Annotated in this window: 98 protein-coding genes and 4 pseudogenes (1 of these 102 running past the window's edge); 24 read left to right on the forward strand and 78 right to left on the reverse strand. The window is 45.9% G+C overall.

What is annotated here, in order from left to right:
* From PV407_RS13620 to dnaN, 6 genes are all read right to left on the reverse strand, one after another.
* Positions 1–114: the 5' portion of a hypothetical protein gene (locus tag PV407_RS13620; protein ID WP_332090479.1), read on the reverse strand. Its footprint begins 228 nt before the window's first position; 114 of the gene's 342 nt are visible here — the first part of the coding sequence; the start codon lies at positions 112–114; the stop codon falls past the left edge of the window.
* A gap of 434 nt (positions 115–548) precedes the next feature.
* Positions 549–713, reverse strand: coding sequence for a hypothetical protein (locus PV407_RS13625; protein WP_332090480.1), 165 nt, complete (start codon positions 711–713; stop codon positions 549–551).
* A gap of 13 nt (positions 714–726) precedes the next feature.
* Positions 727–1,206, reverse strand: a complete 480-nt coding sequence (locus PV407_RS13630; protein ID WP_332090481.1) for a hypothetical protein — start codon at positions 1,204–1,206, stop codon at positions 727–729.
* A gap of 42 nt (positions 1,207–1,248) precedes the next feature.
* The gene (locus PV407_RS13635) at positions 1,249–1,608 is read right to left on the reverse strand and encodes a hypothetical protein (protein ID WP_332090482.1); all 360 of its coding nucleotides are present in this window, start codon (positions 1,606–1,608) and stop codon (positions 1,249–1,251) included.
* A 160-nt stretch (positions 1,609–1,768) separates the two neighbouring features.
* A complete protein-coding gene (locus PV407_RS13640) occupies positions 1,769–2,206 on the reverse strand; it encodes a hypothetical protein (RefSeq protein ID WP_332090483.1) in 438 nt (145 codons plus the stop codon).
* 12 nt (positions 2,207–2,218) lie between these two features.
* Positions 2,219–3,388 (reverse strand): DNA polymerase III subunit beta, encoded by a 1,170-nt coding sequence (dnaN, locus tag PV407_RS13645; protein ID WP_332090484.1) that lies wholly within the window; start codon positions 3,386–3,388, stop codon positions 2,219–2,221.
* Between the two features lie 979 nt (positions 3,389–4,367).
* Here dnaN and PV407_RS13650 point away from each other — a divergent pair.
* Both PV407_RS13650 and PV407_RS13655 read left to right on the forward strand, forming a co-directional pair.
* Positions 4,368–4,814, forward strand: a complete 447-nt coding sequence (locus PV407_RS13650) for an Rrf2 family transcriptional regulator (RefSeq protein ID WP_332090485.1) — start codon at positions 4,368–4,370, stop codon at positions 4,812–4,814.
* 229 nt (positions 4,815–5,043) lie between these two features.
* On the forward strand, positions 5,044–6,213 hold the full coding sequence (locus PV407_RS13655; RefSeq protein WP_332090486.1) for an MFS transporter: 1,170 nt from the start codon (positions 5,044–5,046) through the stop codon (positions 6,211–6,213).
* Between the two features lie 526 nt (positions 6,214–6,739).
* Here the strand turns inward: PV407_RS13655 and PV407_RS13660 are convergent.
* The 20 genes from PV407_RS13660 to PV407_RS13750 all read right to left on the reverse strand — a co-directional run bounded on the left by PV407_RS13660 (position 6,740) and on the right by PV407_RS13750 (position 36,736).
* Positions 6,740–6,895 (reverse strand): hypothetical protein, encoded by a 156-nt coding sequence (locus tag PV407_RS13660; protein WP_332090487.1) that lies wholly within the window; start codon positions 6,893–6,895, stop codon positions 6,740–6,742.
* A gap of 510 nt (positions 6,896–7,405) precedes the next feature.
* On the reverse strand, positions 7,406–8,761 hold the full coding sequence (locus PV407_RS13665; protein ID WP_332090488.1) for a hypothetical protein: 1,356 nt from the start codon (positions 8,759–8,761) through the stop codon (positions 7,406–7,408).
* Positions 8,754–9,056: a helix-turn-helix transcriptional regulator gene (locus tag PV407_RS29545; protein ID WP_442951654.1), complete on the reverse strand. Its 303-nt coding sequence runs from the start codon at positions 9,054–9,056 to the stop codon at positions 8,754–8,756. Before PV407_RS29545 ends, PV407_RS13665 begins: the two co-directional genes overlap by 8 nt.
* 84 nt (positions 9,057–9,140) lie before the next feature.
* Positions 9,141–16,085, reverse strand: a complete 6,945-nt coding sequence (locus PV407_RS13670; RefSeq protein WP_332090489.1) for a PKD domain-containing protein — start codon at positions 16,083–16,085, stop codon at positions 9,141–9,143.
* A 7-nt stretch (positions 16,086–16,092) separates the two neighbouring features.
* Positions 16,093–17,346: an S-layer homology domain-containing protein gene (locus tag PV407_RS13675; protein WP_332090490.1), complete on the reverse strand. Its 1,254-nt coding sequence runs from the start codon at positions 17,344–17,346 to the stop codon at positions 16,093–16,095.
* An 87-nt stretch (positions 17,347–17,433) separates the two neighbouring features.
* On the reverse strand, positions 17,434–18,717 hold the full coding sequence (locus PV407_RS13680) for an S-layer homology domain-containing protein (protein ID WP_332090491.1): 1,284 nt from the start codon (positions 18,715–18,717) through the stop codon (positions 17,434–17,436).
* 783 nt (positions 18,718–19,500) lie between these two features.
* Complete coding sequence (locus PV407_RS13685; RefSeq protein WP_332090492.1) at positions 19,501–20,022, reverse strand: hypothetical protein; 522 nt, start codon at positions 20,020–20,022, stop codon at positions 19,501–19,503.
* A gap of 25 nt (positions 20,023–20,047) precedes the next feature.
* On the reverse strand, positions 20,048–20,440 hold the full coding sequence (locus PV407_RS13690; RefSeq protein WP_332090493.1) for a hypothetical protein: 393 nt from the start codon (positions 20,438–20,440) through the stop codon (positions 20,048–20,050).
* Between the two features lie 137 nt (positions 20,441–20,577).
* The gene (locus tag PV407_RS13695) at positions 20,578–20,739 is read right to left on the reverse strand and encodes a hypothetical protein (protein ID WP_332090494.1); all 162 of its coding nucleotides are present in this window, start codon (positions 20,737–20,739) and stop codon (positions 20,578–20,580) included.
* Positions 20,740–20,753: 14 nt separating this feature from the next.
* Positions 20,754–21,665 (reverse strand): hypothetical protein, encoded by a 912-nt coding sequence (locus tag PV407_RS13700; protein ID WP_332090495.1) that lies wholly within the window; start codon positions 21,663–21,665, stop codon positions 20,754–20,756.
* A gap of 60 nt (positions 21,666–21,725) precedes the next feature.
* Positions 21,726–22,769, reverse strand: a complete 1,044-nt coding sequence (locus tag PV407_RS13705; RefSeq protein ID WP_332090496.1) for a hypothetical protein — start codon at positions 22,767–22,769, stop codon at positions 21,726–21,728.
* Positions 22,766–24,238, reverse strand: a complete 1,473-nt coding sequence (locus PV407_RS13710) for an ATPase, T2SS/T4P/T4SS family (protein ID WP_332090497.1) — start codon at positions 24,236–24,238, stop codon at positions 22,766–22,768. The genes PV407_RS13705 and PV407_RS13710 overlap by 4 nt, the downstream gene beginning before the upstream one ends.
* 68 nt (positions 24,239–24,306) lie before the next feature.
* Positions 24,307–25,416, reverse strand: a complete 1,110-nt coding sequence (locus PV407_RS13715) for a hypothetical protein (RefSeq protein ID WP_332090498.1) — start codon at positions 25,414–25,416, stop codon at positions 24,307–24,309.
* On the reverse strand, positions 25,413–26,243 hold the full coding sequence (locus tag PV407_RS13720) for a hypothetical protein (protein WP_332090499.1): 831 nt from the start codon (positions 26,241–26,243) through the stop codon (positions 25,413–25,415). Before PV407_RS13720 ends, PV407_RS13715 begins: the two co-directional genes overlap by 4 nt.
* Positions 26,244–26,256: 13 nt before the next feature.
* A complete protein-coding gene (locus PV407_RS13725; protein ID WP_332090500.1) occupies positions 26,257–27,168 on the reverse strand; it encodes a hypothetical protein in 912 nt (303 codons plus the stop codon).
* 19 nt (positions 27,169–27,187) lie between these two features.
* On the reverse strand, positions 27,188–28,138 hold the full coding sequence (locus PV407_RS13730; protein WP_332090501.1) for a hypothetical protein: 951 nt from the start codon (positions 28,136–28,138) through the stop codon (positions 27,188–27,190).
* A gap of 223 nt (positions 28,139–28,361) precedes the next feature.
* Complete coding sequence (locus PV407_RS13735; protein WP_332090502.1) at positions 28,362–31,097, reverse strand: type IV secretory system conjugative DNA transfer family protein; 2,736 nt, start codon at positions 31,095–31,097, stop codon at positions 28,362–28,364.
* Positions 31,072–32,538, reverse strand: coding sequence for a hypothetical protein (locus PV407_RS13740; RefSeq protein ID WP_332090503.1), 1,467 nt, complete (start codon positions 32,536–32,538; stop codon positions 31,072–31,074). The genes PV407_RS13735 and PV407_RS13740 overlap by 26 nt, the downstream gene beginning before the upstream one ends.
* 1,185 nt (positions 32,539–33,723) lie before the next feature.
* On the reverse strand, positions 33,724–35,088 hold the full coding sequence (locus PV407_RS13745) for a hypothetical protein (protein ID WP_332090504.1): 1,365 nt from the start codon (positions 35,086–35,088) through the stop codon (positions 33,724–33,726).
* A gap of 643 nt (positions 35,089–35,731) precedes the next feature.
* Positions 35,732–36,736: a hypothetical protein gene (locus tag PV407_RS13750; RefSeq protein ID WP_332090505.1), complete on the reverse strand. Its 1,005-nt coding sequence runs from the start codon at positions 36,734–36,736 to the stop codon at positions 35,732–35,734.
* 1,156 nt (positions 36,737–37,892) lie between these two features.
* Between PV407_RS13750 and PV407_RS13755 the strand changes: the two genes are divergently transcribed.
* Both PV407_RS13755 and PV407_RS13760 read left to right on the forward strand, forming a co-directional pair.
* A complete protein-coding gene (locus tag PV407_RS13755) occupies positions 37,893–38,033 on the forward strand; it encodes a hypothetical protein (RefSeq protein WP_332090506.1) in 141 nt (46 codons plus the stop codon).
* Positions 38,034–38,746: 713 nt separating this feature from the next.
* Positions 38,747–38,899: a hypothetical protein gene (locus tag PV407_RS13760; RefSeq protein ID WP_332090507.1), complete on the forward strand. Its 153-nt coding sequence runs from the start codon at positions 38,747–38,749 to the stop codon at positions 38,897–38,899.
* 555 nt (positions 38,900–39,454) lie between these two features.
* On the opposite strand, the gene PV407_RS13765 is transcribed toward PV407_RS13760, so the two are convergent.
* The 7 genes from PV407_RS13765 to PV407_RS13795 are packed head-to-tail and all read right to left on the reverse strand — an operon-like array spanning position 39,455 to position 47,165.
* Complete coding sequence (locus tag PV407_RS13765) at positions 39,455–39,982, reverse strand: hypothetical protein (RefSeq protein ID WP_332090508.1); 528 nt, start codon at positions 39,980–39,982, stop codon at positions 39,455–39,457.
* A complete protein-coding gene (locus tag PV407_RS13770; RefSeq protein ID WP_332090509.1) occupies positions 39,979–41,286 on the reverse strand; it encodes a M23 family metallopeptidase in 1,308 nt (435 codons plus the stop codon). Before PV407_RS13770 ends, PV407_RS13765 begins: the two co-directional genes overlap by 4 nt.
* A complete protein-coding gene (locus PV407_RS13775; RefSeq protein WP_332090510.1) occupies positions 41,283–43,367 on the reverse strand; it encodes a hypothetical protein in 2,085 nt (694 codons plus the stop codon). Before PV407_RS13775 ends, PV407_RS13770 begins: the two co-directional genes overlap by 4 nt.
* A gap of 12 nt (positions 43,368–43,379) precedes the next feature.
* Complete coding sequence (locus tag PV407_RS13780; protein ID WP_332090511.1) at positions 43,380–45,485, reverse strand: VirB4 family type IV secretion system protein; 2,106 nt, start codon at positions 45,483–45,485, stop codon at positions 43,380–43,382.
* Entirely contained in the window at positions 45,460–46,353 is an 894-nt protein-coding gene (locus tag PV407_RS13785; protein WP_332090512.1) for a hypothetical protein, read from the reverse strand. Before PV407_RS13785 ends, PV407_RS13780 begins: the two co-directional genes overlap by 26 nt.
* Entirely contained in the window at positions 46,353–46,658 is a 306-nt protein-coding gene (locus tag PV407_RS13790; protein WP_332090513.1) for a PrgI family mobile element protein, read from the reverse strand. Before PV407_RS13790 ends, PV407_RS13785 begins: the two co-directional genes overlap by 1 nt.
* Positions 46,659–46,718: 60 nt before the next feature.
* Positions 46,719–47,165 (reverse strand): hypothetical protein, encoded by a 447-nt coding sequence (locus PV407_RS13795; protein ID WP_332090514.1) that lies wholly within the window; start codon positions 47,163–47,165, stop codon positions 46,719–46,721.
* A 272-nt stretch (positions 47,166–47,437) separates the two neighbouring features.
* Between PV407_RS13795 and PV407_RS13800 the strand changes: the two genes are divergently transcribed.
* Positions 47,438–47,935 (forward strand): hypothetical protein, encoded by a 498-nt coding sequence (locus PV407_RS13800; protein WP_332090515.1) that lies wholly within the window; start codon positions 47,438–47,440, stop codon positions 47,933–47,935.
* Positions 47,936–48,410: 475 nt separating this feature from the next.
* On the opposite strand, the gene PV407_RS13805 is transcribed toward PV407_RS13800, so the two are convergent.
* Together PV407_RS13805 and PV407_RS13810 are read right to left on the reverse strand one after the other, a co-directional pair.
* On the reverse strand, positions 48,411–48,929 hold the full coding sequence (locus PV407_RS13805) for a hypothetical protein (protein WP_332090516.1): 519 nt from the start codon (positions 48,927–48,929) through the stop codon (positions 48,411–48,413).
* Positions 48,926–49,195 carry an AbrB/MazE/SpoVT family DNA-binding domain-containing protein gene (locus PV407_RS13810; RefSeq protein ID WP_332090570.1) on the reverse strand — a complete coding sequence of 90 codons (270 nt, stop codon included), beginning with the start codon at positions 49,193–49,195 and terminating at the stop codon, positions 48,926–48,928. Before PV407_RS13810 ends, PV407_RS13805 begins: the two co-directional genes overlap by 4 nt.
* 2,392 nt (positions 49,196–51,587) lie before the next feature.
* Here PV407_RS13810 and PV407_RS13815 point away from each other — a divergent pair.
* On the forward strand, positions 51,588–52,016 hold the full coding sequence (locus tag PV407_RS13815; RefSeq protein WP_442951656.1) for an SRPBCC family protein: 429 nt from the start codon (positions 51,588–51,590) through the stop codon (positions 52,014–52,016).
* 655 nt (positions 52,017–52,671) lie between these two features.
* On the forward strand, positions 52,672–53,514 hold the full coding sequence (locus tag PV407_RS13820; RefSeq protein ID WP_332090518.1) for a tyrosine-type recombinase/integrase: 843 nt from the start codon (positions 52,672–52,674) through the stop codon (positions 53,512–53,514).
* 177 nt (positions 53,515–53,691) lie between these two features.
* Here PV407_RS13820 and PV407_RS13825 read toward each other — a convergent pair whose 3' ends face one another.
* Positions 53,692–53,898 carry a hypothetical protein gene (locus PV407_RS13825; RefSeq protein ID WP_332090519.1) on the reverse strand — a complete coding sequence of 69 codons (207 nt, stop codon included), beginning with the start codon at positions 53,896–53,898 and terminating at the stop codon, positions 53,692–53,694.
* Between PV407_RS13825 and PV407_RS29550 the strand changes: the two genes are divergently transcribed.
* Positions 53,803–54,024 carry a hypothetical protein gene (locus PV407_RS29550; RefSeq protein WP_442951657.1) on the forward strand — a complete coding sequence of 74 codons (222 nt, stop codon included), beginning with the start codon at positions 53,803–53,805 and terminating at the stop codon, positions 54,022–54,024. The two genes, PV407_RS13825 and PV407_RS29550, sit on opposite strands and share 96 nt — an antisense overlap.
* Positions 54,025–54,400: 376 nt before the next feature.
* Here the strand turns inward: PV407_RS29550 and PV407_RS13835 are convergent, their stop codons facing one another.
* Positions 54,401–54,571: a hypothetical protein gene (locus tag PV407_RS13835; protein WP_332090521.1), complete on the reverse strand. Its 171-nt coding sequence runs from the start codon at positions 54,569–54,571 to the stop codon at positions 54,401–54,403.
* A 128-nt stretch (positions 54,572–54,699) separates the two neighbouring features.
* On the opposite strand from PV407_RS13835, the gene PV407_RS13840 reads away from it, so the two are divergent.
* The 7 genes and pseudogenes from PV407_RS13840 (at position 54,700) to PV407_RS13870 (ending at position 59,513) form a co-directional block, all read left to right on the forward strand.
* Complete coding sequence (locus PV407_RS13840; RefSeq protein ID WP_332090522.1) at positions 54,700–55,596, forward strand: SDR family oxidoreductase; 897 nt, start codon at positions 54,700–54,702, stop codon at positions 55,594–55,596.
* A 148-nt stretch (positions 55,597–55,744) separates the two neighbouring features.
* Positions 55,745–55,984: pseudogene (locus tag PV407_RS13845) on the forward strand (cupin domain-containing protein); the annotation flags it as partial.
* Positions 55,985–56,099: 115 nt separating this feature from the next.
* Positions 56,100–56,483: a helix-turn-helix transcriptional regulator gene (locus PV407_RS13850; RefSeq protein ID WP_332090523.1), complete on the forward strand. Its 384-nt coding sequence runs from the start codon at positions 56,100–56,102 to the stop codon at positions 56,481–56,483.
* A gap of 210 nt (positions 56,484–56,693) precedes the next feature.
* Entirely contained in the window at positions 56,694–57,086 is a 393-nt protein-coding gene (locus PV407_RS13855) for a hypothetical protein (RefSeq protein ID WP_332090524.1), read from the forward strand.
* A 56-nt stretch (positions 57,087–57,142) separates the two neighbouring features.
* The gene (locus PV407_RS13860; protein ID WP_332090525.1) at positions 57,143–57,958 is read left to right on the forward strand and encodes a hypothetical protein; all 816 of its coding nucleotides are present in this window, start codon (positions 57,143–57,145) and stop codon (positions 57,956–57,958) included.
* Between the two features lie 526 nt (positions 57,959–58,484).
* Positions 58,485–58,736 carry a hypothetical protein gene (locus PV407_RS13865; RefSeq protein ID WP_219644475.1) on the forward strand — a complete coding sequence of 84 codons (252 nt, stop codon included), beginning with the start codon at positions 58,485–58,487 and terminating at the stop codon, positions 58,734–58,736.
* A gap of 240 nt (positions 58,737–58,976) precedes the next feature.
* A complete protein-coding gene (locus PV407_RS13870; RefSeq protein ID WP_007780203.1) occupies positions 58,977–59,513 on the forward strand; it encodes a cupin domain-containing protein in 537 nt (178 codons plus the stop codon).
* A 323-nt stretch (positions 59,514–59,836) separates the two neighbouring features.
* Here PV407_RS13870 and PV407_RS13875 read toward each other — a convergent pair whose 3' ends face one another.
* From PV407_RS13875 to PV407_RS13895, 5 genes are all read right to left on the reverse strand, one after another.
* The gene (locus PV407_RS13875) at positions 59,837–60,811 is read right to left on the reverse strand and encodes a DUF4238 domain-containing protein (protein ID WP_332090526.1); all 975 of its coding nucleotides are present in this window, start codon (positions 60,809–60,811) and stop codon (positions 59,837–59,839) included.
* A gap of 188 nt (positions 60,812–60,999) precedes the next feature.
* Positions 61,000–61,239 carry a hypothetical protein gene (locus PV407_RS13880; RefSeq protein WP_332090527.1) on the reverse strand — a complete coding sequence of 80 codons (240 nt, stop codon included), beginning with the start codon at positions 61,237–61,239 and terminating at the stop codon, positions 61,000–61,002.
* On the reverse strand, positions 61,217–61,615 hold the full coding sequence (locus tag PV407_RS13885) for a hypothetical protein (RefSeq protein WP_332090528.1): 399 nt from the start codon (positions 61,613–61,615) through the stop codon (positions 61,217–61,219). Before PV407_RS13885 ends, PV407_RS13880 begins: the two co-directional genes overlap by 23 nt.
* 669 nt (positions 61,616–62,284) lie before the next feature.
* A complete protein-coding gene (locus PV407_RS13890; RefSeq protein ID WP_332090529.1) occupies positions 62,285–62,641 on the reverse strand; it encodes a hypothetical protein in 357 nt (118 codons plus the stop codon).
* A gap of 259 nt (positions 62,642–62,900) precedes the next feature.
* A complete protein-coding gene (locus tag PV407_RS13895) occupies positions 62,901–63,572 on the reverse strand; it encodes an SOS response-associated peptidase (RefSeq protein WP_332090530.1) in 672 nt (223 codons plus the stop codon).
* A gap of 156 nt (positions 63,573–63,728) precedes the next feature.
* Here PV407_RS13895 and PV407_RS13900 point away from each other — a divergent pair, with 156 nt between their 5' ends.
* On the forward strand, positions 63,729–64,241 hold the full coding sequence (locus PV407_RS13900) for an RsfA family transcriptional regulator (RefSeq protein ID WP_332090531.1): 513 nt from the start codon (positions 63,729–63,731) through the stop codon (positions 64,239–64,241).
* A 312-nt stretch (positions 64,242–64,553) separates the two neighbouring features.
* On the opposite strand, the gene PV407_RS13905 is transcribed toward PV407_RS13900, so the two are convergent.
* The 19 genes from PV407_RS13905 to PV407_RS13990 all read right to left on the reverse strand — a co-directional run bounded on the left by PV407_RS13905 (position 64,554) and on the right by PV407_RS13990 (position 83,225).
* Positions 64,554–64,844, reverse strand: coding sequence for an AbrB/MazE/SpoVT family DNA-binding domain-containing protein (locus PV407_RS13905; RefSeq protein ID WP_332090532.1), 291 nt, complete (start codon positions 64,842–64,844; stop codon positions 64,554–64,556).
* A 109-nt stretch (positions 64,845–64,953) separates the two neighbouring features.
* Positions 64,954–65,868 (reverse strand): ATP-dependent DNA ligase, encoded by a 915-nt coding sequence (locus PV407_RS13910; protein WP_332090533.1) that lies wholly within the window; start codon positions 65,866–65,868, stop codon positions 64,954–64,956.
* 403 nt (positions 65,869–66,271) lie between these two features.
* Positions 66,272–66,700 carry a hypothetical protein gene (locus tag PV407_RS13915; protein WP_332090534.1) on the reverse strand — a complete coding sequence of 143 codons (429 nt, stop codon included), beginning with the start codon at positions 66,698–66,700 and terminating at the stop codon, positions 66,272–66,274.
* Positions 66,701–66,721: 21 nt separating this feature from the next.
* Complete coding sequence (locus PV407_RS13920) at positions 66,722–68,344, reverse strand: hypothetical protein (RefSeq protein ID WP_332090536.1); 1,623 nt, start codon at positions 68,342–68,344, stop codon at positions 66,722–66,724.
* A gap of 116 nt (positions 68,345–68,460) precedes the next feature.
* Complete coding sequence (locus tag PV407_RS13925) at positions 68,461–69,168, reverse strand: hypothetical protein (protein WP_332090537.1); 708 nt, start codon at positions 69,166–69,168, stop codon at positions 68,461–68,463.
* A gap of 546 nt (positions 69,169–69,714) precedes the next feature.
* Positions 69,715–71,442, reverse strand: a complete 1,728-nt coding sequence (locus PV407_RS13930; RefSeq protein WP_332090538.1) for a hypothetical protein — start codon at positions 71,440–71,442, stop codon at positions 69,715–69,717.
* Positions 71,443–71,868, reverse strand: a complete 426-nt coding sequence (locus PV407_RS13935; RefSeq protein ID WP_332090539.1) for a hypothetical protein — start codon at positions 71,866–71,868, stop codon at positions 71,443–71,445.
* A 54-nt stretch (positions 71,869–71,922) separates the two neighbouring features.
* A complete protein-coding gene (locus PV407_RS29555; RefSeq protein ID WP_442951655.1) occupies positions 71,923–72,105 on the reverse strand; it encodes a hypothetical protein in 183 nt (60 codons plus the stop codon).
* A gap of 194 nt (positions 72,106–72,299) precedes the next feature.
* Entirely contained in the window at positions 72,300–73,940 is a 1,641-nt protein-coding gene (locus PV407_RS13945) for a hypothetical protein (RefSeq protein ID WP_332090541.1), read from the reverse strand.
* A gap of 619 nt (positions 73,941–74,559) precedes the next feature.
* On the reverse strand, positions 74,560–75,018 hold the full coding sequence (locus tag PV407_RS13950; protein WP_332090542.1) for a hypothetical protein: 459 nt from the start codon (positions 75,016–75,018) through the stop codon (positions 74,560–74,562).
* A 176-nt stretch (positions 75,019–75,194) separates the two neighbouring features.
* On the reverse strand, positions 75,195–75,635 hold the full coding sequence (locus PV407_RS13955) for an LPD11 domain-containing protein (protein WP_332090543.1): 441 nt from the start codon (positions 75,633–75,635) through the stop codon (positions 75,195–75,197).
* 107 nt (positions 75,636–75,742) lie between these two features.
* Positions 75,743–76,027 carry a hypothetical protein gene (locus tag PV407_RS13960; protein WP_332090544.1) on the reverse strand — a complete coding sequence of 95 codons (285 nt, stop codon included), beginning with the start codon at positions 76,025–76,027 and terminating at the stop codon, positions 75,743–75,745.
* 2 nt (positions 76,028–76,029) lie between these two features.
* Complete coding sequence (locus PV407_RS29560; RefSeq protein WP_442951658.1) at positions 76,030–76,371, reverse strand: DUF5983 family protein; 342 nt, start codon at positions 76,369–76,371, stop codon at positions 76,030–76,032.
* Positions 76,325–76,774 carry a single-stranded DNA-binding protein gene (ssb, locus tag PV407_RS13965; RefSeq protein WP_442951659.1) on the reverse strand — a complete coding sequence of 150 codons (450 nt, stop codon included), beginning with the start codon at positions 76,772–76,774 and terminating at the stop codon, positions 76,325–76,327. The genes PV407_RS29560 and ssb overlap by 47 nt, the downstream gene beginning before the upstream one ends.
* 8 nt (positions 76,775–76,782) lie before the next feature.
* Positions 76,783–77,844, reverse strand: a complete 1,062-nt coding sequence (locus tag PV407_RS13970) for a Rad52/Rad22 family DNA repair protein (RefSeq protein ID WP_332090545.1) — start codon at positions 77,842–77,844, stop codon at positions 76,783–76,785.
* A gap of 930 nt (positions 77,845–78,774) precedes the next feature.
* Positions 78,775–79,794 (reverse strand): DnaA N-terminal domain-containing protein, encoded by a 1,020-nt coding sequence (locus tag PV407_RS13975; RefSeq protein WP_332090546.1) that lies wholly within the window; start codon positions 79,792–79,794, stop codon positions 78,775–78,777.
* Positions 79,795–80,384: 590 nt separating this feature from the next.
* Complete coding sequence (locus PV407_RS13980; RefSeq protein WP_332090547.1) at positions 80,385–81,491, reverse strand: replication initiator protein A; 1,107 nt, start codon at positions 81,489–81,491, stop codon at positions 80,385–80,387.
* An 85-nt stretch (positions 81,492–81,576) separates the two neighbouring features.
* Complete coding sequence (locus tag PV407_RS13985; protein WP_332090548.1) at positions 81,577–82,845, reverse strand: DNA polymerase IV; 1,269 nt, start codon at positions 82,843–82,845, stop codon at positions 81,577–81,579.
* Complete coding sequence (locus PV407_RS13990) at positions 82,842–83,225, reverse strand: hypothetical protein (RefSeq protein ID WP_332090549.1); 384 nt, start codon at positions 83,223–83,225, stop codon at positions 82,842–82,844. Before PV407_RS13990 ends, PV407_RS13985 begins: the two co-directional genes overlap by 4 nt.
* Positions 83,226–84,187: 962 nt before the next feature.
* Here PV407_RS13990 and PV407_RS13995 point away from each other — a divergent pair.
* From PV407_RS13995 to PV407_RS14020, 6 genes and pseudogenes are all read left to right on the forward strand, one after another.
* Positions 84,188–85,210 carry a hypothetical protein gene (locus PV407_RS13995; protein WP_332090550.1) on the forward strand — a complete coding sequence of 341 codons (1,023 nt, stop codon included), beginning with the start codon at positions 84,188–84,190 and terminating at the stop codon, positions 85,208–85,210.
* A gap of 66 nt (positions 85,211–85,276) precedes the next feature.
* Positions 85,277–85,696 carry a PadR family transcriptional regulator gene (locus PV407_RS14000; protein ID WP_332090551.1) on the forward strand — a complete coding sequence of 140 codons (420 nt, stop codon included), beginning with the start codon at positions 85,277–85,279 and terminating at the stop codon, positions 85,694–85,696.
* 41 nt (positions 85,697–85,737) lie between these two features.
* The gene (locus PV407_RS14005; RefSeq protein ID WP_332090552.1) at positions 85,738–86,418 is read left to right on the forward strand and encodes a hypothetical protein; all 681 of its coding nucleotides are present in this window, start codon (positions 85,738–85,740) and stop codon (positions 86,416–86,418) included.
* A gap of 395 nt (positions 86,419–86,813) precedes the next feature.
* Positions 86,814–87,284, forward strand: a pseudogene (locus PV407_RS14010) (stalk domain-containing protein); the annotation flags it as partial.
* Complete coding sequence (locus PV407_RS14015; protein ID WP_332090572.1) at positions 87,279–87,458, forward strand: excalibur calcium-binding domain-containing protein; 180 nt, start codon at positions 87,279–87,281, stop codon at positions 87,456–87,458. The pseudogene PV407_RS14010 and the gene PV407_RS14015, both read left to right, overlap by 6 nt.
* A gap of 113 nt (positions 87,459–87,571) precedes the next feature.
* On the forward strand, positions 87,572–87,742 hold the full coding sequence (locus PV407_RS14020; protein ID WP_332090553.1) for a hypothetical protein: 171 nt from the start codon (positions 87,572–87,574) through the stop codon (positions 87,740–87,742).
* Positions 87,743–88,758: 1,016 nt separating this feature from the next.
* Here the strand turns inward: PV407_RS14020 and PV407_RS14025 are convergent.
* The 12 genes and pseudogenes from PV407_RS14025 to PV407_RS14080 form a co-directional block, all read right to left on the reverse strand.
* Positions 88,759–88,935, reverse strand: a complete 177-nt coding sequence (locus tag PV407_RS14025; protein ID WP_332090554.1) for a hypothetical protein — start codon at positions 88,933–88,935, stop codon at positions 88,759–88,761.
* Between the two features lies 1 nt (position 88,936).
* The gene (locus PV407_RS14030) at positions 88,937–89,632 is read right to left on the reverse strand and encodes an HD-GYP domain-containing protein (protein WP_332090555.1); all 696 of its coding nucleotides are present in this window, start codon (positions 89,630–89,632) and stop codon (positions 88,937–88,939) included.
* A gap of 743 nt (positions 89,633–90,375) precedes the next feature.
* Positions 90,376–91,176, reverse strand: coding sequence for an arsenite methyltransferase (locus PV407_RS14035; protein ID WP_332090556.1), 801 nt, complete (start codon positions 91,174–91,176; stop codon positions 90,376–90,378).
* 255 nt (positions 91,177–91,431) lie between these two features.
* Positions 91,432–91,980: pseudogene (locus tag PV407_RS14040) on the reverse strand (NAD(P)H-dependent oxidoreductase).
* A gap of 54 nt (positions 91,981–92,034) precedes the next feature.
* Positions 92,035–93,090, reverse strand: a complete 1,056-nt coding sequence (locus tag PV407_RS14045) for a flavin-containing monooxygenase (RefSeq protein WP_332090557.1) — start codon at positions 93,088–93,090, stop codon at positions 92,035–92,037.
* Between the two features lie 52 nt (positions 93,091–93,142).
* Complete coding sequence (locus tag PV407_RS14050; protein ID WP_332090558.1) at positions 93,143–93,592, reverse strand: MarR family winged helix-turn-helix transcriptional regulator; 450 nt, start codon at positions 93,590–93,592, stop codon at positions 93,143–93,145.
* Positions 93,593–93,694: 102 nt separating this feature from the next.
* Positions 93,695–94,138, reverse strand: coding sequence for a protein-tyrosine phosphatase family protein (locus tag PV407_RS14055; protein ID WP_332090559.1), 444 nt, complete (start codon positions 94,136–94,138; stop codon positions 93,695–93,697).
* Positions 94,139–94,140: 2 nt separating this feature from the next.
* Positions 94,141–94,611, reverse strand: coding sequence for an ArsI/CadI family heavy metal resistance metalloenzyme (locus tag PV407_RS14060; RefSeq protein ID WP_332090573.1), 471 nt, complete (start codon positions 94,609–94,611; stop codon positions 94,141–94,143).
* Positions 94,612–94,620: 9 nt separating this feature from the next.
* The gene (gene arsC, locus PV407_RS14065; protein WP_332090560.1) at positions 94,621–95,046 is read right to left on the reverse strand and encodes an arsenate reductase (thioredoxin); all 426 of its coding nucleotides are present in this window, start codon (positions 95,044–95,046) and stop codon (positions 94,621–94,623) included.
* 30 nt (positions 95,047–95,076) lie between these two features.
* The gene (locus PV407_RS14070) at positions 95,077–96,489 is read right to left on the reverse strand and encodes an arsenic transporter (RefSeq protein WP_332090561.1); all 1,413 of its coding nucleotides are present in this window, start codon (positions 96,487–96,489) and stop codon (positions 95,077–95,079) included.
* A 15-nt stretch (positions 96,490–96,504) separates the two neighbouring features.
* Positions 96,505–96,828 carry an ArsR/SmtB family transcription factor gene (locus PV407_RS14075; RefSeq protein ID WP_049868158.1) on the reverse strand — a complete coding sequence of 108 codons (324 nt, stop codon included), beginning with the start codon at positions 96,826–96,828 and terminating at the stop codon, positions 96,505–96,507.
* 14 nt (positions 96,829–96,842) lie between these two features.
* A complete protein-coding gene (locus PV407_RS14080; protein ID WP_332090562.1) occupies positions 96,843–97,274 on the reverse strand; it encodes an arsenate reductase ArsC in 432 nt (143 codons plus the stop codon).
* A 645-nt stretch (positions 97,275–97,919) separates the two neighbouring features.
* On the opposite strand from PV407_RS14080, the gene PV407_RS14085 reads away from it, so the two are divergent.
* On the forward strand, positions 97,920–98,534 hold the full coding sequence (locus tag PV407_RS14085; protein ID WP_332090563.1) for a recombinase family protein: 615 nt from the start codon (positions 97,920–97,922) through the stop codon (positions 98,532–98,534).
* 188 nt (positions 98,535–98,722) lie between these two features.
* Here PV407_RS14085 and PV407_RS14090 read toward each other — a convergent pair whose 3' ends face one another.
* The 3 genes from PV407_RS14090 to PV407_RS14100 form a co-directional block, all read right to left on the reverse strand.
* Positions 98,723–99,415, reverse strand: coding sequence for a carbonic anhydrase (locus PV407_RS14090; RefSeq protein WP_332090574.1), 693 nt, complete (start codon positions 99,413–99,415; stop codon positions 98,723–98,725).
* 142 nt (positions 99,416–99,557) lie between these two features.
* Positions 99,558–100,565 (reverse strand): ketoacyl-ACP synthase III, encoded by a 1,008-nt coding sequence (locus tag PV407_RS14095; protein WP_332090564.1) that lies wholly within the window; start codon positions 100,563–100,565, stop codon positions 99,558–99,560.
* Between the two features lie 21 nt (positions 100,566–100,586).
* Positions 100,587–101,237, reverse strand: a complete 651-nt coding sequence (locus PV407_RS14100; protein ID WP_332090565.1) for a hypothetical protein — start codon at positions 101,235–101,237, stop codon at positions 100,587–100,589.
* Positions 101,238–101,434: 197 nt separating this feature from the next.
* Here PV407_RS14100 and PV407_RS14105 point away from each other — a divergent pair, with 197 nt between their 5' ends.
* The gene (locus PV407_RS14105; RefSeq protein WP_332090566.1) at positions 101,435–101,764 is read left to right on the forward strand and encodes an ArsR/SmtB family transcription factor; all 330 of its coding nucleotides are present in this window, start codon (positions 101,435–101,437) and stop codon (positions 101,762–101,764) included.
* Between the two features lie 77 nt (positions 101,765–101,841).
* Here PV407_RS14105 and PV407_RS29565 read toward each other — a convergent pair whose 3' ends face one another.
* Together PV407_RS29565 and PV407_RS14110 are read right to left on the reverse strand one after the other, a co-directional pair.
* Positions 101,842–101,943, reverse strand: a complete 102-nt coding sequence (locus PV407_RS29565; protein ID WP_442951660.1) for an IS3 family transposase — start codon at positions 101,941–101,943, stop codon at positions 101,842–101,844.
* Positions 101,925–102,628 (reverse strand): annotated as a pseudogene (locus PV407_RS14110) (IS3 family transposase); the annotation flags it as partial. The gene PV407_RS29565 and the pseudogene PV407_RS14110, both read right to left, overlap by 19 nt.
* Positions 102,629–102,712: the final 84 nt, after the last annotated feature.

Here is a 102,712-nt window from a genome sequence, read left to right on the forward strand (position 1 = left end):
GATCTCGCTCAAAATGTCCTCTGGCAGCGGTCTATAATCCGGAACTCGGCGAAGCAAAACCGCTATACGACCATTGACCGATTTGTAATAATCCCGATCATTGTACGATGCCATATCAATGCTCCTTAGTTCGCCGCGTCTTCATTCTGTTACTTATAATCGTGGTTCGGTCTGAACTGAACCGTCCGTGTACTCCGTTATGTAAAATTCGCAACCGTTGACTTCGCATGTGACAATATCCCGATATTCGTCGTCCAAATCATTGATTGCGGACCAATCGCTCGTCGTTTCTCCGCAGCATGGACATTTGACGGTTCTAACACTTTCCACAAGTTGCTTAATGCGGGCTTCAAGAGCCTTTGTAATGTCGCTCATTCCAATTGCCGCCCCTATTCATTCTGTTTCTCAGCCCAATCCCAAGCTTTATCCGTCAAATCGTCTCCGACCTGGGTGTATCATTTGATATGTAAATCGATAGATCCCCCGGTTAAGATGATTCTCCGAATTGATCCTGAATACGACATGTGTGTAAAAAAAAGGATAGCTGATTAGCTATCTTTTTTTGACTCCCGTTTCATTTGGTTAATGATTGCGACTGTTTCTGCACGCAATTTTTTATTCCCTGGTGAAGTAGGTACAACATAATGCCCTTGATTTAATTCAGCAATACGATCAAGCGCATCTACCTGATGTGAGATCATTTGATTTTTCAAAGGATCACCGCCTTTATCTTAAGTATACACTGATTAAGCGATTTGCAGCAACATCATCGATTACCATACGTCCATCCGAACTGATCGGCTTCGCGCCAAGAATAGAACGATAATGTTCGATTAATTTCGTTTTGGCAGTAAAAACAACAAATCCCTCATTTCCCAATTCGATGCTGCGCCGACAAGCAAATGCGAATAGATGAGCCCCAACTTGTGAGAACTCGCGATTCACTCCACGGTTATGTGGCGCGCTCTCGACCAGATGAACTTCTACGAAGCCTTCGGCGGCTTCCATCGCGATGACACCTTGGATCTGGTCATTTCCTGCCAGTAATTTGTACATCTCAACGTTAGAGGCTTGAAAGTATACTCCCCAATTAAATCCACGAGTCCAGCCATCCTTCTTTTTCATTTGCTCAAGATCACGCGGTTGCAATCGAACAACTTGTACTGGATAGAATTCACCACTTCGATGAAGCAACAACTTTTGCATCCCCATTCATTCAAAATGAAAGAGAAGGGCACGAATGCCCTCCTATGGCGTTAATAATTGGTCAAAATCAATCTCTGTTGGTAATTCCATGTAGTTCTTCAGACGAAACTCGATTTCTTCGTCAATGAAACCTTCCAATTCCGCAGAAAGATTTACATCAGCCATACGGGTACGACAGCAGTTGCACTCATATACAGGCACACCGTGCAGAACCATTTCATGGTCCTTATCAGCGACTTTGAAAAAGTGGGTTTCGTCGGTATAAATAACCTGCATCAAACCATCACAGTTGGGATTGATGCAATCCAACGTTTTCATTTGACCTCTGTACTGCGCAGCTGCTTGTCGCATAAATTCAGCGACATTGCCGCCGACATAAAGAGCAGCTTTCAGTCGTATCATTCTATTTTCCTCCCTAGTGACCCTGGTCTCGGGAATCGTTAATGGCCGAGGGTTTTCTGTGGGTCTCCCACGCCTCTTCTGCATACCGACCGTCCCTTTCGATAATGGTGTTTGTTGACCATTATACCCGACCACAACCATTTTTGCACGACAAAAATAATTAAACTTCGATATTGCAAAAACAAATTTTCTTTTCGTATTTTTCATCCCATCTCCACGGCCTTTCTGACGGATCTTTAACTGTGATTATCACCCATAATTTCGGATTTGTGATTCCACATACGACGTGAATGGGACGATAGACACCTAACGAAACACGGATGTAAGACATCACAGTAATTTCAATTCGCCCTTCAAACTCTGAATAATCGATCGCCCATCCCTCCTCTATTGCAGAACGAATATCTCTCTTTGAATAGAGCCGATCGACCTGCCGACGCTCCGAATGAAAGGATTCCAACAGCACACCTTGGCCTTCAAGGAGATTCATCCTGAATTCATGTAAAAGTTCTTCAGCAAAAGAGAGACGGTCAAATAACCGTCTCTCTCTGTTAAAGGCCTTTTTAGCACATTGTTTCGGATCTCGACAATGCGTCAAGTGCCTCACTCCTTATTTCATTCTCACTGGCGTAACGAGAGCAATTTGTTCCGTATCATCTTCGACAATTGGCTCAAACCGTACTGGAGAATATTGACCGTGAAATTTGCAGCGTACCTGGTCAGTCGAGATGCTTTTAATGGCATCAAGCAACAAAAAAACGTCTGCCGCCAGGGATACTTCTCCTTTTCCGCCCTCCAATTGGACCTCCTCATCATACTTTGGGCCATCAGAGGTTGCTTTTAAATACAAAGCGTCCCCCTTAAGTTCAATAAAAATTGTTTTGTAATCGGAAGCAGTCGCACATATTTTTGCACGCTCTAGAGCAGCCATAAGTTCGTTTCGATTTATTATGCACACAGACGAATGCTGTGAATTGAGTATTTTGCTGCAATCCGGAAATTTCCCATTAACCAAGCGGGTCTGGTAAACAAGCTTTTCTGACACTAGTTGAATCTCATTCTCGGAGAATTCGAAAACTGTGTCATCTTCCAAATCATCCAAAAGTTTGGTAATAGCCTTAACAGCATTTACGCTGACAACCAAGTTAGAAAATTGTTCATTCGATTCCACTAAAGGTATCGCCATATGTGCCATTCGTAACCGATCGGTGGCCGTCAGTCGTAGCTCGCCGTCTCGACCCTCAAAGTGAATTCCAGACAAGATATGTCCTTCGTTCTTTTCGAGGGCAGCGTACATGGTCATTCTAAGAGCAGAGGCCAACTGTTTCGGTTTTACCATAAATCGAAATGGCAATGGTTTTCGGTCAAAATCCGGATATTGTTCAGCTGCCAACAGGTTAACTTGCATTGTAACAGGCTGTTTCTTTCCAATCTTTACCCTTAATGTGGCGCTTACGTTCGGATTAATTTCGATTTCAATCTCGCCCGAGGGCATTTTTTTAATAACATCGTAGAAAAACTTTCCGGGAACAACAAACTTGATCTCCCCAAGAACTGTAATAACCCCTTCATCCTTCACCCTGACTGTAGTCACACTATCCGAACCTGTTAGAATAAGACTGCTTCCTTCTACCTCAAACAACACGCCCTTGAGGATTTCAATTGTAGATTTATCCACTGCTGCAGCTGCTACTTCCATCATGTCGATAAGCCTTCGAATATCCTGGATTACTACCGTCTCCGTACTTGCAATTACTTTTTTTGATGCTGCAGTTGCCATGAAGATGCCTCCTATATGTAGTTATGTATAAAATAAAAAGCCGATCTATGTAGCTCCTCGATAGAGAAGCAGCATAAATCGGCTTGAAAGCGCCCAAAAAAGCAAAAAACCTATAGGCACAGTTCTTCTACAAGAACATTACACCCATAGGGTTGAGACTCGCAAAAAGGCCCATCAAGAGCAAAGTAATAAAAAATTCACTTTCATAGTACCATATTTTTCAACCGGGTGTCTACCTGAGTATGAACGGATCATCCGTCCGGCCGCTTTTTGTCGCGCCGAGCTCATCGCAGTTCACGCTATTGAAAGAAACGGGGATCTGCTGCAGCGCGGCGGTCTTTGACACGCTGCAGCTGCGGCGCGTTCGGCATCGTTTGCGTTAACGGCACAACTTACGTTCACTCCTTCGTTATCCGATTTTGGCCGTACTCCCTTATATTGCTCAAAATGCCGCGGACATTCGGACCTTTTTAAACGTCCCCCCGTTTTGCCGAAACACAAAAAAACGCGACGAGAATTATTGCGGCCGGACCGTTTGCAGACTTTGTCGCGGTATCGTTCCACGGGTTTGGTCCGCCGAATAAGTCCGTCTGTCGGTTCGTCGGGACGAATCGTAAAACGCGTACTTGCGCGAAAACGACGGATTTGAAATTGTAACGAATCCGGATATCGCTATCGGGCCGAAAGTTGAACGAAACGAGCCATTTTGCCGGAAATAACGATACAGTATTCGCAACATATCCAATCTGCCCCATTCGGGCACCGATAGCGATTACAGGATTCGTTAGCCGATTCGCGCATTCGGCATAGCCGGATACGCATTTCGTTTTCTCCGGATCCCGGGCGGGCCGTCCTTTCCCGCACGCTCAACGATCGCCGGTTCAGCAAGGATGCGATGGTTAACTTTCGCCGAAGGCTATTACATTGACATGAAGGTTCATTGTAACTATACTGGTACTGTTGGAAGGGGGACGTTCAGATGGCCGTAGTCAGCAGGTACGTCGTCGCGCTGCATATATTATCTTGGATCGCGCAAAAGACCGAAGATAACGACAATTTTGTTACTTCCGATCGTATTGCAAATAGCGTGAACACCAGTCCGGTTTTTATTCGCCGCATTCTAAAATCGCTTCATGACGCCAATTTAGTCATCGTTCAGCACGGAGGGACCACCCCCGGATGGAAGCTTGCCAGGCATCCGGATTCCATCACCTTGCGGGATGTTTATGAGGCTGTTGTGGAAAAGCCGCTCTTCGAGCTTCATCACAGTTCGCCGAATCCGAAATGTCTGATCGGCAAAGGGATACAACCGGCCCTAAATCCGATTCTTACAAAATCGGAATTAGCCATGAAGCAGGAACTCGAACAAGTGACGATCTCCCGTCTGCTGCATGATACACTGGCCGAGAATTCACAATCGGGATAAGAAACTGCAGGTTAACCGGAGAAAAAAGCGATTTGGAAGGTCTCCAGGTTAACCTTTGCATTGGCTTTCAATAAAACTGGATCGGTGTCCTTGCTTTATTCGGTCATTTTTTTTTGCCATCCAATGAAACTAAGTCAGTGTCATTGACTTATTCCCCCGTCCAATGCAATTCAATGTAACTGAACCGTTTTCTTTGAATCCGACTTTTGTACTTGAAAGGAGAAACCCTATGAATTTTCGCATATTTATTCTCGCAATCGGCACCTTTGTGATCGGAACGGAAGGTTTTATGATTGCCGGCCTGCTGCCCGCTCTTGCCCGGGATTTGCATACCTCCGTATCCGCGGCCGGGCAGTTGGTCACCGTGTTTTCCATTGCCTATGCTCTCGGCTCTCCTGTATTAACGACACTTACCGGACTTGCTGAACGGCGCAAACTGTTGACGTATGCCTTAATTATTTTTGCCCTTGGAAATATTCTCTGCGGTCTGGCGCCCAGCTACGGTCTCATTCTCGTCGGACGGATCGTCGCTGCCGCAGGCGCTGGACTCTTTACACCGGCAGCCAATCACAGCGCATCCATCCTTGCCGCTCCAGGAAAGCGGGGACAGGCGCTTTCCATCGTCATTGGCGGGATGACCGTCGCTTTAGTCTTAGGTGTCCCGCTCGGGAATTGGATTGCCTCGGTATTTGATTGGAAAATGACCTTCTGGTTTGTCGGCATTATCGCCTTGATCGCCGCCGTCTGCATTCGCTTGTTTTTTCCCGCCATTTCGGCACCCGCATCCGTCACTTTGGCAGAACGGCTGTCTTTTCTGAAAAACCCGACCATCCTGACCGCATTATCGATAACGCTGGCCTGGGCTTTCGGCATTTACGTCGTATACACCTATATTGGCGATATATTTGGCAGAGTCGGAGCCGGGGAAAATACCATCACGGTTATGCTGCTCATTTCGGGAATCGCCAGCTTTCTGGGCGTCAACTTCGGGGGGTTCGCTGCAGACCGGTACGGTCCTGCTCGCACCATCGTATTGGCGCTTCTCCTGCTGATGGTTGCGGTCGTTGCCTTATCCTTCTTCAAGTCTGTCGCTCTCGGCATAGCTGCGATGGCTCTATGGGGTTTCGCCGGCTTTGCGTTCAATCCAGCGCAGCAGCACAGACTGATTGGGTTATCCGGAAAAGATTCGGGGGTCGTGCTTTCTTTGCATAATTCCACACTTTATGTGGGAACGGCTCTCGGCTCCATGATTGGCGGCCTTGTTATCCAATATGGATCTGTCACCTGGCTCGGAATCGTCGGAGGGGCTGTCGTCCTTATCGGGCTCATCGTATTTCTGTTCACCCGGCGGCATGACGAGCTAAACCAAAGGAAAGATCTCTTCTCCCTAAACGAATAAGAAACATGCAGCACTGGAATACACCGTTGCGCTTCATATTCTTACGTGGATGGCGTTGGTCGCAAAAAACGCCAAGCTTCAGTAACCTCCGATCAGATTGCGGCCAGCGCCTTTTTTTATAAGGCGTATATTGAACAACTTGGAAATGTTATGGAAATGCGGAAAGTGCTACGAAAGCCCAATTGTCGTAAGCAAGCATTGCCGATTTTTCGACAGTAACGATGACCCATAATTAACGAAAAAAGCCGCAGATGCGCGGCTTAATAAGCATGTATGTTCTTGTCATCTTACACGCGGCTACTCACATATGCGATCCCCGTTTTCTTTCCCTAATTCCATGTCCGTTGGAGCATTATGAGGAGGCTGCCCCCCCTTCCTCTCACACCACTGTACATGCGGGTCCGCATAGACGAAACGGCCCGTGCCGAAGCCGTACGAGCGTCACAGCGGGCCGTTTCGGCCGTTCGGTCTGATTGCCGCGCTCGCGGCCCTTGTCTCCGTGAAGAGCCTCACCGCATCCCGAACGCTACCGAATGCGGATTTTGCGACGGCCCGACTTCACGGCAGGAAGGGGAGCGATCTCCGGAGCCGCCTCGTCGGCTTCGGTCATCCACCGCGCGAGCGTTTCAGCCAACTCCTTGCGCACGTCGGCGAAGGCGTCCAGCCGGACGATATTGTTCATCTCGTACGGTTCGACCAGCAGGTCGTACAGAAACTACTCCTCCTCGTACTTGTCGGAGACGGCGTCCCGGCTCCCGTTCCGGTCCGTCAAGTCACACCGCTCCGTACGGATCGCCTGGCCTACCTGGGATTCGCTGATCTGCACGAACCTTCCTCCTGCCAGTCGGCGTATGCCCCGCGCAGCAGCGGCAGCACCGACCGTCCCTGCATATGCGACGGTACGGGGATGCCGGCGGCGTCGAGCAGCGTCGGCGGCCGCCCTGCGGTTGTGGGCGATGCAAGCGATCTTGTCGGCAACCGCTTGTTTGTCGGCGCATGGTCAGATCGTCTGACGGTCGTGATAGTCTCGATAGCGCAATTTCGGCAGCAATGCCGGAGGCAAAGCAAACGGATATACCGGCGACAACTACGCGACGTGAAACGTCTGCGTGCGCCGGTTAAAATGAATTAAATGATGGTGGGTTGTGGTGAATTTCGGAGAGGATCCGCTTCAAATAGATGACGAGTTTTTTTATTTTCCGAACAACTTTTTCAAGAAACCGCCTTCCTTCTTCTCCGGGCGAAGTTTCTTTAGAGTCTCTTCACCTAGTATAAGGGCAGCTAATTGATAAAAAAGCTGGTCAAGTGATTCTTTCAGATCGTCCGTAACATGATCCCATACTGAAGTTCCTTCCATAGATATTTCAAGCATTTTCTCAAATAACGGCAGATAATAAATTCGTTCAATACTGTAAGCAGATTTTATTTGCTCACCAAAGCTTTTCTCCAATTTCTGGTTTGATCGATTGCAGATCAGCGTCACTCTATCAACGGAAACATTCTCGAGCATTTTTTTATAGTGCCGGAACTCCCGATTCACGCGGACAGGATCAAACGAGGTGACCAGAAACAGATGGTTTGCCTGTCTCAACACCAGCTTTTCTCTTTCATCGCAAATATTTGAGGAAAGATCATAAAACAAAATCGGTATTTGCCTTGCCATTCCAACGAGTTGCGCTGTTTTCATCACATCCCAATCCTTTACATCTTCCCCCTTGTTTCGAATTAAGTAGGTTACATCACGAATCGTAATATCATGGCCGGTTGAAATTTGAGCATCTATTTCGATTTGATGGTGCCAGCTCCTCCAATTTCCTGTTTCGCTTACGATAGGTTTGGCATTTAAAAAATCGAACCAGGAAGGCTTTGAAAAAGGAGATTCCAACATTCCAACATGTAGCCTCAGTTTGGCTAAATATTCCAAAAACACTTTTCCGAAAGTGGACGATCCTGAACATTCGAAGGCTGATGCAATAACGATAAGTTGCGGCGGAATGAGAAGCCGCTCATAGATGGGAACTGTTGTTTTGATAACCTGGTGTTCCGTTTTTGGAACAACGCCGGTTTTAATAATTTTTTCTGCTTCCCGCTCCCGCTGTTCCTGTATCAAGTCTTCGGTCGCTTTTCGTATATTTTTCTTAAACTTTTGGATGTTTTTGAACTCAGGAGGTTTAGTAATTTGCCGTATGAAGTCGTGCGGAATAGAGCCGTCGTTAAATATATCGAAAATGGAAAAGGTCGTCAGACGGGCCAGAAATAAGTCATCATCCGGACGCTCACAAATGAAAATAATTCGAATTTGCAGGCTGAAATCTCTTAATTCATCAAAAATGACTTCCCATTCTTCGTCTGTTCCATCGGTTCCAATCAAGTCCTCCCCGACGATAACCATATTTGCGCTTGTTTCAGCGACACGCTTCAATAGAATGTTCCTTGTTGCAATTTTCGAGACAACCTGGCCAACCCCGTTTTGTTCAAGATCGCTCTTTAAGATTTCGTCAAGCTCCTCATTTCCGGTGCCTATAATAATTAGACGCTTCTCATCCATGTCTATCTTCCTTTGCTCGGTTATGTATTAATCTGCTGACAGTTGATTTGAAATCTTCATAACTGACATTCTTATCGGAATAGAGTTGTCTATAAGCTTGATCCAGCATAAAATCCCACAAAGTTTCGGAAACATGCAAAAACGAAGTTTCCATCTTGGATACCTGCTCCCGGGATAATCCAAGTTTTTCAGCAACCTCTCCTTGAGTGAAGCCTAATCGAAGCCGCAAGATTCGAATGCATTCTGCTCGAGTCGATGGAAAAAATAAATGTTGAACCCTTTGTTCTCCCAACATCAGAACCTACCGACCTCCAGAAATAAAATAGACGCACTCCCCCATTGGGGGATGTGCGTCCTTCGCGATCACTTGATTCTAATTTTATTTGACCCGAACTAAATCGAAATAATCATGAATGGTTTTATCAATGGTGATAGGGACCTCTGTAGTCTTAACCACTCCGTTTGTATACCGGGCTTCAAACCGGAACCGATAAGCCCCGTCCGACAGTTGGTCGAATGTCTCTTTCCACATCTCTCCCGACCAGTAAATCCGATTTGAGGACGACAATACGCTCCTGTCACCGGTCTGGAGCAATGTAGCTGTAACCTGGTTTGCAACGGTTGTGCTTCCAAGAGTGTCCGTAGTTGAAGCATTTAGGATGAACTTTTCACCAGCTAAGAAGCGGGACTTTACCCACGGACTCTCTTCGTTCCCCGAAACCGATAAATTGTACGCTTTTCGGTTGCTCTCCCATTGCGGTGTATGATTTACTTGGCCGATTATCGTCAATTCACCGACGACAATCGTTTTTGTCACGGACGCTGGTAGGCCATGAGGGTCGGTCACCGTCAAACTTACGACATAAGCCCCAGGACGTTTAACGGTATCGCTCCCCAGTATGGATGTATGTTGCGAGTTGGCCGATCGACTGTATCCGCCAGGTCCAGTAATCGTCCAATTATAAGTCAAAATATCCCCATCCGGGTCACTCGACAAATTGGTGATCGTGATTGTGTCCCCTTCCCATGCCGGTTTAGGGGCCCAATCGAAATTCGCATTTGGCGCCTGATTAATATAGAACCAGGTTTGTGGCGAAAAACTGGACCATTCATACCCATCGAATACGCGGACCCATACACGCAGCTTTTGCCCCTTTGGCATCTCAACCGGAGGTCTGTAGCTTCCAATTGTGGAGCTTGTCCCCTGCCAATATTGCCCCGAATCATGAATGACCCACGTATTGGCCTCATTAGTAACCTGCAGCTGGAAGTACGTAAATACGGTACCTGGATCCAGATCGGTTTGAGACCACTGAAAAGTCGGCTGCGGATCGTTAAACTTGGTCGGATTACTTTCCGTTCCGCCGGGCACAAGCATGACCGCGGTCGGAGGGCGGTTGATAAAGAACCAAGTGGTCGGCGACCATTCAGACCAATCCGTTCCGTCGTAAACACGAACCCGGACTTGTAATTTTTGGCCGGCCGGAAGGGCGCTTGTCACCGTCCATCCTTGAACCGTTGCCGGAGTTGGTCCTTGTCCCAACGAATACGAGTCAAAAATTAAGCCACTCCATTCATTGAGGATCTGTAATTGGAAAGCCGAGAAAAGCGTTCCGGGATCAACATCATTTTGGTTCCATTCAAAGTATGGAGTTACCGTCGTGACGATCGTCGGGGCGGAACTTGTTCCATCCGGAACACGCATCGTTGCCGTCGGTGGTGTGTTCGCCGGTCCCTTTACATTGACCCAATAACTCACTTCGTATGGAATGGATTCGGCCCCCCATTCATCAATCGATTGGAGGCCCACGATGTAATTCCCGACCTCTTGTGGGCTGACCAGTTTGCCTTCGTGCAGCACTCCGCTTGGCGTAATGTAATAATGCTTCCGATCCTTGATTCCCCGGTCAGTCGCATAATTCATTCCGGGCGTTTCTGGTCCGGAATACGTCCAAGCATTTTGCCAACGGTCAGGATCATAATCTTGGTAGTCCCATACAAATCGACCATCTGATCCTTGGACCAACGAGAATAACGAAATCGGTCTACGATGCACCGTAATGCGTTTCGAATAGGCGTTCGAATCCTTCCGATAGGCATCGAAAACGTTACTTGGCGTCAAATAATTCGGATGCGGATCGTCCTTAGCACGTAACGTCACGTCGTAAATCCCGACCGCGTCAAAGTTGACTTGAGCTGACGAGAATGTTTTGCCGTTAAGCGTCGAATATCCCTGATTGTTTAGGAACTTCGGTGTATGCGCGATCGACCATTTATAGGTGCCCGCCATCGGGTCATTCTCCGGATCGGCAAACTTGACATTGTCGTACTTGACCTCGGCAAATCCTTCGTTGTAAATCGCATAATCAGTCAACCATTCTACTCTATTCGGCAGCACGCCCTTGATCGAAATCGAACCAAAGCTCGCGTACGATTTGTTGCTGAATGGCCCAAACTTACCCGACGTGTACGTTTCGTCCGTAAAATCGAAGTACGGCACGCCATTTACGGACAGCTTGATGGTCGATCCGCTCGCGATGAGCTTGAATCCGTAATCGACCCGATCCTGCATCGAAAACCCGATACTTTTCAAAACAGACCGAACACCGGAAACGTATTTTGAAATGTAAAGGTTACTTCCATCAACTTCGACCGCATATCGGTTCGTGGGATCCTGCATCCGGAACGATATCCCTGCAAACTCATTATCCGCCTTGGCTTGTCCCAAGTTGAGGGTGAAATTGATCTCCGAGTTGTCGTAGGTACCCGGACTGACAAACTGCCCCAACCGAAATCCGGTGCTTCCGCTTGTATTGACCGCACCAACATCTAAGAAGACGAACCGGTCGCTTGTGCTGTAACCTTGTGCAGAGCATCCCGAACAACCGCTTTGATCATGCCCGCCATACATCGATAGATAAATTCCGTCGCCGACAAACTGGCCATAAATAAAGCTCCGGGTTTTCGTGGCACTATAACTTCCGCCGCCACCGCCACCTTGGGATCGCTCCGAGATGAATTTATCATTGTGCCAGTCATACCTTTCACAAGTACCGCTGGCGGTGTAGGCGCACCATCCCGAACCTGTCGCTCCTGTCGGAGTCATATAAAACGGGCTTTGCCAGTTCCTAAACATGTACGATAGCTGCGGACCACCCCACTTTGCCCCCGAACCGTCCAAGGAGACAGCTTCGTAATACGTGGTCAATTCACCACTTGTGCACCCATTACAGTAATAGACCGAAAATGATCGCGTATAGACCGTCATCGTAAACGGATTATATGCCATCAAGGCATCGTTCTCCTCCGGCTGGTCCCACGGGCCGAGTTGGGAGTAATTGGACTGCTGTCCACCCAACTTGGCCGAAACAATCACTTGACCCGTTGCCAGATCGAACTTAACAACGTACAGCCCGGATGGCTGGTTAGGGTTGTGCTCATGATCAAAAATTTCACCGTTCGACGGTCCATTTGGGTAAAAGCATTTGACTTGGCGATAAACAATCGGGTTGCCCTCATCGTCGTAGACGCCCCCTGCGAATGGGTTCCCAACCGGCCCTACCCAACGGCAATCATAATCCCTTGCCGTGTTGTCAGTGACCCATTGGCCATTAATGTTGTTCTTATACGTCTTCTTAAAGCCGTAAAGGGGGATGGAAGGCTGAGAGAACATTCCCGATGTGACGACGTCTCCGGCTGGCGTCAGTTCTAAATAATAGTCGCCACTGCTGTATCCGGAGCTGAGGAACAATAAATTGTTTCCACGAGTCCTTATCGTCAAGTAACTTGTGCTCATGATTACGTTCGCCGGCACATTCCCAATATAGATTTGATCGAGCCACGGATTCGGTCCCTTGACTTTGACTGACGGTATCGGATGGCTTCGGCCATCGTCAATCAACGATCCATTGAGCGCATCGAATTGCGCGATTGCATAAATCGGATCCTCGTACGAGCACCAGTAGCTTCCATCACCGTCCGATCCGTCGGACCACGTACATTCGGTGCTATACCGAGCCATGTACGGAACAAGAATTTTGTCACCGGCAAGCTGGGTTCCGAACTTTGTAATGGAAGGGGACTCATTTCGCCACCCGTCGTAGTATCCGCCACCTTTATACAAAATCGCTTTTTTGGGGAAGGCCAAGTCGATCGCCGTCCCCCCATTTTCGGGGAAGGCCAAATCGTATGGGTTAACGCCATCGTCCCAGTAATGCTCGAGCGTTGCCGTATACGACCACCCGTCGCCAACCATCTTTGTTGCACTGCGGTACTTAGGGATGCGGGATTTGTTATAGGCGAACAATGTACCTTTTATGTTATAGTTCGCGTCTCCTCCACCCCAGAAGTAAATGTGCGTCTTGGTCGACTGAATCGGCGTATTTTGGTTCATAAACTCAATCGGCGTCAACGGTGTCGTCGGGTCGATCGGCGTCTTCACCACGTACTTCCCGCCGACCTTCGGAGGCAAAAGGAGTGGTTGCCCACGTGATGCGTCCCTAGTGCCCGGCAGTATTCCCTTGTATGGGGATATGCCGTTGGGCCCGAATCCCCCGTCACTGAACGGGTTAAAAATCGGGTACATGTCGCTTGGAGCTCCGGGATAACTCTTAGACTTGGTATTGGGGTAATAGAACTCCAAACCTTTCCCCAGACCGGCTTTAAGCTTTCCGTCAGCTGCGGCCCACATATAGTTTTTGTTGGTGACCTGATTGTTTGTGTTCGTTTCGTACAACGGCCATCCCAGAATCGTGCTTGGACTAAACGGAATCGATGGATTCAGCGGCGGCTGCTCGTTTTTACCGCTAATATCGAAACTGACCTCCGGAGCCAAGTTGGTTACGTCGAGCGTCAGGCCGACATAGGCTTGTGCGCTGGTGTCTCCGCACGCTCCCCAATCTTCACAAACTTTCGTATAGAACAGGTACTTGCCGACCTTTGTTGGCCGCAGCTCCGTTTTTGTCAGATCACCCGAAAGGGTCTGCCACGGATCGTCCGCAAATCCGTTGTTGTTGCTATCGTACTTGTACTTGTACTCGGCCGATACGATCGTATCCCCATCTTCGCTGTACGAATTGTTGAAGATATCGAACGTCTGATTTCGCAATCCAAAAGGCGGCACATTGAGCACCGCGATCGGCGGCTTGTCCGGAATGACTTTTAAGGTGTGGGACGCGAATCCTTCGGATCGCAGGCCCGCGGAGTCCGTGACCCAAAGCGTAATGATCTCGTCGCCGGGGGTTGGATAGGTCGCCCTCTTATTGCCCCACTCGTCTTTGCTGTGGTCGATCGATCTCCCTACCGGACTGTAGCTCGCACTCGAGTCAAACGGCTGCGGCAATGGCCGATTTTGAACCACTTGCGACGGCCCCTTGATTACGGGAATTGGCGCCGGCGCCAATACGTTCAGCGTCGCACTTGCCGAGCCGGTTCCGCCCATTCCATCGCTCGCATATGCCCAAATGGAGTGCGAACCCGTGACGTCCGCCGTGGAAATATTGTTATAGTCCAATTCCTTCGTACCGAAACCGTACTTGGACGGCAGACTGCGGATCCAGCTCGAGCTGCTGCCAGCAAAGTCCCAATTCCAAGTTACGGTATCTCCGTCGGGATCGTTTGTATCTACCAGGACGAGGTCGACCGGCTGCCCCTGGATGACTTGCGTCACAGGCGTCGACCGATCCCCGCGCTTAAACCACTTAATTTCAAGCGTCGGCGGCAAGTTGCCGCTGTTCACGACCGTCAATGGCTTCGTTTTGATCCAGCCGGTCTCCCCGCACGTCGTATGAATTTTCAGACTTACGTCCACGGTGCCAACCGCGATCGCCGGCAGATACTTGTACATTTCGTACGTCATCGTCAACGTTCTCGTTTTCCCATTCACATCCGGCGACCGATCGACCTTTCCTGCGCGCGAAAACTGAAATTCATGCTTGGTGTACGTGCAGCCTGGGATGGTCACGGTGATGTTTTTGGGGACGATGTCGAACGGGTCGCGATAATTGATCGTGTTCGGAATGATGTCAAAGTCCCCGTCGATTCCTCCCCCGGCCGCGCCGCAACCGCCGGCAGCTTTCGCTTCGTACGTAAATGACTTGGTATTGTTGCCGCGCAGCACTTCTTTGTCTTTGCCGGACAACAGCGCCCCATCGGGGTCGAGCGACACGTTAAAAGTCACATTGCCAGCCGATGGCGGCGTATAGTTGAAGTTGATCGTCTTACTGCCGCCTGAGTTCAGGCTGCTGTACGTTTCTTCAAAAATAACCGAAGGGCCTACTTTGACTTGTGCCTTAAACGGAGTTGTGATGGACTGCTTGCCGTTATTGCTGAAATAGAACGTGTACGCCCCGGCAGTCCCGGCCTCCGTACAGATCGGACCGTTTGCAATGATTCCGCCAAGGTCGGGCTCGTTCCCGGTCGGACCTGTTGTAACACGGACTTCCATATAGGGGTACTTGTAGACGGTCGCTTTTAGACCAATTTCCCACTGGTTACCCCAGCGGTTGATTTTGCCTAATCCGGGTATGTCATCGCCCTTGTCGTCGGCACCAACACTGAAATCCATTTTTACCTTAAATTTAAAGTTCAATGTCTTAGGGTCTAATGTGAAAGTATCCATCCCTAAATGTGTAGATAAACTTCCGATCGACGTTATTCTCACTTCATTTGAATCAAAGGTGACATTTTTCAAGTCGGATAAATTAAATGTTTCGCCAGATGAAACAGACATTAATCCCGATCCTTCAAGTGTCCCTTCTCGCATAAAAGTACCTTGCGCACAAGTACCATCCAGATACTCCCTAACATCGGAGGGAAAGGGGCCTACAGCGTTATAACATGATGAAGGGGGGCCGGCATCAAAGATATTCGGTCGTGTACTCCTGTGCGTTCGACTTCCATCAAGGTCGTACATCCAAACAACCTTGTTCGGGTCTCTAAACCACTCGAAATACCCGTATGGCACGGAAAGTGGACTAACTGTGTGGGCATCCATTGACTCCGTGCTTTGCACAACCCCAACACTATAAGATGTCCCCGACGAAGGGGAGAGCTGACGTATCACTGTATTACTTTTCAAGTCGATCAATTCAACTTTCTGGATTCCCTCGTAGCCACTTAAATCCACAGTGCCCCCATCAAAGGAAACGTCGGAGGATAGATAATATTTTCCTGTCGAACTATTGAACGCTACAGAGGGAGGTACGATATCTTTGACCTTAAAACTGGTCGGATCAGTACCAGCAGCAAAAACGCCGTCGTAAGGGTGTATGAAAGGCAGCGTTAGGATAAGTGCAATCATGAAAAGGTTCAAATATTTTTTCAAGCACTAATCACTCCTCGGACAAACTATGGTCGACCCTCGAAGAATAAAGTGGGTGTACGACTGTCTGCCCCAACTCAACAGCTGCCTGATTGTAAATCGCTATTCTATCCAATCCATCCTTCTGATCTACGGTAAGCTTACCTTTAGGAATAAAAAAGCCATTCACAAAATTAATATCGTTATGTCCGGCTTTTACGTTTCTGACAGCAGCAACAACGTAAAATTCATTTTCCGGGAGGTACTCCGTAAACAAGCCGAGCTTATAGGGCTTACCTGCATCTTTTAACTCCTTGGATTCCCCTTTATAGTTAACTAGTAAACTTGAGGTTCGAAATCCTCTTACATCAACGGGGGAATCTACCACTAACTTATTAAAAGCTAGTAATGCGTATGCACCGGTCGGATATTCTCCTATCCCTCCCTCAATTACAGGGGTAACGCCAAGTGTCTTCCAACGGACATTCTTTGGAATAAGAGCGCGATTAGGATCATTAGGATCATCGAGGTCAATAGCAATAATTTTCTCGATCTCGGAATATCCATTCTCAGCCTCAAAGCGCATCTTACTAACGTCTACATTTCTCCCGTGATCCAGATAATCTCGCAGAAAGTATTGGGGCATCACGGTAAAAATATTGGTCTTATGCCATTCAATTTCGGCGTTCGAGGTTGCGTACTTATCTACCGGGAGCGTCTTCCCGGCTTGAAGCGCCAGAACTCGTTCGATCGACGTGACCGATTGGGCCCGCGTCGTTTGGCCGAGTGGCGCCAATGTTCCGGCGTCGTCCATCCCTTGGATCAGTCCAACTTTCGTGGACTCATACAAGGCTTCGCCCTCGGTCATCTCTTGCTTATGCCACTTGCTGTTGACCGCGCGCACCGAGATTTTGGCCATATCTACTCGAGCGATCGGCAAATTCAACTTGTCGACGGGGAATTCCGTTTCGGTAATGAGCCCTTTTTCCAAAGCAGCTGCATAGTACGGCTTGAACCACTCCGATCCGTCCGCCTTCTGGGTGATCGGGAGTTTGTTGGCCGTCACGACCATTTTGAGATATTCCGCTCGAGTTACCCCTTTGTCCGGACGGAACGTATTGTCTTCGTAGCCGTCGACGTATCCTTTTTCAACGGCAAGGCCGACAGATTCCAGTGACCAGTGACCGTCCATATCCCTAAATTTCGAGCTCGCGGCATTGGCCGTAAACGCTCCGCCTGTCAGCAATGCCGTGATCGCGGTAACAAGCACTGTCTTTTTCCACATGGCTACTCCCCCTACGACAAGGACGGCGACGGCCGCCCAAGCCGATTTCTTTTTTACGAATGGCATGAGTCTTTTCATGAATGTCACCTATTTCGTTTGCGGTTGAGACATTTGCCGCTCAATCATTTCTTGGATTTCTTTCATTCGTTTATCGATCTCTTTCTGAATCTGATCCGAGGTCTTTTTGTCGTCAGGCAAGTCTTGTTGTACGGGGGCCTTTACGCTCATGATCGTTTTCGAGAAACGATTTCCGCCGACTTGCGCCATCGGCGCGTTCAGCACAATGGCCAGATTCCCTGGTGCCACAAAACCTTGTTTTGGGATAATGACCGCGGGGGTATCGCCCGGTACATTTCGAAATACCGTCGCCGTTCGGGATAAGATATTTCGGTTCAAATCAGTCACATCGCCAGTAAACCCGGTCACGTCAGGCACAACCCCTATTCTGTCGTCATACTGAATAGGATCGTGATTAAAATCGACGCGGTGCTTGAAGTACAGTACATAGGATTTTGGATAATGCTGCACCAATGGGCTGCTAATGGGATCCGAAAGGTTAAACCACCGTAAAGTCCCCAGATCGCCGAGCAAGTCAAGATTCGGATCATTGGGGTCCTCCAAATCGATCGCCACGATGCTCTCGACGGTGACCTTATACAACCCATCCGGGGTTTCAAGGCTCATATTCAGCGGGTCGAGCGGTATGGTTGCTTCCCCACCTAATAAGTCAGCTGCGCGGCTCAAGATATTGGATCCGCTCTTGGCGAGCTCCGCATTGGATACGGCCTTCTGATCAACCTCCAACGGAACCCCTGCTCTGGCTTTCAAGATTCGATCCACAATCGTTACCGACTGCGCCCGGTTTGTCTTTCCGCTTGGAGCGATTTCCCCATATCCGACACCTTGAATAAGGCCCATCCGGACAGCTTCCAGCATTGCGGATCGATCATCAATCGCTCGTCCCTTGAATTCGTCCGAAGTGGCGCGTAACGCCATCTTTGCCATTTCAACACGCGATATTGGATTATTCAGATCTTTTTGTTGAAAATCCGATGGCAGCAAAAGTCCGTTAGCCATTGCTGCAGTAACATACGGTGCATACAAATCCGAACCCGGATTTACCTTATCCGTCGTAAGATGCGTCGCCGTTACAACCATCTTCACGAACTCCCCCCTACTCAGTTCCAATTCGGGCCGAAACGTACCGTCATCGTAACCATCGATGTAGCCCTCTATGACGGCGTTTACAACCGATTCACTGAACCAATGCCCCTCCACGTCCGAAAATGTTGCTTTGGATGCAATGCTTGAATATGACGGTAGAACAGTCAAGGCCAAAGCAGCTCCAAACGCCACAAAAGATTTCTTCATAAATAAACCGACCTCCGTCTTAAAGAAAATCAGAAACCAAAAAAGGACGTACTGATACCGCAATGGGTATGTGCGTCCTTCGCAAATTAATCAGATTCTATTTTTGATTAAGTTGTCCCATTATGGGAAAACACTCGAAATAATGGAACAAATTAAACACCTATTCCAAAGATAATCATATCATAAGTTCCTTTGTTTTGGAACAAAAATCGTTATTGCAGTAAGTAACTTTAAATTATCAACCAAGTCCAGCATCGGGCAACTGCAGTGCCCCTGGGGGCGACGTTTCTCCAATTCTAACTTTCGCCGCGGATATGGTTACCTGCCGCTCGTACAGCTCTTCCGCTTTACCGCCCAGTCGTCGTACATGCAGCCTTGGCGGCACATAATCAACCATCGCCCAAATGCTCAGTATATCAAAACTGGCTCAAAGCTGCGTTTCCGGACGCCGTCGACCGGTCATTGCACTTCCCGTCAATCCAGTCGATTATGCTAACAAGCGCTCGAGACGTACCAAGAAAGCCTGCTCGTCGCACGCGAGCAGGCTGAGCAGCGCCGTCCCACCAGTTACGTGTTCACCCGTCTTGCCAAACCGCACCTCCACGTCAGTAGAACCGTAATAGTAACCGAACCGGTGCAGCCGCCCGGTTTTGCAACCCACAATCAAAGGCGTACGGGCCGCTTATGCCGAGTCCGGCCGGCCTGGATTCGGAGCGCGTGCTTGATCGTGGCCGTATCATGTTCATGAGCAATAGGTTCCTGTTTCCCACGGCCAGCAGCAATCTATAGCCGCTTATCCAAGTATCTGTAGACGGCCGTCTTAATTTGAACTGGCTTGCTTTCTGTATTCAATGGAACTTCAATTAGTGCGACAACGCTTGGACCGAACAATTGTTCTCTGACAGTAATAGGACTGCCACGGTATGTTGTATTTTGAACGAAACTGTAAGGATATATTGGCCTCCCCATTGGGTCATGAGGTACTTTATCATCACCTACAAAATATAAACCGACGACTTTAATTTCGCCACTAAACACGGCGGTATTTTTTGGAGTCATATCAGGATTTAGTCCAAGATTATGAATGAGGCTTTCGCGGAATCTGATAGTCCCAACCGGTTCGTCAAAAACGATGTAACCCTCTGCTTCTCTAGACTTATTGAGAACTGCAGCATCGTGCGCAGCTAGGATTACGGCTCCGTAAGATCGCACTTCTCCGAGCATAATCATTCGATCTTCAGTATTTACCTTGAAGATGGTGACAACAACAATCATATATGCAATCAGCTTGAATACGACTTTCATATCGTATTCACCTCGTCTCTTTCGATTAAGGAGTGCGGTACTCTGTATTTACGAAACGGTAACTTACGATCGGCTTATCAATGACTCCGCCGAAGAAAATGAGAATCGTTCGAGGATACGTGATTCTCAGCTCGATTTTCTCATCACCAGTCCCCTTTACTTTGCGCTGAGACATGCTGAGCGTTCCTTCGAACTGGATATCCTCCCGCTTCATCCCGCGGGTACTCTCGAGATAATCTTTCACTTCGTTTTGAATTTCGTCCGTTATATACCCGTATGGCGGCGCCTTCAGAATCGCTTCCGTTAATGCCATTTCCGCGTACATCTGATTCTTCGTATCTGCGTGGTCAAGTATGACGGCAACGAGAGTAAGACCAACGATCAATAAGTAGAGAATCATTTTATAGACAAATTCCATCACTATCCCCCACTAAAGAAGGGAGGACCGTAGATCCTCCCTTAAGGTGTTCATGCGTTTCATGCAGGCCAACCGAATTATAGTATTGATCTAGCAATAGTAGATGACGGATCATGATATTCTGAAGCCGATCAAGCTTATTTTTGATAAGCACTGACGGTATCATCAACCCGTTCATTCGCTTTCGTGTGAGAATTTGTGATTTTCGCGACCAACCCCGTTGTCGGTGCGAAGATCAGTGTCATAATGAGAAACGCAGTGATTCCAAATCCCAAAATCTTTTTCCATGTCCAGACCATTAAATAACTACCTCCTAGTAATTGATATCAAAGGAATACGCCCACATAAAAAGGGCGAGGATACCCCAAAGTGCCGCCGCGGCTACCCCGCTAATATTCACTAGAGCGAGTACCTGGTTTATGTCTTTTTGTCTTGTTTTGTAGCTGGCTGTTTGCTTTTCTAGCAACGTTTCCTCGTTCTCTCTCAACGTCTTGCCCGCCTCTTCATAACCAATTTCATCGAGCTTATCCAATACAGAACAAATGAGCTCTATTTCAGCATTTTCCGGATAACGCTCGCGAAAGTGTTTAAGAGCGAGGGAGCGATTCTTCCAACCGTACTCGAGCAGAAGGAGGTCCTCGCGAAGGATCTTAAAGTAATTTTGATATTGCCTGATGATCGAAAGCACGTTGCGTTGTTGGGTTTCGCTTACTTCATTTCGAAGCAGCTGGATCAAAACGGATGTTTCGCGGCCAACCCGATAGTTATGGACCCGCTGAAACAATGGTGCGATGAAAATATTGAAAATGGATGGATACTGCTCGTTCGGCGATAATGCCGAAAATAAAGCCAAAGTAGCGATTATCGGGTAATAGAGCCCTCCCTCGCTCACGATGAACCATCGAAACAGGATCAGAATCAATACGATTAGGCAAATGACATCACGAGTGATTTTGAGCCGTGCTACATCTAACCATCTCGGCAATCCCATAGACGCGAGCAGACGATCCCCCCAGGCACTGGAATACCAACGACCAAGACGCTCTGCTTTGTCCTCGATCTCCAAACGTACGTAAATCCGTACTTCATGGAAAGCGAGAAGCCGTTGCCCGCTTCCGATCGATGAATACATAAAGATGACGGACATGACGGTGGACAACAAGCCTCCGTAAAGCAAAAGGCTGTATATGTTCAGTTCGATCCAACTGCCGAAGTCACCAAGCATCTAACTTCTCCCCTTCGCAATGGAAATGATCGTTTTGCATCTGGCCTTACCGGCTTGCCGTCAAAGATCAAATTTCCGTCTGGAAATTAGAATATTAACTGCAATTCCAGCAAAACCGAGAAGGATGGCCAAAACGAAAATGTTCAACTGCGACGGAGCTTCAAAGAGAAACTTTCTAGCCATTCCTTCAGGTATAATCCCTTTGGTGAGGTAATAGGCTCCGTAGAGGCACGGGAAAGTGGCAAGTCCGATCTGAAATATTTCCCGTTTATCTGGTCTGTCCTCGTGATTGACTCTTTCTATAGCATGCATTTTTTCAATAAGTGATCGGATCCCAACCCGGATATCTTTGTTTTCTCGCCGTTTGCTGTCTTCGTCGATAGTCATTCCCAGGGATTCACGCAGAAGGATACAGAAGATTCCACAGAAGCGGGTTCCAATCTGATGTTCGAATAATTGGATTTCATGATCTGCCTTAGACCGGCTACTTGATTGAAGCGCTTGGATCAAACTGTACGTCATATTGCGAAATACGGGGTCTTCGACGCCATCAACCATTTCATTAAAGGCAGCGTAGGCGTCCCGTTTGAGCAGGTAATATTTTTCAAAGTCCTCCGTGAATTTCAGCAACTGATGACTGAGTTTTGCCCTTCGCTGCTGAAGAACCGCATGAAGAAGCAAAAATGGAAAAAAACATGCACATGTTCCAATCAGGAAAGAGGCGCCAATGCCAACTTGGTCGTACGGGAGATTCGCGTCCCATTTTCCGTAAACTTCGAACAAATAATTCCCGATCACAATGCCTATGAGAACACTGAAAAATAGAAATACGAATGTGCCTAGCTTCGCTGCAGAAACGGGCATTTTGAACAATACTTGCAGGTGCATCGAAATATACCGAAGAATCCGATTTCTGAAATCTTCATTCGCATCTATACCTTGACCATGACCTTCGAATCGACGATGGTATTCTTTATACTGTCGATACAGCTCGACCGCTCGTAAAAACAATACGGATGCAGCCAAAACCGATCCGATAAGAATCAGTGAACCAGAAATGATTAGCCAGTTGTTCGAAAAGAATTCGATAATATGGAGGTTCACCCTTTCTCCCCCCATGTTAACGTGCTCGAGCGGAGTTCCTCTGGAATCGGCAGGTGAGCAGCAAGTCTACGAAGGGTTTCCATCCCCTCCTCAAAAGCGGCCCGATCCCTCTTCCGCATATTACGCTGCAGCGTCGGGTGAATATCCGCATTCCAACACCATTGTTCCCCGTCGAACCACATGATTTTTTTACTCGTAACTGACATATCGGTTGCATCAAAATGGATCTCGGAAATCTCCGTATTCCGCAGGGTCTCGCTATCTTCGTCGACCTCAAACACAAAAACAAAATCGATCAGGTTAGCGTAGTCGGTCAACGAAATTCGATAGTTTAACCCTTCCGTATGCCTCAGCTCCTTACGAGCCAATGTACCCGGAACATTGGTCGAGTCTTTTTCGTGCATGGTCGTCATAACAAGCCCGCGTGTGTTTGCGCATGCCTCTTTGTACATCGGCGCTTCGACTTCCCGCACTTCGCCGATTACATAGATTTGAGGGTCCATACGAAGTGTGCGAGGAAAGACCAATGGGACCATCGTTTTGTCATCCCCAACAAACTCCGTGATGTCACGATCCGGAAACCTCTTTTTTAAATCCAATTCCCATGCATTTTCCGCAAGTACGGTAATAAGCTCGGGACGTGTCTCCATGAATAAGGACAAAATGAATGTGCTTTTGCCTGTTCCGGGTTCACCAGTAAGAATGATTTTCGACCCGCATCGAGCTATCATCCGGTAGACAGGTATTCCTGCTTTGTCTATCGTTTTTAATTCAGCCTGCTGTTGCAGAGTGAATTGCTCAAGCACATTTCTCCGAAAAACTACAGTTGGATGTTTACTCATGGGCGGGATCGTGATGACAACGCGTGTCCCGTCATACAGGTTAAGCTCGGCATACGGCTTCTCCCGTGACATGACGGCCTCATCTTCACTTCGCGTCAAGTTATTGATGAGGCGGTATACATCTTCGATGCTGTCGTACTGTTCGTGCGTCCGATGAGTCCGCTCGGTCGGTTTCCGATACCGAACCTCTTTCCCGTTCAGCCGGCATTTGCCGACAGTTGGATACTTCTCCATCCAGACACTTACACACCCGAACCCCCAAGTTTCGTGAAATAGGGCATCGACCAGATTCTCGTAGATTGCCGGGGGTTGGATTTCGTTTAGCTTGTATTCATCTATGATTTGTCGTATTAAGGTTTTGACTTCCTCTACTTCCTCGGGATGGCCTTTCGAGGCACGATGCGTCTGCGTCACATATTTCCGTTTCTCTTTATTATCTTTGGCCTTGTTCAATCGATCACTAAACCAATGATCAACGATTGCAATGGCCTTTTTGAAATTCTGCATCGCATAGCCTTGCCCTTGATAACCCGCCTGGCCATCATTTCCCTCTCGCGTGTAGTCCGCCAAGACATCGAAAGGGATTTCCTTTACACCTTTTTCAATCAATTCCTTCACTGCATCCATTACTTCTCTCCCCTTTACTGGCCGTTCGCCGTTTCCCGGGGGTTCCCCAACTGGTTTGTTCACTCATGCTAACCCAAACGTTTTTCTTGCAGACCGGCTGTGAGCCGATTCAGCCATGTTTTCTTTTCAGGTTGCGGGATAACCGGCAGTCCGTAGTCGTTGACAATCGTTTCCGCTAACCTCTGAATCCCCGCTTGAGTGAATTTTTGATCCATCGGATTCGGACCAGGCACATAAGGCAACTGGAGGACGCAACCGGCCTGCAGATGATCGCTCACCGAGAGTTTTGCCTCGTTCCCGAAACCGTCAAAATTGTAAATGAACGAGTTATGGCGTAGATCGAGGTCAAATTGATACCGGATTTGCGGAACAAAAGCATAAAACTCCTTCATTTCCTCCCGTTTTGATGTCGCGACTAAGTATTTTCTCTTGATTTGCTTCAAGGCAACAAGGGTCATGGAGTTGTCCCAATAGGGATACACAATAAAGATCGTTAAATCAAATGCTGCCTGAATTAATCCGTAAATCTGCTCCAATTTGTGTGGATGAAACCCACGGGCATAGTCAATCTTCGGATTGCCTGCGATATAAAACAAATTGTCCCGCTTCGCCTCCGCAAGTTCTTTGATTCGTCCGGAAGAAAGGCCGCCAGCCTCAAACTCTCGGTACAATTGATTCAGTCCCTGCGAATGGGATGTAACGTTGTACGGATCCAATTTGACCAAACCAATGTGGGCGCTCGTTCGTTGCGCGATCCTTTCGCTAAGCGCTTCGGAAATAAGACAGACGCCGGACTTCCGATGGCAAGCTATTAACGATAGCGCAGGTTGTAGGCGCCCCTCATACCGCTGCGGGAAAAGGAACTTCTCGACCTCCTCCTGGATCCCTTGGTCCGATCGATCGACCAGAAACGGGATTCCTTTCAGCGTGCAGAGCTCTTTGATTTTCTCGTAATCGCTTCGGAGTCCGTTCCGGACGTCCACGATATACGCAACGTTATGCTTGGCATATTCGTTCGAATACGACTCCAGCTCGATGGCAGATACGTGGTCAAGAAGGAGAACGTCGCATATTCCAACGTTTTTTCCGTCCATAGAGAACTGCGCATCCGTTACACCGTTGATGTGCTGAATAATGGATACAATACGACTTGTCTTGCCAATTACTCCGACCTTCATTTGCTTACCACCCCGTTATCGACGGCCAGAATCAGTTTATAGCCTTCTTCGATTGCCTGTTTCAAGTCAGCATATTTCTTTTTCGTCAAGAAGAGTTTTACATTTTGCGGCTTCCCTGTCCCCTCGGACCGGTCGTTAATCCCTTCTGCGTTTCGAATTTGCTTATTAGCTGAATCGAACACATACCGGACACGCACGTTTTCGAAAAACGGCTTCGTCAACGGTCGTTCTTCTTTGTCGGGTACGACAGCATACGATTGGGACGTACCAGCCGTGGCAGTTATATTAATTTCAGCCTTGTTCGAAAAAAGGGGGTCTTGGGTAACCGTTCCTTTCACGTTCGCAGAATTTTGATTCTGCTGTTCGTACCACTTTCGGAGAGACTCTGAAGGCGTCAGCCAAACTTGACCGATGTCGCCGATCCTTCCCGTCCAGTCGATGACCTCCCACCAGTCATCCGGAATCGGATAGGCAATTTCGTCAGCTTGTGGGACAAGCACCGATTCTGCCACGTGATGAGTGGTCAAATACTCTCCGGGATACAGCGGTGAAACAAGCGTCTTTTCCAACACCTCCTTCATCCGATCTACCGTAATCATACTCGGGGTCACCGAAGCCTTAAGCACTTCCTTTACTTCGAAAAGCTCTTTAAAGTTGGCAGGAGTAATCTCGGTATACGTCTCGATCTTTTTTCCATCTTTCGGCGAAAAAACAAATTCCTTCGGAAGTAAACTTTCCCCCTTGAGAAAGAGTAGAAAGAACATTGAAAGTCCTGCAACGGCTATCAATATGGACAATAGAAACAGTACGTTTACTCTAATTTTCATGTGAGGCGGCTCCTTACAGAAAGTCCATATCAAACGGCTTTATTTTGACATCACCGGGGCCTTCACCGCGGACTGCAACTCGCCAAGCTCCCCGAAGATTGTCCATAAACTCGTCTACAACAAAAAGTTGCATGATTTCGGATGGAAAGCGTTTTTGGACTCCCACGATTTCTCGAATCGCCTCTTCGGTACCACAACTCCATACCAGGATCGGATCCATACTATTCGGAACAGGATTGAATAACGCTCCGTGCTCTTGAGCAGTAAGCAAGTATTGTTTGATCTTGCGCTCCATAAATCTGGCTGGCTTCTTATCCTGCTGTAGCCGCTCTACATACATCACCATTTTGCCGAGAGGAGTCTGTATGGACATGAGGGCCATTGGCGAATCGTAGTTGGGTGCCAAGGGCGGGTACCACATGAACCCGTCTGGCTGCAGGACGCCCTTTTCAACCAGACGGATACGCAGTTCGTTAATGGCGCAAAAAGGCAAGCAGTTTCGGATCGTTTGTGTGATGCGAATCGGATCGGGTACTTCCATCCCCAGACCGTACCCTAAATAATTTTTGGCTGCGATTCCGATCGACCATACATGCTCTCTTCCGTTGAACTGACTTTCGAACCTCCACCCCTCGTACCAACCGATCCTCTGGAGGTACCTTAAACGAGTAGCCAATTTATGTGCCTGCGGAAATACGTTGCGGTACAAATATCGAAGTTGTTTTTCGGTAAGCACTTTTGCCCTCGCCAATGTAATGGCGATTTCGATATCCTCCTTCGATATTTCGCCGCGGAGCACCCTATTGTAAATCGAGTCAAACGTAGTGTCGGGTTCTCGATTCCACTTCATTAGTTCGATCGTGAAAGTCGGATCATCGAAAAATGGAATCGTGCCGTCCCGCGCCTTCCAGATCGCAACCGGCATCGGGGCCGATTGCTGCTGATTAGATAATTCGGTACGCATTGTTCATCATGGCCGCATGATTGGCTTCTAGCCTGAAGATCAAAACTCGCCCACGCTTGGCCGATTTTTCGATTCGGGTGATTTCCGCAGTAGCTCCTACGCCGGCCGGCAATCCGTCGTGGAATTTTTGCCGCAAAAATTTGCTCAGGTTTCCGATAAAGGTGATTCCTGAAGGCAGCTCGCAAAAATAACTGTTTGCCCCCGGTGCTTTCCCCGTAATCTTGACACTGACCTTGTCACCGACATTATGATGATTCTCAATCTCATCCCAGAAGCGTTCTTTTCCTTGCACGACAAGCGCCCGGCGAGACAGGATGACGCGATATCCATATTCCTGGGAGCTGCTCACTTTATTTTTTACGAGTTCCTGCTCCTCGTCTTGCATAATCTCGGCCTCGGACTGCTCGAGTGAAATCGGCTCCGATTGGTCATCCTTCCGGATATCTTGAACTATCGCTTCGACTTCCGTTCCGACCGGTAGCTGATCACGAAGATTGCGAATTTTACGAACATCCCATTCGCTTGCAGGAATAATACATGGGAAGCCGCTCACATCGACAAAAACCAGGTTGCTGTCGAGAACGCCCGTGACAACACCACGGACCGTATCGCCTTTGCGTGTCACTTCCAGGAACTGATCGACGATACGCGGGATCGCTTCCCGCCGGCTTACCAAAACCACGCCTTCCGCTTCCATGATGTTCGTGACGATAAACGGTACCCGCGTATGAAGAAACCCATTAAACGTTCCAACTTCGCGATCCAAGAAGTCTTCTTTTTTGCAGTACAGGTTGGTGTTTTGGAAATTGATAACGATGAGTTCCTCTTTCTTCCCTCGTATTGTGGCTGTTCGGATTTGCTCCACTTTCCCATGCTGCACCCAGCGTCTTACCATCGATTCTCGCAAAATCTCCAAAACGTGCTGATTCATCCACACATCCTCCTCAGATTTGTGTACGTGTAGCGAAAAAAAAAGACGCGTAAACAGCCTCGATAGAGGCAATTTACGCGTCCTTCGCTACGATCATATTCACTTATACATAAAGATATACGATCAGTTTCTGGAATTCAAGCTTTTTTTTATGCATTTCGTGGAACATGCTCAGTTTTCGCCTTAACAATACCTATATACCCCGAATGTCATGGGTACCCATTCATTTCTTTTTATCTTGATTTGATTCGAGTTTGGCTTGGACAGCTCGTACAAACGCTTGTGCATCTTCGTCCTCGTCAACGGAAACGTCTTTCAATTTACTCATTTTGTTTTCCGGTCCGTGATCCAGCTCAACTTTATGCATTGTAGGATCGGGAGGTTGTGTCGTCTTTTTCATGAATTCGGTCATATTTTTTGAGAACGAAAACGTTTCTTCTTCTTGGGTCGCAGATACGACGGACATGGATCTGTCGTCTTTACGTTCATCGTGTAACACGGGTTTGGCAACGCCAAGGTTCGGTATGTGATGATCAGCTGCAGGTAGCGACTCTTGAGATGATTGCCTTCCTGATTTGTTGGGTCCCGCTTCCTTTCCAGAAAATCCATCAAACCGCGAAACCAGGTTCTCGTGCTCATTGAATTCTGTCTCTAGTTCATCAGTTATTTTTTGGATTTCCTCCACACCGTCTTCCGGCGCCACTACAGATTCGATTTCCGAAACTGCCTTCAAGTCAACGTCCATTCGCCAGTAGCTCATGAAAAATTCCAAAGCTTCCGGATGGAGTGCTGCCTCCCATTCCGCTGCTTCGCCTTTATCAATAAAATCACCTTCCGCAAGGAAAGCCTTTTTCGTGCTCCCTTCATAAACAAGCCGGCAATATGAAAACTTAAAAGGGTTAAACATAATATCATCCTCGGATGCGACAGCGACCTCCTCCCGCGTTATGCTCTCAGAATAGGAGAAGTTCGGATTTTGCATCTTGTCCGGCGTAATACTCTCACGGACCGTCATGACGTCAAGGTTTTTCTTCCCGAAATACTTGGACAACTTTTCTGCGTCAAAATCGGTTACACCGCCATACACTATGAGGTTCCGAGTCGTACCCAGTGTTGCATCGACGAATTTGTCGCCGAATTTAATTGCGAATTGCGAGAGGGTTTGACATGCTACAAAAGGCGCGAGCTTATACTTTCTTCCTTGACTGGCCAGCTTCAAGAAAGGCCGGTTCATGTAATCGTAAAACTCGTCTACATACAAACTGACCAACGCACGGGTGTTCTCGTCTCCCTTTCTACGAAATACCGCATTTTGAACAGTCATCAGCACGAGTTTCCCAAACGCATCCGAAACGTCGCCGAGCAATCCGTTATCGGTATTGCAGAGCAAAATGCCTCCTTTGGCCATGATGCGGTCAATATCAACCGTCCTCTCGTTCATAAAAATCCGAGCAAGATAAGGGTTCATGATGAGGTCTGACAATAAGTTTCGGGTCTGCCGCGTAAACTCACTCTGTTTGTCCAAAACGATTTCTCGCCCTTCGTATTCGTGACCCCTCGGATATTTCTGAACAATCCCGTCACGATCGACCATGATCGCAAGCGCATCGTTTTTGAACCATCGGATTACACGCTTAACCAACATCCAGTAGATTTTCTGGTCTTTCTTCATACTTGCGATTTCTTCGTCTCTTGGAATTGTTTTTTCAACCGCAATAACTAAATCCATCGTGAATCGTGGATCCTGGTACATTCGATCAAGGTCCATCAAATCGCAATCATTAATGCGGTTAATTTTCAATAAGTAGATGTACATTTTCAGGACGGTCCGGCAAGCCTGACGGAAAAATTCGTTACTAACCTCACTCATGCCGTCGAGAACGGCAGTAATGGTTTCTGCTACTTGAGATAATGGGCCAACAAGTACATTTATTCCGGGTGTATCCTCGTTGCTCGGGTCTAAGTAAATGATAAATTCGTCAGGTAAGCCATGTTTCCGAGCGACATCATATGCGGAATCGCATAAATCTTTTGCAGGCTCAATGATAATCGAGCCAATCAAGTATTTCGCCATGGCACGCTTGAATTTCTCTGAGTTTACACCGTACTTTTTGGCCAGACGCGGATAATCGTTTATCATTTTCTGGACATGACCCATATCCTGTCGGAATGCTTTGATGATCTTCATGGAAGTCTTCCCGCTCCCCGGCGGGCCCAGTAGCGTAACACCCAGCTGCCTGGAATCTCCGGTCAATACCGCCGGCACCCCGGTATCGACTCGAGTCGCCAACGTGATGTCCGGGAGGGTACCTGCCTTTTCGTCGCCAAATCTTCCAAGCCATTTATGCTCAAATTTATACTCGGCAAACCAAGTTTGCACGACCTCATCGTCTCGATAAAGTCCGATGATTCGTGATACAACGCCAAACGCCACAAAGTATGGAATTAACAAAACACCCATCGCAATGATTTGAACGGACTCTCGATGAAGTCGACCCTTGTATAAGGATTCGAAATTATCATGTATTCCGACGAGAGGTTCAAAACCTATCGGCATGATATAAAGCGAGCTGTAGTAACAAATGCTCAGAACAATCGTGATGCTACACAGGATAAAACTGAATCCACGCCGGCGCAATGTTTTCGTCAGGAACTTTACCCGCGTTCCCAACAGCCATGTCGCCAATGGAAACAACGAAAAATAGAGAAGCATCCAAAAAGGTGATTCATCAGGTGACGAGTAGAACCAAATCAGCAGCGGAAGTGGAAACGGCAGCTCTTCTGCCAACCCGCTTCGAGATAACTCATATTTCCCCCATAACAGGGAATACGTCATCGCAAGGACTGATACCATTGATACAAATACGATGAAATGGGTCAGGATGGCTAAAATGAGTGGTGTCCATTTTCGAAAGTGAAAATCGCGTATTCCATCAGACACTCTGTTCATGATCGACATGATCGCTTCCCTCCCCCTCAATGACGGATTCGCCATTATGCAACTCGATCCAGCGAGTCCCTTTCTTCTCCGTCGTATGTCTCTTAAAGACCGGACCCCAACTTTTTGTTTGTTGAAAGTCTTCGAAACTTACGAAGTACACATTATGTGAATAAAAATCTATAGGGAATACATCCTCCATAAACTCGTCTCGATTGGGGTATAGAAGGATGATCCTGGCTTTTGAAACATTCCCCCATGCCCCTCCTTTCGATAACCATTTTGCATATTGCTCGGCTTTGGCCAAAGGATTCACCCAACCCTTTCGAGCTAAATATATGAAATCAAGTTCTTTAAGGTCCAGTTCATCGAACCGGCTCCGGCTCCCGCTCCCCCGCTTCTCATCTTGAATCACGTAAAAATCCGGAATTCCTGGACCGTAGGTAGTAAAATCCCTCCATTCTTTGCCCGCTTCTGATCTTGGATCAAAAACTCTTGCATTTCTTCCTTCCTTGCTGTTATGTACGTTGAGCAAATTCTGAAACGTTTCAAAATTGCTCATCTCTAGATGACCAACCAATTGTTGGCCATTGATGACAAAGTCGGCAGCGGTCAGAATGGTTTCATATTCGTCACAGTGCAATACGCTCAGATCATCATTTATTAACACAGTTCTCATGACATCGACAATGTTCCGACGCGTATTTCTGAGCCGTTTCATACTATTTGGCAGAATTGTTTTTATTTCATTATCACCGTTGGTTTTGTCGATCTTAGAACTCAACCGGCCCAAATAATTAGCAAATACCAGCATTTTAGGAAAAGATTCTTTTTCTCGTGCAAGCGTTTCTATGATGGACTGATATTTGACGACTAGTTCTTTATGTTTCATGGAACCCGTGTCCATCTCTAAAACCATCATTGGCTTGAAAAATGAGCGCCAGTCCCAAGTTCGGCCGTCCCCGATCTTTTCGTATAATCCATTCAAATGTTGATCTCTAACCGAAAGAGGATATACGAAAGGGTGTAGTTCATAACGCTGATTTTCAATTATCGTTTTGTTTCCGACATTCGGTTCATACAATATCCAATCAGGTTTGTAACTCGTCTCCGAATTATTCGGATCGCCACTATAGTATCGCCGCCATTCGGAATCAGGAACAAATATTCCCGCTTCTTTCAACTTTTGTTGCACCCTTGATATCCAATCCACAATCATAAAATGGTGTTTCTTTTGCGCACGAACTTTTAAATCATTTATCGAGTAGTAGAGCCTCGCCTTTCCTTTGGTCCAAACAGGAATCTCAAGCGAATGCAAAATAATTGTTAATCCTAATTCAGTCAATGCGTACCTGTACTTTATGTGCAAAGATCCTGACGGTTTCGCATCATCGACCAGTTTTTGGATTACCTTGCGTTCGGTCAGATATACCAGTTTGCTCCACAGTGTGTTCTTTTTCATGTTGGTTACGCCTAATCGATAAAGTTGGTCCGATGATAGCGCTCGATAAAAATACAATGCCATAAGGATGTTGAAGTCATTCTGATTTTCCATTGTAAGTAAGATTCGCTCATCGATCGAATATTTTTGCTGCTTTTCCTTCCGCGTTAACTTTCGTCTCCATCTACGGTTTGTTGATCCCGCCAAATAGTATCCTCCGCCTTTCAATGCAATAAAAAAAGACGCAAAAATCTCACCTGACACAGGTGTAATTTTTGCGTCCTACGCTTCAACGATTGATTTTTCGAGTTTATTATACGATTCAAAGTTGAAGTTTGACAACCATCGTTTCCCAAAATCTAACGTTGAAGAACAGCATACTACTTTCAAAAGCAAGATCATATTTCCGTTCGGAAAAATAATCGGGGGCACTTATCTTACCCTCGTTCCGCGCAAGGTATGAGTTCAGATAACGGTGATTTATTTCACAAATGTATTTGATTCTATCGAACCTTAATAAAATTAACACATTTCATCACTATAGCTCCGTCTGACTACACCCTCAGTTTGTGGAAAGAAAATGTGGAAAGATGAACTTTTCACAAACTGCTGCTTACTCCAAACGAATGTTCCACATTTCTTCTTTCCACGGCAAAAATACCGTTCTACGAAGACCTCAGCTAACACTTGACTTGAATGGCAAGGTAATCATGCCAATCATCCAATTCACCCTCTTTGCACTCTCATGGGTAAGTCCATGTTTTCCATGATCGTCATTTAAAAATACAAATTCAAAATGGCTTTTCATGGCTAAGGTGAATTTGGACGTTTCATTCGAAGAACATGCGTAAGTCAAGATTAATCAATTACGATCATTACCGAAGCAGTTCGCGTGACGATGGGGCCGGAGTAGGCAAGCTGTCGTTCCATTACTGGTGCAAAGACTTCGGCAGCACGATGAATGAAAAGAACGTATTCTCTACCGCGGATACGACATTGTTATGCTTCGAGAACATATAGTTCCATGCAGGCTAGTCCTACAGAATAGGGGGAGTCAGAAAATTGAGTACGGGAGGGAGAAGATGAACTTCAGTAATAGATAAAGATGAACAGGGAAGAAGATAGAATTTATATGAGGTTCTTTATGAACCATTTATAAGGTTCTTAAAGAACCACTAAAAAAGCCCTCTATCAGAGGGCTTAGTGTTATAGCTTATCCAGATCCTCAATCGTAAAACGTTTCTTGGGAATTGGCTGAGAATCATCAATCTCAAGCTCGTCCAAAGTGATTCGCTTCTTCTGTGAGGTCGCCGCTGTCTGTGAGAAGACATCGTCGAAACCAGACAACTTGGATTTCGATTGACGTGCTGCTGCCTCGAGCTGCTCACGACGCTCCTTCTCCTGCTGATATCTCATCATGAGCGTATCCAGCAATGTTTCAGGAAGTGAAGGAGTGACGGACATCCCCAAAACGTATGAAGTGGTATCGTTAATTGCAGATGACTCCAAAACGGCTGTATGTAGCACTGGAGGACGCCCTAGCAAATCATTAGTTATTGGTTTGATACTGTCGATGCTTGCAGCTGGAAGCTTTCGACGCGGACCAGTGATAACCGCGATTCCCCCGGCTAATGACTTCGTTACGTCAAGTGAAGCAAATACTTCATTTTGCTTAAAGAGTCTGTCTATAGTAACCGGTACATTAAATTCATCCTGATTTTGTATTTCTGCTCGGTTTATTGTCATCCATCCTGGGGTGGAAAAAATTTCAACCAACTCGGTGTAATCCATTGCTACCTGCCCGCCGAGAAGTGGAATGCAAAGAGCTTCAAATAGAGTGCGAGCAACTATCACATTGCTATAGTCTAACGCAGAAAGGGTCCGCTGTTGATGGACAAGCGGTTGTTCTCTTTCGTAAAAATTGCGCATAAACTCATTATCCACTGGTAAGACTGTCCCAATCTTCTTATTATCAATAAAGTCCTGCAACACTTTAATTCCGGAAAGAGTGTTTCTCCAAATTTCCGGGTTCGCTTCATCTCTCATTGGTATGCTTGCTACTACCATGATTGTTGCGTTGCCACGTTCTGTACGCATTCCAACCATATCACGTACTTTGCTGATCCATTCCAAAGCTGTCAACAAAGATCCATTGCCGGTACCGCCCCCAAGAGCAACCTTAACAATAACGAAATCGGCCTCCTGTGTATCTAAGGCAAGTTGTTTAAATCTCTGGACGTTTTTTTGTGCAATCATGTGGCCGATCCCAGCATTTTTAGCCGTACCTTCGAGTTTACCTCTGTCGGGGTCAGTTAATAAGATTTTCCGTTTATTATCGATCCAGTTCTGCTCGGACCAATCACTTGATGCGGAGTTAACCATCCACGAATCGAAACCAAAACGAGCAAGTTCTGCTCCCATTCGCCCTCCGCCTTGACCAAGCGTAACTATTTGAAGATCAAGCATATCTTTCAGTCGAGATTCAGCTTCAGAACCGTCTTTAGCAAAGGGCGCGAGTTGGTTGTAAATTGCGCCGAGTTTCATATCTCGAAAAGAGAACTTTAATGGCAAGGGGACTCCTCCTCAATATATTAAATGAATCATATGTTCCTATCATAATGGAATGACGCGGGTTCGTTCGAATAACTCGTATTGTTCATCCGTCAATTTTTTAAATGATTCTGGGGGCAACGGTGGAGGATCCAATTCGTTTAGTATGTATTCTGCGAGTTGTATTCCTCGAACTGTTGGGAAATACGGAGTACTTGCCCCATAGCCATTTTTATCACGGACGCAAACTATGAACTTAGTAGCTTCCAGAATTAGAAAAGCGTTATCATATCTTCTCCGTTTTGTGTTCCAATCCGGCAAATACGCCTTTAAGAAACCATTACGTTCTCGAAAACGAATTACCTGCTGAAAGACATAGAGCACATCTCTATCCTGTAAATTTGTAGCCAAAAATGCTAATGTAGGTTCGTCATACTGAAACGTATCGGGCAGTAGCATATTTGGATGCAGGACCCTCCCTTCATTTGTTATGGTTCCTTATGAACCATTATACTCTATTACACCTCATTTTTCCATCATTTTATATGGTTCTTTATGAACCATATAAAACAGAAACCCATAAACATCAGGGTTTATATATGGTTCTTAAAGAACCAACACATATCAAAAAAAATAAGAAGCGGTCGCACCCATTTCTGGTGCGTCACTTCTTATTTTCTTCAGCAATCAGTCGTTCATATACGTACTTTTCGATAAACTCCTCCCGATCCGAGCTCTTCCCGAACATTCTCTTGAAAACTGAAGTTTGACTATCCCACAACTTTGCTGCTTCAAGCTTCAAGTTTCTGTACCGCTGCAAATTCTCTAAAGTATCTGTTCCACGTGATGATGCAATCTTAATTTGTTCTTCTAACCGAGATAGGTGACCTCCATCACCAAATAGCTCTTTTGTTGACCCTTCAATGTTTCCAACTAAGCCAGTCAAAGCTTCATGCTCTTTTTTTAAAGATTCAAATTCTTCCATTAGTCGAGCATGATTTTCATTTGCTGTCTCCAGTTCACCAAATAAATTTTCATGTTCATCCTTTAGATTACGGTAACTCTTATCAAGCGACTCATAGCGTTTTTCCATTCTCAACATTGCAGAAAATACTATATTCTTCAGAGTCTCCATGTCTTTAACTTGTGATAGTGAACCATTCGCTACTAGATCCATTACGTTTTCATCGGAGACTTTTGGAGCATTCATAATTAGTCCGGTAGCTAATGACTTTATATACTTTTGCTGATGGTTTAGAACAAAACGTAATATGGCAACAATTTTCGCTTGAACTATGTTGTATACAGTCCATACCCAGTTCCTACTTGGTTTGTCCAGGTTGAAATAAAATATTAGATTATCGTCATCCTTTTCGTTTAGCCACCATCTCACTCTATTCTCATTTATATATGACTTCCCTTCAATGGGATCATAAAGATAAGGATATTTACTGAGAATCTCTACAACATCCTTAGTACTGTAGAGTTTCGCCGAATCAAGCGACAAGATATCAGGTGATAATAGATCGTATTCCTTTGGAACATGATTATACAAGTTATCATTTTCGACGGCTTGTTTCAATTCAGAAACACGTCGTTCTTGGTCAGAAATAGCTTCATTTACTTCACCCATATCCAACACAATCTCTTTCCTATCATGTTCATTCACTTTTCATTCCTCCCTTTAAATGGCTTTACATGGATGATCACAATTAATAATCGCGCCAGCAAATTCATTTCACAATTATATATTAATCAGAGTTAGGAGTTGCTTGGCGCTGCTGGGTAAATACAACGGAAGAATTTCTATGACTAAATTTATGTTTGCTGTTATTGGATAAACGCAACGGATAAATTAATATATACCGATTGTTGTTTGCTTTTATTAGATAATTCCAAGTTAAAGATTGATATTATCAATTATACACTTGATGTTCATCGATAGTTTTTAATTAAAATTCAACTATTTTCGATTTATCATTGATGATCGTGGGTAATCTATATTTGATAGACTCTGATATACGCTTTGTCATTGCTGTTCATGGCTAATCTTGAATTTCTTATTAATTCGAGATTCTCAATCATGGCTTTTGCTAAATGTTAGAATAACACATAATGGCCATTACTGGGTAGTGGCCATTTATGAATAATCGAAGTTAATTTCTTGCAATAGTTAGTTGTGATAGGTAGGGAAGGGAGGAACAGTCGCATCAAATAAAGCCGCGGAGCGAAAGGAACGACATATTTTCCAGCCAACACTTGCTTGTCGACGGGACGGCGACCGGTCGATTCGATATCGGCGTGGGGAAAGTAGCGCTGACGTGCCGATTGCCGCGCGAGGATGGGCGCTTGGTGGCCGTCGAGAACGAACCAGCAATAGCGGAGAAGCTGCGGGCGAAGCTTGGCGCAAGGCGAACGTACGGATCGTCGAATGGAAACGCCGCTCGACATGCTTGGGCTTCCGCGAGGACCGTTCGGCGTCGTCGCGATCTTTCCTTTCGCCATTACGACAGGTTTTCGATCTTCTGCTCGCTACGCCTGCTTCCTCGTTCGAGTGGGGCGGTTCGTCGTAAAGCGGGGGGCGGGGGCTGCGGCGTACCGGTTCACCGATGACCCGGTGACGGACCCGCGCTTGTTGGGATGGCGCATGAGAGGTACGACCTGAAGATGACGCACACGATTTCGCGCGACAGCTTCGCGCCGCGGCCGCGCGTCGACACCGCCGTCCTGTGCGCTACGCGCAGGAAGCTTCCGCAAGTCCCCGACGGCGGCGCCGAATAGTTTTTGGCGCTGGCACGCACAGGCTAAGGGAGCCGAGGCTCCCGTTGTTCGAAGCGCTCGGCGACGTCTTTACGGCGCCTCAGCTGAAGGCGCTTTGCCGCGCGTTCGGAGTAGACCGGAACGCGGCGGACGGCAAGCAGGACGAGAAGCGGTGGGCAATCGCTTACGAGACGATGTGCCCGTAAACGGATCGTTCGGGTTGGCCGAGAGTGGGGAGTCCGAACGATGCTTCGCGGATAGAGAAAGAGAGGAGAGGAAAACTGCTTGCGGCGCTACCGTCGATCGCACTGCTTGTGCCCGTGTCGGGGGCGGAGTGGGCTGAAGCCGGTTCGACGATATCGGAATCGGTTGTCGTCGTTCGTTCGGCCGATCTTTACGCAACGCCTGAGAAAACCGGCCAGCCGCTCGGCGTCGTGTCTGGCTACGACGAGGAACGCTGGGAAGTCCATTTGCTGAATACGGTCGAGCTGTATAACACGTCCGCTGAGGGAGACGCCGTCGGGGCATGGATCGCTCCGCAAAAGCTGAAGGCGACCGGAACGATATTCGTTTCAGCCGAAAGATATCAATTCGACCCGTCGGTTCGCATCCTTAAGAGGCGAGTGTCTTCGAATCGACACGTGGCTCGGGGACAAATGGATTTATAAGCCGGCCTTTATGGAGAAGATGAACCGAAAGGAGCAGTCATACGCATTGAAGCTGACCGGAGAGGCGAAGGCGTATCCGCTCCCGCACGTCGAAGGTCCCGGAGAGACGATTCCGGCCGGCGTGGTGCATGTGACGGCAAGTGCTTGGGAAGGGCGCGACATGTGGTCGCCTCACTGGTACGAGATCGAATGGAACGGTGAGAAGCTTTGGTTCTGTTCGGAGACACGACACCTGGATTCAGTATCGGACGTTGAAGCAGCCGATCCGGCTTACGGAGGCGACGGACGTGTACGAGAAGCCGAGATATGGAATAGGTGGTGAGGAGCTTCCGCCCAGCACCTATGAAGTGATCGAAGCGACCGGACCGTGGGTGCATGTGAAGACGGCGGACGGTACGGAGTAGATCGATATGGAGAACGCGCTGTGCGGCAGAGGGAACGCGCCGTCTGGATCGAGGAGGACGTGAAGCTGTCGGAAAAGACGGAGTCGTATTACTATCCGCAGACATGAGACGTGTACCATGCGAAGGGTTCTTCTCGCCGCAGACGGCGAAGTCGTTCGAGCGGTGGACATCCGAGGACGGGAAAGTAAGGTACAATATCCAAGCGGCAGGCGGAGCCGAATGGGTGAACGAGGACGGCGTCGTCCCGGCGGACGCCGGCGAAAAGCAAGTAGCCGGGGGGGCGGGGCCGCCTCCGGCCCCTTGGCTTGAACTTACCAGTCCATCCCGCTCTGCTCGAGCAGTTGGGAAACAGGCCCAACTGGATGAACGAGGGTATCCGGAGTAACCTGGTCGACCTGCGAGACGGGGGCGAGAGGCGCAACAGAACTGACGGGCGAATTGGAGGCTATTAGAATGAGGGGGGGGAGGAGTAGACCTCATATGTGTGCTGCAGCTGAAATGAAAATGGTCGCAGCATGTGACTTGGGGTCAGCAACACAACGACCATACAATTAATTACATAGATTCGAGCCTAATATTTTGAATGTACCATACTTTTGCGGGAGGATTAGATTCTACATTTACTAACTCTACAAGTTCAAATAAAAATATTTTTTTTGTACCATTGGTTAAAGTGACTATGATCCTACAAGGTAGGGGAGAATAGTTAATACTAGGAATATCGATGATATACTTTTGCAATTCGCCCTTTTCCCATAATCGTACGAGCTGGTAGAAGTCGTTCTTTAAGTCCTTTGACTGAGAGACTAAATAGTTAGGTTCGAGAAATGAGACTGCTTGTTCTAATTCGCCGGCGTCTAAATTTGCAACAAACAATCGTATAACTTCTTCGGGTTTATTACCGACTGGTTCACCGACATACGGCTCATCGAGCAATGTATTATCAGAATTGAGTACAGGAGGAGAAGGGACTTGATTTTCTGTTGTTGAGGTCATACGGCCATATAAAAAAATACTTATAACCAGTAATACCCACAGCAGAACTCCGCAAACCGTCCAGCTTTTCCAAGAAATAATCTTCACCGCCCACTCGGTAAACTAATATATTTTAGAGGATTGTCATATTGTCCGTCTTTCAAAACACCAAAATGCAAATGAATTCCCGTCGACCTTCCTGTGCTTCCCATGATACCAATGACCGTACCAGCTTTAATTTGTTTCCTTACAGATATACCGCTTTCGATACTCTTAAGATGACCGTAGACAGTTGTAACTCCGCTATCGTGTCGAATATATACAGCATTTCCGTATCCACTAACTTCACCTGCCACGGTAACCTCACCATCCGCCACGGCAAAGATTGGCTGGGGGCGGTCATCCATTTTACCGTCAACGATCGGTCTGCCAATATCGAGCCCGTTGTGGAAATCAATCTGGCCAGTAAAGGGGTCAACTCTTTTATAGAATCCAGAAGTTATTCGAGTCGAGATGGTCGGCCAGATCCAATTCCCCGATCCTGTCGAAGGATGATCACCCCACCAATCGTCCCCTCCAGTAATGGAACCATAGATTCCTTCATATCCGTCTAAATAATTGGCTTTGTTTACCCGGACTGTGTCTACTAACAATTTAAAATCTTGATGCGTGAATTTTAATCTTTTGAGAGTGTTATCGAACTTGGAAAAATCAGTCTCGGAGATTCGATTGTCTAAAACCCATACGGTTGATTCCGATGTATCATCGCCTGACGAACTCGATGAGAACTCCTGACGATATGTAAAGGTTTCGATCCTATTCCACGCATGTGCTTTTGTAATCAATTGTTTATCCACGTCCCAACTTGACTCAGAAACTTCCTCCCTCGGTTCATTCTCACCTTCCACATAGGTTCTCGTAACTGTGCGAGTATAATAATGGTCGGTGAAAGTCTCCATTTCAATATCAGGTTTTAGACTACTGATAAGTTTATTCGGATCTATTTCCCATAGTTTTTTCTTTTCTTTTAGTATTCTCTGGTTATCAATAAATTGAACTAGCATTTGTGGAGGCCGATATTCTGCATATTCCGAAGAGTTCATAATTGCAGCCTCATATTCGGCTCTCAATTGATCTGGCGTTTTGGGGGAGCCACTTTTGCTAGAAAACCATCCGAAAAACGGAAATACGTACATCAAAGCTCCCCCGACAAATACGATAATCAAAAGTATCAAAAAACCTTTTAGACCGAACGCGCCGGCAACAGCCAATAACATCTTACCAACCAGCGCGATACCTTTTCCAATTGCGATAAGCGCCTTTTTCCCAAGTTTAATTAATAATTTTCGAATCTGCTTCTTTGCATAGTTTTTTGCCAATGCTTTGGCTTTATTGGTGACCGCAGAACTCATACGATATCACCAGTAAAGTCCTTAGAGGCAACTGATTTCTTCCTCCGGATGTCAACGTGATTCATCGGATTCCGCTCGATAAAGCTCATTGGATTAATAGTTTTGCCATCATATTTAACGTTATTTCCTTCAGAGTCGAAGGAGAATGCAGGCTTTTCCTCCTCGACATCTCTTCCGGCAATTGTCTTAATCGTAGTTGCAGGTTTAAGTCTAAAAATGCCATCTTGCTTGCTAACATGGTATTCTTTTATTGCTTGCTGTCCTTTTGCTAATGAAATGTTACCTCTGCCAACGTTTGAAATTCGCTCGTATTCACCATTCTCTGCTTTTCGTGCAAGCCAGGAACCGTCTTGTGTTTCGACCGTATAAATTTGTTCTCCTTCAGCAAACGACCCTGCAGAACTTGTTATGCCACTAAATTTACTTGTCGCAAAATCAGCCCCTAGATCATAGCCGCCGCGGCCAAACATCATCGCCCCAACAACGCCGCCTGCTTGTTCAGCTGCAGCTCGACGATAAATTGGATCATTGGTGAATTGTTTAGAAGAAACAACGGTTCGACCGGCACCGACAATTCCGCTTGCAACACCAACCATTTTTCTTTGAAAAGGTTTGAGCTCTTTGCCATCGTTTTCTAAATCAGTAATCATTGTTTGGTATGAGTCCTTAGTTTTGTTCATCCATCGACTGCCAAGTCCATAAGCACCCGATCCCATTCGAAAACCGGCCGAGTCCCCAACCGAGGCAAACCCCTCAGCGAATGCGGTTTGTCCCATCACACCAAGCCCGACGCCAGCGGAAGAACCCGACATCCGCATGAAACCTCTGCCAAATCCAGAAGCAATCGTGGCGAACCCCTGTAAACGAGCTTGATGAGCGGACCTCGCAGGAGACATAGAATAGGATCCTTCTGTACGAGGTCGATAATTTACAGCCCCGCCATACTGTTCCCGTGGTCTAACATGTCCTTCGTCCCCTCCCGATGTATTTGCATATCCGCCAGCGTTTCGGGAACGGATCATGGAGCTGCCTTCCCGGATGCCCGAACTAATGTCCTTGTATGCTCGTGCAGCATGGAATATTGCCCCAGCCCCCGCTAAAGTGCCAGCAGTTGCAATCATTCCAGCATTTTGACTCGTTGCGCCAAGAGCAAATCGTATTGACTCTGAAATGGGAATGAACATGGCCAGAGCCATTATTAATTGCAACCAGCTGATATCCTTGCTTTTGAATAACCAGAAGAACAACCAAAACAATGCCGCATGAATGAACTGAGACATGATTTGTGCCCAAAGTTCCTTCATGCAATGACCAGTAATTCCTTTTAACATCGGGAAAAACATGGTTCCTATCCATATGGGGGAAAGAATAATGAGTGCTGAGATCATTAGTAATCTCTGCATGTAAAAGGCTTCGAACCAAATCGAAATCCCGATACTAAAAAAGTTCACGATTAATTTTTTCAGGCCGTTCATCTCTTTTGCCAAATCACTAACCGTTATCCTTTCGCCGGCTCCAGTTACATTGCCTATGAGATCAGCACCGTAATCCGATAAATTTAAGGGCATTCGAATATCGCGATCGAGAAGGGAGACACCCATTGCGTTCAGTTGAAAAAACAGACCTACAATTGTGAAAAAATTCATGAAAAGCAGAAGGGCGGTGGTGGTTCGTATTCCAACATCGATCACATTTACTTTTAAAGTTGATGATAATGGTGACAGCGAATACTGGACAAACAATTTAACCAGGGCGGCAACAAAGAAACTACCGACGAAGATGCTGAAGATTGTATACCCGCGAAAAATAGCATTATTGAATTCTTCCTTCTCATACAGTCCCCAGTATTTTGCCTTACAGTTATCGCCATTGTTGTCACAAGACAAATGTTCTTGGAACACATGTTTGGCTGGCTCACTGATTCCCAAAAAGGGGGAGAGGATATTATCAAAAAGAGTTACAAAAATGTCCACGTACCACGGGTCATCTTCATCATTTGCTGCTAGTGCCACTGATGGGGTGAAAATCGAAAAGACAATGACGACCAGGAAAATTACTGCCAGCTTTTTTCTGTTCTTCATAGGTTTCACCCCTTAGCCGGCTTCTCGTTCAGGGTACAAGCCGTTTCTGGCTAAGTACTCGGGATCCGTATCAATAAATTTCCGTATTTCATCCGATACCGTAACTTTTATGAAAGCACTGGATCCTCCGACCCTAAGAATACCTTCGCCTCTGCTCTCATCTTCTTCCGATTCTGGAGGTCGTCTACATATAATCTCGAGCTCACCTTCAGAGAAATTAAAGATGGACTTAAGCTTTTCTTTTTCTTCCTTCGAAATGGAGCCAATTCGTAGAAACAGGCCACTAGTTGCATTTTTGACGACAGCAACGCCGTCCTCATCGTCAAGGAATGGAGCTAAATCCTGAGTAATAATATCGATGCCGCCGTTATATTTCCGACTGCGGCGAGCAAGCTCCTCTACAAACTGCATTCCGCCAGGAACTCTTTTCAATCGCCAGCCTTCCTCAGCTTTAATCCTTTTGCGATATCTTCTCAGAGATGGACGCTTAATAAAATATTCCCAGCCAAGCATCATGATCGTGTGCATGACCAGTTCATAAATATCAGAGCCTTCAACACTTTTAATATTGAAGTTGACCCACGGAATACTGTCGAAAATATCATCGACGTTTCTATCTTTCCCAAACGAAGTTTGTCCATCAAATAGTTTGCCGTCGGGTTTATCTCTCAAATACCCTCGGAGCACTTTTAACAAGCGTTTTGCGTCAGAATCTGTAATCTCTCCAAAGGTTAAGGTATCCAAGTTATAATCGCTCGTGCAATTGATAAGAATTTGCATATAAATATCCGTTAACGTAAACTCCGGTTTCCGGACTCGCTTATATTGAATTTCACCATTCGGAAGTCGAACGGGAGTTTTTTCTTTTTCATATAGGGACTCAGGATCTTCGGTAATCCCTTTTTTAGTTATGACGTCCGAGATTGCCTGTTTCAAAATTGCCTTTTCTTCAGCCAATAAGCCGTCCAGTCCTTCTGATTTGCCCATTAGCTTATCGTAGAATTTAATTAACTGACCTTGCTTTGTTCCAATCGGAACGACTACTTTCGTTATTCTCCGTCCATCTTTCAGCGTTACGTCAATTTCTTCTTCCGTCATGGCGCAAACATTCAGGCAAACATCTCCGCCTTCTCGGACCTCGACCTCAGCTCCCCCCATTAGAACGCAAATCGGGCCCATTTCTCCGTCCGGATCGATACTGAATATTTTTTGTCCAAGCAGGCGCTGACAGCTTGAAATATATTTATTTGCGAAAGATTTACCAGACCCTGAAGCCCCTACTATCAAGCTTGAGTAATTATCCAGATAGGGAGCGAAAACGTTTAGGAATTCCATCGTAAATGTGTGTTGATTAACACCCAAAGGCACGCCGCCCGAAAAAGGAATCCTGGAAGAATAAAATGGACTTGCTGCTACGATGGCGGTTCTATCAAAAAATCGGCGGTCAACAGAATCCGTTAGCCGGTTATTGCCAATCGGAAGGGATGATAACCAGCCGTCGCGCTGACGATTGTATAATGTCCTCAGATTGTGGTCATTTCCAATTAAATCGTCTTGAATCAACATGCCGATCTGGTCCAACGTTTTTTCATCTGGAGCGAATATGGTAAGGACCAGTGTTCCTAGAAGTCCATCATTATAACCATCTGAAATTTCCTCAAGCAATCGATGGGCATTGTCCATCGATTTTTCGGCTTCACGAGCTTCGATGTCATTCCCGCTTCGACGCATTTGAATCAGGCGCGCACCCTCGTCCGTTGAAGCCTGCTTATACTTCTTTATGGCTTGACTTTTGGTTAATTTGGTATGATAAAACGTTACATTAAGAGCTCCGGCGCGGTAAAGGGAATCGAGAGCCCCTGTAATGAGATTGGTATCACCAAAGTCCAAAATAAAGGACCGAAAACAATATTCCGATCCCCCGCGGTCGCATTGGTAGCCACGATCCTTAGGATGTCGAGGAATATGATGTCCGTTCAAGCCGATTACATCGAGCAGTTCAAGGCGTTTAACATCAAAATCTTTATCTTCATCTGGCAAAGTAGAAAGATCCAATGCATTATTGCCTTGGGTATTTTTATTGCTTTTAAAACTAAGTAGTTTTTTCAGAATCTTCATTGGTCTCCTCCTCTAAGTACCGGTACGAATTTCTTGAGTAATCGCTATTCACAAAAGGGGAGAGGATGCCTTCTTTCTCCATAAGTGTTCGAAAATGTTGCAGACTTCCGTTTTGTTTATTGAGAGCAAAGTAGATGGCTTCATACAGATCAACTTCGGAACATATCTTGCAACGTCCGCCCATTCGTTTGTAATTCATACGAATGTTCCCCGCGAGTCGACCAAACTCATTTCGAGCTTTCAGAACAATCGATTGTTCGTCCAGTCCGTTTAAATGTTTATCCGAATATTTTAAAGGGACGATAAAGTAACGTTGGTAATCAAACTCATCGACGGTTTGCTGCCATTGCCGCATAAACGGAAAAAATATCCCTTGTGCAAATCGTTGGGATGTTGGATCAAGATCAGGAAATGCCTCTTCATACGGTTTTAGCTGATCGCCCAAATCAATCGGACGGGAAGAAATATGAGTTGCCGTACCTACTTCACGTCCAGGGCCAAGTGTCAAAGAAGCGATAAGATGTTCATAGGCATTATCCGTTTCCTGCTGCTCAGCAAATGAACGAAGTAAATAATTGATAGGCTCGCACTTTACCGCTCCGACGAAAGTCCGGACTCCTTTTTTATCCTCCTTCAACTCAATGAGGTCACCGTGGAAAGCCTTGATACCAAGTAGTTCCTTCAGTGTGATTTTCAATTCAATGTCTGGTTTTTTATCATCGACAGTCTCTTTTTTCTTCTTTTTTTTATCACCATATTTTACAAGCCAGGGAAGGAGAGGCTTATCAAAAATCATGCAGTACAACATCCAACCAACAAAGCCTAACCCGATGTACATGAAAATATCCCAAATCCATTGTTGATTCATTAACGTTTCCTCCAGACGCCTGCTTGTGTGGAGTTATGGCGAAAATAATAGAAAAGGTGACGGTCCATGTAGTAGCCCGTCTGCGGATTTTTAATCAGCGCAAAATAGAGAAACGGCGACCAAATAGGGAGTAATACAAAGATCAAGATTATCATTCCGAAAAAACCCAAACTATCACTGTAAAGGGTCTGCAGTAGTTGAACATAGACGATACCGGCCACTGCTATATAAGCTACTTGGCGATAGGAGAGATTCTTAACCGTTTTCCTTTCTTTTTCCGTATCAAATGGCATTATGGCCTTCACTATATCGCCCTCCTTAATTAAATACCCCCCTCCAAAATGGTGGGGGGCAAGTAGCTGCGACTACAGGTGATAAGTAATATTTGATGATCCTGACGGCGTAATGTACGGCACAGAAACGTCGGATGCAGATTTTTGCGAATCTTGGATAATCCAGTTGGCGAGAGCCGGTGCTTTTGCGATTCCATAAATCGAAATCCCTGCACAAACGACAGCACTTATTCCGATTGCTCGCTTCGAAGCGTTCCCAAGGCTCATCCCGACGATAATGAAGCCGATTATTATGCACGCGACTACGATTAATGCACCAATGATTCGTATCTTCCAGATAAGACTTTCAATGGTGTCGTTGATATCCTCGACGGTTCCGGTGCCGTTATCACCGCCGATAGTCGGTATTGTTTGGTTATCTGCGTATGCCGCGTTTGTAAAAGCGAAGAAAAGTAGAAGAGCGACCGATACACCGATGATCGCCGGCATTACGCGATTAATTGGGCGAATAAGATTCATGTTTGTCTCCTTTCCGATTAACTCACATATTTGAGAAGTAGCGTTCACAAATGATTCATACGATTTTAACCCCCTTCTTAGCGAAAACAAAAAGACGCAAATAGAACCCCGTTAGGGTTTTATTTGCGTCCTTCGCGATCAAACGTATTAATTTCTATCCATATTCTACATGATTAGCTCCGCGCTTGACAAGCATCAAATATCACCGCTTTACATATCTTGGAGTTTGATTTATGATTATGAGAAAGTAAGGAAAAGTAAGGAGGTTTCAGATGCGATACTTAATTGGTGTTGTAATTGCAGCTTTTATTGTTTCCGCATATATGTTCATCCCTGAAATAAATGAGTGGCTTATTACTATTGGGCTTTTCGAGGATAAAGAATCTTATCGCGAACCGATCTGGATATATTTCTACATGGTCATTTTTATTACAGTCGCATTAGCCGCATTTATCGGCGTCGGCATATTCGCAGGAATTGCAGTTTACGGAAGTTCGTGGAAGAGGGCCGTAGAGCGGGCGAAAAGGAAATCGAAAGCTGCATATGGCGTAACGTTTTTATATTACTTGTTCCTAGACAAAAAATACTATTCCAATTTTGGTCAGGATATTCGGAGTTACCCAATGAGAGTCGTAGAGCATTACGAAAAAATGAACAATATAACAGGTTATGCGGATTCGGCAAATAAAAACCAGTACGTTCTTGATCATTATGAAGAATATCGCACGAGACTTGGATGGCCACACATTTCGATGGATCATCATTTATGAAATGAATTCGCGAAGGAGTGAAAAAAATTGCCGAATGAAAAAGGGTGGCTGACGAAAGAGGAAGCTTATGCTACTGGTTTGCCGATATTTATGAAGACGAACAGCATGAAACCGGGACATTGGACACATAAACCGTACGGTCACGCAGTGCTTTTGACTAAGACTCGCTGCGAACAACTTAAAATGCCTACGATACGAGATGGGAGAGAGGCTCCGTCTGCATATCGGTATGCGCAAGGTGCGGCTAGTAGATACCGTTACGTGCCGCTGTACGATCGGACAAGCTTCTTTGAGTCAGGGGAGTTGCCGTACAGCATATTGCAAGATGACGAGATTATGGGTAATCGATAGTTCTATCGCACGACAATAACTGGATATTTTAAACACTTGTATCCACTATACACAAAAAGGACGCTTTGGACGTAAATCAAGCGTCCTTTTGTTATAACTGACGCAGCCTTCCCACGAACTAATGCTATTCCTTCCGATATATCTCAATCCGTAACTCGAGTTCCTGTTCCTCTAATTCAAGATTGCCAATAATCGCTCTGAGTCGTTTCATAATACGGTCAGGGGTACCAGACTCGTTGAATCTCATAATTGGGAAAGAAGATTTGTCCGAGATTGTGGTAGCCATCTGTGTAGTTGCCAAAGACGTTTCGCGCTGGGCTACGACCGCCGAAGAGTCTTCAATTACTTGATATTCGGCATCTATGACCTCTAGGTCCGGAGTGATCCTCTTCCTACTTTGTTCCGGCCTCTGCTCCGAATGGATTTCGCGTGATCCAGCAAGACCAAGAGCCTTTAAGTGGTAATAGAAATTTCCGACCGTAACTCCCCAAGTCTCACGAATCGTGTGGTCTGATGTTATGGTGCGCCAGAACTTTAGCAGTTCCCGACGAAGGTCTTTGTTTAGGTTTTTCCAATCTGTAAATGATAGGAGAGCCCCTTTATTTGAGTGAAAGAACTGTTGATCTTTCTCGCTTAGGTTCATGCACCGGTCTCCTCGTTGGAATCTATATTCTCGAACAAATCACCGCAGCAAGTTTCGCAAAGGTATATTCTTTTGAATGGTACCAAGTCGACCGCTGACCCACAAGCCGCGCAAGTCTTCTCGAGCTTCTCGACTATAACCCAATCGCCTTCAGTGTAAATTTCAAGATCGGATTTATGTCCGATTCCCAGTGTTCGCCGAAGTTCAGTTGGAATTACTACACGGCCTAGATCGTCTATTCTACGAACTATGCCGGTAGGCTTGATCGTCCGACGTTTACCATGTATTTGGGTTGGATTTCTCAAACGCTCAATTTCGCGCAGCACAGCTTCCCTATCACGAACACGTTCAATTGATGAAAGGGACTGTTCCATGATTGCAAGGAGAAGTACTTTTAGCGACTCAAAATTTCGGGGGAGTCTTGTCGAACTATCCAAGTTTGTCCAGTCCTCCTAGAAAAGTTTGATTACTTTTTCCATTATACCAAAAAAATGAAAGGGTCTATTGTACTATTTTCGTGACAGCGTCATAGGTGCATGACCAAGACATTGACTACCGTCTATTAAAGCTTGTGTGAGCTGCTGAACATCTTATTATAGTGAGCAAGGTATGCTTACGAAATCGATCGGTGAAGCGCACTGGCGGCGATTGGGAGGGGTCCTTCGAACTGATGGGTCCGAAGATTCTGCAGCTCGTTTCCGACTACGTGCAATAGAGAACGTACAACCATTTGCTCCACTAGAAAGACTAGTGCCTGTTTCACGGCGGCGACATGTCGGGCGGGGCGTGGGCAGCGCCAACGATTGGCCGGAATGTTTCAACCAAGTACTCAACTGAGAAGGCTAGTCTAACCGCGCGCCGGCGGACGGAAGTTGCCCAAGGGAGAACCGTCGCCAGTCCGTTGATACCGGTATGTGCGGAACACGGCGGTTTGTTGGAAAGGGGTTGGATGGATCTGAAGTGGGGCGAAGAACGTACGGAAAAAGCCGCCGAAAGTAGGAGGGCGGCGACTGAATATCCGGATAAATCGGAGTTGATCAACCTGGAGCATCCTCACTTAAAGCGGCTGCTGGGATCCATGCTGTGCGAGCATCTAAGGGAGGAGGCATTAACAGGAATCAGAAGGACGCACGGGGTAGGGGGGGACTTAAATGACGGCTGGTTACGGAGAATCTCACCCCAGGGGGGGGTAGCTGCAACTGTACGTTCTGGCGGTGCTGGTTTTTCAGCTAATGCGGTTCTGACCCAATCGGAACGGCATCGGACATGGTGAAATCGGCATGATGATGGGCGTATACTTCTTCGTCCTCGTCCTGGCCTACAAACAAGTTTGCCAACTTATCGAACTCGCAGTTCTGGAACGACGAGTTTTGAAATATAATACTCATAACTTATCAATTCTGTAGGGTATTAACTCTACAGCCCGATCCCTTATCTTTTTGCCACTGAAGATAGGGGATCGAGTTTGTATAATAACTATTTTTATTGGCCATGGTCTTGCGCCGAGACTCCTGTAGAAGCCCAACAGCTTGCAAAGCGGGAAGGAACCGGAAGCGCACCGTTCCGAAACCGGCTGGTTGCTGAACTGCTGACGCACCAGTCAGAGTTCTTTTTGCCGGACGTGAAAAAGTCCCGAAATAAAGTGGCTTTATAAAAAAGAAACCAATAGTCAGTCCCGCCGATAGGGGGAATTGCTTTTAAATATATTGCCGGCCAAACGCAAGAGGCGTTGGAAAGAGGCAGGCAGCCTGATCAATATGAACGGATATGGCAGTTGGCGAAGGGAAGGGGGGAGGCTTTTGTCACGCCATTCCCCAAATGCTGAAAAACTAAGGAAAAAGGAGATCGTCCTAAAACTGTCCTAGCAAGTTCTTAGGAACGAAATAGGAAAAATCGCCCAAAATGGGATTTGTCATATTCTGACGATTGATTCAAAATGGAAATCAAGAGAGGGGCGATGGCGATGGAAGAGCGTAAGGAGGTTATCAACTTGATTCCTACGGTTGAGCGGAAGATCGTAAAGGGCGAAGGATACTCCGAGTACGGGGATGCCTGGATGCATCCCGAGGTAGCAAAGGAATCGACAGATGCTCCGCATACTTGACAATCGCATCGATCCGGATGGTTCCGCTCAAGCCGGAAGCACCCAACAGCTCATACTTGTCGGTGGTAAGTACCAACTCCTTGGTACCGGTTGAATTGGCCAGCACAAGCTTAAAGTCGTTTCTCAAGTGACGATGGCGTTGCTAAGGGCTGAGGGAATAATCGTTCGTAAGGACAGATTGTCTGTATTGGTTCTTGTCATTTATGACATCAAGTTCTTGTCATCCGACATCATTAGACAAATGTCTAATGATACAAACATGTACCCATAAGATGCGAAAGCTAGGATGTGAGCAGTCAGCTCCTAGTGCAACTGCAGCTCGCCGGGGGATCCGCTTCACTCCCGGCCGCCGGGTCTTCCGAATGCAATTAACAGTATTTGTTGAACTAACGGGCAGTTATGTTTAATAGGTCGTTTGGAATCTCTGAGATTATAAAATAGCAATTGATAAGAAATGATCACATATGTTAAATGCTACAATATGAGGAGTACTGCACATAAAAGGAGGAATTATAGTGGCAACCCTGAATCATATACCGGTTGTTAAAGCAGAAATGCTTATTAGAAAACCGGTTGAAGAGGTTTTTGAGGCTTTTATCGACCCGGCAATTACTACAAAATTCTGGTTCACAAAAAGCAGTGGAAGATTAGAAGTGGGAAGTCATGTCCGGTGGGATTGGGAGATGTACGGTGTTTCGGATGATGTTCATGTAAAAGAAATCGAGAAAAACATGCGAATTCGAATCGAATGGTCGGACAGCACCCAGGTCGAGTGGATATTTACTCCCCGAACAAATAACGAAACCTTTGTTACGATTACAAGCTCAGGGTATACAGGAAATGGAGATGATATCGTAAATCGAGCCATTGACGATATGGGAGGATACACGATTGTGCTCTGCGGGCTAAAGGCGTTTCTTGAACATAACATAGTCTTGAATCTTGTAGCGGACAAGGCTCCTGACGCCCACGTTAAACATTAGGAATATGTATCGCTTAATGTTTCAGGCAAGTGTTACAACGAGGCTAGCAATTGACGCATAGTTATTGCACTCCCATGAAAATTAAATCCGCTAAAACCTCAAAAAGACAATAAAAAAATAGACCTAGCCGAATGATTTTTTAAAAAAGGCTGTGCCTGAGAAGAGTTATGTAATTAAAAGTACCAAAGACCTTTCAAGGCTGAACATAAAAATGAGGCTGGTGCAACAACCAGAGTAGGATTAATCTCCCATGAGTGCTTCCCGAAAGGGAGCGACAATCTGTGATGCACCGTGGTCGTTGGAGTCAGACTAACGGATGGGCTCTATGGCACCATAGTTCATCGACCTTCCTCTCCCAGCCATAGTAGCAGTATTGACGGATTCTAACCATTTTCATCATCTGTGGTGCGGCGCTTGCGCTGCATGGATGGCTAACGGGAAACTATAGTTGAATGAACGTCAAGGGCGAGGCTGCCGGTTTAATCGGTGGCCTCATATCGTTAACAGGGCAAGATAGTTTTATTGGAAGGGGCGCCGCGCAGCGCCTCTATCGCATGAATTTATACAATCTTCAGTAAGGGAAGCCCGACATTAAAGACTAAACCCATCCGTTTCTAGTTGAAACTAGAGCTAAAGACAACGGGAGGGTGAATTTATGAAATTGACTGAATTATGGGTTTTGTATGATGCTGACAAGCGTATTCAGGGATTCAGTACCCACACTTTAAATGCGTACGCGTTGCAGCTAAAGATGTTGATCGCTGGTCTCGGTGATCTTGAAATTGAAGCGATCACATTAGATTTGCTTAAAGGCTACTTGTCCAAGCAATCGGACCGGCTAAAACCGAGCAGCTTAGGACATCGGATTCGTTTCGTAAGATCCCTTTTTCGGTTTGCATTTGAGGAAGGCCACAATTCACGGAATCCGGCTCTAAAGCTGAGAGAGCCAAAAACAGATAAGCGCATTCCAAAATTCTTGATTGAAGAAGATGTTATTCTTCTGAAAATTTCTTGTGAATCTCCACGGGAGTATGCAATGCTTGAATTTCTTTATAGCACGGGTTGCCGTGTTGGCGAAGTGCAGAAACTAGATATTGAAGACATCAACTTGGAAAACTGTTCAGCCATTGTGAATGGAAAAGGGGCAAAACAAAGGGAGATCTATTTTACGACTGAATGTAAAATATGGATAAAAAGATATTTGGAGAGCCGTGATGATTCATGTAAAGCCCTATTTGTTACGGAAACTCAGCCTGCTCGCCGTATGTCGATACCTACGATTCGTCACTCATTAAAGAAGTTGGCAAGCCGAAGTAATGTTGCTGTTAACGTCTATCCGCATCGTTTTCGTCACACTTACGCTTGTCAATTACTAGATAACGGTGCACCGCTGGAGTTTATTCAGGGAATGCTTGGGCACGAAAAAGCATCCACCACACAGATCTATGCTCAGCTTCGTGGAGAACGGCGTAGAGAATTGTACCGGCGGTATTTTTAGGCGTTAGTACTTATCACTAACTATTGGGTCATCAGAAATCGTCAGGATTGCTTTTGCTTAGAGTAAGAAAAAACGCTAAGCCGATCCCTTCCGAAGGCTTAGCGTATATTTTCGTTAAAATGTTGGCGGGACCCCTATTTCTTCCAGGCTAACGCCGGTCTGAAATCTCGCTTCCCGTTAGTGTTCGAGTTCAAGGACTACACTGTAGACGAAATGCTTCAGATTTTCCGTCTTATGTCCAGCGGTTTGAATGTAGATCCGCGCAGCGAAGAAGTCATTCGCCCCATTCTGGCCAGCGCTGAAGGCGTTCGGGAAGCCGGTAATGGCCGGTTCGTCCGTAACTTGTTGGAAGGCGCTATGCGAAATCAAGCTGTCCGGCTTCAAAGGTTGGCTGATCCTACGCCGGATGACCTTATCACGCTGCTGCCGGAAGATTTTAAATACGCTTTCGTCATGAAAATATCCGGTTCTTCCCCGGAAGCGAAGCGCGTCTTCAAAATCGTCTCATAATCGGTCGTAATCTGGGCGTCAATGACGACATTCGGGTTATCCTTCATGTAATCGGCGGCCATGGCCTTCACTTTATCCGTAATCTCAACCTTGAACTGCAGCAATTTAAGCGTGACCTTCCCGCCGCCCGCGTTCCCGCCGCCGCCGGCTCCGGCATTCGTGTCCCCGCCGGCTCCCTGGTTCGCCGTTCCTCCCGCGCATCCCGCCAGGACGGCTGTCAGGAGCGCGATGACGCTGAGCATTGAAATCCATCTTCTCATCATCTATATCCCCCTTGGCTCATTTTCCTTATCGCTCCTATTGTAACCAGGGGGACGAATATGATGCGTGGAATCGCTGTGCCGCAGGACGGCAGGGGGAGAGGGCTCCCCCGTCTTCAGATCACCGGATACTCCTGCACGTACCGCGGCTCGACGTAATAGGGCGGCCGCGGCCCGATCAGCGGCAGCTGCAGCGGAACCGGATCGTCGTTATAGCACACCTGCACCTTCTTCTCCGAGCGCTTCAGAAGCAGCAGCTTCACTTCCGGATTGTAATAATACGTCATCTCGGCACCTCCATGCGGAATCTTCAATATTTCCCCCAATATATTCACAGCAGCCCGGCCATGGAACCAGGCACGGCGGATGCCTATGCGACATACGCTGAAGGAAAAGAGTCTACGAGGAGGTACTTATGACCTATCCGATGTATCCCCACTACGGGAAAATTACACAGGTGCAAGAAATTCCGATCACAGTTCCGGAGCAGCGGCAATATCGGCAGCCCGGCGAAGAGAAGTATATGGTTCCCCGTCCGATCGTGGAGAACCCCGAGTATCGAGGCAGCGGGAAGCTGGAAGGGAAGGCCGCGCTCATTACGGGCGGGGACAGCGGCATCGGCGCCGCAGTGGCCATCGCCTTCGCGAAGGAGGGGGCGGACGTTGCCATCGCCTATCTCGATGAGCATGAAGACGCTCATCGCACGAAGGCAAGAGTCGAAGCGCACGGGCGCCGCTGCTTACTGCTCCCCGGGGATTTGCGGGAGAAAGCCCAGTGCGCGGCCATCGTGGAAGAAACCGTTCGGGCATACGGGAGGCTGGACATCCTGTGCAATCATGTCGGCATCCAGTTTCAGCAGCTGAGCCTGCTCGATATTACGGACGAACAATTCGACGACACCTTCAAGGTGAACATCTACTCTCACTTCTACACCACCCGAGCCGCACTGCCCTATCTTAAGGCGGGCAGCTCTATCATTAACACCGCATCGGTCGTCGCCTATTACGGCCATGATCAGCTCATGGACTACAGCGCGACGAAGGCGGCCAACGTCGGCTTCACCCGCGCGCTGGCGAGAAATCTCGTCGGCAAGGGCATCCGGGTCAACGCCGTCGCGCCGGGACGCGTCTGGACGCCGCTCATCCCGTCCAGCTTCTCCGCCGACCAAGTCGCGCTGCCGGACAATCTGATGCAGCGGCAGGGCCAGCCCTTCGAGCTCGCGCCGACTTACGTCTATCTCGCGTCCGACGACTCCCGCTTCGTCACGGGCCAGACGCTGCACGTCAACGGCGGTCAAGTGATGCAATCATGAACTTGGAAGAATAGCAGGGACTTGCGGCTCGATATCGAATTATTCCAATACATTCTTTATTCAACCCTTAAAGGAGTCCAACATGGAGCCAGCATTCCATCTCCGCAGCTTCATCGGCACGTTCGATGAACATTGGCATGACGATCCGATGCATCGGAATACGACCCTCGAGATCGAGATTATCCTCGAGGGGCGGGGCCGCTTCGAATGGGAGGACCGCAGCGTACAGGTGGAGACCGGACACGTGGTCATTATTCCGCCTGGCATTCCCCACCGCTTCGATGCGGTAACCAATATTCGGTTCGGCGTCATTCACCTCCAGCATATGCCGAGCTCGCTGCAAGACGTCGCCAATCAGCTTGGCGCCGCCCTGCAGCGGCCGACCATATCAGCGCTGTCGCGGATGGACCGCGACCGCTTCGAGCTCTTGTTTCGGGAACTGCTGCGCGTGCAGTCCTCCACATTGAAGGACCGGCAGCGCAGCACCGCTGTATGGGGCCGAGATGCTGCTGCTCTTCTTGTACGAGCATTCCCAAGCGGATCTGGCGGCCATAACGATTACGAAGGCGGCGGACTACCTGCGGGAGCACCTGCATCTGAACGTAAAGATGTCCGACGTCGCCAAGCTGACGGGCATGACCGTCGCGGGCTTCCGCCGTACCTTCGAGAAAATTTACGGCATCAGTCCGAAGCAGTATCAGCAGCGCTGCCGCATGCAGGAGGCGAAGTGGCTCCTAAGCGCCACCGATAAAGATATGAATGAGATTGCCGAGCGGCTCGGCTTCAATCGGTTGCATTCCTTCTCGCTATGGTTTAAATCCGTCGAAGGACTGTCTCCCTCCTTGTGGCGCAAACGGCAGAAGATGAGGCGGGACGAGCCTCATTGATGCCGCGAGCCTTTTTGCGTAAATACCGGTCTCTTTTCCATAAATACTTTCTTCAGCTCATCCACTATCCTTGATCTTGACAGATAAGGTAAGTAAAGGGAGGGAACAAACCATGCAACTATACACATTACTACCTGCGTTTTGTGGTTTCCTGATGGGTGTCGGCGCAACAATGTTCGTTTACACGTTAAAGGCAAGGGGGAAACAAGGTTGAGAATCTTAACATGTGTTATAGCTTACTTCACCATCACGCTTTATCTGAAGGCGTTGCTGTACGGCGCAATGATTATCGAATCGATCATTACCCATGAAAGCACTCATGCCAGCTTCTTTCCTTTCTGGGACATTTTCTGGGCGGCGCTGTGGGGCGGCTTGCTTTACGGCAAGATCAAGGAAGCTCCGATTCTGAAACCGGCCTTTCTCATGGCCGTCATTATGTCCTTCGGCTTCCATTACACGCTTGCCTTCATGGGGCTTGGCCTTTCATCTGGAAGCAAGACCGTTGTAGCGCTTTGCGCGGTAATCGGCGTGATCGGGCTTCTCGCAACCAGGGCAGCAATGTTCATTCACTTTAGACGCAACCCGATTCAAGCACATAGCTAATTCAAGGAGCCGGTCGGGATCTTCCTACCGGCTCCTTTCAACAGGAGGGGATCGACATGGAAATCAACCGTAACTTCTTTCGTCCGGAAGGCGCAGAAGTGAAAGCGTCCAGTACGCCGCTAGATCGGATCTATCGGGCTTACAATGCCGATTCGATCATTGAGGCCCCTATCGTGCAAGTGCAGCTCTACGGCGGCGCTGCGGCTTGGAAAATCGATCTGGAAGGCATACCCGGATACGTCCCGTTCGAGAGATCTGGATTGCAGCATGAAAACCAGCTGAAGCAGCTTGTTGGCCAGAAGATTTACGTCATGATTCATTCCGTCCACCGGAAGGACGGAGATCCATATGCGGAGTGTGACCGGCAGAAAGCCGTTGAACGATTAAGCAAAGAAGTTTTGGAACGGATTACCCTTTCACAAGAGCTGGAAGCCGTTATAAAGGGCTTGGGAGATAACAAGGTCTATTTGGATATTGGCGGCGGTCTAATCGCGGAAATGCCGCGTCAGGAAGCCACGTTAAGCAAAATCCGGCGCTCCCTGCGGTCCGAGTTTCATATCGGGCAGCTGCTTACCGTCAAGATCGTCAAGCTAGACAAAACCACCGGCAGCGTAACCGTATCCAGGACGGCCATGCTTCCCGATCCTTGGAAAACGAATCAATATAGCGCCGGTGACGTATTGCCGGTCCATATCGTGAATATTGTCGGCCAGCAGATTTACGCCGAAGTCGTTCCCGGAATCGTTGGCATGATCGCTACGCCGAATACTCCCGTAGAGCTGGCCATCGGGGATAAAGTTCAATGCAGCGTAATCCGCTTCGATCCGGAGCAAAAGAAATTGAGAATGCGCTACCGGCAAAAGGTCATGTAAGAGGATCAAGCTATGATCCTCGATCATGGCTTTTTCTTTAACGAAGGGGAATTTTATAACGCGTGTTATAATTCGGCTTTTTGGCCTTGTGATCTCTCCGGCCGGCCGGGATCGCGACCAGCTGCAGGACGATTCGATGAAGAAAACACGAATGATTTTTCCAATCCGGAAGATCGATCGTTCGTATTTCATGGGATGATGGTACGTTCCCGGCTACGCCAGGAACGGCGGCCAATTATTGGCTCCCTTGCCGCTTTCAACACGATACCACAGCCCGCCGTCACGACAAGAGGTCCGCTGCGCCGCTGCGCCATATCCTCCCTCCCTTCAGTCAGTCCGGTAATGCTCGCGCCCCTTGTCCTGCCGAGCCATCTACCCCCGCCACATTGCTACGCAATGCGTGGGGCCCCTAGATGGCGATTGGGCCGAGCTTTTCCAAAGCTCTCTGGTGGTATGCGTGAGCCAAGCGGCAAGCTGATATGGCCGCTGAATCAATCTCACAAGGGATTCCAGGGAGGACAAGACCATGAAAACCGAAATGACGCAAATCAATGAAGAACTGCTGCACGATCCGGCCATAGCAGAAAATGCCGCAGCGATAAAGGAGTGGGAAACGGCATGGGCCACCTACATGCAAAAGTTGAATCGCCTGGACGAGCTGAAGGCAGCTGGCCGATACGGTTATCAGCTGAATCAGCCGCGAAAGGCCGTCTACTTGGCCAAGGAAAAACTGAAGCAGCTCGATCCGGACTTTTGCCAGCGGCTAGGCATCCGCTGATCCGGAGGGCCAGAGCCATGAAAAGACGTGCGCGGTGTTCATTGAAAATAAAGTGTTAGACTGAAAAATAAAGTGTTAGACCGTGAAAATAAAGTTGTAGTCTGATCGCGAGCAAAGCTAACGGGCAGAACCCTTCAACAGCACCCTTCCGATAGCTTTCTATATAATGCTGAATCTAGGTACATTCCCTAAGTATATTTCATAAGATAATTTGAAAAATGCGTGAAGGGAATGAAAAAAATGTACAATGTTCCTTATATGTATCCATATCCATATCCATATCATGTAAATGTACCAATGTATAACTATGGAGGACAGAATGTTTACAGGACTATGCCTCCTGATACATGGCATGATAATCGATTGGTTTTTCAGTTGAAAGATTATGGACCTGAACCGTTTGTAGTTAATATCAATCAGGCTTCGAAGCAAAACAGTACGTATCGTACCGCTTTATGGACAGGAAATCATTTGCAAGTTACATTGATGAGTATTAACGTTGGCGAAGATATCGGGTTGGAAATTCACCCTAACGTTGACCAATTCCTTCGTATTGAACAAGGTCAAGGGATTGTTCAAATGGGCAAGAGTAAAAATAATTTAAGCTTTGTAAGAAAAGTCTCTGATGACTTTGCCATTGTGGTACCCGCTGGAACATGGCACAATGTAACTAATACAGGCAATATCCCGCTAAAACTTTATTCGATATATGCACCTCCACACCATCCACATGGTACTGTACATGTAACTAAAGCTGATGCTATGGCAGCCGAATAATAATTACTGTGAGTAATAAATTATAATTTTTTACACCCAAGGAATGAACAACATATCCTTGTTGTTGCTGAACTAACGGAGAACGAGAGCTTAATAAAAACGTCATGTGACCGCCGCATGAACTTTGCGGCGGTTAGTGACTTTAAGGATATGTTTGTGTCAGAAATAAGAGTATGTTTGTGTCATTAGACCATATGTGAGAAGACAACAGCAGCAAGTGATTAAAGTGATTTATAGACATATGTACAAAAGACGACTTTGATGAAAATGTCACATCGCCATTATTTTAGAGCTGCTTATAAGTAGTTATAGCGAATTGTCACTCAGCGATCCATTCTTTTCCTATTTTCTGCAATAAGCCGCCTGAAATCGGCCATATTAGCGATTTTTTCTTCGCGGGAATACCACACGAAATCCTCTTTACGTGAATAGATGAATCGTGACTGCTCGCTGCTCCAACTGTTGAGAATCGCGAGCATAAGCCGGCTTGTCAGCGTGATGACTTCCGGCAAAATTGGCTCGAATTGGCCGAGAAGTAGAACCCGACTTGTAAGCGGCACCGTAACCTCGGTATCCAGCATACCATGCCCCGGAGAGGAAAAAATCCCTCTATCGCGACCCGTTGCCCAATGAAGACTGACCGGATGGTCGGAACAAATGAAGTCCCCAAGTTGATTCGGGCTGTATACGATGGTCCAATATCGCGCCCCAAGTGGATGAAGCACCGCGTCCATGGATTCTAGTAGGTTATTGACATGGGTATTGTTATCAAAAGCGATGTTATACCGCTCTTCGTCGAGGAAGTTCCGAAACGTCTCATAGTGAAGGGGTGGTACCTCCTTACCTTCTGCCGCCATCTGCTTTTTCACGATCTCAAATCTTTCTTCCGTTGAAAACGCCATTCTCATCGTTATCTTTGCGATCTCTTCCATCATCGCAGACGAAGTTTGTTTATACGAAGGAGTACGTACTGCAAGTAGTGCAATATAGTTCATCAGGTAATTGTAGTCGTCACCAGAAGGCATCCGTAACGTCTCGCAAAGTGTTCGGATGACTGGAGCCGTTTTACTCTCTAAATCCATGAATACATCCTCAATAGCATCTGGAGGAGTATCCGGTAATTCAACTCTGTATAGATCTTTAGAAAATGCCACACGCTTTGGTTTTAATTCCTTTTGATCGCCCGTCATGGTATCGAACACAAAAAATGTACTTTCCTTTGTTTCCTTTTTGGTAAAGCCGGCGAGATGGAATTGAGCCACGTAATGATGATTTCGCTTGACGGGTTGTTGATTCAAGGATGTTGCCTCCAAGAGCTTATTGTGATTGTATTACGACTCCTCGGTAGTTGAAATCGTTTATATATTTGCTAAAAAAGAGTTGTCCCATATTCCGCTCTAATGCTGATTAGGGAATTTTGTTTGGGCGGGGCAAGCAACTCACCTTATTCGTAAAAAGAAATCAGACATATATACTGTTGTACCGTTTACAATAATTCGCTGAAGACATGAATTTTTGAAGGGATCGCTTTCTTAACACCAATAGTGATAACTTCATATTTTTCCTGTAACTGTAGAATGACACCATTTATGATACATTCTCTCCACGAAGCACTATCGCCCAGGCTACGGTATTCTTGCCAGGCTTTTTCGAGATCCTCGTCAGACAAATGTGCAAATGGCGCATTGATGTCAATTGAAAAATCAATATTGCTCACTCGTTTCACTATTTTCAACTCCTGTCATTTTCACGTCAGAATGGGGATCGAGATAAAATAGCCTTCTGGGCGCCAAAAATGGGCCCCAGACACCTTCAAGGTTATTGACTGCGTAGATGTCCTTATGAATCTGTTCCTCGTCTGCTGAGGCGTATTGTCGCAACCAACTCTCACCCATATGGAATAACACATCTGGATCCACCCCGGTTCCGGTGCGGGCCTCCAAAGAGCACACATAGACTTTGCCACGAGGATATAGAACAAGCCGGTGCATAAACGTCATTTGTTCAACATAACAAACAACACGCCCAGCACATTTTTGGTAGTACTGAAATTTGGGACTGAAAAACCAGCCGTCTACAGTCATCCCCCAAATAAAGGACATTTGTTCACCTCTCCTTAGCCGTACCTTTACTTCAACCACTACCAGCCGGTGTCAGGTATTCGGCCCACGCCACGAACCCCTATTTCCTGTCCTTATTCTGCCCGCCGCCTGCGATCGGCCTGCGCCAGTTCAACTTGATGTATCCATTGCGTCGCAGTTGCTTCCGCCCCGATCACCTGACCGGCACGCCGCGATCAGTTCCAACTACTGATTCGGACCTACCCCGTAGCCCCTCGTTCACCTATTCTCACACAATCACGTCTCCCTTATTGGTTCACTTGTTGTTATGGCCTGATCCACCGGCTGCAGTGCAGCGGCCCCCGCTTGGCCGCCTTGATTGGCTCCCATCGCTGATCCGGACGTGGCGCCGCGGAGCTTGTCTAATCTTTGCAAACCAGGGTTCTGGATGCACGCCGCGGCCTCCTGTTCTCCAGATCTCGCGCGGGTCACGTCTTCTGCGATCAGCCCGCTCCGGTTCCGCCGGATGCGCCGGCGGTAGCGCAACTGCACCGTTTGAGCACCGGCACGACGGCAACCAAGACGCCACGATCATTTACCGTAGCCGATCCGGACGATACGCCGCGGCGTCAGTTATCCCTTCCATCCAAATCAGGGGTCTATGCTGCCCGCCACGGCCCCCGTTTCTCCCGTTATAGGTTTGTAGGGCCGTCACCCTCCTACTTTGATCAGTTTGTCTAAACGGTAATAGGCAGGAGCTGGAGGATAAAATCCAGCTCTTCTCTTGTCATAGTTCGGCCATTCAACGTAGGCACGCTCACCACTTGCTGCGATATCCAACACATTACCGACCCCAAGATAGGCGTTTCGTTTATCCTTATGCAATACCTTATCGCCTTTCTGAAGCGTTGGTACAGATACTGGGTCCTCGTTCAGATCGCCACTATCGATTGCATCCAGCAGTTTGAGAGACAGCCACACAACGCCATGATCGAATGGAGCAGCAGACGCAGAGGCATCCGTGTAATACTTGTCAATGAGTTTTCTTAGCTTCGCTTTATCTATCATGGGGACTTCTCCTCTCCCTTGTCGTAATTTATTCGACTTGTTCTTGTTGCTCCTCCACTTGATGGATCTTGTGAATACCGATATCTGCGTAACACTCCAGCACTTCCGTCAAATTGTCCAGTTCGCATCGCTTCGTCCACCCGCAAAAATGTCGTATCGCGGATTGATGCCGTTACGGCTACATCTGTAGGCGTCTCGGGATCGTTTAACATAAAAGCCAACGTCTCCCTGTATAGTTCAACGTATGGCAGTTAATTGACTAATTTATGGCCTCAATCAAATCCGGAGAATTATTTCGTACATTACCTACCGCGGATCCAACTGGGTATGCATACATGTCAGATGCGTCGTAAGGCCGGAGTATAGACTGAAGAAAATCCTTATCTTGATTCTTTCTGTCCAACCACACTTCCTCATCCTCTGGTTGCAGAATCACCGGCATTCTGTCATGGATGTCTTCCATCAGTTTATTAGGAGTTGTAGTTATTACCGTACATGTGCTGATCTTTTCCCCATTCGGCCCGGTCCATGTGTCATAGAGCCCAGCAAATCCAAACAATGTGCGACTGCGCAGAACTATTCTATACGGCTGCTTTTTGCTTCCTTCTTTTTTCCATTCATAGAATCCATCGGCGGGGATGACGCAACGCTTACGAGTGAGAAGCCCTCGGAATGCTGGCTTCTCGGTTATCGTTTCTGACCGTGCGTTTATCATCAGATTGCCGATTTTGGGGTCCTTAGCCCAAACAGGAACTAACCCCCAGCGGAGTTCTCCAAGTCGGTTTCGTTCACCGTCATTTAATATTGCTGGAACCATTTGCATGGGGGCAACGTTGTAGCGTGGGATATGGAACGGGACGTTAGGTTGGTCGATTGAGAAAAAAAGCATCAGTTCTTCGAGCGAAACCGTAATCGTGTATCGTCCGCACATAGAAAATATCCTCCTAAAAGGTCATAAACCAATTATAAAGGAAGAAGTCTTCGATCGTAAAAAGAAATCTGCTTCCGGTCTCAGGAGCTTTCGGTATATTCAATAAAAAAATGATCACAATGGAATTTAGAACTTACAGACTAGAGGAGGATCATTGTGCTTAGTCGAAAGGATACTTGGAAACCTGAAGAAGACGAGTTACTTGCCGCCGTAATACTGGAGCATATTCAATCGGGGCAATCACAACTGACTGCGTTCGAGGAAGCCGGCGAAAAGCTTGACCGTACACCAGGAGCATGCGGTTTTCGATGGAACTCTGTCGTAAGAAAGCAATACGAAGAAAGAATACAGGAAGCCAAAAAAGTGAAACAACATCTAAGTATGAGTAAAACGAAGAAATCGACCTCACGTCTCAAAAATCATCAGAATGTTCAGCTGCCTCGAGCAATCGTTGAGCAATTTATGGAGACAGTTAACGGCTTGATGGAACAAATTGAAAAACTAAAGATATTATTGGCGGAGCGGGACAACGAGATATCATCGCTCAAAACCAAACTTGAAGATGAGAAACCACAACATTTAATTACGGAAGACTATCAAAGTCTAATCGAGATCCTTAAAAGAGCAAAGCAACTTGGTGTATACGAAAGACGGGGAAAGATCGGATGAAAGAATCAAACATAGGTGTTGCCTATACGACGATTACAATTTGTCTAAGCCGTGCCTAGGTGCACCTACCGTAAAGACTTCCGCGGTGAAGGATACGAGTGAATTATCCGATCTGGAAGAACTCGTAAAGATGAAGATTCAAAGTTATTTGGGACGAGGCTGCAATCGAAGAATGGGGCCGCTACGTGCGGGAGATGGTGACTCGGATCCGTACAAGGTGATGATGGCGAAACTGAACGCACTTCTGCTCTGAACGACTTCCGGGCGCTGCTTTTGCAGCGCCCTTTTTTATACAGGGAGTCAGATGTAATGTCAGCCTGGTATTTTAGATCCCTCTTGCTCCTGCCTATTCAATATTTCTGATAAGTCATTTCTGCAGTTGCTGCAAACAAAATGTTGCTTGTAATATTGAAGTCCTGTTGTGTCCCGACAAAACATGCATTCCTGGACTCTATATCTACGAGCCATTACAACTCCTTTTTCATCATCGTAAAAAAATTCGATCGCATCCCCTTCTTGCCAATTGAGCACCCTTCTTGTCTCGATAGGGACAACGAGCCGGCCAAGTTCATCAACTTCCCTTACGATTCCAACGCTTTTCATATTTTGTCGCCCCCTGCTCGGATAACAAATATAAAGGACTCTTTAGATTATACCATTAAATGTAAATCTTTGCACCACAAAATACTTCTCCGGATTGCTCCCGCTCCCGCTAATTGGCAATGAATCCTCGGAATGTACAATCTCGTAGAGCACCATTCGAAGTCTTCTCTAGGTACTCAACCTTGCAACGAATCAATGGTGCAATCATTTGAGTGTTCTTTCTAGTAACCGTGTGGATCAGTCGAGCAGCCATTAGAAATTCTCGAATATCTTTATTATTGAATCCGAATTTAACGAGAGCTACCGGGTACGGATCAGAAACATTCGAGGGCTTGAGTCCAACCAATAACTGAAACGGACTTAACTGATACCCCATAATGAAAACAGTTTCGAATTGGGTATGTTTAATCTTAACCCATGCTTCAGGTTGAGTTTCAGGACGAGAGTCGAAATGGTAGCGCGCAGCGTTTAAGTGCTTTGCACAAATGCCCTCCCATTTATTGATAAGCGTCCATTCAAACAATTGACGGCCGTCCCCGATTTTATATGCAGTGGGGATCAAAGAGTTCGAAGGTCGAATGATTTCAGATAGCTTCTTTTTTCTCATTAAAATAGGGTACGAACCCATTTGTTCATTGTCTACCATCAGCAAGTCAAATGCGACTAATGTAGCGGGGTGGCGCCTCATGGCGGCAACTATCTTCGGCATTTTGGTGATTTTCCCTCGAGCATCGAATACTGAAAATTCAGGCCTACGAGAATCGGGGTGAAAGCATGTTCCCTCACAGTCCAAAATTGCAGAGTGCGCACTAATTCCCTCGACCGCGGCTTCCACGATATCTGGGAATCGTTCGGTGACGACGTTTCCGTGACGGGTAAAAATCTCAATTCGGCTTGCTTTCTTATGGACGAGTAACCGCCATCCATCATATTTCGGTTCGTATAATACTGCTGGATCAGAAAGGGATACTGGTGTTTTCTTTATATTTGATAGGAGCATTGGTTTTAAAGGTGTAAATAACATGGTTGTAATCCCTCCGACCGAATGTGACCAACGAAAGAAAAAGTTATAATCGCACATTACATCAAAATTTACGTTCTATTTATGAACATACCATTCTCGGTAATTTTATTGAAACAGGTATTGTTTGGTATCATCCTTGAGAAAAATTTATCGTTTCTACATAGTAAAATGCACCAACCGGCCATTGGCCAAAGCTGGTGCAAAATTTAGTTACAAGCTTCAACTGAATTTTAGCTCAGGGGGCGTAGTAACTCTTCGACGTACCGGACTTGTTTCGTATCTCCCCACTAGCCCTCATGTTGCTCACCTACTCGATGTACAGCCAGTTGCCCTACGGATGTATGACCGTGTTCACCTGTGTTCCCGCGAGCCGATCTACCAAGAATTGGGTAGGAATGACTTATTACTCTCCCCATTCTACTTCGTAGATCTTACTACCTCGGTATTCTATGCCATCAATCCACCACTTAAAATGTATCTCTATTTCGCTTGGTGCACCTTCCATTTTTACGTTTAATAGTTGAAACCCTTCTTGGAAAGTTTCAGCAATACTTTCATTTTTGAATCGCATTGCTTCTAATTGTAGTTTTTCAACTTTATCTTTTTGAAGATATTTAATATCCAGATCAAAATACCAACCTTGCATTTTCTTTGTTGGTCTAAATTCAATGCTCCATGTATCTAAATTTTCTTCCCTTACTTTTAATATCTTTAATGATGAATACTTTTCATTACCAATATTGCCCGGTATAGGCTTACTATTTTCACAAGATACCAAAACAATAAAAGTAATTATTGAGATAAAAATGATTTTATAAAAATGTTTTCCCAATACGTAAAAACCTCCTTTTGACTATTGATGGAGCAACATCTGGCTCTTCAAGCCAATATATGTTGCTTCCAATGATGGCGTTACATTATCATCAAAATACTTATATCCTCCCTCAATTAATTTGTAATTGTTTAACTGCTCTAACAATTTGGAATCTATTGTTTTATTCCTTACATGCAAATCTAATAGCTTTAGATATAGTTTTTTTATATCAGTTGATTGATTAATTGGCAATTCAACCCATAAATCTCTAATCTCCGGCATTATTCCAAAAGACATCTCAGCCAGTAGATCAATTTCATCAAAAGACAGCTCATCTAATGATTTTACGATTTCTCGAATCTTATCTTGGTACACTAAACGATTTTCCGGAATACTTTGTTTGGTAATCATGAAATAATTATTGATGAAATAAATTTGTTCACTTTTTTCTAATGCAGAAAAGTTGATGTCAAAAAAAAATGCAGGCACATACATTTCCATCTCTAGTAGTCTTCTTGAACTGTTCAAGTAATACAAATCTTTTTGTCTAGTGATTTTTGGATCCTTTTGAATGTACTTCGTAACATTTTCAGGAATAGTCCCACCAGTTATTGAAAGTATTTTTAAGGCCATGTAAGTACTTTGAAAATTTGAAGGATGTTCGTTTCGATATGTGAAAAAACCATCACTCAATTGATACTTCAACAATTCATTTAGATATTTCTTAGGGACATCTTGAAAGAAAGTATCGTAAACCTCAAAACTTGCTTTAGAATTAGGATATCCTTCATTTAGAAAATCATATCCGCCTGATTCCAATTCTTTAGATTTAATATAATTTAAGACTTCCTTTTTTAGGGTGAAGTTATGACCTAGTTCATACAAAATGTTTGCCATACTAAGGTAATTAATAATATCAACTTCAGCTCGTGGCGTTTCTTCAATATTTTCTAATATTTCAGTGATTATTTGCTTTTTATATTGATTTCCTGGACCTGAATTGTAAAAGTAGGGAATGTCACCCTTTATCAATTTCTCAATATTGATTAAGCTATCTATTACGGTCCATTTAAATTCTTTTGCTAATAGTACTAGTTCATCCTGTCTTTTGTATAACTGATAAATTTGATTGAGCAGCACCGGGTCCTCATATTTGTAGCTTATATTGCTTAGTATAACCAAACTTTGCTCAGTATCTGATATAAGAGATAGAATGTCTTCATTTCTTGATAAACGAAAGAATCCATCTTTATTGGATCTATTTTTTAGAACGTATTCAACTATCTTTTGATTCATTATTTCATTACTTTTAGTTCCTGCTGCTTTATTTATACCTGTCAAAAAATATAATTCTTGTATATTGCCGGTTCCTTTATTATCTATTGTTAATTTGCTTTCAAGTAATTTATTTGTTGTTTTAATCAGTTTATTCCCGTTTGGAATTCTCCCCCCATATTTAGTAATCATCTTAAGATTATAGAATGTGTCGTACAACGACATATCCTTTTCCTTCGTTAGTAAATTAAAACCACCATCATTATTATGAGATTCTATTAATAACTGATTCGTTTTATTATACCATTGATCTCCCGTGGCTTGTGAGTTACAGCCACATATCATAAAACATAAGAGTAAAATAAAATAGTATTTCCAATTATTCATTATTGAACCCTCGATTGTCCTAGAATTATATGAATACGTTAACTAAAATGAATGCTACCGTTGTTGATTCTTAAAAATAGAAAGCCACACAACTTGTGTGACTTTCTATTTTTAAATTAAGAGCTGATTTTAGTAGATGCAATCGCCACTTGCGAATAGGCCTGCGTTCCAAATTTCCAAGACATCAGGCCTTGTTGAGTTACATTCGAAATCGAGTCGACAATTGTAGGGGATTCTACCGTAAAGGAAGAAATATTATAAGTTGCTGCATTTATATTTTGCCAACTTTCTGTAGGAAAGGACAGTGTCACTGATCCACTTGAAGCTGAACACGATACCCCAAATGGGAAGCCTACACCACATGTTAACCCGTTACCCTTTATTAAAGTAACCGGATTAATTTGAATTTGTGTTGGTGTAATTAAGCTACCTCCACTCCAGTTCCCTTTTACATATCCAGAAATTTGAACCTTATCTTTACTAAATGCGCTTTGTGTGTTTGTGGTATTAGAAAGCACAATGTCATCATACGTATTCCAACCATATAAATTTGTATCTAGATAAGCTCTGGAGACATGTCCGCAAGAATAACTCGAATTCTTCGGTGCTGTGCACTCACTTAAAGTGTCATCGGCCATAGCTGAGAAATTTGGAAAAGTTTCTCCCTCATAATAAGCGGACCCGTCGGCAGGCTGGGTCAATGAATAAGATGGAGTAATTTTTGTAACGATTTCTGCTTTAGACTGATCTTCCACTGACTTAGCAAAAACACTTGATGGAAGCACCAGAATACTCGCAAGTAAAAAGATAATTTTTTTTCTCATTTTCTTCCTCCCAATTGATTTTTTTCTTCCACTGACAACGGAACTCTACACAAACCTCTTACAGGTTTATTCCTCCTTCCTTTAAGATACGAACTACTCAATTTGACAATGCGATAGAAAAATCGGCATTGTAACTATGGTCGAGTAGTTCCTGTTCCCAAATCAGAAACCGACTTGAAAACAGTATATTGTAACAGGCAGTAAACTACACTCCCTGAAACAACCCCTTCATGGACATGTCTTGTTAAACATTATAATCAAAGTTACATCCAATTATATACAATATGATCCAACGGTTTATATTTCTACCTAAGCGGAGAAAAATTTGTCACATATTGGGTATAAAGTAATTAGGTATGTATTTACTACTTACAATTGGATATAGCATTTACATGTAAACGGAAATACGAAAGCCTAACCCGCGGTCTTCCGTTTGGGTTAGGCTTCTCAGTTCCTTAAAACGTTTGTTTAGGGTATTGTTGTTGTTGTCTGCAAACTCCTTCCTGCTTCATTATTAAGTCGCTAGTCGAGATGGTGCTGTTAATATTAGAGAGCAAGTTCCAACTGATCATAGGCACTTTCTTTGGAAGCAGTGACCACTACAGGATTCTTACCCATGTTTACAAGTGCTTTGTTGTAAGTTTCCAACTGCTTGGACTCCCAATCCGCCGAAAGTGCATAATTAAGGACTCGTTGATAAAATCGAGCCGCGTAATATTCCCAATCAAAAGTTTCTTTTGGCGAATCGTCCAACCATTCATCGATCAAATCTTCAGCCAGCTGCTGTGAATGAATGCCAGGCTTGCAAACGATAAACTGAACGATATTATAAACCATGTTATCTTTGAAATGATAATGTTCTGGATAATCGATGTAACTCATAGAATAGAAATATTGTGTCCCTGTTTCAAGCGAACGCTTCTTTAACATGGCTATGATCTCATCCTGCCCAAAAAGAAATTCTCTCCAAACGACAAAAATAGGGTTTGGATTTGTAGTTTTCTTTACGTTTAGCCTGCCCTCCGGATGTACGCAAACAGGTCCATCGTACTCCCAATCCAAAGGACAAAACTCATCTTCCTGAACATGATATCCCTCTTCGGTCCAACAAGAGACAATGGCCTCCAACTCCTCCCTATCAATTAACTGGTACCCGGACTTTTCTTGAATGTACAATAATTTTCTAAGCAGCAGCTTTCGCCCTTCAATACTGATTGGTCCGGGCTGAAACTTCCATTCCTTTGCCCGTTGAAACAGAAAGTATTCGCCTTCGTCCAGATTTTCAAGCATAGACATCTTTTCGTTATAGTCAAGTAACTGCTCATATTTGCGGTATTCTTGCTTCCGCAACGGTTCACGGTATCGAATATCAATTCTCATGTCGTACAGCAACTTTTTCCAGTCGAGTAGGAGCTCCATCGATTTGTCCCCACTTTCGACGAGATGCTGCAGCATCTTATCTTCCTTGCCCGCAACGAGGCAAACGTAACATCCCATTCGGCCTCCGCCACAGCTCTTTGCAGGATTTCCTTCTGCCGTTAATGGACATTCTCCTGTCGAGTCCTTATACATCCTGTAGAGTTCCGAGGAGCGTACCCCCCAAGGTAAGATCCGGATTTTCAATAAAGATTCCCATAGTTCGTTTGTGCGTACGAACTTGATTGGATGATAAACCATAATATGTGGGCTTGAATTATGTCTGGCCATCTTGCTTTCATACGATCGTTGGTGTTTTCGAATTGAGGCCGCCCTGGAAATTGACTCGTCTAAACGGACACCAAGCAACATGACGACATCATAATCGCGGCCAAAAGAAACATTCTGCTCGTTTACAATTGCATTGACGACTCGAGCCGTCGGAATGATTTTCATTTTTTCTGTACACCAGCGATAACGACTCATTTCAGTAGGAGGTGGATTGCCTTTGCCAAGTACCTGATAAAAAAAGCGTTCCTTGATTGCCGGCGTAGCCGTATGAACGACAAGAGGCAATTGTTGGGCCGTAGCTGCTGCTTCGATCAATTTAAGATTTTGATTAACGTATTGAACCATCATAGGGGTTTCGACAAGGGTATTTCCCGTAACAATATGAACGCGTTTATTTCTTTGCTCTGACGGCAGATTTAAAAGCATCAACCAGACGCATGTGAGCTGAAAACTAGAATCCTTTCCGTGGGAGGTCATTACGATCCACTCCGCATCGTTCTCAAGGTAAAGTTCCTTCATCTCATTGATGATTGGAGTCATAATATTGCATGTAGGGATCATACTCATTTATAGTTCCTCCTCTTCTTCCAACTGACGCAAGACCCTACGAACCTCCTGCAAGTACGCATCCATAAATGCTTGGACAGGGATCATAATCCTGAAACCCTCATCGTGAATCTTCAGAATAATTTGGCCGATTGTGCTGTACTGATCGATAATTTGGTTCCATTCAATACATAGAGATCGTTCTACGAGTCTCATATCGGGATAGTCCTGGATGAAGTGATGTATAACCAAATATTGATCAGAATCACATTCTTTGAAGACGGATGTCCAGTTTCGGACAACACCGAAAAAAAGCCAACCGTTGTCTCTCAAATACGACCAAATTCTTCTTGAATGGTTCGAATGAAACTTAATGTCCGCTTCTGGTTTGACTTTATTGAATGCTTCCTCGAATTTGTTTTCATTAAGTTCAATAGCAACCCCCATATAAGTCCCTCCGGAATGAAAGATGGGACCCCTCGTTAAGAGTAGGTCCCTTGTTTACACATTATCTGACGGCCATTGGCCTATGATCCCAGTGAGCTGGTATATTGTTCTCAACTTTATAAGCATATTCAACATGAGCTTCGTTCTCGTCATCGAAAACGATACGAACATCTGCATATGGACCAAAGTCGTGAGAATTCCATTTAATCGTGAAATAGGCTCCTTCAGGAGGAACACCGTTGATCTTTTTGAGCAATTCAATGAATCGCTCGCATTCTTCCTTCATTGCCGGTTTATAATCAACGTTCACTCGAACCTGGACGCAGTCTTCTTCGTAAGGCGCAGGCCCGAGCTCCAAATATTCCTTTGCCAATATAATCTCCTCCCTATTAGTTCGAATATACTCAATTTCAAATAAGTAAGGTTACATTTCAAAAAAAAGCAAGCTGGCCATCCTCCAGGGTTTCAAAGGTCATCTCAAAATATGAAGCGGGACCTTGCGATGAAGTATCGACATCGAATTCTTCGGAGAACGGCGGATTTTCAACAAAACTCGTAACGGCCAACTTCAACGACCGGAAGTAATGTTCAATATGCTGCAGCAGAGTCAAATCATCCGGATAAACGGGATGCGTGTAATCGGACTTTAAAAATGAAGACTCGATTTTTAAAATGTGATAAAGAAACAGTTCGAAGCATCTTGCAAAAACTTCGGTATACTGAAAGTAATAATTACTGTTGTACTTCGTCTTGCCGCGCCATTGAATGACAAATGGATCTTCCGGATCAAGGGCATTCACCCTTGCCGTGACCTGATCCTTGTACATTCTATAGGTTGGGTAAAAATCGAACTGTTCACTAAGAAGCATCGAACCAGATGAAGTGTAATCAATTTGATGTGCAAGCTCGTGGCAATACGCATCGGGATGATCTAAATCGAAAACAGTTGCTTTAAAAAAGGGAAAGTATATCCCTGCTGCACGGTGTTTCCCGAGTTTTCGAATACGGAAAGAGTGATCTGTCGCTACTGGGATTTGAATAAGCTTCATCAGGTCCTCGTACTCTTGGTTTAAAACACGGAATTTATTCAAATCCGTATCATTGTCCAACTCCACTTTTCCGTACCTCTTTAAAAAAGAGTTATTTTCCATAGCGCTTCTAACTTTTTGAGTTATATTTTTCTTATCTTCGAACGCCTTTGCATAAGTCGATTGTTGTTCGAACTCCCACTCCGTTTTGTCCTTCACGCTTGCGATCGTTTCAACAAAAAGTGGGACTACTATCGGAAAAACTCTTTTGATACTTGGAATATTCCCCGACGGATCCTCGAGCATATAAAATTGGTCTTCTGATAAGATTGAAGAAGGAAGTACCCTGTGCGTTGAATCTTCCGGGTACGGCAAGTTGAATTGCCGCAAAGTGTTCAGTAGATCATTTGCGAATTGATTATCCTCCGGTAAGAATTTAGCATGATGGGTTTCAGCGTATTTTGAAACATTCCAAGCCAGATGATACCGGAGGATGTCTCGGTTATGTTTTATAAATTTCACTAGCAGATTATGTGCCGATGATGTTGCAATAACCGACATCAAATCGAATATTATCTCAGAACGCCGGCTCCACTTCATCCTTCGCTTCGTATTATGGATATGCTTGCCCAATTCTTCGCATAAAAATGAGTACCCAGTTACCGTCTCACAGCCCTTTTCCCATGTAATTTTTATAGGTTTCTCCTTCTCGTAAGTGACAGGTATGGACTTGCGTATGCAGGCATAGAGCAGTTTTATAACGTACTCATCATCTGCAGGACAAACGGGTTCAATCGATACCCGGTAGGGACCGTCTTCAAGAATGTCATTGAGTTGTTCCGTAACATTCTCGAAAGAAAACTGAACATTTGCTTTTAATTGTCGTTTTATTGCACTTACCAATTTGGAGTACTGTTTCATGGGGGCTTCCGAAGAATTTACCGAAAAATTAACCTTCCCGGCCAGAGCTCCAATTCCCCTGCTCTTCAGATTTTCAGTCAATCTCTTTTCTTTCCGTACTGACTCGATCCGTTCATTAATCATTGTTCGTATCCTCCATCTGAAATGTAATTTATAAAATAAAAAGCTGAAAGAAACGGTTTACAGAAGTAACCGAGTCTTTCAGCTTGTAAGCGCCGTGGAAATAAAAATAGCCCTATAGGCGCACGTCTTCTACAAGACATACTGCCCATAGGGCTTGATACTCGCAATAAGGTCAATAAAGAGAAAAAGATAGATCTGAAAAAATTATACCACAAGAAGAGAAATTCGTCATATCTCCTCAAAGAAAAAATCCTTGTCGCAGAACGACAAGGAAAATGAATGTCAGGCAAACGCACGCCGCTTCTTTAAGATTTCTTCTCCGCGGTGAAGTAATTCCTGAATGTAACTCTCCGGCCAAATCTCCGGAGGCGCCTCCATCCTCTGGATGTCTATGATGCATAGGGATTGCTTACAAAGACGTACCATAAAGTACGGGCCGTCTTTTGAAAACTTCCGCAGCACCATAATGAAAGCGGCCTTACTGAAATAATCAAGAAGCATATCGTTTCCACCCTTTGATCGGGCGGTCTGGGGAATGATTCAATTATAAATTTGATTCGAATAATTGTTTAGTCCATTTGTACCGAAATCATTATCAGGCATAGAATCACACCATTCCTTAAATAACTTCCCGAAATTTATTACATGTCGGACAATTGATCGTTTCCTTCGTCAGCCCTTGCCATAGATCAATGAATCTCATGCCGTGACATGTCCCACAGTCGTTTGCTTCGAGGGGCTTTAAATTAATGAAAAAACTGTTGGGATTATATTTATCGCCATGAAGGTCTTTAGAATAATCAGTTAATTTTTGTATAACGTCTTCACTTATGCATAGCCTTCGAAGGCAAGCTGCCAAAGCTTGCGGACCACTGCCGCCGTACCACCACGAAAACCCTTTAAAAACGTAAACCTCTCCATCGATTGTGAAGAACTTTACTCGATACCAATTCTTATTGCTGAATGTTCCGGTGATCCTAATTACTTTTCCTCGAATCTTCGGAAATATCCGCTTGAAAGAAGTGATAGCCTGCTCCGTTCCTTGTGGACGCTTTGGTAAGTAGTGATACCCTTTCATCGTATTTCCCCTTCCTCGCGAAAACATTTGTAATTGTCGTGAACGCAGGCATTTTTTCATTAATCCATTTGGAATCCTGCATTATTTCTTTTTTTGGTTATTCGGAATATCGTGTTGACGCCGAATAATCATTGATACTTATTCGGAAACGAAAATTATCCTTCGGGAAGTCTAGCCTATTCGCTCATTCGTTTTTCGTATTCAAGAATGTCTTCGTACGTCAGCCATTCCGGTTTTTGTCTTTCAGGGAACGAATTGTGAAGCTCCTTCATCTTCTCAATATGCTCATTTACGCTCCCTCCGCACAGACGGGATTTATTTCGATTCCCATATCCAAGGTAATAGTCACAATCGCTGCGTAGCCTGTCCAGCATCATGTAATTAAACTTATAGGGGTTCTCTTCGTACCTCGTCTTGAAGGTTACAACCAAGTCGCTCTTGATAGGTGAACAAGGCTCGCCGTCGAAGTCGTTCCCACAACTATACAACTCAGGGTTATCGCTTCCCAGCGTTACGTCCTTCCACAGAACCCCAGTTTCGATACACTTATAAACGGGTCTGTCCCAGTCGTCAACTCCGACATATTCCATCGTTCTTACATTTTCATTGGTTTCCATATCTAACAGCTCCATTCGTTCGTTTAAGGGGCAGGCTCCCAAATGGGATACAAGGACAAGTTATTTAGAGCCCACATTCAACTCAATAATCCGAATACCACTTTTTATCAGTTGGTCTCAAAAAATTCGATACGAGCTATTTCAATTACATTCAGATGTACACCACGGCCGACGAAGGTAAACGTACCGTCTGCAGCAGTTGCGATCATACCACTCAATTGCTCGCCGTTAATCAAACGGAAAACTACAAAATCTCCGGGTTGAATCTCCGGCAAACATTTTGGATCGATTGAATTAAGTAATGGCTTCATTTGTAGTCCCCTTGCCTGTTTTTTTGTGAAGTTTGCAAAAAAGAAAAGGAACTGCAAAGGAGATCCCTTTGCAATTCCCATCCTTATTCCCAATCATACGTGGGAAGTTCTTCGATTACTTGGCCATCGCCGTCAAGCATAATCCACGAGCACCCAAGTTCGGAAGCAAACCGCAAAATATGCTGCAAGTCATCAGGGACATCTTTTAGATCTGCTTCAGCGTCTGGCACCAAGATCCAGTAACCGTAAATATGTTTGTCGAAAACGGCCAATACTCCCTGTTCGTCATCCGATAGCCATTGATTCGACTTTGGATGAATATGTGAGGTTGAAAGTTTCAAATAAGTTCCCGTTATCACCATCTCCAGCTCCCTTGTCTCAATACGGCAAATCGTCATCGGAAATGTCGATTGGACGACCATCATCGGCAAAGGGATCTGCGTCGTTCCTTCTGGAAGTATTCCCTGCGCCAGTGCTGTGCTGGTTACTGCCGCCGCTTTCACGATTCGGTGATTCCAGGAAACGAACATTGTCTGCAATAACTTCAGTCACGTAGACGCGCCTGCCTTCGTTGTTATCGTAACTGCGAACTTGGAGCCGTCCTTCGACAGCTGTCAGTCGTCCTTTACGAAGATAGTTCGCGCATGTTTCAGCAAGTTGGCGCCAGGATACAATAGGAATGAAGTCCGCTTCTCGCTTGTTTTCTTGGTTTGTGAAAGGTCGATCTACTGCTAGCGTAAATTGAGTAACTGCTACGCCACTTGGCGTATACCGGAGTTCGGGATCTCTAGTAAGTCTCCCAATAAGAATTACTCGGTTAATTGGAATCTCCTCCTTTACGATGCCTTACGAATATGACGTAAAATCAATTTTCCTCTTTCAGATGGTTTGGTTTTCAGCGCATACTTTGAACCTTCTTGTAGGTTTATTTTTTCGATATATTCTATAACGTTGTCATCGATCACAAACACATCGACCGATTTGCCCTGATGCTTGAACCGTATCTTGTAAAATGGATCTTGAGTTTCCGGATGTGCCCCGGCAATCATATCGACAAACTCGTAAAGTTGTCCTTCTAAATCGCGCTCATTGGAGGGGGAATTCTCTTGCCGATCTCTCTGTTTTTGATTCGTGGGTCGGTTCCCAGCAGCGGAAGAAGTGGGCTTGCCTTCACGATTGCCAACACCGTTTGGATGACTGTTAGTTGTATTTGAGGTTCCAGCAGTATTATGCTTATTCGAATCTTGTTGAATCGGTTTCGACTTATCCTGGCTTTTCCACCATTCCCATGCAGTTTGCTTGTCACTTTCAAATATCCCATTCCATTGCTTAGATTCATAAAAGGTCTTATAATCATCAGGCAGAATAGGGATTCCGTGTTCGAAATTCGAATCGAATCGGTAATCAATACTGAAGTAGTGGGCCAGTGCCAGGTAAAGTTCATTGTAATCTTCTGGGTTTCGGCTTCTTAGTGCTTTCACAGCCTTGATACGGCCTTTATAGACATCGCTGGCCACACCAAATAATGCCGCACATTTCTTTAATGAATCCGAAACCGCTGATTTTTTTGCATCCAAGAATGATTGGGCTTTCGGCTTACTGGCATCATTGGACATGACGATTTTTTTATCACCGAACTGGGTCCTTGTTATCCATTCGCCGGTTTTCGGATCTCTGACTTTGAGGAGGCCACGTACGGAGACAGTAAAGGCCTCGTGGTCTTCCTTATAATCCAGGATGTCGTGGCTCCAATCGTAGATTCCAAACACAACATTCAACCGATCGGCGACGCTCTGTGGGCCAACAGACACATGACCTTCAAAGTTCACTTTGTACTCCTCGTAAGAAAACGGTTCATTCAGTTCATTGAATAGTTCACGAAGTCCTCCGCCAGACATGGTTATTCCTCCTTCGATTTAGTATCTATATAAAAAGCCGGCAGATGCGGTCCTCGAATAGAGGGGGTTGCAGCTGTCGGCTTGTAAGCGCACATAAAAAAAGCCCTATGGGCGCACGTCTTCTGGAAAGACATACTGCCCATAGGGCTTAACACTCGCGATAAGGCAAAGAACAATAAATAATTGAATACGTGTTTACTATAGCATAAAAAAAGAACTTTTGAAAACTGGAATTCATCGAAGATGGATTCCATATAATAATACTCTTTTATTTTATTAAAATATGTATTATTCGGCGTAAAAATTTTATGGCGGGGGCCTGTTCAATTTTATGGGTACCTACTACCCATCGAAATTTTATGGATAAACCATAAATTTTTTTTGGGTAGTAGTGGCTGTTAAAAACATACCCGTAAAAAAAATATGGGTATATTTTGGTTGTAGATATCTACCCGTAAAAAATTTATGGGTCTATAACGAAAAGATTTTTATGCCCTACCCATAATATTTTTATGGCTATTCTATTGGTGTGTATAAATACCCCTTCAAAGGCTTTGAAGTCCGCTCCCGAATGAGCTCATGATGAAGGGGCGTTTATGCCAGTAGCCCGGATTTCATGCATTTCCGAGGCCTTTTCTATACCGGCTGGCTCATTGTCGATCGGGATCGTCCAGGCGGCCCGGAGACGGTTGTTACGGCGTACGTATCCGAATTTGGCCTCGGCACCGTCGTAACGGCCAACTCTAATGAAGTTTCCGCATCTAGCGCGTCGTCTCCGACGTATACGGTGATCCGGACGATCCCTTTCGCCCGCTGCATCGATCAGCGTGGGGCTCGTGTCGTTACCGCCGTAGCACTGACAGTCCTCGGGTACGAATGAATCGAACCAAAAAAAGAAACCGCCATCCAAGTAGTGGACAGCGGCTTCTTCTATTTTACGCTTGGCAGCTGGACGTATTCGCGATCACGTACGATATGTATGTAGATAGTCTTCATATCATCTCCATTTATTTGTTGAAAAGCTTCCTCAAGTAATGGGATGTAACGTGAACGAATCCACTCAGCTACAAACCGATTTGGTGCATATATATGTACACCCGCTTCATCCAATATGCAAAACGATGGCTGCAGCCATGTTTGTACGGAGTGAAACGCTACCTTTTTACTGATAATTTCTAGGACCATTCCCCATATTTCTTCATCGGATGGTTTAATTTTCGATTGTAATTGTGCTTCCCGAATTCGGTGATACTCTTCTATTTCTTCGGGGAGCATTTGGCGCCGCGGCGCAGGGGAACCTTCTTCGAGTATCTTGGAAAACTCATCAGAAAAATCGTACTTTTCCGGGAGTTCAATTGTTTCGTTATACTTACCCATGAGCTGTTTCAGAAAACGGTCATGTTGACTTTGAAGTTTTGGTGAGAGCTTGAGTAGATGCTCTTCGCTTAAATACGGGACGGAGGTTCGCAATTTGTAAAGTATGGAATCATCCGTATGGTAGTGATCCGGATCGGATCGCCAGAATCGATATATAAAATAATGATCTTCCAGAATATCCAAGTACTTTTTTATTGTAGGAACGGTCTTTCCCCATTTTTCGGCCAAGGTCTCGAGCTCCGGAAAGGAAAAGTCTCTTTTATTGCCGTCGGCATCGTAACCGTAACAATGACGGATAAGCAATATAAATGTGTAGACAGCTTCTCCTCCTATGACGGGAGACCAAAAATCGAGAAGATAGTTTTCAACAGTCGTATAGTTCCCTATTTTGCTATGAATCGGTAAACCGAACCGGTCTAAAGAAAAGTTTTTCACATACTCTTCATCGAAAAATATCTTTGTGACCTCGGATTCCAAGTATTCCTGGTCTTTCCCTCCCCGTTTTCGGGTACGCGGAATCATATTACCGGTGCGTTGGTACCGGTAATATCTAGGCTTATTTTGTTCTCCCACTGCGAGTCACCTCTCTGATGTTTTCATTGCAACCAGAGGGAGAATTCGCTATAATATAAGCACAATGAGGATACGCACTTATGGTTGCGAATTCTCTACTTCCTCAAGAGAACCTTTTAGTCCGCCAAGACAAAGAAAAGGTTCTCTTTTATTTTTTTCGACATAATTTATGCTGGAATATTTCTCTATGAATTTATTGTAGACTTAACATGTCCATACATCAACAGTGTACCTTAATCGACGTTTTGGTGTACTTAAATCGACGTATTGGTGTACCTGAAGACGCGGTTAGTGTGGTTAAAAATGCGAAATAGTGTACCTAAATCGACGTTTTGGTGTACTTAAATCGACACAAAGGTATTACGGCCCGATAAGATTTTTTTAATATATATTGATCCCCGTTTAATAGAATAAAAAATGGTGTACCTAAATCGACGTTTTTATCACACTAATATACACAACATGGTGTACCCAAATCGACGTTTTGGTGTGCTAAAAACGACTTAGTATAAGATTTTTAAAAGAAATAGCGGTCGATCTGACCGCTATCGTGAAAAGATGGTGTACTTAAATCGACGTTTTAATGTACCCTAATCGACGTTGAATTGAAAACTCAGCTGAACGGGATCCTGGAGCTGCGGTCTTGAATTAGCGAGTATTGGTGATGGGTCTATCCTTATTTTTTCAGCTCCGGACTCGTCCAAAAAGTATTTGAAATCATGGATAATACCCAGACTAGACATTTCTTGAAATGCGTTGTTTAGAGTTTCGAGCCGTTCGGATGGTCTTGGGGCCGTAATATTTACTGTCATGCAAAGCTCGTTGACATACCACTCCTGAATTCCTTTAAGGGATTGGGCCGCGATAAAAGGGTAAAGTCCTTGAGCAGCACTGCTGCTTAAGTCTTCTAAGAGCGCCATACTGATATAAATAAAATAACCGGATTGAAGAGAATCATAGATATAATCTGAGAAACGTACTCTCGCTTTCTCGCCGGCTTCAATTTCGGCGACACCTTGCATAATATGAATAAATTGAGTTTTAACTTTCTCGCCATTTAAAACAAAATTCTCAAATTTGATTTCTGTCCGGAATAACGTAAGCAACGAGTTTCGTATATCTTCGTAAGTCTTCCCACTCTTCGGACGGTTCAACTTCTTGGCGATTTCATAGAAAGAAACCTCAATTTCTTTCCCACGCCCCTTCTCTTCCCACAATTTGTGCATCACAAGAAGCAACTTGGCATCAGTAACTGTTAGTTCCATGTCGCCAAAATGTCGAATGACAGCTCCTCTGCTCTTCCGCTCCACTATCAAAGACTGTGGGGCTTTTTTGCGCCGTTTTGTTACCGAGAAGGCGCCGGCCTCTGCGACATTACCCTCGAGAGGGTATTTGGGATGCTGATAAAGTTCTTTTCGCAGTTGTATTGCTTCTTCCCAAATCTTTTGTTCTATTTCAAAATATTTAATCTTTTCATGTAGCTCTTTATTTTCAGGATCGATTTTCCTTTGCTTGCGGAGTTGATCAAGTTCTGTTGTGCACGAAACAAACTTCTGATTCAATTTATGTTTCGGAAATCTCTGGTAGTTCTGAGCGATTTGCGTAATATATTGGCTCTTTAGTCCGGCGCTGATCGTAGTGGAATGAAGCATTTCATCCATTAAATGCTGTAGTTTTCGTGGGAGCGCTTCAACCAAGCTACTTCCCTCCTTCAAGATCGCTATAACTAGTGTACCACGAAAATATATATAAGTACGACTATTTTTGCCTCGATCGGAGTTGTTACTTCGAATGCCCCCCTATCATTTTCGACCGGCGCTTTGCTTGACCTGAAGGAGTAATGGAGGATGCTCTCATAATCGCGGCGCTGCCAAATCTCTGCTTAATTTCATCTGTTGTTTTCTCGAGCGTAATCTTGCGTTCACGATCGGTTGGAAACATGGGCATCTGATAAACCTCGTCTGTCGTCAGATCAGATAACGACACCGCTAATTTTCTTACAGGCAACCCATTCCAGTGCCGTTCAAATAAGAGCGATACAACATCATAGACTTCTGCTGAAAGGTTGGTTGTATAAGGCATCCGCATTTGGCGATGGAATCCGGTAGGTCTATCAAAATCGGCGCCTTGGCAGCCGACTGATGCTACCCATCCCATCAAGCCTTTTGAACGGCATCGTTCACAGACCCATTGAGACAATTCGTGTAAGCAAACTTTAATTTCCTCAATAGTATGCAAGTCGTAAGGGAGGGTCATCATATGCCCTATGCCTTTTTGTTGAGCTGAAAATGTAAAAGGAGACACAGGAGAGTCATCGTAGCCGTTTGCGATCTTCCAGAGCATTTCCGCATGAATATCGGCATTTTTGCCCATTTGGTACCGCATCTTCCTCTTGAAATCGTACAGTTCGAGTCTGGCTAGATCCCCAATTGTGTATAAACCCATACGAGTTAGATGTCGCGTCATTTGCGATCCAACCATGAACATTTTTTCTATTGAGAGCGGCCATAGCTTTTCCGGGAGTTCTTCTTTCCGTAACGTATAAATGCCTGTTTCGTTTTTTTTGGCGAAATGATCACAGGCCATTTTCGAGATGACCTTATTTGAGGATATGCCTACCCTCACCCATACCTTTGTTTCAGCCCAAACTTGATTTTGGATCGCCTTGGCAATTTGCTCGGGTTCTCCGAAAAGCGACAAACTGGAGGAAATATCCACAAACTGCTCGTCGATCGAAAAGGGTTCGACGAGATCAGAATACCGCTCGTAGATTTCCGATATCTTCAGCGAAACATTGATATAATGACGCATCCGCGGCTTTATAATGGTCAAATCCGGACATTTTGCCAGCGTTTCGCGGATCGTCTCGGCTGTTGTTACACCAAAACGTTTCGCAACGGGGCAAGCGGCGAGGATAATTCCGCTTCTCGTCTCAGGACTACCCGCGACAACAACCGGCTTATCCTGCAGTTCCGGCCGTTCCGCCTTTTCGCAACTGGCATAAAAGCTCTGGCAATCCGCCAATATGATGACCTTGTTGGACAGTTTCATTGGACGTCGCCCTGGCTGGGATATGTTGACGAATTCAAATTTCCCAAATAATAATGCTGCAGCAATTCGATCTCGCCATCAAAAGTCCCCCATTGAAGGTTATACGAGTAATGCCGGCTATGGTAATCAAAAAATACAGTGATGTTGGACGAACCCTGTTTTTCGTTGATTAATTTTACACCTGCAGCCTGGAGAACTGAATGGAGGTTCCGGACATCTTCATTGATCCGCTGCAGTGCACGTTCAGCGGTGGAGGCGTAGGGCGTCATAGAATTTTCTGTTAGAAAATGCTGTTTGTCTCGTTCAAAGTTCGATCGTACGACGGGTAAAATCATGATGTTTCTCAAAAGTTGTTTTATGTCCGTGCGTGGATTGGACATGTTTAATCATCTCCCCTTTATACGAACGTGTGTTCTTATTATTATAGTCTGCTTATCGCATTTTATTCAATAATAAAAAACGCCGGCTTGATCGGCGGTGGGCGGTACGGGACGCCCGCCTATTGACTGACTTACCCGAATTCTGATGAACGGCCATGAAACTGGCGGCATACATGCTGCCGGCTGCACGAATCGCGGCAGGTGCGTTGATGACGATGATGGGTGAGATCACGAGTAAGGAAAGCATTCCGCGCCGATGGCGGATTTTAGCCGAGTCCGAGGATCGACACTTGCGAGAGCCTGGAATATCGCACACGCACGCCCCCGAAGTCGATATTGTGAGCACCATAATGTTCACATTCGATATGTTCGTTTGTGTACCTTCATGTGCTTCTACTCGCCAACTTCCTGCTTCTTTCGAAAAACGAATCCTTCGACAAACAGCCATCAATGCTCATCTTTTCCGATCGCTAGTCCGCCGCGACCTAAAAGCGTCGACATACTCCTATTTCGGATCCACGCACCTAGTTTCATTTGGCGCAGTTTACGTTAGCAGGAACGATACATTAAAATGTAAATTAATTCCATCCTGGTTTGTTTTCCCCTAACTCCGCTTTTCGCGCAGCGCGCGCCGCCCCCCTCCCGTTCGAAATTTAGATACTTGATATGAAGAAAGAAGTAGAAAACATATTTAGTATCTAAGTAGAAATAATCCAAAAATATAGATTCGGATTAAGGATTGATTTCTTAAGAGTATCTATGTACGTTTCTAGGTACAGAGAGCAAATGGGTTTGATAGGATTATCTAGGTTCGTAGGATAAGTGCTGAGATGTTGCAGGAGAAAGCAATATAAAGGTTTACAAACGAACATATTGTAAGTAAACATATTAAGCGATATAATAGCAATAGAAGAACGTATATTCTCGTTTTGGCAGGTATGCACCCTACTAGGAGCTGAGTTATGTCGAGATTCAATCGTTTTTTTCAGCGCGGCCGCGCCCAGGTTCTTTTTTACGATTTATTCAGCGGACGAGAAATCAAGGAGTTCCATTCCCAACGAGCAGCTAAGGGAGTTATCCGTTCGTTCGAGCACTCCATTACGAAATATGGCTGGAGTAAGGGCGCCGCGGGAACAGGTTATGAACATATTTACTTTGTTCTCCATCGAAACGATCATTTCACCCTGCAGCGTAAACCAGTTTTAGTCTATAAGCAGTCAGATAACGGCCAGATTCTTCGGTTCGTTCCCGAGGACCTTGATCATATCGAGTTGGCTTTAAAATATGGCCGTGCCGTTGGTAACGCGACCGAAGCGCTGCGTGATGTTTATAATAGGGGTAAATGGGTTGAACCATTAACAATTCTTCGTGACCTTGCGGATGAAATCCCGAATTTAGATCTAGCAGCGATCGATTATGTTGAACCCTGGACGTTTTTCAATCAAGTATTGGATGCGATCGCTCGGAAAGTTCGCTCCATAAATTATGCTCGAGCTGTCCTTCTCCTATCGGAATTTGTGTCCAAGCATAAAACCGTAGAGCAGACGATTACGATGTTGGAAACCCTAAACGAGTACGCAGGGCCGGAACAAGTAAATCTCGATGCAGCGAACGAGTTCTTCGATCTCGGACTCGATGAATTCACCTGCTTTAGGATTCGTACCGGGGTATGTTCTCTTATGCTCTCGGAGAATGAGTTCGAACGATTTTTGGAGTCGGAAGCGTCGCGACAACACGATAAAAGCTCCGTGCATTATTGCCGCCATATGCTGACACTCATGCGGAATAACGGTACGCCACCGGTCCGTGCGGTTCGAAATTTGACTTGTAATCATGTTTCTCTAACCGATGGTCAACATCGATCTTGCATCTCAAAAACCATGAACATGACGCTGCCAACTGAATTGATCTCCCAACGTACATACTGCAATTCCTGTGCGGGGAAACGTAAAGAGAGTAAGGATAATAGATTCTATTTATTGTAACCATTGCCCTCTTCTCTACTCGGAGTGCGGGAGACAAACTTAATCATCGAATGGGAGGCCCGAATCTTGGAAGAGAAAAAAGTATCGAAAAGGATTAGTAGCGAAGAGGTCGTTCGAAAAGAAGAGACGCTCGGCCAAGTCGTTAAGGTCCAACAGGTGATAGACTTTTTCGTTTTATCGGAGCTACAACATGGCCGTCGATACCAAAGCGAATTGGAACAGAGCATAGTCAAAACGTTGGAGAACGTCGGTGTTTCAAAAGCGTATCTTTCACGACGTTTGCAGAAGATGGCTGCAGAAGGCCATGTGATCCGCAACTGGCCGGACGACGAGCGGTATAATCGGTATTATGAAATAAGCGAGTCTGGCATGAACTATTTCAAAAACATGCTCCGCGATCTTCCTCCGCGTGTGAAAATGGCGCAGCAAGTATACAAGCTATTTGAGGATTACATTTGGCAGTATAGCAAAATGAGTTTGAAATAGCTTATAGAATTAACTTTTCCTTTGGTTGAGGGGTGATCCCAATGGATGATGAAGAATACAGCCAAAATATTGAAAAGCTTAAAGAAGCGTTTGAAGCCGGAACTGTCAAATTTCGAAATGACAATAAACGTGCCTACATCCCGAATCAGGTTTATACCGATCGATTGGAGCGGGTTTTGGAGGGAAGGTGGAGTAAAGAAATCCGGGAAATAGAAGTTAACATCCCGCACTCGTATGTTAAGGCAGTTGTTCGCGTGTACATTGGTTCGTATTTTCGAGATGGATCTGCCATTGCCGAAATCACATCCCAAGGAGTCATAAACGCAGAGGAACGAGCAAAAAATGCTGCCTATATCGAAGCGCTAGACTCCTGGGAGATGGGTTGGCGCGATCTCGCGCAATATAACGATGATTGGGGCAAAAATCCGGCTCTCGCCCATTTACTCTCCTCTTCACCATCGCCAGGAGGAGTTCAAATACCTCCTCCTCCTCGCGAGAAAGTAGACCGCAGATGCATTGGACCAAATTGCGGCAAATTTCTGACAAATGAGGATTACAACGTTTTAAAAATGATACCGAACTTCAATATTCAAAAAATGGTGTATTGTCCCGGTTGCCTTCCGGATGCTTTTATGAGGAAGCTCGAGCCGGTGGCCAGCAGCCTTCCTGCTCATTATAAGACTCGACTTTCCGAAGCTTTAGAAAAAGCAAAAAAGAAGTAATAAGCAGTAAACTGCCCCCTTGTCAAGGAAACTTAGAAAAAAAGGATAGGCCGCATTTAAGAGATGATTCCTGTAATGTTCAGGAGTCATCTTCTTTAATCCCCGTTTATCCTTTATGCGGGCTTCTTTATTTCTCATGGAAAGTAGAAAGATATACAAGTTTAGGGGAATGAAACTTACAAGCTAGTACTTGATGTGATAGAATGGACGGGTACAAATTTCCATCTCAGGGGGAAAAGGATTTGAAACGGAAAATTTGGATGACCGCGCTTATCGCTGGTGTCGCTGCGGTATCGATGACGATCGGCGCTTATGGAGCGTCGACCCTGCAGGAGGTCTCTGCGTACCTGAACAAAGGGATCTCGATCAAACTCAAGGGCCAGGAGTGGACCCCGATGGACGGGGACACCAGGCTTTACCCGATCACTTACAACGGAAGCACATACCTGCCTGTCCGGGCAATCGGAGAGGCATTTGGTCAGACGATCCGCTGGGATGAAACGACACAGACCGTCCTGATCGGAGAGGGTTCTGACAATGCCGCGGCATATGATGCTGTCTTGAACTTTCCGGCCGACAAGTATCCGGAAACGGCCAAGCACATCGCCGACGCCATCGCAAAAGGTGAATCCGCGATCTGCACGATCGACCGTGCAGGCGCAGACGAAAACCGGGAGAAGTCGCTCGCCGGCATCCCGACAAAAGATGGGTACGACCGCGACGAGTGGCCGATGGCCATGTGTGCCGAGGGAGGCGAAGGCGCAGACATTGCTTACGTCACGCCTTCCGATAACCGCGGTGCGGGCTCATGGGTAAGCAATCAACTGGAATCCTACCCGGACGGGACGCGTGTCTTCTTCATGGTGACTCCGGTTTCACGAACAAAGGAACCGGAAGCTTCCGAAAAACCTTCTGAATCGGTTTATTACGCCAGCTGCTCAGACGCAAAAGCAGCTGGGGCCGCTCCGCTGCATGCCGGCGATCCGGGCTATCGTGCGGGACTGGATAGGGACGGCGACGGGGTTGCGTGCGAGGCGTAAACCGTAATTCCCTTTATGCATCTGAGTAACGGGACCATACCCATAATCCTACCATTGCCGAAAGGTCGCCGTGCCGCTTACTATGGACATATACCGTGGAGGAGGGCAAAAGGGTGGGTTTTCATGTAATCGAAGTAGAAAGCAAGGAACTCCAGTGTTTGAATAAGGAAGATGTCAACGACATGTTTTATGATGCCGCTGGCCGTGTAATGGTGACGGACTTCGAGGACAGAACATATTACCTTCTCGCGGATAAAGCGATCGTTGATGTTGACGAGAATTAGGCGATTGAATTATTATGATTATGTAAGTTGTCGCCCTTCAATGCAGGGCTGTGGATTGAAATAAAATCAATGATGTATGTGCAACAAAATCATCCTCTTATGAGTATGTGGATTGAATCAAGACAGTTATTGTCGCCCTCATTTGGAGGGCGTGGATTGAAACATCGAGTTTAAGAATATGCACCAAAAAAAGAAAAGGGTCGGGCTTACGCTCGACTTTTTTCTTTTTGTGTCTATCAGCATAATACTCCTGACATCGTAGGCAGTGATCCGGCTTCCCTTTGTGCGTCATCTTTGGCTCTATCCAGACGTCGCCACATTGAGGGCACTTCCCCTGTTCCCGACGCCGCTCTCGCTCGACAGCTTTGTGGTATCGCGAACGGCAGCGGGGAGAGCAGAAGTGATGATCGTCGCTGACTGGGATAAAATCGACACTGCATCCTGGTGCACGGCACGGTACAGGTTTGCGTAACAATGCTACACGTCTCCCTTCCTTCCCTTAATCTTACAAAATTTTAGAGGGGGTGACTAGCCCCCCTCTGCATTAAACTGCCTCCTAGATCAGTACCGTCTCCGCCAGCGCCTTGAGCGGCGCAAACTTTGGCTCGTCGAGCAACTCGTTGTTGCGGGACGAGAGGATCGCACACAGTGCCTCGTGTCTGTATCGACCAAGCTGTAATCGCGCTCCCCCTGTTGTCATTGCGTCCCGTAGATCAGGACGTAGCGGCCATCCTGCAGGCGGGTGATGCCGAGGTGGCGCCCGACTCCGCCGTTGCCCCAGTTACTGCCGTCCCAGCAATCTAAACACTGGTTGTACGGCACTTGTGCTATGAATCGCTGTCTGTCATCTTTCCGGCGCTCTTCATGTCTCAAGAACAGTACGAGAGCGTGATCAACCGTTTGTCGAAGGGAACGGCATCAACCTCAAAAGCGTTCCGCTCCGACGACGAGCTTAAATAAAGAAGAGGGAGCCTTTTTGGCTCCCAGGATTTTTCCGAAATTATCTTCTTTTTTGATCACTCTTTTTTCTCAGTTTCAACTTTGTTTTCATTTTTTACTTGTCTGCTTTTTTTCCTGTTCCGTTTTTCTACTAAAACAAAGATAAAAAGCGCTAAAATGGCAATCAGAACCACAACAACCACGACTACTGGATTATCGTCTCCGCTTCTATACGTCAAACCGGGTCCGAACAAGTCAAACAGCTCCTTTACCGATTTTAGCGAATTTATAAAATGACAATTCGCTTGTGTCAGCCAGCCATTGACTGGATACAAGTTCTAAAACAGAAACAACATCTTGATCAAACCGTCCTTCTTCCTCTCGAAGGTAGGAGAAGATTACTGGTATTCCGAAGCCCCCAGGTCGATACCTTCTGGGGTAGCACATGGCTCCGAATACGTCGGCAACAGCAGCTATCCGACCGATTAACGGAACCTCCGCTCCTTTACACCCGCGCGGATATCCGCTGCCATCCAGCTTTTCATGATGGAATAAACAATAACTAACCACGTCATCTCCAAATCCAAGTTGCCTAAGCATGTTGACTCCGTGAATCACGTGGGCCGGCAAGGTTTCTTTATCTTCCTGACTCATTTGCTCAGAAGACTTCAATATCCGATCAGCCATATTGAGTTTGCCTACATCATGCAGCAGACCGGACAAGAAGTAACGATCAACATCACTTTGACTGGAGCAATACTGTTGTGCAATAAGATACGAAATATAGGCTACCAGGACTGAATGTTCGGCGGTGCTGATGCTCACTCCCTCTCTTGTATCACGGAGTGCAATGCATTCAAAGATTGCATTCCCTTGTATCCATTCTCGATCACGAGTATGAACGGCCATTAATCGTTCACGCAACTTGAATGCACTGGTAATCATCCCCATTATAACACCTCCAATAGTAAAAAAGGGCGCAATTTACCCGTTTTCGGATAAAAAAGCGCCCTTCGCTATCGTCAAATATTTTATTGTCTACAATTATAGGACATAAGCCGTATAGCGAAAAGTCCATTTGTGAGAATATTTATCTACTTCCTGTTTTTAGAATGTCCTCTCGACGAGGAATGGGTGAGGGAGTTCTGGCTTTGACAGAAGTTAAGAGAAAGTCATCTGCCGATCAGGTCGGGATATCGTCGCCGCCTGTGCGTTTCAGGTGGTCAATCGCGGCTTGGCACCCGATTGGATAAGAAGGACCGCGGCACGGGCGCAAACAACGGATTAAGATCGAGATTCAGATCCTCTGAAGCGAGTCCAAGTCGCGCATACTGCAAGCCAATAACCGGCAATATTTGTCCCGACTTTCAGCCCGGACCGTGCCTCTTGTTCGCCCATCACCTGGTCTACGCGCTCAAAGGAAAGGGAATCTTATTATTCAGAATCGCGAACGAGATCAAAGCCGGGAGCTTATTCAGTGCGGACCACATGACGGCCAAAGGGGTCGCGCGCCATGAGGGGGTAGTACCAGCGAAGCTGACACCACCCGCAAAGTAGATGTATATAATCTCCAGAACACTACCCAGCCTATATAAACCGCAAGGCGCTTACAGCTAACCCGGAAGCGCCTTCTTATTTTATGCCGTAACTTGTTCGACTAAATATGAGCTGCAACAGTTTCGGCCCTCCATAGCTCAAGGCTTGATAGCACGTATCGTGGCGGACACCAGGTATTGTTCGACATTTGCGCCGGGAATCCAATCCTTGATGAACGTCCGGGATTCATCTTTAGGTTCGATCTCAATTTGGGTAAAACCGCTTTGCGCAAGCATAGCCTCCAGCTCGCCGATGGAAGAAGCCCCCGAAATGCACCCTGAATAGATACGGTCGATATCCTGCTTGATTTCTTCCGGAAAATCGGCTGCTGCCACGACATCCGATATGGCCAGTCTGCCGCCGGCACGCAGCACACGGAACGCCTCGTCAAAAACCTGCTGCTTCGATGGGGACAGATTAATGACACAGTTTGAAATAATCACGTCAATCGAGTGGTCCTGAACCGGCAGATGCTCGATCTCGCCCAGCCGAAATTCCGTATTGGTAAATCCGCTTTTGTTGGCATTTTCGCGGGCGCGGCTGACCATTTCCGGTGTCATATCCACACCAATGACGCGGCCGGTAGCGCCCACCTGACGGGAGGCAAGAAAGCAATCAAACCCGCCGCCGCTGCCCAGGTCCAGCACAACTTCTCCCGGTTGCAAAGCGGCTATGGCTTGCGGATTGCCACAGCCGAGGCCCAGATTCGCCCCATCCGGAACGGATGTTAATTCTTCTGACGAGTAGCCCATTTTAGCGGAAACATCCGCGGCCGAACCACAGCAATCATTGGCTGGCGCTGGCGTACAACAGGACCCCGCCCCCACGTCCTGTAAGGCGATTTCTTTATACCGATTCCGAACGTTTTGACGAATTTGATCATTACTCACTTGATTCATGAAAGATCACTCCTTAGTTTTTTTATACAATCAACAGCAGCTCGCAGCGCAACAAGCAGTTGGTGTTGCACGAATGATTGGCCGTCGCTTAAAGAATCGGACCGATTGCTTTTGCATAGCGTCTGACCATTTCCAGGCTTCTCTAGCAGATCGTTCGATTTCCCTTTGGCGTTGTTTCATGAGCATTTCCGCAGCAAACCAATTGAGGTAAAGTCGGTTCCATCCTTTTATCAAAAAAATGTGTTACGATCAGCTTCACGGAGCCATTCTATAGCGACGGGCATGGGGCGCAGTAATGTACTGTACATAGGCTGAAGCGCTTCGGCTGATCGCCTCGTCTTCGGCAGATACAACGCCATACTGGACAAAATGAGATGAAAGTACATGCCGGTCAAATTAGCCGTCGCTTGCAGGGGTCTAGTTAGTTCGCTGATTGTGTAATGGTTATATCCCCCCCACCCGGTACGAATGCTCCGGTCCGCCAATCGATATGGCCAAAATAAGCTCCTTGCCTTGCAGCGCTTTTTCTCCCGGCCCGTATGCCCAGCCATACGTAAACACTTCCTCCATCCATTTTTTCAAAAGAGGCGGCGTGCTGTACCAGTAAAACGGGAACTGAAAGACGATACGGTCATGGGAAAGCAAAAGCGCCTGTTCTCGTTTGACGTCAAAATGCTCGTCAGGATATTGCGAGTACAGATCATGGATCGTCACGTCCGGCACGCATTCCAGCTCCTGCTTCCATCTTCGGTTCACACGCGAATGTTTCAACTGAGGGTGAGCAATCAATACAAGTACGTTCATGGCATTCACTCCTTTCATTACGAAAAATCATATTCTGTAAGGCTACATGAGCATTCAATGTATAAGATGTTGCAAAAGCTTTTTCACAACAAACTGCGCGTCCGGCCCCACCCCCCTTAAGGTCGCAGAAGCAAAGGAACGCTGCCCTTCCAGCCCCACATAATAAAGCCCCGGAACGTAGCTTATGCCTGCATGATGTAACGGCCTTCCTTCCGCATCCAGCGCGCCAATCGCTTGAAGGTAAGGAAGATGCGGCCGGTAGCCTGTCGCAAAGATCACCGTTTCCACCGCCTCTTTTGTCCCGTTCGGCCAAATGACGCCATCCTCATAAAAGGATGTAAACATCGGTTGTTGATCCGGTTTCCCTGCCGCTACTTTCTCTTTGTACCCGCCCGAATCGTTCACCGCACTTGAACTCGGTGCGGTTTTCCCGAATCGCCAAAATGGAAAGGTGTCAAATCCAATCAGTCTCACCCAAAAATGCACATCCTGACCCAACAGCTTCGATTTCATGAATTGGACCGGCCGGAGTACCGCTAAAGACGTCTTGCTCACCTCGGCCAGCTCAACTCCGATCTGTACGGCAGAATTCCCGCGCCCGACCACCACCACGCGTTGATTGATAAATGGCTCCGGATTTCGGTATTCAGAGGAATGAAGGATGCAGCCTTGAAACAACTCCTGCCCCGGTATCGCTGGCGTATAGGGATTGTGAAAGGAGCCGGTCGCATTAATGATGGTACGCGCCCGAAACGTATCCCCTGCCATCGTACGAACTGTGAAGCCTTCTCCATCCCTCTCGACCGAGGCTACGCGTTGATTAGTTCGGACTGGCAGTTGAAACTTTGCCCGGTAATCCAGTAAATAACGAATGACTTCATCTCGCTTGGGATAGCCATTCGGATCGCCGGGGAACTTCATTCCCGGCATCGACGAAAAGCGTGCTGGAGAGAACAGTTTGAGGCTATCGTAATAACGCGGCCACGAACCGCCCACCTCGTCGCTCGCGTCCAAAATCAGAAATCGAAGTCCTTTCTTCTGTAGATGATAGCCGGATGCAAGACCCGCCTGCCCCCCTCCAATGACAATCGCATCCAATACCTCATTCATACCAAACACCCTCCAATTTTATTTGCAAAATGCAAGTATAAGAGAAAAGAAATCACCCGATGGGGGTGGAACAGCATAAGCTGGATTTTGACATCGCTTCATTTAAAAGCTTAATGGAGCGAATGACGGTTTCTTTTTCAAAATCGTTCATGTGAGAGAAAATTTCAGCTAAATAAGCGTTACATTGCTGGTCAATCATTGTGGCCACGTACTTACCTTCTGTCGTGAGCGAAAGCAAATACACCCTACGGTCGTCCGGATCGGGCGATTTTTTGACCAAATTCATTTTAATTAACGATTGGATTTGTCGGCTAAAGGTCGTAATATCAGTCCCTAACGCCTCGGCTACCCGCTGAATGGACGGTTGATGCTGACGATCGATCTCGTAAAGAATATGGCTTTGCACTAAAGATATATCGCAGCCACCGGCGGAGCAGCAATTTTTATTGAGAAACCCAAAACGGCGTGTCATGATTTGAAATAGTTCGCGAACATTTTCCACTGTGGTTCACCTCATGACTTAGTTATACAATATTTATTTGCAAATTGCAAATGTGTAAATCAAAAAAAGAAAAACCACTCGGCTGAGTGGTCCCCTGCTTGCTTATTTACCGGGATATAATTGGTGCAAAGATTCTCTCTGTGATGGCTTAATATCAATGATGTTGCGAATGCTCTTTGCCTTGGCCTCGGCTTCGTCAAGCGTATCGCTTAATCCCAAGGCAAGCAAGGTGCCCACGGCTACCGCACCGGTCCGCCCCTTTCCTCCGCCACAATGAAAAGCCACTTTCTTGTTTTGATGATAAGCTTCGGTGACGGCCTGGATCGCTTGCTCAAAGGCTTTTTCTTGCGGCATAGCGGCATGATCCGCTAACGGAATTTGAATCCATTTCGCACTCGCCGCTGGATAGGCGCATTCCGTCGCTTCGCCGCGAAGATCCACGATCACGTCGATACCTTCATCTTTCACCATCGATTCCACATCCGTTGCCGCGCCCATAAAAATTTTATCCGGAATTAAAGCATGGTAGTTTTTTTCAGACGACATGATTATACTCCTTTTTTCAACGATCCAAACTCAATCGGAACCGGGGCCGCTGGCGGCGCGCAGCACAAGGACAAATCCCTGGCTTCTCCGGCTGATTCGAATTCGGAATCTTCTTTCGTATAGAAAATCTCCCAAGCGTTACCGTCCGGATCATACACCCAAACTTTATCCTGCACCGCATAGCAGCAAGTGGTATTCATCTCGTCAATCAGCAGCAGTCCGCTTTGACGAAGCCTCTCCCCTATGGCCAGCACTTCTTCCGTATTATTCACTTGGAATCCCAAGTGGTTCAGAACACCCTTTTGTTCGAAGGGACGTACATTGAGCGAAAAATGAAGCGTCGGTTCTTCTAACTCGAATTTGGCGTAGTTATCTTTAACCTTACTCGGTTCTGCCCCAAAAAATGCGCGATAGAACTCCAAAGACTTGTTCAGCTCCGTACAGTTTAAAGCAACGTGCATTCGTTTGATCATCGTCGCCACTCATTTCCCTTCTTTGACGAATTGTTCAATCCGGCTCTTAATCGAATCGCGAACGGTGCGGAACTGGTTCATGATTTCGTCTTCCGTTCCGGTTGCTTTTGCCGGATCATCAAAACCCCAATGCCATTTCGTTACGTTCTTGTTGGAGATTATAGGGCAATGCTCGTCGGCGTGGCCGCATAAGGTAATGACATAATCGGCGCGATTCAAAATGTCCGGATCGATCACATCGGAGGTGTTTTTGCTAATATCTACGCCAGCTTCTTGCATGACTTGCACCGCACGCGGATTCAGTCCGTGTGCTTCAAGACCTGCGCTTTTGACTTCATATTTGTCGCCGCCTAGCGCGTTTAAAAACCCGTCCGCGATTTGGCTTCTGCAAGAATTTCCGGTGCACAAAAAATAAATTAACGGTTTTTTCTCCATGGTGAACAATCTCCTTTTAATTTCAATTCGCTAATCACCTTGATGAACTCTTTTCGCTTGTTTGCTTCCCATAAAAGACTTCAACAACATTGCAACCACCGCCAAGACGACTACAATCACCGCAATACATAGCCATACATTCACCTGTAACGTCTGAAGAACATAAAGCCATACATAAAGGCCGGTGAGCGTAATGAACAATGTGGGAATGGTTAGCAGGATGCCGACTTTAAAATAATAACCCCATCTGATTTTCACGTTTTTCGTGGATAGTACATGCAGCCAAAGCAGCGTAGCCAGGGAGCCGATTGGCGTAATTTTCGGCCCTAAGTCCGAACCGATCACATTCGCATAGATCAACGCCTCACGAATGAATCCATCGGTTTGCGTGCCTTGGATGGCCAACGCATCGATCATGACCGTGGGCATGTTGTTCATAATGGACGACAGGATGGCTGCAATAAAGCCCATACCTACGGTAGCCACAAATAACCCTTGGTCTGCAACCGCTTGAATGACGCTGCCTAGTGCATCTGTAAGTCCGGCATTGCGCAAGCCATAAACGACCACATACATGCCGATAGAGAAGATCACGACAGCCCAGGGAGCGCCTTTTACCAGTTTCCAGGTATGAATCGCAGGGCTTTTTCTCGCCGCAAACAAAAAGGCAATCGCAGCAACCCCGGCGATAATGGATACTGGGATCGAGAAAAATTCGCTGATAAAATACGCAACGAGCAGCGCGGCTAAAATGACCCAAGATAACTTAAACAGCCGTATATCTTTGATGGCTTCCTTCGGCTTTTTCAGTTGCGTGAGATTGTATCGGTTCGGGATACTCTTTCGGAAATACAGATACAGCACAATGAGGCTCGCAATGACGGAAAAGAAATTCGGAACAATCATACGGCTCGCGTATTCGGCAAAACCGATGTTGAAATAATCCGCAGATACGATGTTAACCAAGTTGCTGACGACAAGCGGCAAGGAAGCCGTATCCGCAATAAACCCACTGGCCATAATAAACGGCAGGATCATCTTTTCATCAAACTTAAGTGCCCGGACCATGGCGAGCACAATCGGGGTAATAATCAAGGCCCCGCCATCATTGGCAAACAAGGCGGCAACCGCCGATCCCAGCAGGATGATAAATACAAACATGAGCAGGCCGTTTCCGCGTGCCAGCCGCGCCATATGCAATGCAGCCCACTCAAAAAATCCGATTTCATCCAGCACCAGTGAAATTAAAATAATGGCCACAAACGCCAAGGTGGCGTTCCACACGATGCCGGTTACGGTGCCGACGTCCGCGAAGCTGACCACGCCAAATAGCAAAGCAAGGATCGCTCCGGCACTTGCCGACCAGCCGATATTTAATCCTTTCGGTTGCCAAATGACAAAAAGCAACGTTACCAAGAAAATGAAAATCGCTACATAAACCATATGCTTCCTCCTGAACTACGTACAGCAATCATTGGTTTCGCAAACGGCAGGCTCAATCAGCGCGGCTTGCGAAGGAATTTCTTTTAGAATATCCAAAATATAAGGCTTGTCTTCCAGGCAAAGCGAATAATACACCCATTGCCCCCTGCGCGACTCTTTGACCAAGCCCCCGTCGCGAAGCTTGCGCATATGCTGACTGATATTGGGCTGGCTTGTTTTCAAAATGTCCACGATCTCGCATACACACAGTTCCTTCACCTGCAACAAGGCTACGATAGTGAGCCTGTTCCGGTCCCCCAATAGCTTCAAGGCATCCGCTACTTCTTCTAGTTTGCTCAACTGCTTCTCTCCTTTTAAACGCCGGGAATGTTCATCCCTTTTAGCAACCCGATCACTTTCTCCCGAATCTCGTCACGGGCTCTCTTCACGTCTTCCAGGGTGCCGCCGTCTACGGCTAACGGGTCAGGGATGTTCCACTCAACGTTCATGATCTTGAACGGTACGATGGGACAGCGCTCCACAATTTGTTCGCACAACTTGACGATCGCATTCGACGCTAGAAAAACCTTCATATCAATTTTTTTGCAAACATGCTGGGAAAGATCGATGCCTACCTCGTGCATGGCTTCAATGGTGTAAGGATGCACTTCTTCGGACGGGTTTAATCCAGCACTCTCCACCACCACATGATCCCCGCCATAAAACTTGGCAAAAGCTTCGGCCATCTGACTTCGGCACCGATTTTGCCCGCAAAGGAAATAAATCCGTTTGACTTCCCGTTTCATTCTCCCACATTCCCCTATCCGCTGTAAATAGTAATATAATTATTTGCTTATTTATAGTTTGATCTTACATGTCGAATGTTATCGCAGTATTAACGGTAAAAAAATTAGCCATATAAATGAGAAGCACAACCCAAATAAACCATCCTACGCTCATACAATCATATCCTTTCAGCTTTGTTTACGACAACCGATAACCTCCCTGCATGTCGCTGCCCTCAATCTTTCGAGTGACCGAATCGGTTGCATCATTCAGAACGCTTCTTCCTATACAGGGGTCACGCCAACATTTTAACGAAAATATACGCTAAGCGTTCGGATTAGACCGGTTTAGCATGCTCTTAGCTCGTACTACTAGAAAGTCCGGAAGTATAATCTGAAAGATTGCTAGTATCACACAGAACTGCTTTGTCCAGGAAAGAAGGATACCAAGACATTGATTCTTTTTTTAAGGTCATTAGCTGTTTTCAGAATCTAGATGATAGTGACTCCTACTAGGGAGTCGTTTTATTAGTCTCGAAAAGCATGCTTTTCGAGACGTTGGAAATCACCCCTATTTTTGCGTATCAAAATGTACTAAAATGATTTTAGAAACGCATCAAATCAATTTGACACATTTTGATACATATTTAGGGGAGAGTGGATCGTTTGAGGCTTGCATATGGCCGGGTATCGGCTAAAGACCAAAATCCGGAAAGGCAGCTTGTTAAGTTTCGGGAGCTGGGCGTTGAAGACCGGTTTATATTTGTCGATAAGCAGAGCGGCAAGGACTTTGAGCGGCCGCGTTATCAGGCTATGCGCATGATGATTCGCGAAGGGGACTTGGTGTATTTGGATGCCTTGGATCGTCTGGGCCGGGACTACGATGGGATCATTAGCGAATGGAAATATATCACACGGAAGATCGGGGCAGACATCGTATGCCTGGATAACGAAACGTTATTCGATTCCCGGAAGTTTAAAACAATGGGCGACTTTGGAAAAGTGATGGAGGACCAGTTTTTGAGTTTGCTAGCATATGTGGCCGAGCAAGAGCGGAAGAAGAACCGGCAGCGCCAGGCGGAAGGGATCGAGGTTGCCCGAACGGAAGGTGTGACGTTCGGCAGGCCCAAGCAGGAGATCGATGATAAATTTATTAGAGCATATCGGGAATGGAAGCAAGGTCAAATAACAGCTACTGAAGCGATGAAGCGGATCGGCATGTCAAAACCGACATTTTACCGGCGAGTGAAGGAATATGAGAAAGAGGCTTTTGAAGTATAACGTCCTATTTAACGGAGCAGTGGGGGGGCCGCATAGTAAATGCAATTATTATAAACCGCTCAATTATTTTGCAATGGATTCCGCTTTTGGTGTCTTGAAGTACAACCAAGCGCCAAGTATCCAAGGAATAGCAATGGCAAATAAGAAATTGATTACCATCCTTTTCACCCCCTTATTAGATGAATCAATTAATTTTTAAGCCAAGTAACTTTCCCCGATGCCAGATGATACTCACCACCGATTATTCTTATATCCCCATTCATCAATTTCTCGCTAAGTGTTGAGTACTCATGTAGTTCATCCTCGACCAATTTGACATTTTCAATCACAGCCCGATCAATCACGTTTTCTTCGGCTAACCCAGCGGATATAGCCTTTTCAGCCGCTGGCTCAATCTTATCGACAATGGATTGCAAATAGGATGGATGTTTCTTTCTTTGTAATGCTTCAATAACCGCACCGCAGTTCTCGTGCCCTAAAACCATTACTAAAGGAACGTGTAGATGATCCACAGCGTATTGGACACTGCCAATAACATCATCATTCACGATATTTCCTGCAACGCGAATCACAAAGAGATCCCCCAGTGATTGATCAAACACAATTTCTGGGGCTACTCGGGAATCCGAGCAGCTAATGATGACCGCCACCGGTTTTTGTTCTGAAACGAGTTGCCTCCGAGCTTGAATGACCTGCTTTTCCGCTAAATGCCCTGAAACAAACCGATGATTTCCTTCTTCCAAAAGACGAATCGCTTGATCAGGGTTGATTTCCTCCTTTATTTTTTCGTTGAAAGTAGGCTGGTATAACGAATGACACCCTGTGCCGGACAGTAAATTTAACCCTACTACCAGACATAGCAGGTTGCGGGACTTCTTCATTGACACCATAAAAGCCTCCAATAAACATTTGAATATTTGAATATTTAACTTAATTATTCCCTCCTTTACATGGATTATACCCGATGCAAATACAAAGAGGCACCTACAGTGTTGAGGTGCCGCGGCTACATGAAACCACTATTTATAAAGGGAGAGGTTCGTTGACGACAGAATCTAGCTGTAACCTTACGAGGACTCCCGCATGTACAAGCCCAGCTCCAAACCCGTACAGTAAGGCATGATCACCCGAACTTATTTTCCCACTCCGAATTCCTTGATCGAGCGAAAGAGGAATCGTTGACGACGACGTATTACCGAACTCAACAAGACTATGTAACGTACGTTCTAAAGGAAACTCAAGTTTCTCACAAAGCGGTTCAATCAGTCGCATATTCGCACTATGAGGAATAAACCAATCCACATCGTTTAATGTCTGACTACTATTATTCATCATGTGATGAATAGCATCGGGAATGGTACGCATCACCCATCGGAATACTTCTCTGCCATTTTGGACAATGCAGCTGTTATCAAGCAATTTCTGATCCCCGAGTTTATTGGCAAGTCCTGTCCGATAAATATGGATTCCCCCTTTGCCCTCGGAGCCAACATGATGACTGACGAATCCCTCATACTGGTCATCTGCTTCTACTAAAACAGCACCGGCCGCATCGCCAAACAAAATACAGGTTGTGCGATCTGAGTAATCCGTTATTTTGGACAACGTTTCACCTGCAATAACAAGAACCTTCTTATGGAGCCCAGAAGCGATCAAACTATGAGCCATGATGAGTCCATAAGAAAATCCAGCACAAGCGGCACTAATATCAATCGCACCTGCACTTTGAATATGAAAATGTGCTTGAATTAAGCAGGAGACGGTAGGGAATGGAAAATCAGGTGTGGTTGTGCAAACAATGATAAAATCAACATCCTCGATCGTTTTATTATACCGAAAGATGAGATTCCTAACCGCACTTATACAGAGATCGCTGGTAAATTCGTCTCGCTCAGCAATACGCCGTTCATGAATGCCTGTACGTTGTACGATCCATTCATGACTGGTGTCCACCATTCCTTCTAAATCAGCATTCGTCAGCTTTCGTTGGGGCACATATGTTCCAATTGCTGTAATTCGGGAATTCATCATAAAACTACTTTTCCCCCCAGTTCAGGATTGAAATCGCAATGGAGTTGGAAACTTCTGTCGATATTCATGCAATTCTTTTTGAAAACGATGAAAAGGACTTGACAACATTTTGATGTTCCGTTTTATTTTCGTTTTCTTTTCCGAATGAAGTTGACAATCCTCGAGTTGGTCAATATATTTATCTATTTTTTCCCGAAGCGTTAGAATAAACCCAATCGCTATGTGAGATTTTGCCAACTCATGGAGATCATCGGCCAGAGCCTCACTCAGATTCCGGATGTCCGGAAGAAGTAACGACTTTGATACGAAAAAAAACTCAGGTGTAAAATCCTCGCGATAATCTTGTCCAGGGACTTGATCCCAAAACTCATTCCATTCCCGTAATAGGTCGGTTTCATACAAAAGGTACTTTAAAAACCCGCATAACCATGCCGTACAACTTGTATTCCGTTGTTGACATCCAATGCCTCTTGCAAGATGCCGACACCCCTGACAGCAAGAGCCCCCATTGGCGATACAAACTTTACATATGGCATCGGACCCGATCTTATGTAACGCCTGCACACCCGTTGCAATAACAGTCTGTCTACTCACCTGTATAAAAGGACCGGTCGATTCGTGAGGAGATGGCGCATCTTGACGTGATGAATCTTTTCTCGTAAAGCCAGACATACCCACCTACTCCTTATGCACTAAAATCAAATAATCAGATATTTGAATATAGTGGGTATTATACAGCAGTTCCCACCGAATAACAATCTACACTCAGGCGTACCCAAGCGTATCGTTCTTTACAGAATGGTTTTTGTTGAAGTTGTGTTATGATATTCATATATTCAAATGTATAACCATTAAGGAGAGCATAAGCCATGAATCAAACTATCCAGCAGTTCAAAGCCGATTTTTTCAAAGCTCTGGCGCATCCAATGCGAATTCGAATCCTTGAGGTCCTGAGTGAAGGAGATAAGAACGTAAACGAAATACAGAGTATTTTAGGCTCAGAAGGATCAGCCGTTTCTCAGCAGTTGGCGGTATTACGAAATAAAAATGTGGTGACTGGCTTAAAGGACGGAACTTCCGTTATTTATTCGTTACGCGACCCTCTGATTAAGGACCTACTTGTGGTCACGAAGCAAATCTTCGATAATCATCTCGTTGATGCCATTTCGTTACTCGAGGTCATTCGAAATGAATCATAAACGATAAAACAAGGGCATCCATGTAACCCAAGGGTGGTCTTACCCCCGTCAAGTAGACAGTAAAAAAAGAGGTTAATTTATACGGCGATCGCCATTCGGTACTCAACCGGAGAGCGGTCGCCGAGTTTTTTCTGAAAGCGTTCATGGTTATAAAACTCTATGTGACCAGCTTGGTGAATGGAGCGTCTGCGTGAAAGTCTCTGTTCAGGACATTTGCAAACACGACAGAAGGTTTACGTCCGGCATTCGGACGCTTCTTGCGAATAACTGACCGGATTCCAAGCTCTCGCATGAGCCGCCTAACTTTTTTACGATTAACAAGCAACCCTTCTTTCCTCAGGGCTGTGCTCATGCGAATGTAGCCGAAATAGGGCCGCAGACGATGAATGGCCAGTATGTGCTCCTTCACATCCGCATCGCGGTCCAAGCGTTGTTTTTGGGCACTACTTGCGGACCTCCACTTGTAGAAGCCGGCTCGTGATACTTCAGCAATCTTGCAAAGCACTACAACAGGATACCGTAACATCAATTCTTCGATGGTCTCGAACCGGGCTTGCTTATCCAACTTCCCTCCCCATGTAGATTTGGATTGAGCTTTTTTAGGTATTCGACCTGCGCTTTCAAATGCTCATTCTCTTCCTCGATACTGCTGAAGTGCTTCTTCACCCAGCGACCGCGATAATCCTCAAACGATTCCCCGCTCTGATGTTTACGAACCCATTCAATAATTTGAAAATCACTTTTAATTCCGAGCTTCTCTCGGATCTGGGAATAGCTCCACCGCTCTTCGACACGTAATCGAACTGCTTCCCGCTTCGTCTCTTCATCATAACGATTAAACTTTTGCCCCTTCTTGGGTGGCATAAAAAAATCCCCTCCGGTCAACAGTGCTGAATCCATGATATCATGAACTCTTTTTTCACTGTCTACCGTAAGGGGATAATATCA

It is taken from the genome of Paenibacillus sp. GYB003 (assembly GCF_036577625.1).
Taxonomy (GTDB): Bacteria; Bacillota; Bacilli; order Paenibacillales; family NBRC-103111; genus Paenibacillus_AB.

Bases quoted from the DNA above. Each gene is read 5' to 3' on its own strand.
- PV407_RS13630 (WP_332090481.1), bottom strand. From the start codon at position 1,206: ATGCAAAAGTTGTTGCTTCATCGAAGTGGTGAATTCTATCCAGTACAA.
- PV407_RS13635 (WP_332090482.1), bottom strand. From the start codon at position 1,608: ATGATACGACTGAAAGCTGCTCTTTATGTCGGCGGCAATGTCGCTGAA.
- dnaN (WP_332090484.1), bottom strand. From the start codon at position 3,388: ATGGCAACTGCAGCATCAAAAAAAGTAATTGCAAGTACGGAGACGGTA.
- PV407_RS13650 (WP_332090485.1), top strand. From the start codon at position 4,368: ATGGCCGTAGTCAGCAGGTACGTCGTCGCGCTGCATATATTATCTTGG.
- PV407_RS13655 (WP_332090486.1), top strand. From the start codon at position 5,044: ATGAATTTTCGCATATTTATTCTCGCAATCGGCACCTTTGTGATCGGA.
- PV407_RS13660 (WP_332090487.1), bottom strand. From the start codon at position 6,895: ATGAACAATATCGTCCGGCTGGACGCCTTCGCCGACGTGCGCAAGGAG.
- PV407_RS13665 (WP_332090488.1), bottom strand. From the start codon at position 8,761: ATGGATGAGAAGCGTCTAATTATTATAGGCACCGGAAATGAGGAGCTT.
- PV407_RS29545 (WP_442951654.1), bottom strand. From the start codon at position 9,056: ATGTTGGGAGAACAAAGGGTTCAACATTTATTTTTTCCATCGACTCGA.
- PV407_RS13675 (WP_332090490.1), bottom strand. From the start codon at position 17,346: ATGTGGAAAAAGACAGTGCTTGTTACCGCGATCACGGCATTGCTGACA.
- PV407_RS13680 (WP_332090491.1), bottom strand. From the start codon at position 18,717: ATGAAGAAATCTTTTGTGGCGTTTGGAGCTGCTTTGGCCTTGACTGTT.
- PV407_RS13685 (WP_332090492.1), bottom strand. From the start codon at position 20,022: ATGAAAGTCGTATTCAAGCTGATTGCATATATGATTGTTGTTGTCACC.
- PV407_RS13690 (WP_332090493.1), bottom strand. From the start codon at position 20,440: ATGGAATTTGTCTATAAAATGATTCTCTACTTATTGATCGTTGGTCTT.
- PV407_RS13695 (WP_332090494.1), bottom strand. From the start codon at position 20,739: ATGGTCTGGACATGGAAAAAGATTTTGGGATTTGGAATCACTGCGTTT.
- PV407_RS13700 (WP_332090495.1), bottom strand. From the start codon at position 21,665: ATGCTTGGTGACTTCGGCAGTTGGATCGAACTGAACATATACAGCCTT.
- PV407_RS13710 (WP_332090497.1), bottom strand. From the start codon at position 24,238: ATGGATGCAGTGAAGGAATTGATTGAAAAAGGTGTAAAGGAAATCCCT.
- PV407_RS13715 (WP_332090498.1), bottom strand. From the start codon at position 25,416: ATGAAGGTCGGAGTAATTGGCAAGACAAGTCGTATTGTATCCATTATT.
- PV407_RS13720 (WP_332090499.1), bottom strand. From the start codon at position 26,243: ATGAAAATTAGAGTAAACGTACTGTTTCTATTGTCCATATTGATAGCC.
- PV407_RS13725 (WP_332090500.1), bottom strand. From the start codon at position 27,168: ATGCCGGTTGCGATCTGGAAGGCGCGGGACGGCACGATTCCATTTTTC.
- PV407_RS13730 (WP_332090501.1), bottom strand. From the start codon at position 28,138: ATGAATCAGCACGTTTTGGAGATTTTGCGAGAATCGATGGTAAGACGC.
- PV407_RS13735 (WP_332090502.1), bottom strand. From the start codon at position 31,097: ATGTCGATCATGAACAGAGTGTCTGATGGAATACGCGATTTTCACTTT.
- PV407_RS13740 (WP_332090503.1), bottom strand. From the start codon at position 32,538: ATGAAAAAGAACACACTGTGGAGCAAACTGGTATATCTGACCGAACGC.
- PV407_RS13770 (WP_332090509.1), bottom strand. From the start codon at position 41,286: ATGAGTTCTGCGGTCACCAATAAAGCCAAAGCATTGGCAAAAAACTAT.
- PV407_RS13775 (WP_332090510.1), bottom strand. From the start codon at position 43,367: ATGAAGAACAGAAAAAAGCTGGCAGTAATTTTCCTGGTCGTCATTGTC.
- PV407_RS13780 (WP_332090511.1), bottom strand. From the start codon at position 45,485: ATGAAGATTCTGAAAAAACTACTTAGTTTTAAAAGCAATAAAAATACC.
- PV407_RS13785 (WP_332090512.1), bottom strand. From the start codon at position 46,353: ATGAATCAACAATGGATTTGGGATATTTTCATGTACATCGGGTTAGGC.
- PV407_RS13795 (WP_332090514.1), bottom strand. From the start codon at position 47,165: ATGAATCTTATTCGCCCAATTAATCGCGTAATGCCGGCGATCATCGGT.
- PV407_RS13800 (WP_332090515.1), top strand. From the start codon at position 47,438: ATGCGATACTTAATTGGTGTTGTAATTGCAGCTTTTATTGTTTCCGCA.
- PV407_RS13805 (WP_332090516.1), bottom strand. From the start codon at position 48,929: ATGAACCTAAGCGAGAAAGATCAACAGTTCTTTCACTCAAATAAAGGG.
- PV407_RS13815 (WP_442951656.1), top strand. From the start codon at position 51,588: ATGCTTATTAGAAAACCGGTTGAAGAGGTTTTTGAGGCTTTTATCGAC.
- PV407_RS13820 (WP_332090518.1), top strand. From the start codon at position 52,672: ATGAAATTGACTGAATTATGGGTTTTGTATGATGCTGACAAGCGTATT.
- PV407_RS13835 (WP_332090521.1), bottom strand. From the start codon at position 54,571: ATGACGTATTATTACAATCCGGAAGTGAAGCTGCTGCTTCTGAAGCGC.
- PV407_RS13840 (WP_332090522.1), top strand. From the start codon at position 54,700: ATGACCTATCCGATGTATCCCCACTACGGGAAAATTACACAGGTGCAA.
- PV407_RS13850 (WP_332090523.1), top strand. From the start codon at position 56,100: ATGCTGCTGCTCTTCTTGTACGAGCATTCCCAAGCGGATCTGGCGGCC.
- PV407_RS13860 (WP_332090525.1), top strand. From the start codon at position 57,143: ATGGAAATCAACCGTAACTTCTTTCGTCCGGAAGGCGCAGAAGTGAAA.
- PV407_RS13865 (WP_219644475.1), top strand. From the start codon at position 58,485: ATGAAAACCGAAATGACGCAAATCAATGAAGAACTGCTGCACGATCCG.
- PV407_RS13870 (WP_007780203.1), top strand. From the start codon at position 58,977: ATGTACAATGTTCCTTATATGTATCCATATCCATATCCATATCATGTA.
- PV407_RS13885 (WP_332090528.1), bottom strand. From the start codon at position 61,615: ATGTCCTTTATTTGGGGGATGACTGTAGACGGCTGGTTTTTCAGTCCC.
- PV407_RS13890 (WP_332090529.1), bottom strand. From the start codon at position 62,641: ATGATAGATAAAGCGAAGCTAAGAAAACTCATTGACAAGTATTACACG.
- PV407_RS13895 (WP_332090530.1), bottom strand. From the start codon at position 63,572: ATGTGCGGACGATACACGATTACGGTTTCGCTCGAAGAACTGATGCTT.
- PV407_RS13905 (WP_332090532.1), bottom strand. From the start codon at position 64,844: ATGAAAAGCGTTGGAATCGTAAGGGAAGTTGATGAACTTGGCCGGCTC.
- PV407_RS13910 (WP_332090533.1), bottom strand. From the start codon at position 65,868: ATGTTATTTACACCTTTAAAACCAATGCTCCTATCAAATATAAAGAAA.
- PV407_RS13920 (WP_332090536.1), bottom strand. From the start codon at position 68,344: ATGAATAATTGGAAATACTATTTTATTTTACTCTTATGTTTTATGATA.
- PV407_RS13925 (WP_332090537.1), bottom strand. From the start codon at position 69,168: ATGAGAAAAAAAATTATCTTTTTACTTGCGAGTATTCTGGTGCTTCCA.
- PV407_RS13930 (WP_332090538.1), bottom strand. From the start codon at position 71,442: ATGAGTATGATCCCTACATGCAATATTATGACTCCAATCATCAATGAG.
- PV407_RS13935 (WP_332090539.1), bottom strand. From the start codon at position 71,868: ATGGGGGTTGCTATTGAACTTAATGAAAACAAATTCGAGGAAGCATTC.
- PV407_RS13945 (WP_332090541.1), bottom strand. From the start codon at position 73,940: ATGATTAATGAACGGATCGAGTCAGTACGGAAAGAAAAGAGATTGACT.
- PV407_RS13950 (WP_332090542.1), bottom strand. From the start codon at position 75,018: ATGAAAGGGTATCACTACTTACCAAAGCGTCCACAAGGAACGGAGCAG.
- PV407_RS13955 (WP_332090543.1), bottom strand. From the start codon at position 75,635: ATGGAAACCAATGAAAATGTAAGAACGATGGAATATGTCGGAGTTGAC.
- PV407_RS13960 (WP_332090544.1), bottom strand. From the start codon at position 76,027: ATGGGAATTGCAAAGGGATCTCCTTTGCAGTTCCTTTTCTTTTTTGCA.
- PV407_RS29560 (WP_442951658.1), bottom strand. From the start codon at position 76,371: ATGATGGTCGTCCAATCGACATTTCCGATGACGATTTGCCGTATTGAG.
- PV407_RS13970 (WP_332090545.1), bottom strand. From the start codon at position 77,844: ATGTCTGGCGGAGGACTTCGTGAACTATTCAATGAACTGAATGAACCG.
- PV407_RS13985 (WP_332090548.1), bottom strand. From the start codon at position 82,845: ATGAAACTGTCCAACAAGGTCATCATATTGGCGGATTGCCAGAGCTTT.
- PV407_RS13990 (WP_332090549.1), bottom strand. From the start codon at position 83,225: ATGTCCAATCCACGCACGGACATAAAACAACTTTTGAGAAACATCATG.
- PV407_RS13995 (WP_332090550.1), top strand. From the start codon at position 84,188: ATGTCGAGATTCAATCGTTTTTTTCAGCGCGGCCGCGCCCAGGTTCTT.
- PV407_RS14005 (WP_332090552.1), top strand. From the start codon at position 85,738: ATGGATGATGAAGAATACAGCCAAAATATTGAAAAGCTTAAAGAAGCG.
- PV407_RS14015 (WP_332090572.1), top strand. From the start codon at position 87,279: ATGGTGACTCCGGTTTCACGAACAAAGGAACCGGAAGCTTCCGAAAAA.
- PV407_RS14030 (WP_332090555.1), bottom strand. From the start codon at position 89,632: ATGGGGATGATTACCAGTGCATTCAAGTTGCGTGAACGATTAATGGCC.
- PV407_RS14035 (WP_332090556.1), bottom strand. From the start codon at position 91,176: ATGAATCAAGTGAGTAATGATCAAATTCGTCAAAACGTTCGGAATCGG.
- PV407_RS14045 (WP_332090557.1), bottom strand. From the start codon at position 93,090: ATGAATGAGGTATTGGATGCGATTGTCATTGGAGGGGGGCAGGCGGGT.
- PV407_RS14055 (WP_332090559.1), bottom strand. From the start codon at position 94,138: ATGTCGTCTGAAAAAAACTACCATGCTTTAATTCCGGATAAAATTTTT.
- PV407_RS14060 (WP_332090573.1), bottom strand. From the start codon at position 94,611: ATGATCAAACGAATGCACGTTGCTTTAAACTGTACGGAGCTGAACAAG.
- arsC (WP_332090560.1), bottom strand. From the start codon at position 95,046: ATGGAGAAAAAACCGTTAATTTATTTTTTGTGCACCGGAAATTCTTGC.
- PV407_RS14070 (WP_332090561.1), bottom strand. From the start codon at position 96,489: ATGGTTTATGTAGCGATTTTCATTTTCTTGGTAACGTTGCTTTTTGTC.
- PV407_RS14080 (WP_332090562.1), bottom strand. From the start codon at position 97,274: ATGAAACGGGAAGTCAAACGGATTTATTTCCTTTGCGGGCAAAATCGG.
- PV407_RS14090 (WP_332090574.1), bottom strand. From the start codon at position 99,415: ATGAAGAAGTCCCGCAACCTGCTATGTCTGGTAGTAGGGTTAAATTTA.
- PV407_RS14095 (WP_332090564.1), bottom strand. From the start codon at position 100,565: ATGATGAATTCCCGAATTACAGCAATTGGAACATATGTGCCCCAACGA.
- PV407_RS14100 (WP_332090565.1), bottom strand. From the start codon at position 101,237: ATGTCTGGCTTTACGAGAAAAGATTCATCACGTCAAGATGCGCCATCT.
- PV407_RS14105 (WP_332090566.1), top strand. From the start codon at position 101,435: ATGAATCAAACTATCCAGCAGTTCAAAGCCGATTTTTTCAAAGCTCTG.